Here is a 115343-nt window from a genome sequence, read left to right as displayed (position 1 = left end):
TAGGTAAAGAATGTACGATTTAGCCGGTTTTGAAAATAAGAGGTATTAAATCCATCACCATAAAATGTATGATGAAATTTATTTAAATAGTAAGCGGGAGCGATTGAATCAATACTAAGAATAACTGCACCTAGTTTTACCAATGAATCTTTTGATTTGGTCTGTACCAAATACAAAGAATCATTTTGCCAAAAGGTCGTCAATTGACTCAATGGTCCAGATGAATCTTTGATGCGTTTTAATTCATGTTTAGGATACCTCGGAAACAAAGGCATCACATCCGTATGACCATGTCGAATTTCACTCACTACGGGTTGTAATTTCAAGAAAAATTCGTTGGGTTTCAATGTTTGTTTAATCGTAGCTTTTAAACTATCAAAACGAAAATCAATCATTTCTTGCGAAACATACCAATCCAATTTGGGATGATTCTTTTTTAATTTCCGGTGAACAAATTCAATATCTTTTAGTTGTTGTTCAACCGTGAGATCACGTTCCAAATGCGCATTATATCGCTCAACTGATAAACAACCAGTTGAAATCAGAATTAAAAATCCCAATACGATATAATGCTTTATTTTCATTGTTTTTTCTTCTTTATATCTTCTAAAATCCAATCCAATTGAGGATCATGTTCTTGCATAAAATCTGAGAAATGATAGGGTATTTCCTGATGAGGGAACACGCCTCTCCCTTTCAATTCTCGTGTTTGATTCGGTTGAAAGACCATTTGAGGAATTAGAATTTTTATTTTCGAATGGGGAAGTTTATAATCTTCTGAATAACCTGCCACTGTTCCATTATAATCTCCTCCAGTTTCTTCACCTACAAAAATAGCTTTACCTTCAGCATATAATGCAGACGAAATTAAACTGGCTGCAGAATAACTTTTCCCACTCGTTAGTACATACAAATTCCCTTCATAACGGTTCTTATCTTTGAAAAGAAAATTTTTCTTGCGACCGTCGTTATAATAATATGCGCCATCCATTTTCGTTGTACGAAAAAATGACTCCGTTGATTTATAAACAATTAAAGGTAAGAATATTGTATGTGAAAATGGATTTGGTTTACGATAAAATCGAGAAAATAAAGTCCATTTCGATTTCACTTTCAACAAGGGATCAATCACCATTTGAGGCTCGCTCTTCGTTGTCAAATAAGCAAACAGATGATTGATATCTTCAGGATATCCTCCACTATTCTCTCTTAAATCTAAGATTAAATTTTTTGTACCTAGTCTTTGTATAGAATCAAAAATATGATCATACGCTTTCTTATGAATTCCTAAAGTAAATGAATTGATGTCGAGTACCACAGTTGTTGAATCTTGTGGATTAGGAAAATACAAGGCACGATTGTATCTCTTTTTCACTCGATCAAAAGCATAGTATTTATTGATTTTACGTTCTAATTGTAGACTATCTTTTACTTTTAATCGTTCCGCTTTCGTTAATTTTCTTTTTTCAATTTTCAGATGATCTTTAACAGACTGAATCGAATCTTTTTTGGAAGTGAGTGTATCTTTTTTCTGTTTATCTTTTTTCTGTTTATCTTTTTTTAATTCACGATATAAAACATGTTGAAAAACTGAATCATTCTTCTTCAAGGTTAATACAACAGAATCTCTCACTTTCAACTTACGATCGACGTAATTGATATAATATGGCGCATTATAATTTTGATTCAACACTTTTGTATACCCATCACTCGCACGAATATTTGGATTCTTTTGAATAAAATCTTGATAAGAATACCCATCAATAGCTAAGAGTTCTGAATGAACCAATAAAGTGGAATCTTTCGTATAATTCTTATCCAAAAAAATACGATTTTCAGCATTTTTAAAGGCCAATAATTTCAATGGATTCTTCGATCCTTTATACTTTTTTTTGGCTTCTTTTGTTAACTTGTAATCAAGTGGCGAAACATACGTATGCCCATGCCCAAAACTAGAAACAACTTGCATCAAATGCATGGCAAAATCATTGGGAACCATCGGCTGAGTAATGGTCGATTTAAAACTATCCAAACGGAATTTTATCACCTCTTCGGGATAGTACCAATCCAAATTCACATGTTTTTTCAGCAATTTATTCGTAGTAAAATCCACATCTTTTCTCAACGCTTCTACACTTAAAGGTTGATCCAAATGTTGATTGAATTTTTCTTTCGATACACATGAAAATGTACCCCATACAAGCAATAAAAGTCCAAAATATTTATTCATGGAAGTGATTTATCAGTAGAGACGCTAATAATTAAAAAAGGTTACTTTTTTGTTGAATTTAATATGTACTTATAGGTATAATCCATTTTTATCGTTAAACCATCTTTTTCCATGGTCATTTTCATTGGTCCTTCGAATGATGAATCATAGATGTTATTATCTTTTACAGAAACCTGCATCTGCCCCATCACCTTATAGTTATCTATGCTTATCATTAATCCGTCTAAATTTTGCTTTTTTTGATCCGAAAACAATAACACATCAAAATAAGCCCAATCGTTTTCTAGATTTTTTAAAGTATATTTTACGACGAAATCCATCACATAATTTTTCCCATTTTCTAATGGAATATCCGTACTAAATGGTAAGGAATGACTTTGACCAATAGTAAAAGTTTCTGTAGGATATTTCGTTAAACTTTCAAAACTTTTTAATATTCCTGAAAATACATCTTTGTATTGTGCTGGACCAACATACTCAAATTTTTCACGTCCTTTATCATTTGAAATTCCTTTTAATTTTACTTCATACAGCCCTTTAAGTTCGTCTGAATTATAAGGAATGGGCTGATTGTTCATTTTAAGCTTCATATCAATATTCGTATAAGTCACTTCAAATGGAACGTCTTTATTCGGTAATTGATGGAAGGATTGAGTCTGAATATCAAAAGTAGAAAGGGTATGTGAAGTTGTTTCTTTTTCTATCCCTTCGATTTCAATAGGAGCATCAATTTGCATTTTTAATTCCAAATCAGAATTCATCTTCATCATATAAATGCTATTGGGCGCTAATGTCCCTTTGAATTGAAATGTATCTTGCGCAAATGATGAGATGGATAATAAACTAAATAATAGGGTTGTTTTTAAACTTTTCATAGCCTTATGGTTTTACTTCTGAATAAAATTGTTGGATAAAATTTTCCATGTAGACATGTCTTTCTTGGGCGATGGCTTTTCCTGTTGCCGTATTCATCAAATCCTTTAATTTGAATAATTTGTCATAAAAATGTTGAACGCTGGAAGCATTTTTACTTTGATCGAAGGGATGATATAATATATTTCCTGTACTTCCTCCATAGGCAAAGCATCGCGCTATCCCTACAGCTCCAATTGCATCTAAACGATCCGCATCTTGTACGATCATCGCCTCGATGGAAGTTGGTTGATTGCCTTTGCTAAACGATACTTGAGAAACAATCTCATTTACGCGTGCTATAATTGCTGCATCCAAATTCAAGGATTGTAAATACGATGTGATCATTTCTTCTGATTGGTCTACACCGCCATGCAATTTATAATCTCCAATATCATGCACCCATGCGGCTAATTCGACTAAAAAAGCATCTGCATTTTCGTGAGCTAAAATCTTTTTGGCATTGATTACCACACGTTCGATATGGAAATAATCATGACCTGTACCTTCATCCAAAAATGTCTTTTTGATGTAGCGTTGTACCTTATTTAATATCTCTTCTTCTTTTTTCATTTTTTAAATTTTAGATTATCGAACTGCTTTTTCCAAAAAAAAACTTCAATAGCTAAGCTATTGAAGTTTTTAATAAAATTAAAACTTAATAAAAATTATTGTTTAATGAACTTTTTAGAAGTTACACCTTCATTTGTTGTTATGTTAATAATATAAATTCCACTTGATAAAGATGAAACATTTACAACATCTTTCTTAGAAGTTGAAATTACACGTCCTGTTAAATCCACAATCTCAATTTTGTCAATTTTAGATGTTGATTTCACATTTACTACATCTTTTGTAACTGTCGGGTAAATAGATACTGAATTTTTAGAAACTAAATCGTTAGTAGATAAATAAGATCCTGCTCCGGTTGCAATCATCACATAATTTTGTTTGATTTCTATTCCATCATAATCTACAAGTTGCCCTTTATTAGAAACAACAATTTTATATTTTCTACCAGCAATAGGATTTTTAACTAAAACTTGCTCCACATTATCCACATTATTATCTCCTTTTACTGCAGCTCCACTTACATTTGCTAAGTCTAATTTCCAAGGCATATGTACTGTGCCATCTTCCAAATCTATGATTCTTAAATCTAAATCGTTTACTAATTTTGAAGTTGTATCTTGTGTAGGATTTGATGTAGGTCTTGCTGCCGTATCAATCCAAGTGATTGTAACTTTTAAATCTTCTCCTTCTTTAGCAGTAACAATTTTTTCGTAATCTGTACCTGAAACTTTTTCGTTTCTTTCATAAATATTTTCGCCATTATTTGTAGATAAAACTAATTCTGCGGCGGCTTTTGCATCTACCATTCCCCATCCAAACCAGTTGTCAGGTCCATCATAGTCTCCTGCTTCCATTGCAGAGTGAATAACATAAGCTTTAGATTCATCAGCAAATAAGTCATACGATGCATCATTTATTAAAACTCTTTTTAATTGATTTAGAGCACCAATTATTCCTGTTACTTTCGGTGCTGAGTAAGATGTTCCACTACCTGCTGAATAAGAATTTACAGCAGTAGAACCAGCAGATATTACAGATGTTCCTACAGCTACCACGTCAGGTTTTATAGCTCCATCTTTACGAGGTCCAACACTACTATAACTAGATCGGATAATATCGGATGTTTTTGTAACTCTAAAATCGTTTGTTTGGCTAGGTAAGTTTACTGCACCTACAACAATAATATTTTTAGCTAAAGATCCTGTCCCAATACAATATGCATCTGTAGAACAGTTATCAGCAGGAATAATTTCTCCTTCATTAAAAGGTACATATCCTGCTGCGGCACTTTGATATCTGTATATTGGTAGGTTAGGATTGTTGCTTGGTCCTGTACCAAAATAATTCCCTGAAGATTTAACAATCGTTAAATTAGGATCTGTACTTACAATCAAATCATAATTCGTATCATTTCCTAAATACGCACTAAAATACGTTTGTAATGGATCTGTAAATGAAGAACTATTTACTGGATAGTAAAATCCTGCTCCACGAGTTCCAGTTTGAGCTGATTCTTGAGACCATCCATAATTGACACCATAAGAATGATTAGAGATTGGATCTGCAAATTCTAATATTTTATTATAAACACTTCCATTTACAGTAGTTGCAAAACCTGCATGATTTATAAATGCTTTTGGTAAAATACCTTTCGCCGCGTTAGCAATAAGACCACCACCATAGTTAACATTAGCTACTCCTTGAGCTGCAATTAACGATGAAACAGATGTAGCATGAGAACTTAATGCTTGGGCTCCATTTTCTAAATCATTAATTCGGTAGCTTCCTTCGTTTTCTAAATCCTTAAATTCATTATGGGTATTAAACACCTTACCTCCATCAAAAATTGAGATAACCATATTTTCACCATTTAAACTTATATCTCCTACTTCTCCATTTTGAAGCATATCGGCATTAGATGCTTTATTTGCTCTTATATCATCTTGAGTATAAAAAATAATATAATCATCAGTAATTCCGGCTAAGGTAGAGGCATTATATTTTGTATTTTCTATACCTTTTAGTTGCGGATTATTACTATTATATAAGGCTTGATTTGCGGCTGTTTCTTGCGTAAATTTTTGCTTAACAGATTCTTTTGTTTGAGCATTTACTGTAGTAAAATTAATTAAGGTAATTAATAGTAGAGGTAGTAATTTTTTATTCATACTTTTTAGTGTTAAATTTTTTAATTTAATTTATTTTATTTCGTTTCAGTTTGGTTAAATATAGGAGCTTCATCAACAAAGCCACTTAAGGTTGATTTATTTTTTAATGAATCTTCAATAAGTTGTAGACTATCAAATTTTCTTTCATTTTCTTTTTGTTGTTGAGTGAACTTCTGTTTCAATTCTTCTCGTTTTTTTTCAATAGAATCTATTTCTTTATTATCAGACTCTAACTTCTTATTTGTATTACAACTCATCATTACAGTAACAATAAAGAACAGTATATTGGTTATTCTAAAATATTTCCCCATATATATTTATGATTCTATTTAACTAAGTTATAAAAAATATTATAAAAAATCATATCTTTGCATCTCAATTTTATAAACGGGACGAGTTCCCATATTAATTAGTTATACAATGGCTACAAAAATTAGATTACAAAGACATGGTCGTAAAGGAAAACCATTCTTTCACATCGTAGTTGCTGATTCAAGAGCAAAACGTGATGGTCGTTTCATCGAGAAATTAGGTACTTACAACCCAATTACTAACCCTGCAACAGTTGAATTAAACGTTGAAGCTGCAGTAAAATGGTTAATGACTGGTGCTGAGCCTACAGAAACAGCTAAAGCTTTATTATCTTACAAAGGTGCTTTCATGAAGAAACACTTATTAGGTGGTGTTGCTAAAGGTGCATTTACTCAAGAAGAAGCTGAAACTCGTTTCGCTGCATGGTTAGAAGCTAAAGAAACTAAAGTACAAGCTAAAAAAGACGGTTTATCTTCAGAAGCTACTGCTGCTAAATTAGCTGCATTAGAGGCTGAGAAAGCTGTTAATGCTGCTCGTGTTAAAGCTGCTGAAGCTGCTGCTGCACCAGCTGAAGAAGCTACTGCTGAGGAAGCAGAAGGTACAACTGAAGAAGTTGCTACAGAAGAATAATTTTAAAGTTCAAGAAAAGATCCAATGACAAAGAATGAATGCTACTATTTAGGTAAAGTTACTAAAAAACATGGTTTTAAAGGTAATTTAATCATTCACTTGGATACAGACGAACCGGAATTATACGATACTTTGGAAGCAGTGTTCATCGAGCAAGATGGAACACTGGTTCCTTTTTTCTTTGAAACTTCACAACCTTATCAAGGAACTAAATTATTAGTGAAGTTTGAAGATATTACTCCTGAAGAAGCTGAGCGATTAGTTAATCGTGAAATCTATCTTCCTCTAAAAACATTACCTAAACTTACAGGTACTGCTTTTTATTACCACGAAATTATTGGTTTTACAATTTATGACGAGTCTAACACTGAAGTTGGAACAATTAAATCTGTAAATGATTCTGCTGCACAAGCTTATTTTGAAGTCGATGCAAACGGAAAAGAAATCTTAATTCCAATGATTGATGAATGGATTTTAGAATTAAATCGCGACGAAAAAGCGATGTTAATGCAAATTCCAGACGGTTTATTAGACATCTATTTAGGTTAATATCCTTTTAAATTTTATTGTAAAATAATTCTTCTTCTTACAAATTGATAAGTAGAACGATTTGACGCATATAAAAACTATACCTTGGTCTTTATATTAATTGTCAATTTCGTAACTTTGCAGACTCAATCGTAAAAAACAATGGAAGAAGAAAAAAAATCTTTGAACTTTATCGAGCAAATCATTGAAGATGATTTAGCCAACGGGATGCCAAAAGAAAACTTACGTTTTCGTTTCCCACCAGAGCCAAATGGTTATTTACATATCGGTCATGCAAAAGCAATTTGCTTAAACTTCGGTTTAGGTGAAAAATATGGTGCACCGGTAAACTTACGTTTTGATGACACAAACCCAGCTAAAGAAGAGCAAGAATTCGTTGATTCTATCCGCGAAGATGTAAAATGGATGGGATTTGAGTGGGCAGAAGAACGCTATGCTTCTGATTATTTCCAGCAGCTTTACGATTGGGCTGTACAGATGATTAAGGACGGGAAAGCATACGTAGACGATCAATCCTCAGAAGTAATTAATGAACAACGTAAAACACCTTTCGAACCAGGAGTAGATTCTCCATACCGCAATCGTTCGGTAGAAGAAAATTTAGAATTATTCGAAAAAATGAAAGCGGGTGAATTTGAAGAAGGTTCTCATGTTTTACGTGCTAAAATTGATATGACTTCACCTAACATGAATATGCGTGACCCTGTTATGTATCGTGTTTTAAAACGTCCTCACCACCGCACAGGTGATACTTGGAAAATGTATCCAATGTACGACTGGACACACGGTGAGTCCGATTATATTGAAGGTATTTCTCACTCTTTATGTTCATTAGAATTTAAAAATCACCGTGATTTATATGAATGGTACGCAAATAATGTAGATTTACCAAATCAACCACAGAAGCCAAAACAACGCGAGTTTGCTCGTGGAAATGTTTCTTACATGATCACAAGTAAACGTAAGTTGATGAAATTGGTGGAAGAAGGTGTTGTTACAGGTTGGGATGATCCTCGCATGCCTACAATTTCTGGTTTACGTCGTCGCGGATATACCGCAGAAGCTATCCGTAATTTCTGGGAAAAAGCAGGTATCGCAAAACGTGATAATGTTTTAGATATTTCTCTATTAGAATTCTCTATTCGTGAGATTTTAAATAAAATTGCGCCTCGTGTATTTGCAGTAGTGGATCCAGTAAAAGTAGTCATAGAAAACTATCCAGAAGGTCAAGTTGAAGAATTAGAAATCGAGAACAATCCTGAAGATGAAAATGCAGGTACACGCATCGTTCCTTTCACTCGTGAAATTTACATCGAACGTGAAGACTTTATGGAAGAAGCACCGAAAAAATTCTTCCGTTTATCTCTTGGAAACGAAGTTCGTTTAAAAGGAGCTTACTTTATCAAAGCAGAACGTGTAGAAAAAGATGCGGAAGGAAATATAACTACAATTTATGCAACTTATGATCCTGAAACGAAATCTGGAAGCGGAACTGAAGCGTCTAAACGTAAAGTAAAAGGAACATTACACTGGGTTTCTGCAACAGAAAATATTCCAGTAGAAGTTCGTGAATATGATCGTTTATTTACTGTCGAAGCTCCAGATGCAGAGAAAGATGTAGATTTCTTACAATATGTAAATCCTAACTCTTTGACTGTAAAACAAGGTTTTGCTGAACCAGCTTTAAAAGATGCGAAAGTGGAAGATAAATTCCAATTTCAACGTATTGGATACTTTGCTTTAGATAAAGATTCTACAGAAGAAAAATTAGTATTTAATCGTACCGTTACATTAAAAGATACTTGGGCAAAAATTAATAAATAATTATTTTCCCAAACAATTATAGCAAAAGCTCGAACAATAAATGTTCGAGCTTTTTTATTTTAAGTAATTATATACCAGTTAATTGAGAAATATTTTATAGCTTAAATAATGGAAAATTATAATCAAGAAAAACAATCTATAAAAAATTGGAATGAAGATGATCGTCCACGCGAAAAATTAAGTTTAAAAGGTCGATCTTCCTTATCTGATGCCGAATTATTAGCAATTATTATGGGAAGTGGTAATCGTGAAGAATCTGCGGTTGAATTGGCTAAGCGAATTTTGAATTCTGCACATAATAATTGGAATGAACTGGCAAGATATAGCATTCTAGATTTATGTAAATTTAAAGGTGTGGGAGAAGCTAAGGCTATTTCAATCATTACTGCTTTAGAAATTGGGAGAAGAAGAACTTCTCAGGAAGTATTAGATCGTGTAAAAATAAATTCGAGTAACGATGCAGCACAGATTTTACAACAACAGATTGGCGATTTACCTATTGAAGAATTTTGGGTAATGTTCTTAAATCAAGGAAATAAAATTATCAGAACGGAACAGATTTCTCGTGGGGGAATTACACAAACATCGGTAGATATACGAGTAATATTTAAAAGAAGTATAGAGTTAATGGCAACTGCATTGATACTCTCTCACAATCATCCTTCCGGAAATATAATTGCGAGCGAAGCTGATAAATCTTTAACTAAAAAAATTATTGAAGGCGCTAAATACTTAGATATTCAAATATTGGATCATATAATTGTTTCTCAAAAGGATTATTTCTCATTTGCAGATGAAGGATTGATATAGAAAATGCTTACTTTTAATCATCCTTGGAAAAAGTAAAATTTTGACGTCTGATCTTATTATATATACAGAGAAAATAACTCCTCGAATTAAATATATTTTCGATTTTATTTTTAGAGAATTTAGTGGAATTAAATTTACTTTAATTTCAAACCAAGAAGAATTTATCCAAAAAAATTCTGCTAAAATTAATTTCTCAAATCATTTTTTTGATCAAGAAATAAACTTTCTTGTAGATGATATTTTATTGGAAAATGATATCCGAACTTCCATAAATTATCATACACTCTCTCCTATTGGACGATGCTTTTATTGGCTTTCTCGCTATGAAGAATATATAGCAAAACCTGATCAATTTGATCAACATAACCGCTTTTTAGGTTCTGATTTAGATTATTCTCAACCTATAGTTGACTTTATTTGTATAGAAATCCAGCATCAAATTAAGGAGAAATTTCCTGATATTAAGTTTAAAGAAAGATCCTTTAAGCAAATTAATACACATGATGTGGATTTTGCTTGGAAGTATTTACATCATTCTGTAAAAATAAAATACGGTTCTCTATTTAAAAAACTCTTAAAAGGAGATTTAAAAAATTTTAAAACTCAAATCTCAGTTTTAAATAGAAAACAAGATGATCCTTATGATATGTATAATTACATCGAAAACTTAGCTAAAAATAAAAATATAGAAACCATTTTTTTTTGGTTATTAGGTGATTATTCTGAATTTGATAAAAACCATTCGTGGAAAAATAAAAATCAAGTAAGCCTAATTCAAAAACTAGCTAAATGGGCAAATATTGGAATTCATCCCTCTTACCTTTCTAATTTTGATGCTCAATTACAAGAATTAGAAATCAATCGATTAGAGAAAATACTTCAAAAACCAATAACAAAATCAAGACAACATTTCATTAAATTGAACTTTCCATCCACTTATCAACAATTGTTGAAAAACAAAATAACAGAAGATTACACAATGGGATTTGCGCATCAAATAGGCTTCCGAGCAGGTACATCTACCCCATTCAAATGGTTTGATTTATCCACCAATCAACAAACGTTATTAACAATCTATCCTTTTGTAGCGATGGATGTTACATTACGAAACTATTTAAACCTTTCACCCGAAAAAGCGGTCGTAGAATTAAAAAGATTGAAACAAACAATTAAAAAAGTAAACGGAACGTTTATAACATTGTTCCACCCATCGAATTTAAACGACTATTGGAACGACTGGAAAAAAGTGTACGAAAGCATTTTCAATGATTAAGAAAATTAAAAGATCAGCTTTAGATCTCGATAAATATTCGGCTTGTTTGCAACGCGCGATCAACTATCGTGTGTATGCAGAATATTGGTATTTAGATACCTTAACGGATTCGCAATGGGATTGCTTAGTCTTAAATGATTATGAAGCGATTATGCCTTTGCCTTATCAAAAAAAATTAGGGATTAAATTCATTAGTCAACCTACTTATTGCCAACAATTAGGGGTTTTTTATGCGAATTCATTTCCTCAAGAAATTGTTCAATTATTTTATAAAGAAATAAACCATCAACTGGTTCGCTATTATACATTTAATGAAGAAAACACCCAATATTTAGCTCCTAATCTACCACAGAAAGTCAACCAGATTTTAAATTTAAATGTGGAATATAATCAGTATAAAAAAAGTCTGCGCAAAAATCGAAAACAAGAATTAAACAAAGGTTTACAAGGGGCTCAGATAATATATTCTGAGACTGCACAAGATTTTATTGCTTTATTGAAAACAGAATATCCTGCAATTCAAAAACAACTGGCTTTAGATAAATTACACCCGTTAGTCCAAATTATCCAACAAAAAAAGTTGGGAATAACAATCAACATTATAGAGAATCAACAAGTCGTTGCAAGCTCTTTCTACATCAAATCGGGGAACCGATTGATCCAATTGTGTAATGCCAAAAAAAACAATTCAATCTTCAATTACAACACCTTTATCGTAGATCATATGATTCAAAAATTTAATCAACAAGGATTTATATTGGATTTCGAAGGTTCAAGCATAAAAGGAATTCAAGATTTCAATGCAAGTTTTAGAGCTGAGAAAAAAACTTTTGTACACTGTAAAAGTCCTCTTTTCTAACAGATATATTTTTTGTAAATTACATAAGACCAATCCAATACCTATGAATAAATTTTTAATACTTTGTATGGTTTTTATGTGCAGTGCTTGTACGACACAAACCATCGGAATTGTTCAACCGCAGGCAGCTGCTACTCCAACAAAAAATACATCTCCTCTTGATAGTAAGTTATCTTCCACCGCTACGATAGATAACTTTACGATTACAAATCATTTAACGCCAATCACTTTAAATGTGAATGTGATTATTTTGACAAATGATCAAAAAAAACATTCGAATTTTGATTGGAACAATGCAGAAGAAAAGTCACTTGTCCAAGATTATTTCGAAAAAATAAATGAGGTATGGAGCCACTTTTATCAACCGGATAATTTAACAGGTTGTTATACAGGTACCGATTTCTACAACGACTCTAAAATTAGGTTTAAATTCAATTACATCACCTATGAAGATGCAACAGCATGGAATTATAAAAATAGTGGGGCCAATATTGAGAAAAAAAATTACAGCGGTATTTCTCCATATGAAGGGTGGTACTTAAAAAATCTAGATCAAAAATTCTCAAATGACCCATCTATCCCGAAAGGCATATTGGTCTATCTCACAATGGATGGAGAAAATTTTGATCGTTTCGCTTCCAACAACGCTAAAGGATATAATATTGCAGGAGTTGAAGCTTCTCAATTTCCCACGACAACCAATCTTACGCGAACTTCAAGTATTCATATCCCTAATCGATACCTTAAATACCTTTATCATCGCTATCAATTAACCACAGAATATAAAACCAATTGGCAAGAGACACGTAAATGGCACGTGAACGATGCCGTAGGTTCTGCACACGAATTTGGGCATACCATGGGCTTAGAGCATAGCAACCAATACCACAAAGCCAATCAATGCAAATATGCATTAATGTCGCAAACAGGATCTGATCCAAGAAATTATTTACAACCCACGGAAATTTTAAAAGCCCATAAAAACTTGCGTGAAAGTAATTTAATCCAATTTGTTACTGAAAATTCATTCTTAGGAAATACATTCCTAATTCCTCAACATACCACTTGGACGAAAACTCAACGTTTCTATTCTAATCTAAAGGTTGCTGATAATGTTACTTTAACAATTAAAGAACCTATTATTATGGCTCCACAAGCTAAAATTACTTTTGGAAAAAATGCGAAAATTATTTTTGAAAAGAATGGGAAGATAACGTATCCAAATGGTAAAGAGTTTACAGGTTATGTAAATAAATCCACTGATACAATCATCAAAAATTGATTAGACGGGTAAATCTAAAGCTTGAAATTTTTTTCTGAATAATATTCCTAATGTCAATAAAAAAATTGTTCCTTCTATGATTGCAATCCAAATATTGAAATCAATAATTTTTCTTAATAATTGATCAATTATAAAAAAAATTAGTAAAACAATTAACTGATTAGCTATAGATTTTAGGGCTAATTTATCTTTTAAAAAATTTAGAGAATCTGCTTTAAAAAATAAAATAAGCATGATTATATAACTTATAAATGTTGTAATCGCTGCTCCTAAATATCCAAAACTTGGAATAAATAAGAAATTTAGTATTAAGTTTATAAAAAAGCAAAAGGATAAAATCTGAACTATGATTTTTAATTTATTTTTAAATTTTAACTTATTTTGATTAAAGTTTATTATTCCAAAAATAAAAGCACTAAAAAATACATATGGCATAATAATATGCCCATTTCTAAATTCTTCACCTAAGAGTAAATAGGAAATCTCTTTTGAAAATATTGAGAAAAGTATCGTAAAAGGTAATAACGTAAATATATAAGCAAACAAATATTTACGAAGCAGAATATCAGCATTTTCTAAATTATGTGTTAATTCTCTATTCATATTAGGGTTAATCACATTAAAGAAAACGAACACTAAAGCAGAGATTGACAGCTGAGCGATATCATAAACTTTAGTATATATACCAACATTTTCTATACTATCATACATCGCTAAAATATATCTATCACTAGAAACTATTAATAAAGTTGCTAAACTTGACAGTAGTATAAATGATCCAAAGTGAGTAAATATTTTTAAATATTTTTTATGAACGAGCTTAAAACTTAATAATTTTATTCTTTTTGTTTTAATTAAATACACTGCGATAGAAAGCACGAATAAAAGGTCAATAATTATTGAACTACTTATTAAGGCAGTAATATCAAAATTATATACAAAAGCAAGTAAAAGTAATACTGTAAAACTTAAACCAACTTGTGCTATCAGCAAAATATTGTTCAATTTTGCATATCCTTTTACACGAATTATAAAATAGAATAACCCTAATAATTCCTTGATTATAAAATGTGAAAAACATAATATAATCAGATTAAAAACTAATAAAGGTTCGTGATAAAATGTAATAAATATTAGTGTAAAAAAAAGAATAACCAGTGAAGATATACAGTATAAAAATAAAATATTAGAATAAAATTTATTTAATATTTTATTTTTTTCAAAAGAATTGTAAAATCTCCAAATACAACCTGCTATCCAAGAATAAGAAACCGTTGACATGTAAAGAAAAAATGTCATTACTAACCCTAAATATCCATATTCTTCTGGAGAGTAATGTCTCGTAAAAATTGGCGTTTTTATTACATTAATTCCCATAGGAATCATCGTTCCTAATGCATACCAAATTAAATCTTTATAAAAAACGTTTTTAATTTTTGACATTTTGCCTAATTATATGAGATTGAAAAAAATATTAATTATTTTCTCTTATTCTAATTTTTAATCTGGAAGTTTAAACTATTTTTCAGTTAATAATTTATTATAAACTTCTAGCATTTTATTTTCCATTAAATCCCAATTGAATTTTTCATCAACTGATTTGATACCATTTTGCGCAAACTCATCAAACTTTTTTCGATTATCCAAAAGCTCTACTATTGTATTCGCAAGCAATTTCTCATCATTAGGCTCAATAGCAATCCCAACATTATTATCAAGTACATATTGTTGCATGTAGCCAAAATTGCTCGTAATAATTGGAATTCCAAAATTCATATATTCAAATAATTTTATCTGGATAATTTCTTCATGAGATTTAGCATAAAGTAAAGGATTCAACCCCATTTTTATTCGATTAAAATAATCTGAAACTTCTTGGTGCGGAACAAAATCCTTTAGCACAACATTGCCTTTTAAATTATGTTCATCTATAAATTTTGTTATCTTATTCTGTAGCGTAACATCGAATATTTGACCTAAAAATAATAATTTATAATTAGGAATTTTTCCTACAATATATTTTGTTGCTTTCAAAGCAACCATAGCTCCTCTAATTTCAGATAATCCGCCTATATATGCGGCATCGTATATTTTTTCTTCGTAGGTTAAATTTTTTCTTTGACTTTTTAGATTTGTAAAATTATATAAGTTTTGAATAGGAACATTTTTTACATGGGTCTTAAAACGATTGTATAAACCATCGTCCACAGTAAATATATAATCAAATTCTTTTACCTTTTTATACTCCCAATTTTGGATATAATCTGCATATCGATGAGTGATAAATTTTGGAATTTTGGAATCTTTAAAACGATAATCTTTCATGTTTTTATCCAAAGGTTCGCGTCCATCATATATAAATTTAGGATTTTTACCAATGCATTTCAAATCCTTTAAAATTCTATTGATCCTCGAATCATGAATATGAAATAAATCAGGTTTAATTTTCTTACAATAATCTAAAGCTTCATCATACTCAGTAGTTACAAAAGGTATTTTTTTGAATAAATAATTTAAAGCTACTGTTGGCAAATATTTTTTTCGTTTTAACTGTAAAAAGTGAATACCCTCCTTGGTAGTTCCTTTACCTTCAACATTTCCTATCGTTACATAATGTACTTCGTAACCATTATTTACTAATGAGAGCGCTTGTTTCCAATAAATTCTATCATCATATAAAGTATGTAAATCAGCTAAAAAGCAAATAATAAATTTCTTTTCCATTATTTTAAGAGTAAACTTGTTGAAATTAACAGCCATTTTTTTGTAGAATTATTTAACCAATCCATAGAAATATCATCAAAAAAATATTCTATTTCTGGGAATTCTTGTATTACATCTACAGAGTTCAACCACGATTTAGTAGGCATAGAAAAACCTTTTTTAGGCATATTCATCACATCATTGGGTAAAATATTTTTTACACATTTTCTTAAATATGGTTTATTATTTTTCATTGATAAACCATTATCAAGGCGAGAACAATTGAAATATTTTTGAATAAATAAATGATCTAAATACGGAAAACGCATTTCTATATTATTTACCATACTCGGCGAATCAGATCTTAAGGAATGATGAGAACTTATGTAATAATATATATCTAAATATGATATTTTTTTAAGCAATGGATAGGTATCAAAATTAGGATTATTTTTCCTCACTTGATTTAGTAAAGTAGCTACAGGATGTTCCCAATTTTCGCTTCCATATTTTTTAAATAAAGTTTTTATTTCTTGCCAACTCGCAATACTTCTTAAAATAAACGGAATGCCTTCTAATCCAAAAATGGTAAGATCTTCATATTTAAATTTTTTATTACCTGACAAAAACATTTTTAAACTTGGATGTAAGAATAATTTTACATTCTCAAGTTGCTTAGCTTTATAATAATAAGAATATCCATAAAATAATTCATCTAATCCTAAAGCATTGTGCAACACCACATAATTATTTTCTTTTGCTTTCTTAGATAAAAAATAAGCTGGTTCTGGCGAATAATTGGGTTCTTCTTCCGCTAAAATATATTCTTTTAGCTCTTGTATAGAAACATCATTAGGAATTTCAATTTCTAGTAATTCTAACTCCGAATTAATTGCGTTACTTCGAGCGAAAGTTAATTCATTCTGTTCATCCGCTTCCTCGTTGTAAATTGTAATTGCATCCACATCTACCGAATTTTGATGAAGTTGATAAGCTAATAATCCAGAATCTAGACCACCACTTAGCATTACTGCTTGTTGAACATCTGAAATAGATGCTAATTTTACCACCGATTTAATATCATCTAAAAACTCTTCTTTCGAGATTTCCTGATTATTTGGAATATAATCTAATGTCCAATAAATTTCTTTCTTAAATTTAAATGACAAAAAATCTACGGTAAGTTTATTAGCCGCTTCTAAGGTGTAAATATTTTCATAAATTGTATGAGGTGCAAAACTAGAATTAAGATAAAAACTATAGGCTAAATGTTTATAATTAATTTCTTTTTTTACTAAACCAGTTTCAAAAATTCCTTTTATTTCTGAGGAAAAAATAAACTGATGTTCATCCAAGTAATAATAAAAAGGTTTAATACCAAATCGGTCTCTCCAAATCTTAATTTTATTGTCATAATAATCTATTACAACAATTACGAACATTCCTTGTAGTAAATCAATAAATTGATCCCCAAACTTTAAGTATAATTGAAAAACAACTTCGGTATCCGAGCCAGATTTTAGATCAATTCCTATAAGATATTTATCTTTTAAAGTTTTAAAATTATAGACTTCCCCATTTAATAAAAAAGCAATTTTAGATTTTGTATCATAAAATGGTTGCATTCCATTATTTGATAAATCTAAAATTGAAAGTCTATTAAATCCAATCCAATTTGAAGATAATTTATGAAAAAAGTTTGGATATTTTAATTGAGTTTCTTCATCTGATAAATCGCTAGAAAATAATTTCAAATCATCTTCAAAACATGCATGTAACGTATTATTCGGGCCACGATGTTTTATAGATTTTAATGAATTTACAATTACATCTTCATTTAATTCTTCTTTAGAAAAAACACCAGAAAATCCACACATTTACGCTTTATTTTTTAAGTAATTTAGATGTCTCATCACAAAATATAATTGGATTAAATATCCTATACCCGCCATGATTGAATAGATATATAACGTAGCAAACATGTCTTTTCTTGCACCACCTATTAAAACTGAAACAATAGTAATGAGAACTAAGTAAATATTAAAATATAAGGCATAATGATTTTTCCGAATAACTACCACAATTTGCGAAATAGGATTCATTGCCGAACGACATAAAATCCAGAACGAAAGTATAAATACATAAGTTTGCAATCCCACCCAATCGTTACCTAAAATCCATTCCAAAATATAAACTCCTATCACATTCATAGCCAACAGAAAAGCACCAATAGCTCCTACATTGTATAATACTACTTTTAGCGATAAGTCGTATAGTTTCTCAGGATGATGATTCATCATACTTGCAGATTTCTGAAAGAAAACCTTAGACATCGCATTAGATAGAATAATTAAAGGTGTTACTAACATTTTGGCTGACATTGCAAAAAAAGCTACCTCGATCTTAGTAAAATAGAATGCTATTAAGATGGTCATCAAATTATTTGCAACAGCGTTTAATGAATCTGATGGTAATGTATATTTTACAATCTCTTTATTCTTTTCCAACGTTTGTTTAAAAAGTTGGAAACGTGGATTCTTGAATCTTCCTTTTGTAATTGTAAAAAAATATAAACATGATATGATGGTTCCGATAATAGTTCCATAAATTAATCCATTAGACTCAAAGCCTAAAAAGAAAAACACAAATTGTAATGCGACAGAAACAAATGCATTGATTACAAATCCTGTAGAGATGACATTGAATAATTGATACTTTGTAAATAAAGATGTTTGTACATTATTCCATGCGGTAAATAATCCTGCTATCGAACTTAGTAAAACGACCCAGATAGAAGTTTTAAAATCAAAAATTTCATGCAGAACGGTATATCCTAAAAAGAAAATAAACGTAGCAAGTGTAGTGATCATCAAAAGCATTGAAAATAAATTTCGGATTGCTTTTGAAGATTTAGAGATTACAAAAATATTTTCTAATCGAAATGTTGTTAAAATAGATAAGATTGCTACAAAGCTTAAGAAAACATTATATGTACCATTATTTTCTGGTCCATACCATCTTCCCAAAACAAATCCACCTAAAATCATGATGATTTGTGCAACGGTATTTCCTGCCATTAATGAAAGGACACCTTTGGCATTTTTGGTTTTAAATTTTTCTAATCGCTTCTTCAATCTTACAATTTCTTAATCACAAATCTACATCATATTGCTTAACTTTGCGTCCATGAACACAATAAAACATGTCTTTTTTGACCTAGACAACACGCTTTGGGATTTTCGTAAAAATGCTCGTTTTGCATTAGCAGAATTATATATAAAACATGATGTGGAGAACCGTTATGGTTTTACATTCGACGAATTCCACCCACATTATCATGAAAGCAATGAAAGCCTATGGGCACTAATTCGTGATAAAAAAATTACGAAAGAAGAATTACGTGATCGACGTTTCAAAGAAGCTTTTAATAATTTAGGGATCGATAATGATGCTTTAGCTAAAATCTTTGAAGATGAATATATGGAAACCATCACAAATTTTAATGAAGTTGTAGATGGTGCAATGGAATTATTAGATTATCTAAAACCTAAATACCAATTACATATCATTACGAATGGTTTTATTGAAGTATCAAAACGTAAAATTGAAACTTCAGAATTAAATGGTTACTTTAAAACGGTGACCTATGCGGATGAGATTAAAATCTTAAAACCAGATCCACGTATTTTTGATTTGGCCATAGAAAAATCAGGTGCAAATAAAGAGGAATCTATTTATATTGGTGACGATTGGATTGCAGATGCTGTTGGTGCAAAAGCATATGGAATGGCTGCGATTTTCTTTGATAGACTGGATGAAAATTTACAAATGGATGGCGTTCCAACCATTACACATTTAGATGAAGTACGAAATTATTTATAATAAAAAAAAGCTGAAGTGTTTGCTTCAGCTTTTTTTTATTATTTTTTTCTTCCTTTAAAATCTTCCATCGAATCATAAATTCCAAAAACATCTCCCATTACAAAATCATAAAGCTTATTAGGTAATAAAGCTTGAGCTGTACGGATAAACCAATACGGCATGGGTAATGGTGTTCTGAATTTACCTTTTTCAATATTTGAAATAATTTTCGTCGATACTTTTTCTGGATCCAGAATTGGTACAACTCTCGATTTTACCCCATCAAACATTCCTGTATTGATATAGAAAGGCATTACACAATTGATTATTACATCTTTTTTTAATTGTTTCATTTCTAACCATAATGTTTCTGAAAATCCCACAACTGCCCATTTACTTGCTACATAAGCAGCCATCTTTGGTGTAGACGTTAATCCTGCCATCGAAGCAATATTACAAATCACCCCTTCATTACGATTAACCATTTCCGTCATAAATGCATTTGTTAATAACATTACTGCCATTGTATTAATATTCATTGTATAATTTATATCATTTACGGAATGATCTGTATAGTATTTTCCCACAATAACACCTGCATTATTGATTAATACATCTACTTTTGAAATATCATTTTTTACATTTTCAATAACTGCTAACACTTGATCTTGTTGTGATAAATCTACTTGATAGGTATGAATTGTTTTTCCAAAGTATGCAAATTCTTCTTTTACTTGGTTTACACCTTCCAAATTATAATCTAACATGATAACTTTCTTTGCACCTTTTTCAAGTACTTTTCGAGTCAATATCTTTCCAATTCCTGATGCAGAACCAGTTATTAAAACAACTTTATCTTTAAAATTGTATTTCATTTTAGTGTGAGTTTTTCTGTTTAAAATTAATTTACTGAAAAATTTAATTTATTCGTTTATTTTTGAAAGATATAACAATAGAATTATGTCAATCAACCAACTACAATTCCCTTTAGATTTTAAATTTCATATCGGAACGTTATCCAACGATTTTTCAGTAACCGATGCTTCCGGACAATCTATATTTTATGTCAGAGAAAAAATGTTTTCATGGAGAGATCGCATTAAAGTATATAGTAATTCAAATAAAACAGAATTATTGTATGAATTAACATCTAATAAATTAATTGATTTTCAACAAACCTTTACAATTACTGATGCATCTGGGAAAATTGTTGGAAAAGCACGAAGAAAAACTTTAAAATCATTTTGGACTGCTACTTTCCATATTTATGACGCGAACGATAACCATATTTTTACGATTAAAGAACGAAGCGGAGTAGTTCGTATGTTGGACGGAATGGTAGGAGAAATTCCGGTAATCGGATTCTTTACAGGGTATATTTTTAATCCAAAATATGCTTTAACTGATTTGAACAGGAAAGAATTGATGGAAATTTCAAAAGAACCTTCTTTTTTTGGTAGAAAATTTAAATTAGATAAATTAGCTGATACTGAACAAAATGACGAATTATTTATATTAAGTTATATGATGCTTTTAATTGCTGATAGAAATAGAGGATAAAATATTTTTGAAAATTATTTGGTGAATTAAAAATTCGCCTTATATTTGCAGTCCAAAATAAGAACAACAGTTCTGAAATTGGAAACGGCCGAGTGGCGCAACTGAATAGCGCACTTGATTACGGCTCAAGAGGTTACAGGTTTGAATCCTGTCTCGGTCACAAAAAAATCCTATCGAAATTCGATAGGATTTTTTTTTATTCTTGCGATTCATGTTTATATAACGTGTCAAAATCATGCATCTCTATTTCTTTTTTCGTTAATATTAAATAATAAATACACGAAATAAACCATCCTATCCAAAATAAATAAAACCCCATATGAAAACTAGTTTTCATTAATCGATGCGAAGTTTCGGTAAAATCATAATAAGTATAATACACGCCTATTACACCTATAATGATAAATATAATCGGTACTATTTTTTGTTTAAACACAGAATTGTTTTCAAAATGAAAGAAGGATAATAACCCAAAAATAATCATTTGTATTACGAAAAATAATAGCCCTGTTTTCCACCAAGATTTAAAAATGGTGTATTCGTCATAAAAAAAAGTAATGCCTACTTTTCCTATAAATGACATCTTAGAAATTAAAATACCGGATAATAAAGACAAAAATGCCAAAATTAAAACAAGGATAATTCTATTTTTCATAACAAAGATTTTGATAGTTTTAATTTACTAAAAATCAAGCCAATAAAAAAGTCCTTTCTAAAAAAGAAAGGACTAATATATTTCAAGTAATTTCTTACTAGAATTCAATTTGTTCGAAACGCATTAACTCGCGGAACTCGTTCAAACGAGCATTTAACGCGTCAACATCTAAATTTTGTAAAGATTCAGTACCGAATTTTTCACATGTAACAGATGCTAATGCAGATCCGAAGATAATAGCACGTTTCATGTTCTCGAAAGAGAAATCATTTGTTTTTGCTAAGTATCCAGAGAATCCACCTGCGAAAGTATCTCCTGCTCCTGTTGGATCAAAAACTTCTTCCATTGGTAAAGCTGGTGCGTAGAACACTTGCTCTCCTTGGAATAATAAAGCTCCATGTTCACCTTTCTTGATGATTACCGTTTTAGGTCCCATTGCAGCAATTTTACGAGCTGCTTTACGTAAGCTATACTCACCAGACATTTGACGAGCTTCTTCATCGTTAATAGAAATTACATCAACATTTTTGATCACTGCCATTAACTCTTCCCAAGCACAATCCATCCAGAAATTCATTGTATCTAAAACAACTAATTTTGGACGATTTTCCATTTGCTCTAAAACTCCTGCTTGTACTAATGGGTGTAAATTCCCTAACATTAACACATCAGCATTTTTCCAGTTTTGAGGAACAACTGGGTTGAAAGTCTCTAATACATTTAACTCAGTTGTTAACGTATCACGAGTATTTAAATCATTGTGGTATTTCCCTTCCCAAAAGAAAGTTTTACCATCAGCTACAATTTCTAAACCTGCTAAATCAACATTTTTTGATTTTAATAAATCAATGTATTCCTCAGGGAAATCTCCACCTACAACAGAAACTAATCCAGTTTCAACACCTAATAATGAAGATGCCATACTGATATAAGTTGCTGCTCCACCTAAAATTTTATCTGTTTTCCCGAAAGGAGATTCTAATTTATCGAAGGCAACTGTGCCTACTGTTAATAAACTCATTTTTATCTTGTAAATTAAATAGTTTGCAAATATATAGACTAATTTTCAGATTATAAAGCATTTACCAAATCAACAAAAGCAACTTCTGTTTGCTCTCCCGTAACCATATCTTTTACGGTTGCTTTTTGTTCTTGGATTTCTTTATCACCTAATAAAATTACTTTCTTAATTCCTTTTTTGTCAGCATATCCCATTTGCTTTTTCATCTTCGCATCATCTGGATATACTTCTGTATTAATTCCTTGTTGACGCAATTGTTTTACCAACTTCATCGCTTCAGCTGCTTCTTTCTGTCCAAAATTGATGAATAATGCTTGGATATTCGTAGAATCCTCTAACGCTGGAAATAAATTATTTTCTTCTAACACAAGGTATGTACGGTCTAATCCAAAAGAGATTCCAACTCCTGAAATATCTTTTAAACCAAAAATTCCAGTTAAATCGTCGTAACGACCACCACCACCAATTGATGAAGAGAATTCACCAATCTTCGCTTTTACTTCAAAAATTGCACCTGTATAATAATCAAGACCACGTGCTAACGTTAAGTTTAACACTAAATCTGCTGATTGTAAACCGATATTTTCTGTATTTTCAAAAACAAATTCTAACTCTTCAATTCCTTTTAATCCAGTTGCTGAAGTTGCTAAAATTTCTTTTAATTGAGCAAATTGAGATTTGTAATCACCATTCATTGAAAATAAAGGTGATAAGATTTCGATTGCAGTTTCAGAAATTCCTTTCCCACGCATTTCTTCCTTTACAGCTTCTTCACCAATTTTATCTAACTTATCTAAAGCAACAGTAAAATCAATTAATTGAGCTGAAATATCTGCTACTTCTGCTAAACCTGATAAAATTTTACGGTTGTTGATATGGATTTCTACTGGAGTTTTTAATTCTGTAAAAACTGAATCGTATAATTGTACAAAATCAACTTCTTGCAATAAAGAATCTGAACCTACAACATCCGCATCACATTGAAAAAACTCGCGGAAACGACCTTTTTGAGGACGATCTGCACGCCAAACCGGTTGAATTTGGTAACGTTTAAATGGGAATGTAATTTCGTTTTGGTGTTGTACTACGTAACGTGCAAAAGGCACAGTTAAATCATAACGCAACGCTTTTTCTGAAATATGTGGAATAACCTTTTGACTATTTCTATCCGCTAATAATTGCTCATCTACTTTCCCTAAGTAATCTCCAGAATTTAAAATCTTGAAAATTAAACGATCTCCTTCTTCACCATATTTACCAGTTAACGTTGATAAATTTTCGAATGAAGGTGTTTCGATTGGTGAGAAACCAAATAAAACAAATTGCTTCTTGATGGTATTGATAATATATTGACGGCGATTCACTTCTAAAGGAGAAAAATCTCTAGTTCCTTTTGGAATCGATGGTTTTTGAACTGCCATTTTTTTTTAAATCTTACTATTAAAGATGCAAAAATACATCATTTTGAAATTTTAGTAGGTTATAATGTGATAAATCATTGAGAGAAAAAGCTAAAAATAAATTTATAGGGAAAGATTTAGAAATTTCATCGTAAAACAAGAAAAGTATAAATGCGTAAAATAGTGTAAATTTGTAGCATGTATTTAAAAGAACTTAAAGCAAGGCAATTCAAAAATTTTGGAGAAAAAGATTTACAATTTTCATCCAAATTAAATGCATTTGTAGGTCAGAATGGTAAAGGAAAAACTAACATTTTAGACGCCATTCATTATTTAGCTTTAAGTAAATCATATCTGAATCATTCGGATGCAATGAACATTCAATTTGATTGTGATTTTTTTACCTTAGAAGGTACTTTTGATAAAAATGATAAAGAAGATATCATCTTTTGTTTAGTTAGAGCTGGACAACCTAAACAGTTAAAAAGAAATTCTAAGTCCTACGATCGTATTTCGGAACATATTGGACAATATCCATTAGTTATGATTTCTCCTTATGACAGCGACTTGATTAAAGAAGGAAGCGATGTAAGACGTAAGTTTTTGGATAATATTATTTCGCAATCTAATAAACAATATTTAGCAGATTTAATTCGATACAATAAAGTTTTATTACAACGAAATACTTTATTAAAATACTTTGCAGCAAATCAAACATTTGATGCATCTACGTTAGAGATTTATGATATAGAATTAGTTCATTTAGGAAATCGAATTCATGAAATTAGAAAAGATTTTGTGAAAAATTTCTTGAATGCATTCCTAAAATATTATGAAGCGATTTCTGAAGGATCTGAAAAAGTAAATATTGAATATGTTTCCCAATTGAATGAAACTGATTTTGAGACATTGCTTAAAGATTCAATATACAAAGATCGTTCTGCACAATATTCTACGGCAGGAATACATAAAGATGATTTATTGTTTACAATTACGAATTATCCCATTAAAAAATTTGGTTCACAAGGTCAACAAAAATCTTATTTAATCGCTTTAAAATTAGCACAATTAGAGGTTATTAAATCCGCATTAAACGTGACTCCTATTTTACTTTTAGATGATATTTTTGATAAATTAGATGAGCATCGGGTAACACAATTGGTGAAATTAGTAAACGAGGAACATTTTGGTCAAATATTTATTACAGACACACACTCTGACCGTACAGAAGATATTATTAAGCAAATAAACTCTGAAAGTAAAGTTTTCCGATTATGAAAAAATTAGAAAGAAGACAAAATAGCCAAACAGTTGGTGAAGCTTTTAGCTTTTTCATGAAGCAAAATGGAAAAGAAGAGTTGATGTGGGAAGTAAAAGCTGAAGAAGCATGGCGTACTGTTATGGGGAAATTTTTTGAGAAATACACTGATAAAGTCGAAGTAAGACAACGCATATTATATGTGAAAATAAATTCACCTGCTATGCGCCAGGAATTAACCTACGGAAAGTCAAAAATCATTACAAATATCAACGAGGAAATAAAAGCTAATTTCTTAATTGATGTAAAAATTTATTAGATTTTATTTATGCCACTTATTGAAAAATCGACTTATAAAGCTGAAGGTTTTTGGCGAAAGAATTCTCATTTATCTACCATATTTGGTACACGTTATAAAAAATATCCTGTTCCCAATTATACCCGTGAAAAAATATCAACAGATGATGGTGACTTCCTAAATTTAGATTGGCGCTATCAAACTGATAAAAAAAAGTTAGTGATACTTTTTCATGGTCTAGAAGGAGATTCTAAACGTACATATTTAAATTCTTGTTCAGATTATTTTTATGATAAAGGCTACAATGTTTTAGCATGGAATCATCGTGGTTGTGGAGGTGAAATTAATCAGACTTTACGTTTATATCATCATGGTGTTATTGATGATGTAGACCGTATCGTTTCAAAAGCTATTCAAGAAAAGTTCGAAGCAATTTATCTTATTGGCTACTCTATGGGAGGCGCTTTAATTGTCAATTATTTAGGAGCTTATAAAGTTCCAGAACCAGTAAAAGCTGCAAGTGTTTTTTCCATTCCTATTTCATTAAAATCATGTTCAGATACCTTAAAAGTATTTCCAAATACAATTTATTTAAATAATTTTAGAAAAACTTTAGTTCCTAAATTTCAAAAAAAAGCGATACAATTTCCTGGAAAATTAAACGAAGAAATGATTCCTAAAATTAAGTCATTTGATGAAATTGATGAATATTTTACGGCACCATTGCATGGATATACTTCTAAGGAAGAATATTATCATAAAGCTAGTCCTGCTACAGTTTTAGATCAAGTTACGATTCCTACATTAATCGTCAATGCAGCGAACGATCCATTTTTAGGGGAAGAATGTTATCCGAAAGATCGATTCAAAGCATACAATCACATTTATTTTGAAGTTCCGAAACATGGAGGACATTGCGCTTTTCCTTTAAAAAATAATCTAAACTCTTGGGCTGAAATTAGAGCATTTGAGTTTTTGAAGGATTACTAATATATTAGAATAGTAAATATTGTTTTTATATTTATCGATTTATAAATTTTGTTAATTTTATAAGGTCTACTTCAGAAATCATTGAAATCTTTTCTTTTTTTATAAAATCTTTTATTGATTGATCTTCTATCAATTTTATTAAATCCTCTTTACTTTTAGATAATGGAATAAATTTATTTTTAATATTTATATAATATTGAGGTTTTTTAGGAGTGTATTCGTTTATTGTAATACCAGTATCCATAATATCCTCTTTCATCAACTTTTTTTCTACCATTACAGAAGTTTTTTTATACAAGGTTGCATTTTCACCTTCCTCCACAATTTGTAAATAACCTGATTGTTGCCCTTCTAAAGTTGGATAATTAATAAAAAAGATAAATTTTCGGTGATCATTATTGAACGATATTAGAACATTTTCAGCCCTATCTAAATCGTAAACCACGTTACCTACTAAGTACTCCATTTGATCTGTAAAATAATTATATCTTAACAACGATACATTCTTAACTGTAGCTCCTTTTAAAGTAAATGGGGATAAATTTTTTCCTAAATATGGATCTCCTTTAATTTCATAATCAATTTTATAAGATTGCGCTCTATTTGTTCCAATATTTAATTCAACAACCGAAGGACTTAATGCTACTTGTGCAAAAAGATTATTAATTGAAATAAAAAGAAAGATTATTGAGATTTTTATTTTCATTAGATTTTATTTAGTTCTTGAAGTTAACTATAATAAACAAAAAAATCCCCTCATCAGAGGGGATTTCTTATTGTATTTATTAATAATCAGCTGTTTGCGTCATATTAGGATTACGATTAATTGTTCCTTGATCAATTGGTAATTGCCATTTATAGCTTGACGGTGATAAAACTTGTCCAGCTGGAACTGAACCTGATCCGTCTGCATAAAATCCATTCCCTGAACGAACTACACCTTGTTTGTAAGCAGCTGGTACATTAACGTTTTGTAAACGTTTTAATGTAAACCATCTATCCCCAGTTTCAAATGCTAATTCTTTTCTTCGCTCTAAAAGAATCGCTTCTATAAGAGCTGTTCCTGTTTCACCTCCCGTAAATGTAGAATATCTGTTAGATCTTAATATATCTAAAGTAGCTAAGGCTCCTGCTTGGTTACCAGACAAATATTGTGCTTCAGCTAAATCTAAGATTGTTTCTTCAACTCTTAAGTATCGTCCATTATTTACACCTGGGATATTAGTTGCAGGATTACCTTGTATATATTTATTCACTGCAATAGTTGCTTTACCTGAGGCATTTGCAGGATTAAATATTTTAAAGTTTGCTGCAATTCTTTCAGGTTCTGTTGATTGATTAAATAATTCATAAAATCTTTTATCAACTGAATACTCCATATTAATAGTAGCATCTGTAACCCCTTGGCTATAACTTACTCCAATAGCTGGATCATTTGTTAATACAAATGGTATTTCAAATAAAACCCCTGTGCTATTTTTACCTAACCATAAGTTCTGTAATTCAGCCTTTGCAACTGGTTTCACTTGGTCCACAACAGGTGAAGCGAACTCAATTACTTTAGCATAATCACCTAAGTATAAATATGTTCTAGCTAATAATGCTTGTACAGTTGATTTACTAATTCTACCTGGAGTGCTTGAAGTATTTAAATTAGCTAAAGCATCATTAAAGTCTTTAATTATTTTAGTATAAACTACTTGAATATTTTCTTCTCTTGCAGGTAAAGCAAATGGATCATAATAATCTACATATGGAATACCTTGAGATGTTAATGCATTTGCACTCTGAGTTGGAATTTTAGCATATGTTCTAGCTACTTCTAAATGAACTAATGCTCTTACAGCTAATGCTTCTCCTTTAATTTGGTTTTTAAAAGTACCTTCAGGTAAATTATCAATTTTTGATAACAATAAGTTCGCACGCATAATAATATTATACGACGAATTATATTTAGAAGTTGGAGTCATATTACCATCATACTCCCATGTAGTAGAAGCTAAACGATTTGCTTGACGACCATTCGTGTTAAAAATAACGTCATCGGCTAAAATATCACCCAAAACGTTAATATCTGATGAACCATTAGAGGCAGCATAATATCCAGCTTGTTTGAAACCTTGATATACCCCTAATATTGCTCTTGAAAAATCTTCTTGTGTTTGATAAAAATTTTCAACTGCTGTTCCTGTTGGAGAATCTTGCATAATATCATCATCACTACAACTATTAAATGATAATAATAGAGATAAAGCTATAAATGTTATTTTAAATTTTTTCATCTTTTTTTTTTAGAAATTAACATTTAATCCTAACGTATAAGTTCTCGTATTAGGATATGAGAATAAAGAATATGAGTTAGCGATGAATCCTGAATCACCTGCTACTGCATAACCACTACTAGCGGTACCAACGATTGGATTACCATGGAATTTAGTCCATAATGCTAAATTTTGTACTTGAGTAAATACTCTCACACCTTTAACACCAGTACCTTTCAATAAATTATCGAAAGAATATCCTAACGATAAACTTCTAAAGTTGATATAATCTGATTTTTCTAAAAACTGATCCGAGTATCTGAACCCTGCAGACGTTAGTTTTTGGAACTCTGTTACATCACCTGGATTTCTCCAATAATCATCCGCTTGTACAGCTTTATTATTTGTTGTAGTTGGAGTTGTTAAAATTTGGTAAGTATTATTGTAAGTATAACCTCCAGCACTAAATACAAAATCTGCATTTAAATCAAAACCATAGAATTTAGCATTTAACCCAAATCCTCCTGTTAATGTTGGCATAGGCGATTTATCTAAAGCTACCGCGTCATTAGCATCATAAACTTCGGTAATATTACCATCAATATCATAATATTGTGCATTACCATTATCTCTGTTAATTCCAGCAAATCTTACCATATAAAATTGATATGGAGCTCCACCGTTAATATGCTTCATATCTTCTACAGATCCTGATACAATTAACTCGTCTAAACCATTAAGATCATTAATTTTATATTTCATCTTTGTTAAAGTTCCATATAAACTTAAGCTATAATCTTTTTTACTAATTACATCAAAATTCAATTCAACTTCTACACCGCTAGAAACTAATTCTCCTGCGTTTATAGTAGTAGTAAAAGATCCAGTTTCTCTAGGTAATTCTTTATTAAATAAGAAATCTGTACGAGTATCTTTGAAATAAGATACATTACCTGATAATCTTCTTTGTAATAATACAAAATCTAAACCTACATTTAATTTCTTGTTGATTTCCCAAGTTGTTTGAGGGTTTGCAACATTTAATGAAGGTGCTCCAATACCTTGATTGTTATAAGTTCCTGTTAAAGACATTAATGTTAAATTAGAGTATCTAGCTAAACCAGAATCATCCCCAACTTCACCATAAGAAGCTTTTAACATTAAACTATTAAAAAATGAACTTGATTTTAAGAAGTCTTCTTTCGCAATATCCCATCCAACAGATGCTCCCCAGAAAGTTCCGTATTTATTATCAAGACCTGCTAAAGATGTTCCATCTCTTCTAATATAACCATCAATGAAATATTTCTTTGCATAATCATAGTTTATCGACCCTAAGTATCCAAATCTAGTAACTGCCCATCTTGCAGTGTTTGATGATTGTAATTTAGTAGTAGCTAAACTTTGTACATCTTGTTTATCATTTGGAAAACCTTGAGAACTTAATGTCATAGAATAATTTGACTGATCAATGTATTCAGATGCAACAGTAGCTCTAAAATTATGATCTCCAAATGATTTAATATAACTCAACTCATTTCTCCAGTTATAGTCTAAACGATCAATACTTTGATCACTTTTAGAACCTCCAGAACCTAAAATTGACATTAAATTTGCTGAAGGAGCTGTAAAGCTCTCATATTGTGTTCTTCTATAAGTAGCACCAAATGTAGTTCTTGCAAATAAATTTTTAGCTAATTCATATTCAAAAAATGCTGATCCATATACCCTGAATGTTCTTGTTTGGTTTTTTGTATAATACATTTCATCTAATGCATTATAACCCATCGCATTTACAGATTGGTTAAAAGTTGGATCACCATTAGGTTTATAGATTATTTCTCCATTACCATCTAATTTATATACATCTGCAAATGGTCTATTTTGTAATGCACTATAAAAAGCATTCTGCCCATTATTAATATCTCTAGGTTCATCTAATGTTTGGTAAGATCCATTTACATTAATTCCATATCTGGCTTTATCAGATAATCTAGATGACATATTTAATGTTCCTGTAATTCTGTCTAAACCTTTATAATAGTTAACAGCTCCTGAATTCTTATCATACCCTAAAGAGAACGATTGTGAATCTCCATCTGTATTACTCGACATACTGAAGTAATGAGATGTCATTAAACCATTCTTAAAGAAGGCATCATCCCAATCAGTATTAATTTTAGATAAATTCGCTATTTGTTCAGGTGTTCTTGCAACCCCTCCTGCAATTCCAGGAATTTGAGCTAAATCATTTTGATAGTTTAGCAATTGATTAGAACCCATTACATCCATATCATTTTGTTTCATCATTTCTGTGAAACCAATACGAGATGAATATGAAAAGTTTTTAGAATTTCTTTTAGCGCTTTTGGTTTTAATAATAATAACACCATTCGCACCTCTAGCACCATAAATAGCTAATTGTGAAGCATCCTTAAGCACAGTAACATCCTGAATATCTTGTGGATTGATAGTATTCATGTCTGTAACAGTCATATAAGTACCATCCACTACAAATAAAGGTGATTTGTTACCTCCACCTAATCCCATAGCACCACGAATTGTAATGTTCGAAGTAGCACCAGGCGCTCCATTTTGAGCTTGAGATGTAAGACCTGAAACCTTACCTCCTAACATTTGATCCACTGATAATGTTGGATTAAATTGTTGTAAGCTCTCACCTGTAACAACTGTTTGTCCCGATTTAGAGGGAGCATCGAAGATACTCGTAATTACCACCTCATCTAAATCAACATTTTCAGAGACCGATTTTAATATTCCTAAATTATTAGATGTAACTACAAATTCTTTTCCATTAATAATTAAGACATCTCCAATTTTAGCATCAATATCAAATTTTCCATTTTCATCAGTGTAAGCAACTTTATCAGTTCCTTTAACTACAACTTCAGCATCCATCTCAGGAAAATTGTTACCGTCGTTAACTACACCCGTTACTTGAGCAAAGGCTAGAGTTCCTAATCCTAGGAAAGCCAGTAAGCTCAAAGATGTTAATTTTCTCCTCATAGTCTAATTTTTATAACATTTGGATACAAATCTGTAACATTTTTTTAAGATTTCCAAAATAATTAACACATTGATTGTATTTGTAAACATTTGTAAATAGAACTATAATTACATATAATTATATATATAATAACATTTATATTTATCAAACACAGCCTTTATAGACTATATAATTAATAAATTACTAATTGAATATTTTGCTCATATGAAATGTTACACGTGAATATTATGTTAAATAAATGGGATTTTACTGGAAAAAATTAAGTTAATAGAATTACATGATGAATTATATGAAGCATGAAACTCGTTTTATATATGCATAAAAAAACCCTCGAGTAATCTCGAGGGTTTATATAAAGTTATGTTATTAAATTGTATTAATAACCAGGATTTTGCTGAATTGTTGAATTAGCAGAAATTTCTTTTAAAGGAATTGGTAAAGTATATTTATAACTTCCATTCTCTAAATTCTGTGTTTCTACAATATCATCAGTTGCATTACGATCCATCGTTACACCTGCTTCTATAGCTAAACGTTTTAAATCGATAAAACGGTGCCCTTCTAAGGCTAACTCTACACGTCTTTCTTTCAAGATGTCTTTTAAAGCATCTGCTACTGATGTATAAGTTGGTGTGGCAGCTAATCCTAAATAATTACGCGCCTCACGAATAGCTTGTACAGCCGCATTTGCTTGTGCTAAGTTTCCTGATTTAGCTTCTGCTTCAGCAACGATTAAATACATTTCTGCTAATCTAAAAACTTTTAAATCGTTCTTTGTAGAGAAATTAGTTTTACCAGGATATTTATCTATTACTAATACATCTGAATTAAATGGTGAAGAAGCCGTTGCATAATCTTCATCAATTAAAGCTGTAGGATCCACATATGATAAACGACGAACATCTCCTGCAGTTTGATCAAAAATATTGAACAAGTTACGTCCCCAAACCCACATTGGCGAACCATCATAGTTTGAATTATTTGTATTGAAGTATGAACCTATATTTCCTGTAGGTCCTGACCCCATACGTTCAAAAGACGTAATGATTTCTCCACGAGCGGTATCATTCCATATATTTCTATATGCACTAAATGAACCTTCGGTCTTATAAAAACCTTCATTCCATTCTGGTGATCCAACCTCTCCTAAATCTTCGTTAATTACAGAACTTGCATCAGTTAATACTAAACCTGAACCACTGATTACTTCGTTTGCATATTGTTTTGCTAACTCATAGTTTCCTTTATATAAGTTGAAACGAGCTTGTAAAGCATTCACGAAATTTAAGTCTACTCTATAATGATCAGCACCTGTTGATAGTACAGAATTAGCGAAAGCTAAATCTTCTTCAATCAAAGCATATACTTCCGCATTAGTTACACGAGGTAATTTTTGCTCAGCATTTGGTACATCTTTTAATAAAATTACACCTAATGCATTTTGATCTTTCATATCTGTTGAGAAGTAAGCTGATAACTGAACGTATGCCCAAGCTCTTAATGCTTTTGCTTCTCCGATAATTTTATTGTACTTCGCTGTTTCAGCTGCTGTTGGAGTAATTTTTTCTGCTCCAGCTAATAAACGATTTACTCTATTGATTAATTTGTAATGTTGAGCCCAAATATTAGATGTGTACTCTTCGTTACTAGATAAGAAATGTCTGTGTAAACTATACTCTTGCCCACCACTTCGGTAACCTGGCTTTACCTCATCAGAAATTACTGCTGAAAGATAGATTTCATTACTAGGGTCTGCTGCACTATAAACATCACCTTCTAAATATTTCTCTAAATTAGAAACACTTGTAAAAATCGCTGCTTCGTTTAACTCTCCTTCTTGAATAATATCAACTGCATCGTTACAACTAGTCATTACACCTGCTGAACCTAATAATGCACTTAATACTAATGATTTTATGATATTTTTTTTCATTACATTAAATTTTATAAACCAATATTAACCCCTAAAGAGAAAGTTTGTGGATTAGGATAAACACCTAAAGAATATGTTGTCACCGGTTCTGGATCGAAACCTTTCCAATCTGTCCAAGTCGCGATATTTTCACCTGAAACGAAAATTCTAAAACTCTTAATTGGTAAACGTTCTAAATCTTTTTTAGATAATCCGTACCCTAACGTCACATTCTTTAATCTAATGAAATCTGTTTTATATAAGAAACGGTCAGACATACCTTCCGTACCTAAATTGTACGCATTAACACTTGCAATATCTGTATTTGTATTTTCAGGAGTCCAAGCATTTAATAAGTTTGCAGAAACATTGTAACTGTTTGCTGATGTTGGATCCATTAACCAAGAATAAATGTTGTCGTAAGACCATCCACCTGCTTGGAATGAGAATAATACATCTAAATAGAATCCTTTGTAATCTGCATTAAATCCGAAACCTCCTGTAAATGGCGCATATGGCGTTTTACCAGTTAATCTACGGTCATCTGCTGTTGGTTCTTCTGTAATGTTTCCATTTTTGTCGATGTATTGTTGCTCACCAGTTTCTTTATTCACCCCAACATAGTGGTATAAATTCCATTGGCTCATAACTCCTCCAACTGCATTAACATTATCATCTGTTAAATTTTCTACATCCATAGAAACAATTTTGTTTCTGTTGTATGCTCCGTTAACAAATGCTGATAAATTAAATGGCTTGTCCTTTAACAATTTAAAACGTAATAAAGCTTCAATACCTTTATTCTCCATCTTACCGTTGTTCCCATCTACAGACCATTGTCCTGTTGTAGCAGAAACATTGATTTGATTGAACATGTTTTTAGTAGTCTTGTAATAAGCATCTACCGAACCTGATAAAAACCCGTTGAATAAATCAAAGTCTACCCCAACGTTAGATTGAGTCACTGTTTCCCATTTGATGTTTTCATTTGATAAATTACCTAATAAGAAAGCTTGCGCTCCTTGGTAACCCGCAACATCTGTTCTATATAATTGTCTAGTTAACTGAACACCTGTAAATAATGGGTTAGCATTATTTGTAGAAGTAACTAAATTTTGATTCCCTGTAATCCCGTGAGAAGCTCTTAATTTTAACATACGAACGCTTGTTCCTTGTAAAAATTCTTCTTTATCTAAGTTCCAACGTCCAGAAACCGACCAGAAAGTTTCCCATCTGTTTTCTTTACTGAAACGGAAAGATCCATCACGACGTACAGTAGCTCCAAATCCAAATCGGCTATCGTAATCATAATTTGCTGTTGCAAAAAATGCTAATGTTCCTGCATTTATTTTTTGTGCAGATACATTTGGTACATATTGGTTTGGATTATTTGAACTATACTGTGCCCAACCAGTTCCTGATCCTAATGACCAGTTTAATGGATTTAGACCATTTTGTTGTTGATAATCATAGATGTAGTGTGCTTTTGTATATTCTATATAACCAGCTACACTAAATTCGTGGTCATCAATTTTCTTATCGAAAGTAATATCTGCAACATTGTTAATTGTTACATCTTTTGTATTTTCAATACGATCAAATCCTCCGAATTCAATTCCGTTGTTTGCAGCAACGTTCACAGATAAATATCCATTTGGCGTACGTGCAAAGTTGCGAGCAGATTCTTTGTAATCAACCCCTAAACGGTTACCCACAGACACTTCATCCGTAATTTTGTAACGCGCATTAATTGTAGAAAAAATAGTCGTTTCTGCAAATTGGTTAACTACACCACCATTCAATAGATCTTGTAAAACGTGTGTATGCTTGTAGTTACCTCCAATCTCATTGTACATTTCACGACCATTGTTCCATTTGTAAGGTTGTAAATTAGGCATTGCTAATAAATAACCAAATAATGGATTCTGAATAACGTTGTTAGAAACTCCGTCATTTGTTTCTTGATCTAATTGATTTCTCTTAGAATAAGATAATGCAACTTGAGCATTGTATGTAAAACGTCCATCTTTTGATTTACCATTAATAGTATTTCTAAAAGTTAAACGTTTAAAATTAGTTGTTTTAATGTTACCTTCTTGCTCCATGTAACCAAGAGAAGAATATACGTTAACATTTTCACCTCCAAATCTTAATCCTAATGTATGTTGTTGACTAAAACCTACACTGTTAAAGAATTGCTTCTTCCAGTTTGTATTCGTTGTTTGAGCTGCAATTTGCGCATCTGACATTGATGTTAAACCTACTGCTTTTTGGATATTTAAGTTTTGCCAAGTATTGGCTACGTTATAGTGATCCGCAGGAAATTGAGATAATGAAGTTAATCCACTGTAGTCAATTTGTAAACCAGAGTTAAATTTACCTCCTTTCGTTGTAATAACGATTACACCATTGGCCCCTCTATTACCGTAGATAGATGTAGCTTGCGCATCTTTTAATACCGAAATATTATCGATATCTTCTGTATTTAAACTTCTGAACTGTGTTGCTGAAGTTGCAATACCGTCGATCACATATAATGGATCCGAAGATGCATTAATCGAGTTAATCCCACGGATTTTTACATTAATTTTTCCAGATCCTGGTGAACCAGATGCCGAGTTAATCGATAAACCTGGTGCTGTCCCTTGTAAAGAGTTTAATACACTTGAGTTTGGTCTATTTGCTAAAGTTTCAGCAGAAACTGTAACAACAGCTTCGTTAGATTTTGGCTTAGATTGCGTTTTTCCGTATCCTAATACTACAACTTCACCTAAGTTTTGTACTTCTTCTTGACTTATATATTTTAATACACCTAAATCGTTTTTTGAAACTGCGAATTCTTTTCCATTAATTACAATTACATCACCAATTTTAGCATCAATATCAAATTTTCCGTCGATATCTGTGTAGGTAACTTTATCAGTTCCCTTAACCGTAACCTCTACGTCAGATTCTGGAAAATTATCTGCATCATTAACTACACCTGTGATTTGAGCAAATGCGATACTTCCTAATCCAAGGAAAGCAAGTAAGCTCAAAGATGTTAATTTTCTCCTCATAGTCTAATTTTTTAACACTAATTGGGACAAAACTCTATCAAATTTTTTAGACAAAAAAAGATTTAATAAATAAATATTAATTTTATTAAATAAAGACATTTTTTCTTTTTTATATCATATATTTTTAAAAAATGAGTTATTGTATATATATTAATACTGATTTTAACATTAATTAATAAAAGAAATAAAATATTTATAATTATTTTTTAAACATTTATAAATATCAATATAGCTATACAATAAATTATTAATTATGATTTTTATAACTTTTACGTTGTTAAGGAATTAAGAAAATGTGAAATTTATTTAAAATTTCAAAAAAAAGGGAGACAATTGTCTCCCTTTTTTTAGGTAAAATACTAATTATTCGATGGTAATATTATCAATCAATAAATCATATTGTTCATTATTCCCCGTCCTAAAAGCTAAAAAATTTCCTGAAGAATTTGAAATATTTATATTTGATAAGTCATCAAGATCCAATTCAACAAATTTCCATTCTCCATTTGTATTGATTTGTCCTATGTAACTATTATTAGATCCATTATTCTCAGTTACAAGTTTATTATCTGTTAAAGCACCAACATTAAACGCATAATAAGAGCCATCTTGCTTATACAAATAGATATTTAACGATTTACTCGCATTACCTTTTATCCAAAAATGAAGTTTAGATGGATTTTCTGGCAAATTACTACCAGTTGGTCTTACAGTAAATGCAAAACCATTCTGTGCACGTGTACCTTTTATTTGTAATGCACCTGTCCCATCTATACCTTGCCCCGGAGCTTCTTTTACAGTAGGATCGTATGCGAAATTATTTCCACTAGCGATAAAATCAGACCAATTGTTAAAATCTGCTCCTTTAAATGCTGTTACTGCAGAGGCAGATGGTAAAGTAGCTTGACCGGCAACAAATCTTGGATTGTTAAATTTTACATCTTCAGTATCACGAATATATAACTGATAGCTGCTGTTATAGATTGAAACAACAACTGTAATTTCTCCAGAACCTTTTGGCAGTTCATCACTTGCAAATTTAGCGTAACCACTATTGCGTAAGTCTACACTTTTCCCTTTGATATCAACAAGTTTTCTATTCACAGTAGTTAATCCAATTGCATCACCATATGTTAGATCTGTTTCTGGAGATTCAAACTGAATATTTTTTATTGTAACCAATGTATTAATGTTTTCGGGTTTTAAAGCCTCACTAATACTATTGTAAATACGAGGAGTAATGATTGCATTACCATCACACGTTTTCTTAACATTAGATTCTCCTAATGCTTGCGTCATGCGCCCCACTCTAGTTTCTCCATTTTGAATGTAAGTTGAACCTAATTTTATTAATCCTCTATCATCTCCTGCAACTAAACCTTTTAATTTAATTTGTACCTTGGATCCTATTGGATATTGCGTATAAAGTGAATTTGCATCTATCTCTACTTGAATCCCTTTAGAAGTAGGATCTTGAGGATTATTCTGTATAGAAATAGTTTTAAAGAAATTTCCCGTTTCATCACTAGATATTACATACCCTTCTAAAATAGCATCTTCTGTATAATATACTAGTTTATTGGTAGCTGTGGAAGCATTCACATCTGCAAGTATATCTGCTATATATTTATTGGTTACCATTCCGGTACAATCTATTGGTGGGATGGAATAATCATCATCTTGTACACACGAATTAAAGAAGAAAAATCCAAACGAAATTGTTAGTATAGTCGATATTTTATTGAATTTATTCATTTTTATTATTTTTTAGAATCTTGAATAGATTAGTTATTGAATTAAAATCTTACAAACACATTAAAGAAAAATGTTCTTCCAGCACCATAAAACATTCTTGGTCCAAATAGTGTTTGTTGATTTTCATTAATTGCATTATCATAATTACCTAATCGTAATTGTTCAAAACCTCCTGTTATATAATTTTTATTATCTAAAATATTATTAACAGTTAAACTTGTTCCTAAGTAATAACTTCCAAATCGGAATGTTTTTCCTACATTAAGATTTAACATAAATTCATCGGAAACACGACTTTGTTTTAAAACCTCTTTTAGCTTTTCTTCGTTTATTTCATTTTCTATGTCTCTTATAAAATTGACTGTTCTACGGTAAGGTGCTACGTCTAAATAATTATTTGTTAAATAATTCCCCGAAACACCTAACCACCAAAATTTAGGATCTCTATATTCTATACCTAATGAATATCCAGTCTGAGGACCGGTTTGTAACCTGTAATCTTTTAAATAAGAAATATCATAATCACGAAAAGCTCTCCCGTCAGACTTTATAAAATCATCAGAAAACAAATAATAATCTGGGTTATTTGTATAAGTATATTGCCCTAATGCGGCAACACCTGATACCTTTATAGTTGGAGTAATTTGAGCTTCAATAGCCAATTCTGCACCCAGATGTTGCTTATCCACACCCGTCATTAACTCCGCCACAAAATAACTTCCTTCTCCACCATCAATGTATCCAAATCCCTTTTCTATTTCATCTTCTATTTTAGTATAAAAAGCCGTAGCTCTAGCTTTTACCTTAGGCCCTCTAAAAATATATGATACATCGCCAGAATAGATTTTTGCATTTACAATACTTTCCTCTACCGTAATATCATGCAGTCTTGCGTTTGGAAATACTTCATCCGCAGTAGGAGCTTCGGTAGAATATTGTCCATTAACAGCTATAAAATTTCGTCCATTTAATTTAAACAAGAAATTAGATTTTATACCATAATTAAAGAAGTCATATGTTTTTGATTTTCCATACGAATTATCCAAATACAACCCATGTTTAAATTTTCCTTCTCTGTAAAAATCGGTATAGGATCCATGCATACCAATTGTTACATCCAAAAGGTTACCTTTTATCTTGGATTGAATATATAAGTCTGCATGATTTCGATTTATCTCATAATCATACTCATGTCTGTCTCCTACTTTAGCCACATAATCAGGATTATTTACATCCTGTAATACATTACTAAAATCATCATGATTCTTTGCATATTGTCCCCCTAATAAATCTTCCACTTCACGAAACAATTCTGATTTTACATTCTGATATGTACCTGCAATAATTAACTCAATATTATTCGTTAAATCTGTTTTAAAGTTAGTATAAAATGAAGCCGTTTTATCTTCATTTACATCATTTGTTAAATAATAAACTGAATGCTTACCTACGTTTAAATTAGCTTGATACAACTTATTCCAATTTAACTGAGATGCCGAACCATTTAACCAATCCTCTTTTTTAAGATTATATTGTTCCTCATTTCCTAAAAATAATTGCCAGCTAGGCATATTTCTATAATAATTTGGTGTTGGATTTGGAGCGTTATACCAATTTAAACGTGAGCCAGCCTCACGACCTGTTTGATAAGATAGTGTTGTAAATAATTTGGACTTTGAGTTAAAATTCCAATGATGTGATAATTGAAAAACCGGTTCAAAAGTTTCCTTTACTCTCTCATTTCGTTTTTCTCCATCTTGCCACCCCCAGAAAGAGTTGTAATAAATTCCTTTCATATCTACCATTTCTTGTGTATTCACAGATCCAGTAGACCGGCGATTTGGAGCACCAAAGGCCGTAAAATTTAAGGTATGATTTGAGTTTAATCTTTTTTCTATTCCAATAAAATACCCCCAAGAATCATGAAAAGTACCTTCAGTTAATCCTTCTTCAGCCCAACGGCGAGAACCAGAAACCATAAAAGCCCATCCATTATCCATTAATCCTGTATTATAAGTGGCCATTATTCTGTTACGGTAAGAACGATTTGTTGCAGAATACGCTAAACTAATACCTTTTCGTAAGGTAGATGGTCGAGTATCAAAATTGGTTACTCCTCCAATATCTCCGAATGAATAAACTGAAGGCTCTAATCCATATGTTAATTCATCGGGTCTACGCGTTACATCGTTTAAACCTCCCCAATTATTAAATGTAGCCCGGCCATTATCAATTTTATTCATTCGAATACCGTTGAAATGAATATCATTATACTTATTGTCATATCCTCTTGGCTTAAACCAATAAGACCCCAATTCAAAAGCAGCTACACGTGCAAACACATCACGTGAAGACTGTAACAATCCTGCATTAGAAGCGGTAGAAGATTCGTCAGCAGACAACTCATCCTCATTTAAAGTAATTAAACCGACATCAATATTATTAGGATTAAATGTTAATAATATTTCTCCAAGTTCAATTTCTTTTTCTCCTGCAACGTTTATTGATTGTTCATACGGATCAAATCCGACACCCAATATTTGCAATTTATAATGTCCATCAGGAACATCTATAAATTGGAAATACCCGATACGATCTGTCATTACAGCTTCATTAGACATACCGTCTAACCTAACTGTAAGATTGTAAACCTCTTCACCTGTTACTGAATTTTTTGCAATACCTGTTATTTTTGATTGAGCTTGCATAGTTCCAACAACTAAAGTGATGAGTGAGATACTTAACAATAATTTATTCATTCAAAAGAATTTTTATTTATAAATTAGCTATATTTAAGAAGTTTTAACAAAGTTAATGAATTCATAATTAATAACATATGGTTAAATTTAAGAAATGTTTAAGTCTTTTCATACCTGCTCTTGTATTTTTCACAACAGATATTTTTGCGCAAAATAAATACAAGAGTGCAACGGTTGGATTTTACAATGTTGAAAACATATTTGACACGATAGAATCCGCTGGACTCATCGATGGAAATTTAAAATTTAATGATCCCAATTATCATATATCAATTCCGGTATCTGAGATTTCAAAATATGATACCGTTACCTTTAGACAGCAATACACGTATGAAAATATATCAGGTAAAAAAATCATAAGACCCGTTATTTTACAAAATGAATTTCTCCCAAAAGGAAAAAAATATTGGAATAGCGAACGTTATTTTCAAAAAATAAACAACGTAGCGAAAGTAATTGCAGATTTAGGAAAAGATGTGACTGGCACATCTCCTGTTATTGTAGGATTATCTGAAATAGAAACACGGAAAGTAGTGGAAGATATTGCCAACTCTATACATTTAAAAAACTCAAATTATGGTGTTGTACATTTTAATTCTTTTGATGCACGTGGTGTAGATGTCGCATTAATGTATCAGAAAAATAGATTTGTAGTAACTGAAGCTCTACCTCATCCTGTTTTCATCTTTGAAGCAGATGGAAAAAGAAAATACACGCGAGACATTTTACAAGTCACAGGATTACTTGATGGTGAAGAAATTTCTTTTTTAGTCAATCACTGGCCTTCTCGTAGTGGCGGAGAAAAAGTATCTATGCCTGGACGTATAGAAGCTGCTAAAGTTGCTAAAGTTATTATTGAAGATTTAAAGGCTAAAAATAAAAATGCAAAAGTAATTTTAATGGGAGATTTAAATGATGATCCTACTTCTCCTAGTATAAAACTTACATTTGATCCTGCTGCACATCCAGAACATGTAAAAGAGAATGGATTTTATAACCCAATGATTAACCTTTTCAAAAAAGGTTTTGGTACCTTAGCATATCGTGACTCGTGGAATTTATTTGACCAAATCATTGCTACAGCTTCCTTAGTTACATCTACTAAAGATTTTTCTACTTATAAAATACATAAGACTGAAATTTATAAAAAAGATTTTTTAGTATCTAAGGAAGGACAATATAAAGGATATCCACATCGTATGTGGAGTGGTGATACTTATAGAGCAGATGGTTATTCAGATCATTTCCCAGTATATACAATTTTATTAAAAGCAATTAAGTAACATGAAAACACTGGATTTATTATTTCAGGAGAAAAAAGAGAATTTAATTACGATATATACAACTGCGGGGTATCCAAATTTAATGGATACCCCAACTGTTTTAAAGCAATTGCAAAATAACAATGTTGACATTATCGAGGTTGGAATTCCATATTCGGATCCATTGGCAGATGGCCCTACTATCCAAGCTACAAGTGAGAAAGCATTAGCTAATGGAATGAATTTAAAAACACTTTTTGATCAATTAAAAAGCATCAAAGAAGAAATGCATACGCCTATTGTATTGATGGGATATTATAACCAAATGATGAAATTTGGAATAGAGAAGTTTTTAGGAGAATGTAAAGAGTCAGGAGTCTCTGGATTAATTTTACCTGATATGCCATTTGAAATTTATTTAAAAGAGCATCAATCTTTATTTGAAAAATACAATCAAAAAGTTGTTTTCTTAATTACTCCACAAACACCAAAAGACCGTATCAAAGCAATTAACGACGCAACTTCCGGATTTGTTTATGTTGTATCAAATTCTGCAACGACAGGTGCTACAGAAGCTAATTATAATGAAGATTTTTTAGCTGGTTTAAAAAATTTAGGTTTAACTAAACCTTACCAAATTGGATTTGGAATTTCTACGAAAACTGATGTAGAAAAAGCATGGGGGTTTGCGGACGGAGCAATTATAGGAAGTGCTTTTTTAAGAGCCATTGAAAATTCGAACGATTTAGAAAAATCTGTAGACGATTTTATTGCTACTATCAAATAATAAAAAAGGAGCTCAAATCGAGCTCCTTTTTTATTCTATTATTATTAAAATTATTCAACAATTAAGATGAAATAATTCTTTTTACCTTTTTGTAATAAAACATATTTATCAGCAATTAAGTTTTCGTTTGTTAACACAAAATCTTCACCAATTTTTTCTTTATTTACAGAAATTGAATTCGCTTTTAATTCGCGACGCGCTTCTGAATTTGATTTTAAGAAACTTGTTTTATCCGCTAATGCTGCAACAATATCTAATCCAGCTTCGATATCTGCTTTTGCAATAGTTGCTTGTGGAACACCTTCAAAAACTGATAAAAAAGTATCACCGTCTAGTTCTTTTAAATCTTCAGAAGTTGATTTTCCAAATAAAACTTGAGATGCTTTCTCAGCTTTGCGTAATTCGTCTACACCGTGTACTAAAATTGTAATTTCAGTCGCTAATTTACGTTGTAATTCACGTAAATGAGGTTCTTGGTTGTGACGTGCGATTAAATCATCTATTGTTTCTTTATCTAAGAACGTGTAAATTTTGATGTATTTTTCGGCATCAGCATCAGCTTGGTTCAACCAGAATTGGTAGAATTTATAAGGAGAAGTACGATTTTTATCTAACCAAATATTTTCTCCACCTTCAGACTTACCAAATTTAGTTCCATCTGCTTTTGTTGTTAATGGACAAGTAAAAGCAAAACCTTCACCACCATCAATACGACGAATTAATTCTGTTCCTGTTGTAATATTTCCCCATTGATCAGAACCACCCATTTGCAATTTCGCTCCGTATTCACGGTTTAAATGTACAAAATCATATCCTTGAATTAACTGGTATGTAAACTCTGTAAAAGACATTCCTACGTTAGATTCTGATGATAAACGAGATTTTACAGAATCTTTAGACATCATGTAATTTACTGTAATATGCTTACCAACTGTACGAGCAAAATCAATGAAAGAAAATTCTTTCATCCAATCATAGTTATTAACTAAAATTGCAGAGTTTCCGTTGTTTGAATCAAAATCTAAAAAGCGTGCTAATTGCCCTTTGATTCCTGCCACATATTTATTTAAAGTCTCTTCATCTAATAAACTTCTTTCCGCAGCCTTACCTGTTGGATCACCAATAAATCCTGTAGCTCCACCAACTAATGCGATAGGACGATGTCCATGACGCTGTAAATGAACTAATAAAAAAATCGGCACTAAACTACCTACATGAAGAGAATCTGCTGTTGGATCAAATCCTACATATCCAGAAGTCATTTCTTTAGAAAGTTGTTCTTCTGTTCCTGGCATAATATTATGTACAAGCCCTCTCCAAGTAAGCTCTTCAATTAATGGATTCATAGTATTTATATGTATTATTTTCTAAAATTTACGAGCGGTAAAGTTATAACTTTCTGTTCTATTATTTAAATTGAAAATAGTTATATCACTAAATTCTATATCTTTAATATTGATCACCATAAACCTCAATAAAAACCATGGAAGTTATCTTTCAAAATAATCAGATTAAATGGATTAGTTTAAATAATCCTTCTCACGAAGAACTCATCAATATATCTGAAGAATATAATTTTTCGAATTTAATGTTGGAGGATAGTTTAGAACCTGGCCATCTTCCTAAGTTTGAAGTAAATGAAGAAATTTCTTTTTTATTAATCCGATATTTTGAAAATGAAAATAGACCTTTAAAAAATATTGTAAGGGAATTTAGTCATAAAACCAGTATTTTCTTTGGGAAAAATTTTATCCTAACAGTACACAACAATGCGCCTTATATTATCAATCAAACCATGAAAAATTATATTCAGCTTTCCGATTCCTCTAAGATTACAAAAAAAGGAATTATATACCATTTGATTTCGGAAACACTTAAAACTTATGAAAAACCCGCAATAAGAATGGATGAAGAGATTGATAATTTAGAAGAATTAATTTTTACAAATGATATTGATAAATTAAAACTCCACACTTTATATCATCTAAAAAGGGAAGCTTCTGCGTGTAAAAAAATATTAGATTATACATTGGATGCTTTAAAAGATTATGGTTTAATCTATTCTAAAACGAGTTCTTTACAAGATTTGAAAGAAGATAATATTAAAATGCTTCATTTTCATACCCAAATTGTAGAAGATGTTCAAAATTTATTATCGATTTATCTTTCAATAAATAGTCAGAAATCTAATGAAATCATGAAAACGCTAACTATTTTTTCTGCATTCTTTTTACCTCTTACTTTTATCGTTGGAGTATATGGAATGAACTTCGATTACATGCCTGAATTGCATTATAAATTAGCATATCCTATTTCATTAATCGTAATGGTTACAATTGTTGTAGTAATATTTTTATGGTTTAAGAGAAAGAAATTTTTGTAAACAAATAAAAAAAAGGTCAGCTTTAGCTGACCTTTTTTTTTATTTAAAAATGTTATCAAAATTAATCTTCTATTATGAAGGATTTTGCACAGCTAATGGATTAGCATTTAATTCTGAACGAGGAATTACATATGTCCATCTTTTGTCACCCACAGGAATTTCCCATGTGTTGTTGATTACAGCTGCACTTGCTCCTGTATCACGACGGTTTAATGGTGAATTTGTACGTTTTAAATCAAAGAATCTAAAACCTTCTCCCCATAACTCTAAACGTCTGTTCAGCATGATTTGCTCTAAATATTCTGAACCTGAAGCTGTAAAGCTAGTGAATTCAGAATCACGAGAAGACACTAATTCTGCTAATACAGCTTTAGAACCTGCTTCGTTACCTAAATGGAATTTTGCCTCAGCTTCAATCAAATACATTTCAGCTACACGCATAAAAGGAACATCTCCTAATGCTGTATTATTATCTCTGTTACTTGTAATAAATTTCTCAGATGTATATGGGAATTTACTATAACTAGATGCTAAATTCAATTCTGGATGTTCTCCCGTTGGACTAATTAATTGTGTACGTACATCCGAAGAAGGGAACGCATTGTATAATTTAATATTCGCAACTTTTGGAGCTTGACGAATTTGAGTTGAATTATAATTACGAGACATGTAAGCATGGAAATTTCCGAAATAATCAGATTGATCTCCTACAATTTTAATACCCCACATCCATTCTGGATTAGTATAATCATTGAATCCTTCTTTGTACTGAGCTTGAGACATTAAAGATTTACCTTTACGTGCCAATTCAGCATACTGAGCTGCCATCTGATAATTTTGTTGAACTAAAGCTACACGCGCTTTAATCCCTAAAACATTATCTAATGCAAAGTGAGAAGCGTTAGTTTTAGTCTTACCTGTTAATAATTCTTCTGCTTTATCTAAGTCCGTCCATATTTGTGCATAAACTTCTTCTACAGTAGCTCTTGCTTTTGGAACTTCAATTAAATCAGTTGAAGGATCTAAATGAATAATAACACCCATTTGATCATTATTAACTCCTGCTTGGTAGCGGTTTGCATACCACTGCACTAATTGAAAATATGAGAACGCACGGTAAGCATAAGCCTCTCCGATTGCTTTTTCTTTTGTTGTCGTACTTCCTGTAGCTTCTGTTCCGTAAGTAATTATATTATTTGCATTACGAATCATACCGTACCAAAAGTTCCAAGGATAAGACACTCCAGCTGCAGCCTCGTTATTATTATCTAACCATCTAAGTGTAGATACAAACCATCCATTTCCTTGAGAAGGAAAGATAACATCATCACCTAATACATCGTTGTATATCATTTGACTTGTATATCCATTATTCCCTTGAGAATCATTTTGACGAACGTACATATTTCTATGCATCCCGTTGATAATAACCATTAAGTTATCTGCTGTAGAATAAGCAACTACATCAGGAACATCAGAAGTTGGAGTTGTATCTAAATAATCATCAGAACAAGAAGTTAAAGTCAACGAACTTCCTAAAACTAATGCAGCTAATATATATTTTATCTTTTTCATTTTATAAATTATTAAAATTGAACATTTAATCCTACACTCACGATTCTTGATGGAGTGTAACGGTAAGATGTTGTACCATTAAAAGATTGTACTGGTTCTAATCCTTTTTTAGCTGTCCAGCTATATAAGTTTTCACCTGATACAAATAACTTCATTGAGCTTACACCTAACTTTTCAATTTGGTCTTTTTTGAAATTATATCCAAATGTTGCACTTCTTAATGATAAATAATCTGAATCTACTAACCAGCGAGACGATGCCGCTAAATTTTGAGTAGTATTATTTGTCGATAACTTAGGTAAATTTGAAATATCTCCTGGGTTTTGCCAAGCTGTTAACATATCTGTATGTAAAGCTCCTCCAGTTGGTGAGATATTAATAAAGTTCGAATAATTTGAATCGTATGTCTTTCCTCCTAATTGGTAAGTAAATAATGTATTTAAGAAGAATCCTTTGTATGAGAAATTATTCGAAATACTACCATATAAATCAGGAAGTGCACTTCCTACGTATGAAAACTGAGCATTATTATGATTTACCGTATATTTCTTACCATCGATTGTACGTGTATCACTTGTATCCTCTTTCGTTGTATCTTGAACATATAACGTTCTACCATCATTTGGATCGATACCTGCATATTCACGTAACCAATAATCATAAATTGATTGACCTTGAGCTATACGTTTAGTTCCATTAATAATTGCATCTTGTCCGTCAGGCATTTTAATCATTTCATTTTTCACTGTAGATGCATCAACATTTAAATCCCATCTAAAGTTTTCATTTCTAATGATTCCTAATGATAACTGAACTTCTATACCTCTATTTTCTAATGTACCAATGTTTTTATTAATACTTCTACCTGGTACACCTACAGAACCAGCAGTAGGTACAGCGAAAATTAAATCTTCAGTTCTTCTTTGGTAATATTCAACCGATCCAGAAATTCTATTATTTAAGAATCCAAACTCAAGAGCAACATCAAATTGCTGATTCGCTTCCCATGTTAAATTTGGACTACCTATTTGAGAAAGTAAAATACCTGATTCCCCTGCATTGTTATATCCTAATTCATATAAATTTAAATCAGTTTGGTAACCAGGATTTGTACCAATACCTCCATCATTTCCTACTTCACCGTAAGAACCACGTAATTTTAATAAATTAACCGCTGATGAATTTGCTAAGAAATCTTCTCTATGTAAATTCCAAGCAGCACCTGTTGACCAGAATGTTCCTTTATCAAAACCTGGTGCAAAACGAGATGACTGATCTTGTCTAACAGAAGCTGAAACAGAATATTTGTTATTGTAATCGTAATTAATACGCCCAAAGTAAGACTCTTTTCTTAAGTCGTATACATACCCATTGGCATCAGTAATTGTTAAGAAATTAGCTAATTCTTTAATTCCTGAAACTACCTCATTAGTTTTTCTTGTATAAGAATATTGAGTACTTCTCTCAAAACTTTCGTGACCTAAATCAACTTGGAAATTATTCTTTCCGAATGATTTTTGGTAAGTCAAGATTTGATTCAATGTCATTGCAGAAGTTTTGTAATCTGTAAATGATAAAGATGCTGTACCAATTGCATCACCTACTTCTTTGTTTCCATAAGCTTTAGTTGAACGGTTTTGTAAATCATAAGAAACATTTGTTCTTAAAGTTAACCCTTTCGCTAATTTTAATTCAGCAAATGCTCTTGTAGTGATATTATCCGTTGTTCTAATATTATCATTTAATAATGTTTCTTGTAAAACATTACGTCCAGCTCCAGCTCCAGCTCCACGACCTCTTGTTACTGTACCGTCGTATAATACATTTCCATTATCATCATACATTCTATTCCCAAAACCATCATATAAAAATGGTGAATAGATTGGTCCCATGTAACGAGCTGTATAGAATGGATTTATGTAAGAAGTTCCCTCACTATCATTAGCTTGCTTTGATTTTGTTAATGTACCTGCTACATCCACTCCTAATTTTAACCAATTAGTTACTTGGCTGTCCGCTTTAACACGAGCATTATAACGCTCAAAATCAGATTTAATAATATAACCTTCTTCGTTGTTATAACCTAACGATGCAAAATAAGTTGAGTTATCATTCGCTCCACTATAATTCAGATTGTATTGTTGAATTGTACCAACTCTTGAAGTATAATCTTGCCAATCAAAATCATCATATAATTTTTTAGCATTTGGATTTAATTGTCCATTGATAATTATTTGATTATCTGGTACGTTATAAATATTATTTTTTAAATTACCAGAAATTAAATTTTCTGAAGCCCATGTATTTGCTTGCTCTAAAGTTTTACCAGGATTAGATTCTTGGTAACCATTACGCATTGCAGTCCATGTAAGTCTGTAATAATCATCAGCACTAATACGATCGTACTCAGGAGTTCCACGAGTAACTACACCCGTATTCATACTGAATGTTAAATTACCTTTTTTACCTTTCTTCCCGTTTTTAGTGGTAATCATAATTACCCCATTAGCAGCAGAAGAACCATATAAAGATGTAGACGCTGCATCTTTTAAAATACTGAAAGACTCAACATCATTAGGATTAATATCAGATAATGTCCCCGTAAAAATAGCTCCATCAACTACATATAAAGGCGCATTAGATAAGTTATACGAAGATACCCCTCTAATTTGAATATCAGTAGAAGAACCTGGTTGACCTGTAGTTGTAGAGAATTGTACACCTGGCGCAGCACCTTCAAGAGCTTTAGCCACATTTGTTAATGCTCTATCTTCAAATTTTTCAGATTTAATCTGTACGTTAGAACCAACAACAGTCTCCTTTTTCTGAACACCATATGCTGTAATTACAGTTTCTTCTAAATCAATATTATCAGTAGTTGATTTAGTTTCAATATTTCCTAAACTAGTCGATGTTACTAAAACCTCTTTTCCGTTAATAAGTAATACATCACCTACCTTAGCGTCTATAGAGAATTCTCCATTCTCATCTGTATACACTACTGTATTAGAACCTTTTATTTGTACAGGCACATCCATTTCTGGAAATCCATTCTTATCATTAACAGTTCCAGATGTTTGAGCATAAGCAATTGCTCCAAATCCTAAAAATGCTAATAAACTTAATGATGTTAATTTTCTCCTCATGATTTTAACAAGTAATTAATTTATTGGCAATATTAACTTAATTTTAAGAAATAGTTCACATTTATAAAATAATTCAATACTTTATATATTAACTTACTAGCAATTGGTTCGTAATTATAAATAACTTTATTACGTTTTTATCATATTAAGCTTTGATTTTCTACACTTTGATTTACAGATAATTACACGTTTTTACACACAATATAGTTTTAAAGAATGTATATTTATACGAAAATTTAACATAATAAATTATGCTATTTAGGATAAATCTAAATTAATCAACATACACAATAACCTATTTATTACTATTCATTTTTCCTTGATCTGCAGAGCTATATTATTTTTCTTATTTTTGAATATGTTTTCAAAAGAAAAATAAAAAATGATATTTGTAACTGGTGGAACTGGCTTAGTAGGAAGCAATTTATTACTGCAATTAATTGAGAGAGGAGAAAAAGTTCGTGCTTTAAAGCGTTCTACATCAAATATCCGAGAAGTTGAATACTTTTTTAAAAGGAATAAATCGCAAGAAATTTTTCATAAAATTGAATGGATTGAAGGCGATTTATTAGATATTACATTTTTACCCGTTGCACTAAAAGATGTTACAACCATATTTCATACTGCTGCATTTGTAAGTTTTGATCGTAAAGATGAAAACAAAATTATCCAGACTAATGTGGATGGAACAGAGGCTTTAATAAATGAAGCAATAGCTTCAGGTGTAAAGAATTTTATATACCTAAGTTCTATTGCTGCAATGGATGATTTAAATCCGGTTACGAAATTAATAGATGAACAATCAACTTGGAATAGTAACGCAAGACATTCAATGTACGCCATCTCTAAATATAGATCTGAAATGGAAGTATGGAGAGGATCTCAAGAAGGATTAAATGTACTGGTTGTAAATCCTTCAGTAATTATCGGATCTTTTGATGGGAAACGAGAAAGTGAAAAATTATTTCAAGATAATTTTATGAATAAATATGCACCTTCTGGCGGAACAGGATTTATTGATGTAAGAGATGTTGTAAATATTATTCTAGAATTATATTCAAAGAAAATTTACAATCAAAAATTCATTTTAAATGCGGAAAACTTATCCTACACTACAGTACTAAAAAATATTGCAGATAAGAAGCAAAAACCTCTAAAGTCTATTACAAATAATTCTTTAAAAGCTATACAAATTGCTACCAATTTCACTAAGTTTTTAGGAACGCCTTCGCTAGACAAAGGAACTTTTCAGGCGTTAACAACATTTACCAAGTACGATAATTCAAAAATAATTAAGACCTTAAATTATAATTTTATTCCTATAAATGAGGCGCTAGATTTTCATTTTAAAAACTATCAAAACCTTATTTCTTCTAAATAATATATTTTCACCTTTATGGAAAAGCAATTTCACACAACTTTACAATCTAATTACACACTATTTACAGGGGAAGTTTCTGCACATAGTCCATCTAATATTGCATTGATAAAATATTGGGGAAAAAAGGAAAATCAAATTCCGACGAACAGTTCTATTAGTTATACTCTAACAAATTCATATACAGACACTATTTTAAAATTTACACCAAAAACTGAAAAAGGTTATGATGTAAAAGTATATCTAGAAGGTGAATACAAAGAAAGTTTTGCGCCAAAAATTATTACATTTTTTGAAAGAATCACAGCGTATATTCCTTTTTTAGAACAATTTAGTTTTGAGGTATTCACTTCAAATTCATTCCCTCATAGTTCCGGAATAGCATCTTCTGCTTCTGGAATGAGTGCAATGGCTATATGTTTAGTACAAATTGAGCAACAATTGGGAGCAATTTTATCAGAAGAAGAAGCATTAAAAAAAGCTTCTTTTTTAGCTCGACTAGGTTCAGGAAGTGCATGTCGATCGGTATATAAAGGATTGGTTGAATGGGGAGAAAATGATTTTATAGAAGGTAGCTCTGATCTTTACGGAACTAAATATCCAGATCATGAAATACATGATGTTTTTAAAACTTTCCATGATACAATTTTATTGATTCATGAAGGACAAAAGACTGTATCCTCTACTGTAGGACATAATTTAATGAACGGTCATCCTTATGCTGAACGTCGATTTATAGAAGCAAATGAGAATTTACAAAAGCTTCTTCCTATTTTAAAACAAGGTGATGTAAAAGCATTTGGAGAATTAGTAGAACATGAAGCATTAACATTACATGCGATGATGATGATGTCTAATCCTGCATTTATTTTAATGAAACCTAATACCGTTGCTGCTCTTGACAAATTATGGGAGTTTCGTCGTGAAACAGGAAATCAACTCTACTTTACATTAGATGCTGGTGCAAATGTACACTTACTATATCCGGCACAAGATGCTGAAGCGATTGAAATTTTCATTGAAAATGAATTAAAACAATTTTGCCAGAACGGAAATTATATACAAGATAAAGTAAGTTTCTAAATAAATTTACAGCAACAAAAAACGTCTTTATTTGAAATAAAGACGTTTTTTTTTATTGAATTAAAAGAATTAATAATCCCCTTTAACTTGTTCACCATTTACTATAGCTAAAGCAGAAGAAGTACCAATTCTTTTGACACCTAAATCAATCATTTTTTGAGCTTCCTCAATATTACGAACTCCTCCAGAAGCTTTAACTGGTAAAGATCCTGCATTATCCAACATTAGTTTAATAACATGCTCATTTGCTCCATTTGGTTCACCATTTGGAGTTTGATAAAAACCAGTCGAAGATTTCACAAAAACTTTATCAGCATATTCTTGTCCAATTTTATTATTAACAGTATTTCGAACCAATTTAGTAATCGCAACAATTTCGTCATCCGTTAAAGCAGCAGTTTCAATAATCCATTTTACTACTTTACCTTCTCTTAAGGCTACAGTAGTACAAGATTCTACTTCTTCTTCAACCTTACCTATTTCACCTTTTTTAAAAGCTCCATAGTTTATTACAAAATCCAACTCATCCGCTCCATCCGCAATCGCCTTCTGAGCTTCTCTTAATTTTTCGTTGATATCATTCTTTCCTTCCGGAAAATCAATTACTGTTCCTAGTGTAACGTCTGATTTATTTTCGTCTAACAATTCACGAATCGAACGTACATAATCTGGGCGAATCATTACAGCAAAGATTTTATTCTCCATTGCTTCATGTGCCAAAGCTCTTACTTTATCTAAAGTTTCAGAATTAGAAATTCCGGCTTGCTCTGGTGTTTTAAGATACGTCGAGTCTAAATATGTTTTAATACTCATCTTTATTTATTAAAGTTTGATTTGTCTATTAATTGTTTGTTCTAAAGAAATAATTGTTTCGGTTCTAGTAACTCCATCAATTTGTTGAATTTTTTTGTTCAAGACATTCATTAAATGCATGTTGTCTTTACAAAGAATTTTCAAAAATATGCCATAATTTCCAGTTGTAAAATGAGCTTCAACAACTTCTGGAATATCTTCTAATGATCGTATAACAGTTTTATAAGCGGATGGTTTATCCATAAAAACTCCTACAAAAGACATCGTAGTAAATCCTAAAATACTAGGATTTATAATAGTTTTGGTTGAATGAATTAAACCTGAAGTTTCTAATTTTTTGATGCGCTGATGCACCGCTGTATTAGAAATTAATAATTCTTTGGCAAGCTGTGAAACTGGAATATTTGCATTTTCCATAAATGCATTCAGAATTGACTTATCAATTCCATCTAATTCAACTTGGCCATTGTCTTGAATTCTCACTTCAAAATTAATTTAATCCTTGCAAATTTAATATTTTATTATTGTATAAATCGGAAAATGATCACTATATCCTCCTAAATATTTTGAACCAATAAAACTACGATGCGGAAAAGCACCATATTTAGCAACATTTGTCGTTAAAAAAGATGCATCAAAAATATCAGTTTTTAGATGTTCTATAGCATTTTTGCTTGTTAAAAATTCTTTAGAAAATAACATTTGATCAAAAAGCATCCATTGTTTTTGATGTACTAAAGAACCACGTTTATAGTTCATTAATTCGACCATTGGATTAAATAATTCATGATGAATTATTTCGTGTTTTTTTGATCTTGTATCTAAAATCTCTCTTAAATCGTCATTGGAAGGCGTATCGTTAAAATCTCCCATCACCATAATTTTTGCTTTTGGATTTTCAGATAATAGTTCATCCACACGAGATTTTATCTTAGTTAATAAGATTTTTCGCTTCATTTGATTTAATTCCTTATCAATTTTAGAAGGTAGATGAACTATAAAAAAATATATGGTTTCCCCTGATAAATCTGCCTCTAGATATAAAATATCTCGTGTATAAGATTTTTCTCCTAACTGATTTTTAAAAACGATTCTGATAGGTTCGGATTTATTTATTGTGATTAAATCTTTGCGATAAATACACCCTACATTAATATTTCTTTCATCTAAAGATTCATGGAGTATATAATCATAATTTCCTTCTTTTAGGTTAGTATGATTAATTAAATCTTCCAAGACAAAATTATTCTCAACCTCAGCAAGACCTACCAATAAAGGTAATTGATCTGTATCTCTCTTTCCTATCTTTGCTATAGCAAACGAAATTTTATCTACTTTTAGATGATAACGCTTCTCTTTCCATTTAGAAAAGTTACTTGGAAGAAAGGTTTCTTCTTTTAAAGTACGATCTGCATAAAAATTTTCTACGTTATAAAATGCAATTGTTCCTAGGTTAGTATTCAAATTTGATAAGATTTTTGCTAAAATATAAATTCAAAATTAGAAAAAATTGTTTTTTAGTTTCATTACCTCAATGCACATCCAAATTAATTCCCTCTAAAATGTCTTAAATTAATAATTTTAAGATTAATTATTATGCAAATTCACTTTTTTAAGGCCATAAAATTATCAACTTGAATAGTTCAAAATCAACTGTGAAAATTATGCTAAAAATCAAGGAAAACAAGTTGTTACGCGCTGCTAAAAAACATTAAAAATTGTATATTTGCTGTGCTTATTCATTAAGCACAATTTAAAATTGAAAAGTAATATTTTAATTGACTTCACCTGAAGTCTCAAAAATTAAAAATAATGTCAAAGTCAAAAATTATTTACACTCTTACAGATGAGGCGCCAATGTTGGCAACTTATTCTTTATTACCAATTGTTAAAGCTTTTACAGCTACAGCAGATATCGAGATGGAAACTCGTGATATCTCTTTAGCAGGAAGAATTTTAGCAAACTTTCCAGAGTTTTTAAAAGACGACCAAAAAATTGGTGATGCTTTAGCTGAATTAGGAGATTTAGCAAAAACTCCAGAAGCAAACATCATTAAATTACCAAATATTTCTGCTTCTATTCCTCAATTAGCTGCTGCTATTGCTGAATTACAAGCACATGGATTTGCTGTTCCTAACTACCCAGCTGATGCTGCAACAGAAGAGGATAAAGCAATCAAAGCTAAATATGCTAAAATTTTAGGTTCTGCGGTTAACCCAGTTTTACGTGAAGGTAACTCTGACCGTCGTGCACCTAAAGCCGTTAAGAATTATGCTAAAAAACACCCACACTCAATGGGAGCATGGTCAGCAGATTCTAAAACGAAAGTTGCTCATATGGAAGCTGGAGATTTCTACGGAACTGAACAATCAGTTACTGTTGAAAATGATTCTCAATTCAAAATCGAATTCGTTGGTAAAGACGGATCTGTGAAAGAATTAAAAGGATTATCTCCTTTAAAAGCAGGTGAAGTTATTGATACATCAGTAATGAACTTAGCTGCTTTAAAAGCTTTCGTTAAACAAACAAAAGAAGAAGCTAAAGAAGCTGGAGTATTATTATCTGCTCACTTAAAAGCAACAATGATGAAAGTTTCAGATCCAATTATTTTTGGAGCTGTCGTTTCAGTATACTTCGAAGACGTATTTAGTCAATTCGCTGATTTATTTGCTGAATTAGGTGTTAATCCTAACAATGGTTTAGGTGAATTATACAACAAAATTGCTGGTCACGCTCAAGAAGCTGAAGTAAAAGCTGCTATCGATGCTGCTATTGCTAACGGACCTGCAATTGCAATGGTTAATTCTGACAAAGGAATTACTAACTTACACGTTCCATCTGACGTAATCGTTGATGCTTCTATGCCAGCAATGATTCGTACTTCAGGACAAATGTGGAATGCTGAAGGTAACCAACAAGATACTTTCGCTATTATCCCAGACCGTAACTACGCTGGTGTTTACCAAGCTACAATCGAAGATTGTAAAGCAAACGGTGCATTAGACCCAACAACTATGGGATCTGTTCCTAACGTTGGTTTAATGGCTCAAAAAGCTGAAGAATACGGTTCTCACGATAAAACTTTCCAAGCTGAAACTGAAGGAGCAATCCGCGTGGTAGATGCTGAAGGAAATGTAATCATGGAACAAGCTGTTGAGACTGGAGATATCTTCCGTATGTGTCAAGCAAAAGACGCTCCAATCAAAGACTGGGTTAAATTAGCTGTTACTCGCGCTCGTTTATCTTCTACTCCAGCTATTTTCTGGTTAGATGAAAATCGTGCTCACGATAGAGAAATGATTGCTAAAGTAAACAAATACTTACCAGAATTTGATACAACAGGTTTAGATATCCGTATCATGAACCCAGTTGATGCAACTAAATTCTCATTAGAAAGAATCCGTCAAGGTTTAGATACTATTTCTGTTACAGGTAACGTATTACGTGACTACTTAACAGATTTATTCCCAATCTTAGAAGTTGGTACTTCTGCGAAAATGTTATCTATCGTTCCATTAATGAACGGAGGTGGTTTATTCGAAACTGGTGCGGGAGGATCTGCTCCAAAACACATCGAGCAATTCAAAGAAGAAGGTTACTTACGTTGGGATTCATTAGGTGAATTCTTAGCATTACAAGCTTCTTTAGAGCATGTATCTCAAACACAAGGAAACGCAAAAGCTCAAGTTTTAGCGGATGCTTTAGATGAAGCTAACGATAAATTCTTAGATACTGACAAATCACCAGGACGTAAATTAGGAACTATCGATAACCGTGGATCTCACTTCTATTTAGCAATGTACTGGGCTCAAGCGTTAGCTGCTCAAACTAAAGATGCTGAAATCGCTGCTAAATTTGCTCCAGTTGCTGAAGCAATGACTGCTCAAGAAGAAGCAATCGTAGCTGAATTAATCGGTGCTCAAGGAACTGCACAAGAAATCAAAGGTTACTACCAACCAGATTATACTGCAACTTCTGCTGCAATGCGTCCTTCTGCAACTTTAAATGCAATCGTAGATGCAATCTAATTTTTAAATTAGATTCTAAATATAAAACCTCGCTCAATGAGCGAGGTTTTTTTATGTTTTATAATTATTACTTTATTAATATTAGTATGACACTTTATAAATATACTGAACTCATCATCAGAATCACATTTAATGATATAAGAAATGAGATGTTGAAACAGGTTCAACATGACTTTGGAATTGAATAAATATTAGATTCCTCGACAAGCTCGGAATAACAGCTCTATTTCTTCATCCTGAATTCATTTCAGGATCTTATCAAATGAGAAGCTGAAATGAATTCAGCTTGGACTAAAATTCATCATTCGATTAAAACCTTGCTTGTAATTGCACACTTCCCGTATGAATCGCTTTATTCTCTTCAGTTTTACGACCGTCGTACGAAATATTCAGTTGTAAGAAGGAGTTGATTTGTCGCTGCACTTGTAATTGCCAAACCATATTATTTCCGGCACGTAAACCATCCATCATTTGGTTTCCTACAACAGATTCTCCATTTCCTATAAAAGCATTTTTTACAAAAGAATAACTTCCTAATAAACTCATTTTAGAAACCTCAGTCCATTGAATTTCAGCACCTAATTCTGATTGATTTAATTCTTCAATTCCTATTTTATTTCGTTTATGTTGATAAGCATAAAACAAAGATGTATGTAGACTTTTTCCGTATTGGTAAGTAACTTTAGGATATAATTTATAGTTTTCTAGTTGATAACGACGAGATGCAAATAAATCTGAATTTGTCTTAATTTTTGATACTTCTGTTTCGTTTTGTACATAAAGACTTTCATTCAAATTATAGCGAACTAATAATGTATTAGTTTGCATATCTCTGGCTTCAGCTCCTGTATATACATAGGTCTGATTCGCTTGTTGATTAAAAGTATAAGTTGCTAACCATTTATAATTCGCTCCTTGATTAAAATATACAATCGATCTGATATTTCTAGTTTTACCTAAAATTGACGCTGAATTTGTGAATGGATTCCACTCTAATGCATCATTTTCTTTACGCAATGAATTTGTAGCAGCAATTACTTGTTGAAATGACCAACGTCCTAAAAACTTATTCTTCGATTGAAAAATCTGTTGAGGACGAATGCGCATCGAGAAATTAAATTCGTTTTTATTTGTTTTTAAATACTCAATTGTATTTGTATAGACACGAATATAATTTGCTTGATCTACAAATTCAGCAATTTCAAATTCATCCAATTGTTCAATTCCATCACCATTATAATCGGTCCATTTATAGATCCCCATTCCATCGGCTACTTTCACATACTGAAATTCTCGTTGAGGTTCTACTCCACTTCCTAAACCATAATCCATATTAACGGTTAAACCTTGATGGAAAAAAGCTTTATACCATTTTACATTTCCAACCATAAAAGACTCATTGGGTGAATTTTCATATTCGTAATTTACTTTACGATAATGAAAATTGAATGTTAATTGATGATCAGCTTTTTGTATTAATTGCGAATTAAAAATAATTCCTTTGCTATTTTGCATATGAACCCAATTATTCAATCGAATAGAATCGTCTTTTCTCGTATATAAAGTAACATCTATCTTTCTTCCAATAGAATCTGCCCATCCACCCTTTATTTGGAACTCATTAAATTTAAAACTTAAGGGAGATTTAAGTTGATTTTCGTGAATATTTAATTCATTATTTTCTCCATAAAAGCGTGTCCCGATATAAATTTCTTTAGCTATTTTTCTCTTTCCTTCTGTATTAAATCGAAGATATTTTGAATCTTGGTCTGTAGCTTGAGTATTTAGGTGATTAACTTGGGCAGACCATTCGTCTTTATCAGTTATAAAGTTAGAGGTAATTTCATTTTTAAAACCTTTATAATAATCTTTAAAATCTAAGTAAGAAAAACGGTAAGTTGTTTTTAATTTATTATTCCAATCAGTCTCTAGACCAGCTTTTGCAAAGAGTTGTCGAAGACCTAAAAATTCTTGACTAATATTAAAATCACGTGCAAACTCAACATTTCTGATACCTTCAACTGTATAATAATTTTGATTTAAAAATTCTAATTCTGCTGTGGGAGTTAAACGCCATTTTTTATATTTAAAATCTTTTTGAGCCATCACTCTACCAGCCAACCCTATATTTTCTTCATCATCGAGAGGAGAAAACAAATTGGTATCGTGATTACTAATTCCTCCATCAAATTGAATAAATCCACCAGATTTAAAATCATATTTCCCATTCAAAGTATAAACTTGTATCTTTTTAGGCGCAACTAATTGCTTTATTGGTTCATAATCTCCTTGCGGAATCCCAGCAATTGGTTCTATAAATTCATATACTTTACCATTTTGCGTAACGTTTATCGAACGATAATTTCCTTTGTTTGCACCCATGTAAGTAAAAGTAACTTGATACAATTCATCATCAGGATTAGCTGAATATTCAAACAATTGATAATCTCCTAGAAAAGATTTTTTATATAAAATTTTATTAGAATCAAATTCCGATAAGATGGCAGAAACACCATACATTTTAGATTTATCATTTCCAGCATCAGCTAAGATTTGTTTTTCTTCATTTGATAACTCAGATCCTAATGCGTTATTTTTGGAATCAGTTTGGGAATAAAAATGTCCTGCAATTTTAAAACGATCTCGTTGATGTTGAATTCCACCGTATATAAATAATTGAGAATAATTACGACTATTGTACAGATATTCTACATGAATACGCGTATTGGAAGTAATTAAACGATTGGTTGTAAATGTAATTTCACCAGTATTGTAATTAATTACATAATCATTAGTTTCACCACGAGTCAGTTGTACCCCATCAATAAAAACTTTTTCTGAACCTGAAAGTACAATAACATATAACTCATTATTTTGTCCAGTAAGACGGTAAGGTCCTTGATTTCCATCTTTACCAATAAAATCAATTTCTTTAAACTCTCCTCGTGTTACACTTCCTGTTGCAAATATATCAGTTGTTGAATTTTCATTTTCTAATCGAGTAGACAATTGTAAACCAGTAACTTTTTGTGAAAACCGATTATAAAAATCTTCTGTTTGATTAATATCTATATGTCCGGCTCTTACTTTAGAATTCTTATTTGCAATCTCCACATATACTTTATCAAAATCTTGCAATTTTTGCGTATATCCATCAGTCTCGATAGGTACATTATTATCTGAAATAGCAGCTTTAATCGTAAGATCATCCGATAAATTTCCACTTAATTCTAAATCTAGTGAAGATTGAACAGATCCACTTTGATTGTTCCCAAAACGTATTCCACGTATTAATGAACCTTTACTTTCTAACCCTTTAAAAACATCAAATCGTTGTGTTTTATTCAATGGATCAATGCGGTGAAATTCATCAATTTCTTTATCATTTGTAACAATTAATGAAGAATCTCTTTTATAAATAATTGATTTTGTAAGTTGTGGATTTACGAAATAAGTAATTTTAATAGGTTTTCCATTGTAAATAGAATCAAGATATATTTCGTTTCTATAATAATTGATTGTATAGTTAGAAGGAGAAATCAGTTGATTATTTTGATCAAATATTTGAATTTTTTCACCTAAAACTCCTGAATTCTTAAGGCGAATAGTGTCATTTGCTTCAATATTTTCTACTCTGTGATTTGGATTTTGCCAACTATGTTCTTGTGCTTGCAAAATTGCAAACATAAATAGGCATAAAATAAAAAAGTAATATTGTCTGAACAAACGTAATTTTTACTACAAATTAAGTAAAATTCTCTTCTATAAGTTTAGTTTTAATGTAATTAGATTATTTCAATATTTTGTCTAATGCCTCGATAACTGGCAAATGGTTATTATCTTCAACTAGCACCATTGTATTTCCTTTGCCATATGGTTTATACTTGTTAAAGTGCCCTGACTTAAATAATCCTATTGTTTTTGTAGGAGCTGCAACACCTAAATGCATCATGCCTGAGTCTGCTGCTACTAATAACTCACAATTGTTCATAAAAGCAGCAATTTCTCGTACATCTTTACTGTAAAATGTTGGTAACTTTCGATCTAACATTGAGATATCTTCAACCGGTAAAATTTCTACTAAATTATATTCAGTCGCATATTTTGAATAAAAATCGTTGTAAAAATTTGTCCACCAATTTGCTACATAACATTTATCACCTGTCGCGTACGTAAAAAATGCTAAAGTCTTTTTAGTAGGATTTTCAATGATGGCATTAAGCTTATTTTTACCATCTTCAATTTCTTTTTGAGACAAGTTTAGATTCATAATCGGATAATCAGAATCATCTTTTTTTCCTTTTACAGTTTCTAAAAATTGACGAAATTGATAAACTGGTATTTTAGCCAAATGTATTTGTTCAGATGAAGAATCATCTTGTAAAAACTCATCTCCAAAAAGCTTATATTTTGATTTTGATACAATTGTAGATATACGACCCGAAGAAGATTCTTGATGGACATTAATAGCTAAATCGTATTTATTATTTCGAATTTTAAACCAAACATTTATGTAGTTAATTAATTCTTTAAATGGTTTTTTCGGCAATTCAATGATTTGATCTACCTGTGGATAATTCTGAAATATAATAGGTGCAACGCGTCCTTTTACAAAAATATCAATCACCACATTTGGGTTTTCTTTAATAATTTCTTGTACCAATGGAGTAATTAGTAAAGTATTTCCCAAACGCTGATTAGGTCGACAAATTAATACTCGATTAATATTTAAATTAGAATCTATTTTCCCTTTTTTAATTAAAACACCTTTTCCGATGTTTCCTGTAAGGGCTTTCATTATCGTACGACGGTAATGATTAATAATACTTTTAAAGCTCATTGGTATTCTATAGATCTAATTTATTTTTTTATTGAAATATCTTGCAAGTGTAACGGAATTTAATCAGAAATCTTATATACTGTCCCTAAAAAAAATAAGCTCAAAATGAGCTTATTTAAAATTATTTCGTTTTCGTTGGTCGAACTTCAATTTTACTTGGTAAAACATTTGGATTCATTTTCAATAAATCCACCACCATTTGTCCTAAATCTTCTGGTTGAATTTTCCATCCATCATTTTCATTTGGCTGATGATCATTGAAATGAGAAGTTACAGATCCAGGCATAATCGTTGTACACTTAATGTCATAATTTCTTAAATCTAACATCGCTGCTTGTGTAAATCCAACTACTCCAAACTTAGAAGCATTGTATCCAGATCCTTGAGGGAAGAAGTTAGTACCTGCTAATGAAGCAATAGAAATATAATAACCTTTATTTGCTTTTAATTGCTCAACAGTCGCTTTCATGGTATGAAAAACACCCGTTAAATTGGTATCAATCATCGCATTCCAATCTTCTAATGATAATTGATCTATTGGTGCAAATTTTCCTAAACCTGCATTTGCAATTACAATATCCAATTGACCGAATTCAGCTACAATGGCTTCCATAGCTTTCACCTCATCCTCGTAATTACGAACGTCGGATTGTAAAGCCAAAACATTTTGATTTCCTAAAGCTTGCTTTGCCTTCTCAGCATCTGTGATATTTCGTCCTGAAATAGCCACCTTAACTCCATTTTCTACTAAAGCTTTCGCAATACCCAAACCAATTCCTTTTGTTCCTCCTGTAATGTATGCTACTTTATTTTCTAATGTTTGCATTATTTTTTATTTTAAAATATTCCACTTTTTCCCATAACGATAAATGTATCCTCCATTATTTTTTAAATCATTTAAGTACAAAGCATCATACGTAAATGTTTTAATATCATTTTTAGAGACTTGGTTCATTAATTTCGTTCCATTTCCATCTGCCCAAAATGGTGTATTTTTTGGCACTTTATAAAAATAATCGAAATGATAATCTGCAATTCCAAATGGATCTTTCGGTCCACCTAAACCATAAATATCACTTCCTACTTTTTTATTATTAATCGCCATAATGCGCACATTACCATCCGGCGAAATTAATCGGAAGACATCATCTTCTATACCATCAGCAAAGAAATCTCCTTTGATTGCGAATACTTTATATGATGTCGCTAAATAATAATCTTTTAATGCTGGATGTTTGGCAATTTTATTTTCAGCTTGTTTAATAAAATCTTTTTGATTCGTTAAATATCCATCAAAAACATACACACCTTGTGGGTCATAACTTTCATCAAAGCTTGGATCTATGATAATTTGCGTCGATTTGCCATCAATTTTCACCCAATTCCCACTAATCGATTTGCCATCGTCTTTAATGACTAAGGGATCTGATTTTTCTAAAACTTTTACTTGATAACCATACGGAATTTTACCAATTTTTTTCCCACTAATACTAGTTCTTACTGTTAAACCATCTACTGAATTTACATGATAAATTCCTTGTGCCGATGCTAATGATCCAATCGACAATAATAACATTAAAAGTTTATTCTTCATTTTTGTTTTAAAAATAAAAAGCTCCCATAAAGGAGCCTTTTAAAACTAATTTTATTTAAAATTTGGTTTTCGTTTTTCGACAAAGGCTGTCGTTCCTTCCTTGAAGTCTTCTTCTTCAAAAAGGTTACCAAAACTCTCTATTTCGATTGCAAATCCATTTTCTTTATCCGATGCATTGATGGCATTGATGGCCTGAGCAATTGCAATCGAAGAATTTCTCGTGATTTTACCAGCTATTTCTTTTGCACGATTCAATAAATCAACTTGTTCCACCACTTCATTCACTAAGCCAATTTGTTCTGCCTTTTCAGCTGTAAACATATCCGCTGTCATAATGGCTTGCATCGCTCTACCTTTTCCGATTAATTTTGGCAAACGTTGTGTTCCTCCATATCCAGGGATTAATCCTAACGTCACTTCTGGTAACCCTAATTTTGCATTTGTTGAAGCAATACGGAAATGCGCTGCCATGGCTAATTCTAATCCACCTCCTAAAGCAAATCCATTGACTGCAGCAATAACTGGCTTCGAAAAATTCTCTACTTTATTGAAAACTCGCTCTTGCCCTTTTCCTGCCAATTGTTGCCCTTCTTCTGCATTAAAGCTTGCAAATTCTTTGATATCAGCTCCAGCAACAAATGATTTTTCTCCAGCTCCAGTTAAGATCACTACACGGATATCATCGTTTGTTTTGGCTTCATCAAAAAATGCAGATAAATCATCTAATAATCCTTTGTTTAACGCATTTAAAGCTTGTGGACGATTTAAAGTAACTACTGCAATTCTATTTTCTATTTCTACTATTAAATTCTCGTAAGACATGGTATATTTTTTTGTGATTAGAATCAATTCAATTTCGATTCTAAAAATAATAGATTTTTATGAATTATTTACTTTTATGAATTTTCTATTTAAAACTAAATCTAAATTCATTTTTAAAAATTTAACCCAAAAATATTTGCAGAAAATAAAATCCTTTATACATTTGTCCCAATGAAAACATTATTTACAAATAACTGGTGGTGGAAATTCGAACAGCAAAACGTTGGTTCGTAATAGCGCTATGTAGTTATATGTAGAAAAGGCTTGTCGGAACCGACAAGCCTTTTTTTGTACCCAAAATTTAAAAAATATCCCTATTTAAAATATCAAAAATCAATGAATCTAACTTTCAAAACACAATCTGAAAAACGCTTAGGAGATCTAACTACTCCGGTACAGATGTACTTAAAATTGCGTGATATATTTCCAAATGCATTGCTTTTAGAAAGTTCGGATTACCATTCGAAATCAGATGCCAACTCTTTTATTTGTCTGAATCCCATTGCGACAATTGAGATAAATAAAGGAATTGTAACTGAATCTTATGCGAATGGTGAAACAAAAAATTATCCGTTACAAGGGCAAGAATTAGCAGAAGTCATCAAGAATTTTGCTACTCAATTTAAAATTGAAACGGAAGAAGATTTAATCGTTAATGGTTTATTTGGATACATTGGTTGGGATGCCATTCCGTATTTCGAAACGGTAAAATTTAAGAATGAAGGAAATGAAGCGACGATTCCAGAAGTTCGTTATTCATTCTATCAAAACATTATTGTTTTCAATCATTTCCATAATGAAATTCAGTATTTGGAATTCCAAAATAATCAAACTGAATCTCGTTTTGAGGAAATTAAAGATATCATTCGAAACAAAACTTTTGTGGAATATCCATTCCAAATCGAAAGTGAAATCGAATCCAACTTGACGGACGAAGAATTTAAAAACATCGTGAGCCAATGTAAGCAATCGTGTTTCAGAGGTGATGTTTTCCAGATTGTACCATCAAGACAATTCAAGCAAAAGTTCTCCGGTGACGAGTTCAATGTTTATCGCGTTTTACGTTCCATCAATCCCTCTCCCTACCTATTTTATTTCGATTATGGAAATTATAAAATCTTAGGATCTTCGCCTGAAGCCCAATTGATTGTTCGCGATAATCAAGCACAAATTCACCCGATTGCTGGAACGGTTCGTCGTACCGGTTCACCAGATTTGGATAAACAATTAACCGATCAGTTAATCAAAGATCCAAAAGAAAACGAAGAACACGTGATGTTAGTTGATTTGGCTCGAAATGATTTAAGTCGAAATTCGAAAGCGGTTACCGTAGAATCTTACAAAGAAATCCAAGTGTTTTCTCACGTGATTCATATGGTTTCGAAAGTGATTGCCGACATCGAACCTTCTATCAATACAATGAAAGTTTTCGCCGATTCTTTTCCGGCTGGAACGTTATCAGGCGCTCCAAAATTTAAGGCAATGGAATTATTGGATCAATACGAAAATCAAAACCGTGGAATTTACGGTGGAGCGATTGGGTATTTAGGATTTAATGGAGATATTAATATGGCTATTGCGATTCGAACATTCGTCAGTAAACAAAATACATTGTATTTCCAAGCGGGTGCTGGAGTCGTTTCCAAATCTATTGAAGAAAACGAGTTACAAGAAGTTAATCACAAATTAGGCGCTTTACGCAAAGCCATTCAATTAGCAGAAAACATTTAATCTATGAAAATTTTAGTTTTAGATAATTACGATTCGTTTACTTATAATATCGTTCACGCACTACGCAAATTCACGGATAATATTGATGTTTTTCGCAACGATGAAATTGCATTGGAAGACGTCGAACAATATGATAAAATCTTACTTTCTCCAGGCCCTGGAATTCCGGACGAGGCGAATTTATTAAAACCAATTATTGAGAAATATGCGCCGACCAAATCCATTTTCGGAATTTGTTTAGGGCAACAAGCAATTGGTGAAGTTTTTGGAGGAACATTATTGAATACGCAAGAAGTTTTTCACGGCGTACAATCGGAAATTAAAGTGGTTCATTCGGACGAAATTTTATTCCAAAATATGCCGTCTCACTTACAAGTTGGTCGTTACCATTCTTGGGTCGTTTCAAATGAAAACTTTCCTGATACTTTAGAAATTACAGCGAAAGGACCTAAAGGTGAAGTCATGGCATTAAGACATAAAACATATGATGTGCGTGGAGTTCAGTTTCATCCGGAATCAATATTAACGCCAGAAGGTGAACAAATGATTGAAAACTGGTTAAAAGCTTAAGCGATGAAAAAGTTATTGAATCAATTGTTTGAAAACTATACGTTAAACGAAGATGAAGCCTACCAAATTATGGTGGATATCTCTGAATCCAAGTATTCGGATATCGAGTTGGCTTCGTTTTTAACGGTTTTCAATATGCGTAATATTACGTTGGACGAATTAAAAGGTTATCGTAGAGCTTTATTGGATTTATGTTTAAAAGTAAATTTACCAAAACAAGCATTAGATATTGTTGGAACCGGTGGAGATGGAAAAGATACATTCAATATTTCGACATTAAGTGCTTTTGTGATTGCCGGAACAGGCGAAAAAGTGATTAAACAAGGAAATTATGGTGCTTCATCGGTGAGTGGTTCTTCGAATATGTTGGAGCAATTTGGGTATCAATTTTCTTCGGAGGAAGCGAAATTAAACCAAGAATATGAGGAAGTTGGATTAACCTTTTTACACGCACCTTTATTTCATCCCGCATTGAAAAAAGTCGCGAATTTAAGACGTGAATTAGGGGTAAAAACGTTCTTTAATTTAATGGGACCTTTAGTGAATCCGGTACAACCCGATTTTCAAAACTTAGGAACATTTGATGTGAAAACCGCTCGTTTGTACCATTATGTGATGCAAAATTCGGGTAATAACTATGCGATTTCAACAGCCTTAGCTGGATACGATGAAATCTCATTAACGTCACCAACAAAAGTGTATACGAATCAAGGTGAATTTTTGTACCAAAGTGAGGATTTTGGATTAGAAACGATTCAAGCCGATCAAATCGCAGGAGGAAAAACGGTAGACGAAAACGCAAAAATTTTCTTGTCCGTATTACAGAATGAAAGCACCAAAGCACAGAAGGAAGTGGTGTTAGCCAATTCGGCTTTAGGATTAAAAACGATTCATCCAACCAAAGATTTGAAAGAATGTGTTGCGATTGCAAACGAAAGTTTAGCATCAAAAAAAGCATTCGAAATCTTTCAAAAACTAACCAACCGATGAAAAATATATTAAACCAAATCGTTGAACAAAAACGAATCGAAGTTCAACAAAAAAAACAAGTTCAATCCATTGAGTATTTAAAACAAAGTATTCACTTTTTAAATCCGGTTCGTTCGGCGAAAGCTTCAGTTTTAGATGAATCCAAAACGGGAATTATTGCGGAATTTAAACGTAAATCGCCATCGAAAGGTTTTATTAACGAAAATGCTAAAGTGGAAGATGTTGTTTTAGGTTATGAACAATTTGGTGCTTCTGTCGTTTCGGTTTTAACGGATGAAAATTTCTTTGGCGGAAGCATTAAAGATTTACAACAAGCGAATGAAGTTTTATCGATTCCTGTGCTTCGTAAAGATTTTATTGTGGATGCCTACCAAGTATACGAAACGAAAGCAATTGGAGCCGATTTGATGTTATTGATTGCCGAATGTTTAACGAAAGATGAAGTGCACGATTTAGCCAAATTGGCGAAAGAAATCGGATTAGAAGTTTTGTTGGAAATTCATTCGGAAGATCAATTGGAAAAAGTCAATGAATACATCGATTTAATCGGAATCAACAACAGAAATTTAAAAACTTTTGAAGTGGATACGGAGAAATCGAAACAGATATTAAAGCAATTACCCGAGGATTTGATTAAAGTCGCGGAAAGTGGAATTTCTGATCCAGAAGTGGTCAAAGATTTAAAAGCTGCAGGATTTCAATCGTTTTTAATTGGTGAAAACTTTATGAAAAACGAAAATCCAGGGAAAGCCTTTCAAGAATTTGTGAATCAATTGTAATGAAAAGATTTCAAGTAAAAGTATGTGGCAATAATTCGGTTGAAAACTTTAAAGCCTTAACCGAAATCGAACCCGATTATGTGGGATTTATCTTTTATCCAAAATCTCCACGATTTGTAAAAGATGAAACCATTTTCGACATTTTTCCAAATGCTGAACGTGTAGGTGTTTTTGTGAATGAATCCATTGAAACTATTATTCAAAAAGCACAAAAATTCGAATTAGATGTGGTGCAATTACACGGAGACGAAACGCCAGCATATTGTCAAGAATTAATCGAAGCCAAACATCAACAATTATTAACTTCTGAACAGTTTTTGGATTTTAAAATTTGGAAAGCTGTCGGTATCCATGAAGATACAGATTTTGAAGAATTAAGAGGTTATCAACAAGTTGTTGATAGTTTTGTATTTGACACCAAATCAAATCAATACGGCGGAACTGGTCAGAAGTTTGATTGGCAACTTTTGAAAACCTATCAGTTATCAACACCCTTTTTATTAAGTGGTGGAATTCAATTAGAAGACGCGTTGGTCTTGAAAAATTTCCAACATTCCCAATGCATCGGTTTTGATATCAACAGTGGTTTTGAAATTGAACCCGGAATCAAAAACATTGAAAAAGTAAAACAATTTATCGACACGATTGATGGTCGAATTGAACAAAATTAAGAGAACAAACAAAATGAAATATTCAGTAGACGAAAACGGATTTTATGGTGATTTTGGAGGAGCATTTATCCCTGAATTATTACATCATAACTGTCAAGAATTAAAAGAAGCTTTTGACCAATACTTTTACACGGAAGAATTCCAAAGTGAATTTCGTGGTTTATTAAAAGATTATGTGGGTCGACCAAGTCCATTATATTATGCACCAAAATTATCGGAACGATATGGGGCAAACATTTTATTAAAACGTGAAGACTTAAACCATACAGGTGCACACAAAGTTAACAATACCATTGGACAAGCTTTGTTGGCAAAACGAATGGGAAAAACAAAAATTTTAGCGGAAACTGGAGCCGGTCAACACGGTGTTGCAACGGCAACCATCTGTGCCTTATTAGGTTTAGAATGTACTGTTTTTATGGGCGAAATTGATATTGCACGTCAAGCACCAAATGTAGCGCGTATGCAAATGTTAGGGGCAACTGTTGTAGCAGCCACTTCAGGAAGTAAAACTTTAAAAGATGCCACAAACGAGGCGATTCGTTACTGGATCAATAACCCTGAGACGTATTACTTAATTGGTTCTGTGGTTGGACCTCATCCTTATCCTGCGATTGTTGCTGAATTTCAAGCGATTATTTCGGAAGAGATTCGTAAACAATTATTAGAAAAATACGGAAAAGAAACACCGGATTATGTGATTGCTTGTGTGGGTGGAGGAAGTAATGCAGCTGGCGCATTTTATCATTTCTTAAACGATGAAGAAGTAAAATTAATTGCCGTTGAAGCGGCTGGATTAGGGGTTGATTCTGGAGAAACGGCTGCGACTATGCAAAAAGGAACAGAAGGTATTATCCACGGAAGTAAAACGATGTTGATGCAAGATGAAGACGGACAAATTGTAGAACCGTATTCGATTTCTGCGGGATTAGATTATCCTGGTGTTGGACCATTACACGCTCATTTATTCAAAACAGGACGTGGAACGTTTTTAAATGCAACGGATGATGAAGCATTACGCGCCGCATTTTTACTGACAAGAGAAGAAGGAATCATTCCAGCCTTAGAATCTTCACACGCTTTAGCGGCTTTAGAAAAAATCGATTTTAAATCGCAAGACATTGTGGTTCTGAATCTTTCGGGTCGTGGAGATAAAGATTTAGAAACATATATGAAATTTTCTGAAAAATATTAATTAAAATATTTGGTGATAATTAAAAAATAATCCTACATTTGCACCTCGATAATCAGATATATCGGGGTGTAGCGTAGCCCGGTCATCGCGCCTGCTTTGGGAGCAGGAGGTCGCAGGTTCGAATCCTGCCACCCCGACAATTTTTTACCTGAAATTTGATTATCGAAAAAATTACACCTTAATCGGGGTGTAGCGTAGCCCGGTCATCGCGCCTGCTTTGGGAGCAGGAGGTCGCAGGTTCGAATCCTGCCACCCCGACGAAAACAAAAAAGCCTCTTCAATTTGAAGAGGCTTTTTCTTTATATTCTATTTTGACTAATAGGTTTTCTCAATCGCTTTCACCATATTATAAATCAATTCATTATAAGGAGTTTCAATTTCATATTGTTTACCTAAACGAATGATTTCTCCTGAAAATTCATCTACTTCCGAATAACGTTTTGCTTCACGATCTTGTAACATCGATGTTTTTCCATTCTCATCTACAATTTTCATCGTCTTTTTTAATTTGTCTATTTCAGGTTGACCAATCGACACACCGTAGGCATTTGCTACAGTTATCACTTCCTTTCCGATTAAATCCACCAGATGATTTAAATATTCATTCGTACGGAATTGTCCGTAGGGAAATTCCAACAAATAAGTTAACTGATTTCCCACAACATTTACAATATACTTCGCCCATTGTGCTCTTTCAATTTCAAGTGTTAATTCATTTGGAATCTCGGCATCATTCAATAATTGATGCAATTCATTTAAAATATCTTGGCTTTTATTCTCAACATGACCAAAAATAATTCGACCTATACTTCCATACGTCACATGATTCCCTTGCTTTACCGCATCCATATAAGCAACTGCATTCACCACACGATTCCAGCCAAATGTTTCAGCCAATATACGTTCTGATGTAATGCCATTCATTAAACTTACAATCATCGTGTTTTCTCCAACAAAAGGTTTTAAATCATTAATAGCATCATTTAATTGATTACTTTTTACAACTAAAAAAATTAAATCTGGAAACTGATTATTTTGGATTGAAGTAACATATTCAAAATCGTATTTTTTCCCATTAACACATATCGCTTCAGTTTCATAACGTATTTTACGTTCTTCATTAACGATGACTTTAACTAAATTTTCATTATAGTCAACTAAACTGGCAGCATACTTTGCTCCTAAAGCACCAAGCCCAAGGAAGTAGATCGAATTAATTTTCATTTATATTGTGAATTTGGTAATAAATATAAATGAAAATTTAGATATGATTAATTATTATCAGTCAATCTCTTCCTCAACCTTTTCTAAAATATTTTTTTACATATCTTTAACAAATAAATAAACAAAAGTGAGTCAGAAAGAAAAAACTGAAAACAAGGAACTTCAGCGCGGTTTGACGAATAGACACATCCAATTAATTGCTTTGGGTGGAGCTATCGGAACAGGGCTATTTCTTGGGATTGGACCTGCAGCAGTTTTAGCAGGACCATCTGTAATCTTAGGATATGCAATTGCCGGAATCATCGCATTTTTTATTATGCGTCAATTAGGAGAAATGGTTGTAAACGAACCCGTATCGGGAAGTTTTAGTCACTTTGCCTATAAATATTGGGGTTCATTTGCTGGTTTTGCTTCTGGTTGGAACTATTGGATTTTATATGTTTTAGTAAGTATGTCCGAACTAACTGCAATCGGTATATACGTGCAGTTTTGGTGGCCTGAAATTCCATTGTGGGCATCCAGCCTCTTCTTTTTTGTGATTATTAATGCCTTAAACTTAGGATCTGTTAAATTATTTGGTGAAGCCGAATTTTGGTTCTCTATTATTAAAGTGGTAGCGATTATAGCTATGATTTTATTTGGAGGTTATTTATTAATAAGTGGAACAGGAGGTGAACAAGCAACCGTGGAAAATTTATGGAATAATGGTGGATTTTTCCCGAAAGGATGGTTGAGCGGAACCGCAGAAAATGGATTTTCTGGATTATTTGCTGCAATGGCCTTAATCATGTTTTCTTTTGGAGGATTAGAATTAATTGGGATAACAGCAGCTGAAGCCAAAAACCCAGAGAAAACTATTCCGCAGGCTACAAATCAAGTAATTTATAGAATTTTAATTTTCTATGTTGGAGCTTTAGTTATTCTGTTTTCATTATCACCTTGGGAGACGATCACAGTGGAAAGTAGTCCATTTGTTACCGTATTTGATAATTTAAAAAGTTTAAATATTAACTTATTCGGACAAGATATTGCGTTTTCAAGAATAATTGCAAATGCATTAAATATTATTGTATTAACTGCAGCATTATCTGTTTATAATAGTTCGGTATACAGTAATTCAAGAATGTTATTTGGACTAGCTGATCAGGGAAATGCGCCAAAATTCTTAAAGAAATTAAATAAAAATAGTGTTCCAGTAATGGCTATTTTAGTTTCATCTGTATTTGCTGCTATTTGTATTTTAATCAACAAAATCATTCCAGAAGATGCATTTCATGTGCTAATGTCATTAGTTGTTTCTAGTTTAGTTATTAACTGGATTATGATCTCATACACTCATATAAAATATAGAAAACAAAAAAGTATAGAAGGAATCTCTACTTTATTTCCTTCATTTATGTATCCAATAAGTAATTATATTTGTTTAATATTCTTATTAGGAATATTAGTAATTATGTGGTTTACTGGTCTAAAAATTTCTGTGGAATTAATACCTGCTTGGCTACTATTTTTATTTATTGCCTACCAATTAGTAAAAAGAAATAAAGCAAATCAATAAATTAAATATTAAAAAAAGCCATCTTAAGGGAGATGGCTTTTTTAATAATATTAATCAATATATTGTGAAATAATTTTTACTAATTCTTCTTTTGGACGAGCACCACTTTGCTTCCAAAGCAATTCTCCTTTTTTAAATATAGCAAATGTAGGCACACCTTGTACTTGATATCGCTGTGCCAATGATTGGTATTTATCTACATCTACTTTTAGAATTTTAACTTCCTCTCCTAGTTCTTGCTTTACTTGTTGTAAAATAGGCGCCATCATTTGGCAAGGCCCGCACCAAGTAGCAAAAAAATCAATTAAAACAGGTTTTTCTGATGCTATAATCTCTTCAAATGTCATTGTTTCGTGTTTTTGTATGTTAGGATTATCTTTTTTAATAAACAGATTTTTAAAAAAATTCATGGATTCTATTTCATACTAATATAATACAAAAAAGCACTCATAATGAGTGCTTCAATTAAGTTTCCACTTAATTACCAACCTAAACCTATGAAAAAATTATTAACTCATTGCTGAGCTATAACATTTTTAATACATCAAATTAAAGACCAAAACCAGGAATCTAACACTTGTAGATTAATAATTATAAATATATTAACTATTTGTTTTATAAATATTTACATATCTATAATTCACAAACAAATTTAGGATTATCTACTCTAATTTCATCTAACACTGCCATAACTTCTTCTTGTGAAGAGTTATTTTCTAACCTTTTTAATTGAGCTGAATTTAAACCAACCATTTGTAAAAAAATAACTTTTCCGTGTGGAGTTTCAATTTCATCTAAATCTGCATCTTTTACAAAAGCCAATCCTACAATATCTGTTTCACTATCAGTTCGGATTGCACCACCTAATGGTAAAAATTGATATTCATTAAACCAAACTTTTGTATCGTTAACGAATCTTCCTAAGTTATTCATTAATTGAATTACCCAAAAAGGATCCTCACCATTATCTTCTGCCACTGGCTTGACTCTAAATGTGAATTCAAAACCCCATTTACTATATTCTTCACCGACTGCACTTTCATTATAATATAAATGAGACATTCCATAAGAAATTAGATGCTTATAACCATCATTATCATAGACTGCTACTCCATCTATAGGGTCGTCTCCTCCTTGAAAAGACATTACTTGAGGTGAATAAAAACGAGCCTCTAAATTAGAATAAACCTCTTTTAAACGATTTTCTATAGATAAAGCACCAACTGCTTGATCTTTTTTATATTGACTTTTGTACTCTTCTAAATTCATACTACAAAAGTACTTCTATTGAATTTATTTTCAGAATATATCGCAAAAAAAAAGAGTTTCTTTAATTAAAAAGAAACTCTTTTGCCTATGTAGCGAGGACCGGACTCGAACCGATGACCTTCGGGTTATGAGCCCGACGAGCTACCTACTGCTCCACCTCGCGATATTTAGTAGCGAGAACAGGACTCGAACCTGTGACCTTCGGGTTATGAGCCCGACGAGCTACCTACTGCTCCATCTCGCGATATTGTACGACAAAGTTAAGGTAGATATATCAAATAAACACTACTTTTTACTAAATATATTTAAATAAGCCAAAAATATTTCTTTAATATATTGATCTAGTGGAAAGTATATCGCAAAAAAAAAAGAGCTTCTTTAATTAAAAAGAAACTCTTTTGCCTATGTAGCGAGGACCGGACTCGAACCGATGACCTTCGGGTTATGAGCCCGACGAGCTACCTACTGCTCCACCTCGCGATATTTAGTAGCGAGAACAGGACTCGAACCTGTGACCTTCGGGTTATGAGCCCGACGAGCTACCTACTGCTCCATCTCGCGATATTGGATTGCAAATATAAGGACTATTTTTAATTTACAAAATTTATTTTCTTTTATTTTAATAATAACTGTAAAATACCCTTATTTAGGTATTTGATACACTATCATATTTAAATACTTTTACATTCCTAACTTAACAAACTTAAACTTTTATGAATACACATTTCCTATTGTGTAATCTGAGTAATATGATATATATTTCTCAGGCTATGAGATTTGAATGGCTTAGTATATTTAATACTATATTAATCATTTGTATTGCTATAATACTATGTATATTTTACTTAAATAGCAAAAAAAATCAATCTAAAACATCTGAGCCATATCCTTTAAAAGATGAAACACTTTCTCCTACGCCTTCAATTGGAATTTCTGAAACAACTAAACAAGAATTAATTAAGAAACTTATTAAATTTGAAAGTTCTGAGCTGTATCGTGAAAAGGATTTAACGCTTACAAAATTAGCTACTGTTTTAAATACAAATACAAAATATTTATCCTATGTAATTAAATTACATAGTAATAGAGATTTTAATAACTACATCAATTTATTAAGAGTACAATATATTGTAAATAAAATACAATATGATCCTAAATATATTAATTATAAAATAAGTGTAATGGCAGATGAAGCAGGTTTTTCTTCGCATAGTAAGTTTACACATTTTTTTAAATTAATAATTGGGGAATCACCTTCTGCATATATTTCTAGTTTAAAAGAAAATAATCCTATTCATTATAATGAAATAAACCTTTAAAATTTCGGTAAAAATACCCTAACCGTTATATAGAATTAAATTATATTATATTAACAAGGAATAATAGTTAATATGCTATTTTACATGCTATTAAACGATTATTCCAGAATACATAACATACTCATTTTCATGAAAATGAGTATGTAAATAAATTGTATCAGATACTAATTTATATAAATTAGCATACACATTAGGACACAAAAAAAACTAACTAAACTAAACTATAAAATTTATGATTAACTTTTGTCAAAAAGCATTAGCTATATCTGCTATTTTCTTATTTCATACAGTTTCTTCTCAAGTAGGAATTTCAGCAAATCCGAATTTTAGACCAGATCCTGGATATACACTTCACGTTGATGGTGAATTAAACGTAAGAGGAAAATTCAAAACCACCTCTGACCCAGATTATGGAATGGAAAATGGTGCTAATGGCCAAGTCTTACAAATGAAAAATGTTGACAATCAATTAAAACCTCAATGGGTAAATACTCCTGTATCCTTGCTAGAAGAAGGAATGTATTATATAGAAAATACATTCACTACTACCAATACTACAGGTGCAATTTTTACATCAAGTGATACAAACTCTTATGTAAATGCTGATATTACAGCTGAATCATTTAGTAATGGGTGGAAAAAAATTGCTGACTTTAAAGAAAATGGAAATGTTAAAAACTTCAATATTTTAAAAAGCAGCAATAATATCAATATTCATATTGAAACTGGTGTACAGCTTCGAAATACAACTTCATCTTCGATTGCAAATTTAAGTAATGCACAATATGCTTGCGGATTATTTTCTAAAGCAAATGGGGCAAATGATAACACAGCTAAATTAAGAGCTTATCGTGTTGGCCAAATCAATTGGCTTACAAATCAAACTATGCAGCATACGAATTTCAATCTTTTATATACCATTAAAAATTTTCCGATTGGAGAATATAACTTTTTTGCAGCATGCAAGAAAATGAAACAATCAGTAACTAATCTTGAATTACGCATTGGCCAACCTAATCATAATAATCTATCTCAATTTACAGATCGTCCTTTAGTAAAATTAGATATCTTATATCAATTATAAACCTATTCCATGAAAAAATTTATCTATATACTTATCAGTTTATTGACTGCAAATACATATGCCCAAGTTGGATTTGGAACAAATGATCCCGATCCAGCCTATTCACTTACTGTACAAGGAAAAGTGAAAGCAGAAGAAATTAATTTAGAGAGTGCTTTACCTGGAATGATATACAGTTCTAATGGCCCTTCAGCTGATCCTTCTTGGAAAGTGATTCCAATCGATAATACATCCATTCCTAATTTAAACTTTCTTTTATTTTCAAAATCATTAAACAATTTTAGTTCATTAACTATAAATAATAATCAATCAAATGGTGATGAAGTTTATACTTATAATGAGTCAATAAGTGGATGGAAAATCATTTTGGATAATTCTCAAGATTTAACTTTTAATGTATCTAATCCAACATCAAAAGTTTTTGTCACTTTTGAAAGTTTAGCACAAATAAGTGGTACAGGGAATGGAACAGGGACCAATTTTGCTTGTGGAATTTTTATGGCTGAATCAACAAGTCCTACATCATATAGTACTTATCAACTCAAAGGAGTAAGGGTATTTACTGCAGAAAGAGGCCATGCCGAAAATGCCTTCTTTAATTTTTCAGTTTCTACTGAAATTAAGTCCGAAGGGAATTTCAATTTTGACCCTATGAAAACTTATAAAATACAAGTTGCATGTAAACGTAGAAGTAATTTTGGATCATATTCAGGAACATTAGTTATTGGTGGGGGTGTTGATACATCAAATGCTTGGACATTTAATTCTCGTTCCTTTTTAAAAATTAATGTATTTGAACCTCTAAATTAAACACTATGAAATATCTATATATATTATCACTTTTAATCCTTCCTAAATTGTATGGACAAGTTGGTATTGGAGTAGAAGAACCTCAAGCAATGCTAGATGTTGAAAGCATGCTAATTAAAGGTGAATTAATATCACCAAATCCTGCTGGGACTGAGAATACATATTATAAAATTTTAAGCAACGGATATCCTGGATGGGATCACTTACCTCAACCTGTTGATTTTAGTGGGTCTGTTATGATTAAAGATAAAATGATTATGGAATCAACTTCTGGATTACTTATATCAAATATTTCTGTAACGACAAATGACTCTGAAAATTCAGATTTTAATTCGAATTGGAAAATTATTGAAGGTTTAAAAACTTCATTTGTATTTGATATGCCTAATAATAGTATTAGTGCACAATTTCAAACATTAGCTTCTAAATATTCTAGCCCAAGTAGTGGTGTTAGTTTTGCCTGTGGATTTTTCGTAAGAAAAACGCCTACTCAAAACCCAAATAGTACTACAGGGTACAAATTAAAGGTTATTAGACCTGAAGTTTTAATAGGACCTAATAACGCTTTTAAAACTTTAACTGTATCAGGATTGATAAATAAAGATAGTAATAATCAACCTTTTGAAGTTGGACAGTCATATGACATTGCTGTTGCGTGTAGAGGTAGAAATGTTAATGGACCAGTATTAAGAATTGGTAGGTCTGTAACGTCCACAAATGAATCTAATTCAGATGCAGAAACTAGAAATTTATTAACTCCCGCTAATATTAAATCTACATTTATTGTAGAACAATATCAGACACCTTAAAAAGAGATAATAAAAAAGCGAACTAAATTGTTCGCTTTTTTTATTATACACGTATCGGTGGATTATTTTCAATAAAATCAATTGATGATTCTGCGCTATCTGTTAAGAATAACAAATCTTTATACACTCTTCCTTGTGCTAATTGATGTACAACAGAATAGATAGAAGTATCTTCGACATATCTCTTTTTACCTAAAAAAACCATCGGACTATAATATCCGGAAGTTCCATAATGATTTTGAGCTGCTTCCTGAAAAATTTCTTGTGTTGTTCCTGCACTTCCTGGAGCGAAAACTAAGCCATATAAACTAATCGTTAGTAATATATCTTCCCGAATACTATTTGAAAAGTATTTCGCTATATGTTTTGCAAATAAGTTTGAAGGTTCATGACCATAGAACCATGTAGGAATAGCTAAACTCTCCGATCCATTAGGATATTTATCTAAAACTTCTAAGGAACGTTGCATAAAATTTTCAGCCAAATAATCAGGCTCTTCTATATTATGAAAATGAAGACTCTTTAAAATATCTATTGCTTTTAGCAAATCATCTTTCGTATAATGCGCCATATACGCTCCAAGATTCGCTGCTTCCATAATTCCAGGTCCACCCCCAGTTACTACATAATACCCTTTTTGAGTAGCTAACTGAGCAGCAATTGCAGTTTCTACGTAAAATTGGGAACCACGTCTAGTGGAGTGACCTCCCATAAAACCAACAACTTTCTTTTTAGTCATTCCATCTTTATCATATTCTAGTATACGACGTAGCCCATCGTCTATAGAATGATCGTGTAAACGTTGTGCCAATGCTTCAGAAACAGACGGGTTATATTTATTTTTTATAAAGTGCTTATAGATATTAATATCAATACTATTATCCTCTGCTGCATCATAACCTTCCATCAATTCTTGCCAAGTATATAAACTTCCTCGATATGGATTATATGGTAAATTTTTAAATTTTGGATAAACAAATGCTCCCCTTTCAATAAGCTTTATCGCCTCATCTTGTTTAAAAGTACAACCTAAAAAAGAAGTATTGTTTATTGTAAATTTTTCCCATTCAACATTCTTATTGCAAAAGTTAACATCTTGTATCACTTTGTTTTTTAAATCAGTAGAATTATTCACTAAATCATTCCACTCTTTATCATTATGAATAAGATTCTTTATTAATTTTATTTTCATTCCTGTGCTGGTTATAGGCTCTAATTTACTAGATATATTTTAAAATATTGAATTAGAAATATTTTCAAGTAAAAATTCAGTATTCTGCTTTATCTTTGCAAAATGCTCGAACTTAATGCTTGGGGAATCGTGTGCAATTCACGAACTGTCGCGCAACTGTAATTCATTTTCATGATAAGTCAGGTTACCACATTTAAGTTTTATTGATAATGCTTTCGCGGAATGAAGCCAATTCAAAAAAATTAGAAATGATATTTATTTCTAAAACCACCACAAAAACATTATCACATTATATAATAGCTAAAGTATAACGTGTATATATGATCAAAGAAATGGAAATTAAAACAAGAGAGGAACTGATTGAACAACGCATCATTGAATCTGAAACTCGCGTTTTTAAAGCAGTTTTTCCTGGAGATACTAATCACCATAAAACTATGTTTGGAGGTGCAGTAATGTATCTGATGGATGAAATTGCATTTATGACCGCTACTCGTTTTTGTCGCAAACCAATTGTAACAGTTAGTAGTGATAAAATCGATTTTAAACATTCTATTCCTGCAGGAACATTAGTAGAATTCGTAGGGAAAGTTACTCGTGTAGGAAATTCAAGTTTAGATGTACAAATTGATGTTTTTATTGAAAGCATGTACAGAGATGGACGTGAGAAAGCGATTTCAGGAACTTTTACGTTAGTTGCTATCAACGAAAATAAAAGACCTGTTCCGGTAATTGACTAAATTCAATTTTTTTATAAAGAGAACCTTTACGCTAGTAGAGGTTTTTTTTATGCATATTATTAATTGAATATTTACTAAAGGTTTAATACATTTACAGTTAAACGCAAACTACAAAAAAAATGGAATTACCTTTCGCTGAATCTTTTCGCATAAAAATGGTCGAAGAGATTTATCGCTCAACACGTGAAGAACGTGAAAAATGGATTGAAGAAAAAAACTACAATTTATTCAATCTTGAAAGTCAAAAAGTTTTTATAGACTTACTAACTGATTCAGGAACCGGAGCAATGTCAGATAAGCAATGGGCTGAAATAATGACCGGAGATGAAAGTTATGCAGGCTCTCAATCTTTTCAAAAACTAAAAGCTACAATTAATAAAATAACAGGTTACGAATATGTTTTGCCTACCCACCAAGGACGTGCGGCCGAAAACGTATTATTTTCTGCATTAGTTAAAGAAGGAAATGTAATTCCCGGAAATTCACATTTTGATACGACAAAAGGTCATATAGAAATGAGAAAAGCGCATGCTATAGATTGTACAATTGATGAAGCTTTTGATAGTGAACTAATTCATCCTTTTAAAGGAAATATAGATTTACAAAAATTAGAAGAACAGTATAAAAAACATGGAAAAGAAAATATTCCATTCACATTAATCACTATAACATGTAATTCTTCTGGAGGACAACCTGTTTCCGTAGATAATATTAGAAAAGTAAAGGCTTTGTCTGATCAATATGGCATTCCTATCTTTTTTGATTCAGCACGATTTGCAGAGAACGCCTATTTTATTAAGGAACGAGAAGAAGAATTTAAAAATCATTCGATCAAAGAAATTGCAAAAATTGTATTTGATTTAGGTGATGGAATGACAATGTCATCTAAAAAAGATGGATTAGTAAATATTGGAGGATTTATAGCACTTAATAATGAAGAGCTATATAAAATATGCGGTAATTTTGGAATCATATATGAAGGGTATTTAAGTTATGGAGGATTAGCAGGACGCGACTTAGCAGCTTTGTCACAAGGACTACATGAAGCTACGGAATATGATTATCTAAAATCCCGAATTTCGCAAATTGAATACCTTGGAAATAAACTAATTGAGTATGGAATTCCAATTCAGAAACCAATCGGAGGTCATGCTATTTTTATCGATGCGACTAAGTTTTTGCCTCATGTAAAACGAGAAGAATTTCCTGCTCAAACTTTAGGAATTGAGCTGTATAAAGAAGCTGGAGTTCGTGGTGTAGAAATCGGAACAATTTTAGCCGATCGTGATCCTGAAACACGTGAAAATAGGTATCCAAAATTAGAACTTTTGCGCTTAGCGATTCCTAGACGAACTTATATGCAAAGTCATATGGATTATATTGCTGTCGCACTGAAGAATATTTTTGATCGCCGAGAAGAAATCAAAACAGGTTACGAAATTACATGGGAAGCCGATATTTTAAGACATTTTACAGTAGAACTAAAAAAGAAATAAATATTCGTATCAAATAAACCTCAACTAGAAATAGTTGAGGTTTATTATTTTAATAAATTACAACTTTAACCGTTGAAGTTAGTGTTTTCAAAACATATACTCCATTTCGTAAATAAGTTTTAAGCGTATTTTTTCCTTTATTTAATTCTCCAGACATCAATAATTTACCTGTTAAATCATAAATTTGGTATTGATCTTTTGTTTCTGTATCAATAAAAAATTCTCCTTTATTGGGATTGGGATATAATGTTATTTTTTTATTTTCTACATCATTTACACCCAAATTACATTGTGCATTTGAGTAATCCACTAAACCTAGATTTGGATTATCAATTTGATGGACAATCACATTTTCTGGGGATAAAATCGGATCCCAACAATTTCCTTGTGCAGATATGTTAATCGCAGAATTATTATAAAATGCATAGTTTATTCCGCCGTTTATATTATTTTCAAATACATTATTTCCTAAGCGATCAGCTGTCCCAAGATTTATAAAAGCTCCATTCCCGATATTTGTAATTCCCCATAAATTTCCATCAATAATATTGTCGAAAATATTAATTACATAATCTGCTGGATTAGACGCAAGGTAAATATTTATTCCACTTCCCCCATTATCTGGTATAGTTTCCGTATTATTATTTCTAATTGTATTACCTATTATATTTCCATAAGAATTTCCTCCGGAAATTGTTATTCCATATCGATTATCTATAATTGTATTATTCTCTATTAATACGTGATTGGATACGCCTAATAAACTTGAAACAGAAATTCCTCCAACCCTAGTCTTGGTACGATCTCCCTTAATCAGATTATTCTTTATTACGGTAGGATTAGCTGACCCACTCGGTCCCATATTAATTTGTGGGCGATTAGAATCATCTTGATTGTTGGCTTCTAAATAATTATTTAAATAATTTAGCGCAACTGATTGATTGGCTCCAGATGCCACCGCTGGAGTAGCATTAAATCTAAAAACTGAATTTTGTATTGTTGGATTTCCTTCAGAAAAATTGATTGCTCCACCTGTAGATGTTCCTGAATTTTGATAGGATACTTCAGAATCATTCATAAAAAAATCTCCTGATAAAGCACGAATTCCACCGCCATATGTCATTTTAAAATTATTAAAATAAGCTGATGAACCATCGTTTAATCTTAATCCTTGAAAATATACATTCCCGGGATTTACTGAAGTAAAGTGTACCGTTTCTGGAGAATCAATACGTATATTACCTTCAATAGTAATTAACACATTATCTGCAATTGCTAAAGTATATCCCGTTGAAGATATAAATGTGTCTGTAGCACTAATTTTTAAATCCTGAGAAAGTAGATATTGATTTGACGAAGCATCAAATGAAATAGCATCGGTTAAATCATCTAATTGAGCAATTGTATAGGTTTGCCCTGTACCCGATGTAGAAAATTGTCCAAACAATAATACGCCTACAAAAGAGAGAGAAAGTGTAAAAAGTTTCTTCATAATAATATTAATTAATTATCTAAAGATAAGTTTTTTACGTAAAAAAGCCATCCTAATAGGATGGCTTTAATATATTTTTAGAATCTACTTATTAGTGAGAACCTTCTGCAGCAAAACGCTCGATAGATTCTTGTAATAATTGTTCAGCTTGTGCTTTATCACCGTAACCTTCAACGATACATGTTTTGTTTTCTAAATCTTTATACACTTTAAAGAAATGCTCAACAGCTTTTAATGTATGCTCGTTCATATCTTTTAAGTCATTTAATTTATTCCATGTTGGATCTGCAACTGGTACACAAATTAATTTTTCATCACGACCTTTATCATCAGACATATTTAAAACTCCAATAGTTTTAACTTCGATAACACATCCAGGTACAGTTGGTTCAGTTAAGAAAACTAAAACATCAATTGGATCACCATCTAACGCTAATGTATTTTCTACAAATCCGTAATCTGCAGGATATTGCATTGGAGAATATAATACACGGTCGAAACGGATTCTTCCTGTTTCATGATCCATTTCGTATTTGTTACGAGATCCTCTTGGGATTTCTATAATTGCGTCAAAAGTCATTTTTAACTATTTTAAAATTATTATTAATCAATTCAATACTTTAGAAGTCCCACTGTAATCCTAAAGTGACCCCAAATTTACGAACATCTGGCAAATTATTATAATTTCCTCTCCAATTAAAATCAATTCGGATTGGACGAATGTTTCCCCAACCAATATTTTCTATACCAAAACCATATTCGTAATAGATTTGCTGGTTAGGTGCAAAATATTCTATTGAGGATCTATTTATATTTTTAGTCTTCTCAGAAATATCACCGTAAGCTGCTCTTAAGAATCCTACTTCTCTTAGTTTTAATTTTTTAATTAACGGTATTTTATTTAAAATCCATCCATTAAAATGATGTTCGTAATTTAATGTTACATATTCATCTGTTACAAATTCGTAGTAATCTAATTGTGAAAATGTACCATAAACCTGACCATAACTTTCGTTTCCTGGAATAGCACTTAATAAAGATAATGGCACACCCTGGAAAGTTTTACCAGCTTCTACTGTAACCAATGATTTACCAAATGATCCCACTAAAATGGGTTGTGTATATAAAAATTGGATTTTATCATATTCAAAATCAGAATCAATTACACCTTTTAATCCTTTTGTATAACGCAACATTAATGTTGGAGCTAAGGAAGACATTTCGATACGATCAATTCCATATTGAGAGTATTTAGCTCCTGGTCTAGCTATCACAGAAACACTTAATGATGAATTGGTTAAATTTTGTTGAATTACACCATCTTTTTCATAAGCTATTGAAAAATATTCGCTTGATGCAGGTTTTACACGTTGGTAATTTCCATCTAAGCGAAATGTTACATTTTTCCAAGGTTCAACTGAAGTGTAAATATTCGTTAAATTATTAGAACTTAAAAAATAGTTATCTCCTTGGTTAATTATCGATGAAGATGCAAAACTACGCGTCATAATCCCATCTGATGCTGTTAACTGTGCTGCTAATTGCTCTACATCTCGTTTAGTTCCTATCCCCACTTGGAATCGATTATATTTACTAAACATATAACGGAAGTCAGCTCCATATTTAAATTTATCGTCTCTAAAACCATATGCCATAAACCCTTGTGCTCTCCACATATCATTCTGAGAAAAATATGTTCTTGCACCAGCTCTTAGACGTAATCCTTCGATATTATTAAAACCAAATGACGAATATAAGTTACCAATATCTATAACTCCCACATTCCAATATCCTGAACCTAAAACTTCAATTCCCTTTACTATTCTATTAAATTTTGGAACTTGGTTTAATTGATCCAATGTTTCATAAATTCCTTCTTGATCTTTGGTTAAAACCTCCGGACGATTTTCTGCCCAATATTCACTTGTCTTCTCATTCAAAGCAGTTTTAGCAGGATCTATTCTTCTGGAATAATAAGTATCTGGTTGGCGAGTTTCAAAATCATAATTGTAATAATTAACCGTTTTATGCGCAAATAAACCTTTAGAACCTTCTTTTTTAGATAAGATGGACATATCCAACATTGCATATTCCTTCTTTGGATAAAACACTGAATCGTTTGCCACGTCAAAATCTAAAGCCATATAAATATTACGGATAAAATTAACGTTCATCGCTTTTGTCGTCTCTAAATCTATAGATTTTACTGCATAGGAGTTTTTAGAGATATACATATCACCTTTAAAGGTTAATTCTCCTTCTCTACGTGGAAAATATTTGATTCGGTATGTTTCAATCCCATCAATATCAACAGTATCTTTTAACTCATAATCATAGACTGAAAAGCCATCGGTTGCAATAGGAGAGACAAATTTTATATCTAGAAAATTTAGTCTATTATCATAAATATTAATATCCTTAAAAAGATTTTTTACAGTAGATGCCACTACTTCATTATTCTCGAATCCAGAAGTTTTGTTGGCTTCTAAAACCTTTCTTTCTTGTGTTTGAGGAGTATTGATCCCTTCTACCTTATATATTGATTCATTAAGAAAAGCGGGTAAATATGTTTTTCCATTAATAGATGAAGTATCTACTTTATCAAAAACAAATTCAAATCCACGGAAGATTTTTTTCTTCATGAATGCCGAATCAATATTGCTCAAATCAAATTGTAGTTTCTCGTATTCATTATAAGAATATTGAGGTACCATTTTTAAACCATTTGATTTCTTACGCGCCCATACTTCTCTTAAGATAGCATAAGCAGGATTTTCTTTCTTTTTAAGCCGTGGCTTTTTCTTCCCACTAATTGTGGCAACTTGTAAAGCAATACCTTCGCCAGAATCGTCTAAAATATCGGAATCATCTTCTTTCTTAACTTCTAATTCAGCTAAAAAATTAAAATCAATTCTTTCAATAATTTCATAATCATATACTTGATATCCCGACTTAGAAATAGAAAGTTTATTGGTATTATTGGATGATTCTATATAAAAACTACCATCGGAATTTGTAGTAGCTACAATTTTTAATTCAGGTAGACGCACATCAGCATAAGAAATCGGTTTTCCGGTTTCTGCATCCAATACTTTTCCCTGAATTTTTACTTGTGCATAAATAATGACTGAAAAAAATACAAAGAGTAATGATAAATTCCTTTTAAATGACATTTAGATTTAGTTAAAAAAAGAAAGCCTAGCAAAATATATGCTAGACTTAAATATAAGGTTTATTTTTTTATTATTTTAAGACTTGTACATCACCGCTTTAACAGCTGCAACTACTTCTTTAGCTTGTGGAAACCATTCTTTAAATAAGTTTGGTGCATATGGAGCTGAAGTGTCTTTTGTAGTAATACGTTTTACTGGAGCATCTAAATAGTCGAATGCTTTTTGTTGAACCATATAAGCAATTTCAGTAGAAATTGATGCTAATGGCCATGCTTCTTCTAAGATTACTAAACGATTTGTTTTCTTAACAGAAGTAATAATTGTATCATAATCTAAAGGACGAACTGTACGTAAGTCAATGATTTCTGCTTCAATACCATCTTTTGCTAATTCTTCCGCAGCAATGTATGCTTGTTTAATAATTTTACCAAAAGAAACGATTGTTACATCAGTACCTTCACGTTTGATTTCAGCTTTTCCGATCGGAATTAAATATTCTTCTTCAGGTATCTCCATTTTATCTCCATACATCTGTTCAGACTCCATAAAGATTACAGGATCATTATCGCGAATTGCAGATTTTAATAATCCTTTTGCATCATAAGGATTAGATGGAATTACAACTTTTAAACCTGGTACATTTGCAAACCAGTTTTCGAAAGCTTGTGAGTGTGTTGCCCCTAATTGTCCTGCTGACGCAGTAGGTCCACGAAACACAATTGGACAATTCCATTGTCCTCCTGACATTTGTAATATTTTAGCTGCATTATTAACAATTTGGTCAATTGCAACTAATGAGAAATTGAACGTCATATATTCTACGATTGGACGACATCCTGTTAATGTTGACCCTACTGCAATACCTGTAAAACCAGACTCTGCGATAGGCGTATCAATAACACGTTTTGGTCCGAATTCTTCTAACATTCCTTTAGAAGCTTTGTAAGCACCATTATATTCGGCAACCTCTTCCCCCATTAAGTATACAGATTCATCGCGACGCATTTCTTCGCTCATTGCTTCTGCAATTACTTCTCTAAAAGTTTTTATAGCCATTGTGATTTGATTTCGTTACTTTATTTTTTCCTAAAGCAAATGTAATAAAAAAGTTAGAAATTAATCCCTATCACATTCAATCCTCAATAAATAATAAAAGTATAAAGCTGAGACGAACTTTCTTAGAGGTTATTTTCCTATTCTTAAAACCAACCTTTCTTTCCTTGTATATAGGTTTTATCAAATTCTTCATCCGATTTCATTAAATACATAATTCCTTCTACAAATGGAATAATACCAGCAAAACCAAATGTTACGAATGTTAAAACAATTTGTATAATACCTTCTTTTTTATATCCTAAATAAAATTTATGAATCCCTAAATAGCCCACTAAAATCCCTAAGATTCCTGCTGCTAATTTTTTTTCTGATTTGTAAGATTGATTATTTTCCATGTTTTTAAATATTATGAATACAAACCTACTTAGATGAATTGACGTATAACATCCCTGAAAATATGGATATTGTAAGGATTGAAGTTGTTTAAGCTTTAAATATTTATATATTTGTGATCTATGGTGCTCAAAAAGAGTTAAAAGGGAATCTGGTTAAAATCCAGAACTGTCCCCGCAACTGTATGTTTTAGTAAAATTCTTTTACAACTTCTGCCACTGTTTTCAAAACGAAGATGGGAAGGCTTTAAAAGGATAAAACAAGTCAGGAAACCTGCCATAGTATAATCTAAAAATAAGATCACTTTCGGGGCGAAGAGTGAATATTAAGTATGAAAAATAAAATCATTTTTTTAGCTTTTATTTCAAGCTACACATTTGGCCAACAAGATTCTATCTTATTACAAGAAGTTGTCGTAAATGATCCATTCTTAAAAAATCATTATAATAGTCAATCTCAAATTCAGCTAACAGACAGTATTATAGCAAAAAATAATGCTACTCTAAGTAATTTGTTACAATTTGAAACTCCCGTATATTTTAAAGAAAATGGACTAGGAATGGTTTCTTCACCTTCTTTTCGTGGCACAACTGCTTCTCAAACCGCAGTGATGTGGAATGGATTAAATATCAATTCATCCATTAATGGCCAAACGGACTTTAGCACCATTAATGCTAAATCTTATGATGGGATTTTGATAAAGCCTGGAGGGGGAAGTATTGCTTACGGAACGGGAGCAATTGGAGGATCTATTCATCTACTAGACCAATTAAACTATGATAATATCTCCCAACATAACATTGATATTGGGTACGGTAGTTTCTCTTCCTACCAAACAAATTATCGCTTTCATTATGCAAAAGATAACTTAGTTACTAATATTGGCTACGCGAGATTCCAATCTGATAATGATTATAAAATTGATAATTATCTCCATAAAAATCGTAATGGAAAGTATTATTTTAATACAATTGATGCTAATGTTGGATTCAAGATAAAAGCACACGAATTAAGATTTTTATCACAATTTAATTTTGGAAAAAGAGAATTCAGTTTAACTGATATTTACGAGTCACCTACGATGTATGAAAACAAGGATTATCGTATAATGGGACAATGGATATATAATAAATCTCGATGGAATTCTGACTTTAAGTTAGCTTACTTACATGAATCAAATTTATATTTTCCTAATCGATACGTAAATAACACACAAGATTTAGAAGTAAATAATTGGATTGCAAAGTATTATTTAAAATATAAGATTTCAGATAATCAATCAATTAGTGGATTTTCAGAAAACATTTATAGTAAAGGAAACGGGACGAATATATCTACTTCGGATCGAAATACATTTGGATTTGGTGTAATTTATAATCATAAAATTTCAAATCAGTTAAGATACGAAGCTAGCTTACGCCAAGATTTATCATCTGTTTATAATGTTCCTTTAATATATGCTGTTGGTGCTACTTATCTACCACTTGATTTTTATACAATCCGTTTCAATTTTTCTAAGAATTATCGTGTCCCAACTTTCAATGATCTGTTTTGGGAAACTGGTGGAAATCCAGATTTAAAAGCAGAAAATGCGTTACAATTTGAACTTGGAAATGATTTTAAATTTGGTGAATTTCATCTACAAACAAATGTATTCTATAACGATATAAAAGATATGATACAGTGGATTCCTTCATCAGAGAGTTCATTTTGGAAACCAATTAATCAAAATCATGTCAAAACGTATGGCGCTGAAGTTATTGGTAAATACACATGGAATCAATTAAATTTTAGAGGAGTATATTCTTATACAGAATCAATTAATCAGATCACTAAAAACACTTTGATATATATACCTAGACATCAATTTCATATAAACGCTAATTACAATTTGAAAAAATGGAATATTTATTCACAAAATCGTTGGGTAGATAAGGTCTATACACAAACAGATAACAATAAATCTATCCCAAGTTATTGGACATCGAATATAGGCTTAGGATATAAATTTAATTCAATATTACGCACTCAACTTACTGTAAATAACATTTTCAATCATGCCTATCAAAGCGTTGAAAATCGATATATGCCTGGAATAAACTATCAACTATCAATAAATATCAAACTATAATTAAATGAGAAATTTTAAGACTTTATTTTACGCCTTATCTGTATCTATCGTTACGCTACAAGCTTGTTCATCAGATGATGATACACCTACAACTGAACAAAACACCGAGTATAAAGAAGGAATTTTTGTATTAAATGAGGGTAGTATGGGAAGTAGTAATGCTGAGGTAACATTTTATAAAAATGGAACAGCTTCTCAAAATATATTTAAAACTGTTAATCCAAAACTAACCTTAGGAAATGTAGCTACGAGTATGCATTTTGATGATAAAAAAGGTTTTATAGTTGTAAATCTTTCAAATAAAATTGAAGTTGTAGAAGAAAATACATTTCGTTCTATAGGAACGATTTCTTCAAATTTAAATAATCCAAGATATATTACATCTGATAATCAAAACATTTATATTACAAATTGGGGAGATGCTTCTAATCCTAATGATGACTTTGTTGCTGTATTCAGAAAAGCTGATTTAAGTTTTGTAAAGAAAATTAACGTCGTAGAAGGACCTGATAAAATATTGGTAGAAAATAGTAAATTAGTAATTGCCCATTCGGGTGGCTGGAGCAATGGTAATTCAGTATCAATCTATAATCTAACTTCTAATGTTTTGGAAAATATTGAAGTTGGCGATGTACCTAATGGTATGGTTGAAGAAGATGGGTTTGTATATATATTATGTTCTGGTGTAACATGGGGAGGGACACCTTCTTCTGGTAAATTAGTTAAATTAAATTTAGCCACAAACTCTATTACACAAACAATCGACTTTCCCGATGGACAAAATCCGCAATTTTTAGTTGAAGAAAATAATCAATTGTATTACACCTTAAACAACAGTATTTATAGTCTAAGTACACAAGCTACAAATCTACCTACGTCTGCTCTATTTACATCGAATGCAACTTACATTTATTCATTTGATATTATTAATAATACAATTTATATCGGAGATGCGAAAGACTTTTCATCTTATGGAGAAGTTCAATATTATAGCTTATCAGGTAATATTTTAGGAAAATTCGGAACCGGAATTGGACCTAATTTTATTACAAAAAATTAATATATAAAATTTACTATTTATAAAAAATCCGAAGCTTTAAACTTCGGATTTTTTTAAGTATTTATTTTTAAGAATAATTTGAGAATTAAAAACCAATATTGCTATTAAGACTAATCCGTAACCAATAATTTGTATCGTAGTGATAGGCTCTTTATAATAAGTAATAGCTAAGAAAAAATTCATCATTGGATTTAGATAAATCAAAATTCCTACTGTGGATGAATTTATTCCTTTTAGAGCAAAATTATTTAAGAACATTGGTATAATTGTAAAGAGTACTACAATTGCCATAATACATTGATAAAATAATGTTTCTGTTGGTAATGGTCCTGCGTACATTACGACTAAAGGTGTCATTAATATAGCCACAATAAGAAGCTGAGTCATCAATAAATTGAAACTATCAAAACGATTTAAACTTCTTTGAATTAAAATATATAAGGCAAAGGCAACTGCTACAAATAAACTATAAAGTAAATCTGTAAAATGACCTACCGATAATATTCCACATGCCATAATACTAATTGCAACTGCAAACCATTTAGTTTTTGACAATTTTTCTTTTAATATAAGAAATGCTAACACAGTCGTTATAATGGGACAAACCAAATATGACAAGGAAGCTGCTTGTACACTGACGTGATTCATAACCACGATAAAAACGAGCCAGTTTGCCATCAAAATGATAGAACCTCCACTAATTAATACTGATAATTTATTTCTTTCCTTTTTTTCTAATGATTTAAATAAATTCCAATCCGATTTTATTTTATCTCGTCTAAATCCAATATTAATAATTAATAAAAAAAATACGCTGATGAATAAGCGATAAAATAAAATATCTAAGGATGGATAATGAGCAATAGGTTTTAATCCGAAACTAAAAAAGCCCCATATAAAGTAAGCTATAACTGCAGAAAATATGTATTTAGATTGATTCATTTAGATTTTAATATATTGTATTGTAGGAATTATAAAACAAAAATAAGTGTTTCTGGGTTCTCAGCTTAGGATGCATCTAATTTCTTTACCTTTGCTGATAATTACAATAAAAAAATGGCCGAATTATTTTCAGATGAATACTATATGCAACTTGCATTAAACGAAGCTGTAAATGCATATGAACGAGACGAAATTCCGGTAGGTGCAATTATAGTATGTAATAATAAAATCATTGCAAAAGCGCATAATTTAACAGAAACTTTAATTGACGTAACTGCACATGCAGAGATGCAGGCCATTACTTCTGCTGCAAATTATTTAGGTGGAAAATACCTTCAAAATTGTACACTTTATGTGACTTTAGAGCCATGTGTGATGTGTGGAGGTGCATTATACTGGAGCCAAATCTCTAAAGTAGTTTACGGAGCTTCTGATCCGAAACGTGGTTTTAAGGCAAAAATTGGAGAATTGCATCCCAAAACTGAAGTTATATCTGGTGTATTGGAAAATGAATGTGGTGAAATTATGAAAGCTTTTTTTCAGCGAAAAAGATAATTGGCAGGAATTTGGTATGTTTAACTAAAAACTAAAATGATGAAAATTTTATCTTTCTTATGTATACTTTTTCTATTTTGGAATTGTAAGCCCAATACAAAAACTAATGATGCTTTTATCAATGAAACTTCACCGTCATTAATGGACTCTGTAAAGCCTACAGTTAATTACGATAGTTTTGTTGTGAAAAATAAAGATATTTTACCTTTTGATTCTAAAGTCAATAAAATTACTGCTTTCGCGGAAAAAAAAGATGGTGAAAAATTTTCATTATTTTTTGATGTTACGACACAAACCAAAGCTTTTGTAAAGATTATAACTGATGATGAATTGGCTAATATTCGAATCAATCAAGTCATAACTCCAGATCAACAATCTGATGGTCCATTTGGAAAAGAAATTGAATTTCCTCTTTATCAAGGTGGAACTTACCAAATTGTTATTGCAGAAAGTTTAATGCAAGGAAATCCATTTCACGGAAAATTTAAGGTTGAAATCGAGTTAAAATAATTACTTTTACGCATCAATCATATGCAATGAAGGTTATTCAGTTTTTCTTTTTAGTTGTTTCAATAAGTCTTTCACTTTACAGTTGTGAGCAAAATGCAACGCCTACAATTTATCCTTCAAAAAAAGGAGTAGATTCTGCTTATGCAGATTTATTAAAAATCAAAAAAGTAGAAGAAAAAGTAAGAGATGATAAATCGGAAGCCAACCCAAAAATGGCTAAAGTAAAAACTCAACCTAAAAAAGTTATTGCTCCAATCTCAACAGTAGATAAGATTATTCCTTTTAGTAAAGATAATACGCGTGATACTTTAAAAATAACTTATGCTAAGGCTAAACAAACTGTTACTAAGAAGCCAGGGCAAACCAATACATTTGTATTCAATTCCGATACCGCGAAAAAGGTAGCGATTAAACTTTCTGCTGCTGATACACTGGCAAATATCCGAATTAATCATATTAAAGGACCCGTAGATTCTATCAAAGGCGGACCATTTGGTAAAACTTTAATTTTTGATTTACCTGCTAAAGGAAATTATAATTTTTCAATTTCAGAAAAACCGACGGTTAAAAAACCATATCAAGGGGAATATCATGTCGAATTACAATTACTTTGGAAGTAAAGTAAATTTGCTAATGGGTTAATTTGTTGATGATTTAATTTGATCACAGCATTCATTTTAAGAAGTGAAAAATTAAACTAAATCTTAATGCGATCCTGAAACGAGTTCAGGAGGACAAATCGTACTTCAGAACCACAATCGTCAAGCTGAATTTAGTTCAGACTTCTCATCCTATAAGTCAAAATCTACTTGTAATACAATCGATAATTAATGGCGTGATTTTTTAATGAATTTTGTTCCAATAACTGATTATTAATTTCATAAAACAAATTCGAAGCTGATTTAGTTTCAATTAAATCGAAATACCCATTTCCTTCTGGACAAAATGGATTTTCGTAATGCGTTTCATAACCAATCAAGAAATTTTTAGCATCACTTGATTTTATTTTTAAATGAACTGGAAAGATGTATTTCCCCGCATAATCTTTATCCACTTGAAACCATTTTTCACCAATTAAGCTTTGCATAGAATCTTTATCTGAAAGAATTATTGGTTTAAAATGATAGTATTCGTTGCAATAATTTTTCTTCTTAATCTTAGATTCGAATAGAATTTCAATCGCGACAATTTCGATTTCTCGTTCATGAGGTAATTGCAACGTTGAGAACACTTTGATGCCATACGTCGTATGATCTGTTAAGCGCGTAACCTTCTTGTATTTTGGACGAAATTGCTTGTATTTGGAATAATCCATTAATTGAAATTCATTCAGATTTATGGTGTCATTGGTTTGAGCAAAGCTGAAAATTGAAAGTAAAAAGAGGAATAAGAATTTCATTGTACGAATATATAATTTTTCGTCAGTTTGAGTGAAAATATTTGATTTTTGTAGCGAGAACTTAGACAAAAACCGTCTTATTTCTCGATACAATTTTCTTTTTCTTCGAAACGAAAACCACTCAAAATAAAGGAGTTTATCTTTTAAACTTGTCGAAGAGTAATCAATAAAAAAATCCCGAATCAAATGATTCGGGATTTAAGAAATATTATAATTAATCGATTAGATTAAATCTAAAACTTGTTCTAAATCTGCTAATAAATCGTCGATGTCTTCGATACCAACAGATAAACGAATTAAATCGTCTGTAATACCGATTTCAGCACGTTTTTCAGCAGGAATAGATGCGTGAGTCATTGTAGCTGGGTGATTCGCTAACGATTCTACTCCTCCTAAAGATTCTGCTAACGTGAAAACTTTTAAGTTTTCTAATAATTTGAACGCATCTTCTTTTTTACCAGAAGTTAATGTGAAAGTTACCATTCCACCGAAATCTTTCATTTGCTTTTTCGCGATTTCGTGTTGTGGGTGATTCTCTAAACCTGGGTAGTACGTGTGCGCTACTTTTGGGTGAGCCTCTAAAAAACGAGCCACTTTCATACCGTTTGAACAGTGACGATCCATACGAACCGCTAATGTTTTGATTCCACGTAAAACTAAGTAAGAATCTTGTGGTCCTAAAATTCCACCAGTAGCAAATAAATTGAAGTGAACATCAGTTGCTAATTGCTCTGAATTCACAATAATTGCTCCAGCAACTAAATCCGAGTGACCTCCTAAATATTTTGTAGCAGAGTGCATCACGATATCTACACCTAACTCGATTGGACGTTGTAAATATGGAGAAGCAAATGTGTTATCAACAGCAACTAGAACATCCGCTTTTTTTGCTTTTGCAGCATCGTTGATAGCTTTGATATCAACTACTTTCATTAATGGATTAGTTGGTGTTTCAATCCAAACCATTTTAGTGTTGTCGTTGATTAAAGCTACAGTAGCCTCAGCATCTGTCATATCTACGAAATGGAATTTTAATCCGAATTTTTCGTAAACACGTGTGAATAAACGGTAAGAACCTCCGTATAAATCATCCATTGCGATGATTTCATCACCAGGTTTAAATAATTTTAAAACACCGTCAATTGCTGCTAAACCAGAACCAAATGCAAAACCTGCTACACCACCTTCGATAGACGCTAAAGCATTTTCTAAAGCTGAACGTGTAGGGTTTGCTCCACGAGAGTATTCATATCCTTTATAATCTCCAGGAGAACGTTGTGCAAATGTTGATGTTTGGTAAATTGGAGTCATTACAGCTCCAGTTGATGGGTCATGATGTTGACCACCGTGTATAGCTTTTGTATTGAATTTCATTTTGATTGCATTTAAACTATAGCAAATATATGGAGTTTTATTTATTCTAAGTTTTAAAGTATTGTTAGAAATATATTCCTAGCTAAACAATTCGTGTAAGACTTGTAATGAATTCGGCTTCTTAAAATTGTTGGTATGGATTTGATAATACTTCACCAAGATTTCCAATAGCAAACCACGTTGCTGTTGATTGAAATGATTTTTCGTCGTTAAATCGAAATGTGTATTCAATAATTTTTTGAATAATTGTGTTTCAATTGGATTTAACATATTAATCGATGAATTGATTTCAGAAAAGAATCCATTTTCTAAATCAAATAACAGGGCTTTTTCATTTTCATTATTTGGATAGAATCCTAAGAAGTGTGTTAGATTCATCAAGAAAACTAAATGAAAATCTGCAAAATCGTCTTTCTTATCATCAAACAAAATCAAACTTTGTTTAATGAACTGGTATAAATCCGAGTTATGTTCTTCCGCTTTAAGAATTAAGTTTAATAATTCCGCCAAAAAGAAAACAATGGCTGATTTTACTGGATGAAAATGCAAGGATTCGTAATAATAAGCTGTTTGTGCTGACTTTAAAAAGACTAATTGTTGATCGTTATTTTTAGGTGTATACGCAATATCAATTTCGTTTAATGGAAAATAAATCGATGTACTTCTTTTCTTTTTAGAGAATACACCTTTTGCTATAAAAGACTTCAAGCCTAATTGTTCGGTATAACAACGAACAATTAAGCTTGTATCTCCATATTTTAAAGTTGATAAAACAATTGCTTTAGTTTCTATCATTTTCATTATCTCACAACTGCTATTTTTAGGGTTTTAGTTTCTGTTCCATCATCATTAGACATTAAAACTAAATATACACCTGATGCTACTTCTTTACCCTTACTATTTCTTGTATTCCATTCTACAATACCTCCATTAGCTTTCGTTTCATAAATCAAATTACCTACGACATCTGTAATTTTTACTGAAGCACGATTGGGAAGGTTTTTGATGATTACATTACCTTTAAAACTTGGTCGAACTGGATTTGGATAAGCTAAAGCTTGATTAAAATTAGTACCAACATCTTGTACGTCTCCATTAAATACAACTACTCCTTTATCTGTAGCAAAATATACTTTACCATTACTATCATCGATTTCAATATCATATACAATATCTGATGGAAGTGGTGAATTTTTAGATGTAAAATGATGAATTGTTTGCTCGCCATTATCTGAAACATAATATACTCCCGATGAATTAGTAGCAATCCATTTACGATTAGCTTTATCTACTTTTATATCATTAATACGAATAGAAGTTAACAAAGCTTCTGGAATCCCATCTTGAATAATAACTATTGGTTCTGTCTTATAATTTCCAGAAGCTATGGATGCATCTGCATTATTCAAAACTGTAATCCCTAATAATGTTCCAATCCAAACAGAATTATTTTGATCAACTGCTAATGAGATAACGTTATCTTCGTATAGATTTGCATTTGATTGTGTTAAGGTTATAATCTCATTCATTTCTTTATCTAAGACTGTAACCCCTCCATTACGCGCATTAGGAAACCAAATATAATCATTACTAAAATCTGGTGATAGCGTCGTTGATAGATTTCCTTTCTGAGATAAAATATTTTTCCATGTATTCCCTTTTCGCTGATAATAATAATTTGAGTTATAAACTGTTGTTCCATTTATTTCAGGAAATGAACTACCTAAATATAAATTCCCCGATTCATCAAACGCTGCACTTGCTATCCTATATCTCCATTTTAGAGGCGAAATAATATGATTATAATTATATGAATTATCTTTCAAATTAACTTCCATTACACCGATTTTTTGTGTGTAATTCCAATTTGTAGCTTCAAAATATGGTACAGCTACAAAATGATTGTCATCATTGGGATCAACCGCGATTTTTACAAAATCTTTAGCATTTTCAAATTGATTACTTTTAAAATGTTTCCATATATATTTATCAAAATAATAAAACCCATCACTATTTTCTAATGGTTGATTAAAATCACCTATTCCTCCTGGCGCAATCCAAACTTTATTATTTTTAACAGCCAATGAGTACGATAAATTATTATAAGGTCCATCCGGTAAATATCCTTTAGGCTCAGTATAATAAGTAGTTACTAAATCAAAATCTACTAACCCAAATTTCATTGACCCACCATAATATTTATTATTAAAATAAATACCTGTGTTCATTTCCATTATATATTCTTGAATATTACCCTGACTATTAGAATCTTGATATTTTATAATTTTTTTTGAAGTTGATTGATTCGTGTCGATAAAAGTAATTCCAGATTTATCAGTAATAGCTAATTTATCTTTATTCGATTTTAAATCAATTATCTCTTCTAAATTTAAAATTGAAGTAGTTTGATTTGTTGCATTTATTTTATACAACTGATTTTTTGTTGAATAATATAACTCGTTATTGAATAATTCTAAATTTAATACATTTTGACCTTGAGTAGAAGGTTGAATTTTCCATTCATAGAAATTCGGATAATTTACATTATTAACTAAAGGATACGTATAGACTCCATCGGATGTTGCTGCATAAATATTTCCATTAAAAATAGCAGCCTCGTTAACTGATAAATAATTAGAGTTTTTATAAAAAAAAGTTGTCTCCTTAAATTCCTTTTCTGAAATACTAAATGATGCAATTCCAAAGTTGCCAGAAATAATTGCAATATCTCCTGAAATAGAAATATGATTAACTCTTTTTGAGCCAGAAAAATTATTCCAAGGAATATCTAGCACTATTGATGATTTACCTGCTTCTAATAAATCGATTGCGCCACTTTCATATCCTACAACAAGTGTATTTGTAGAAGGTTCATAATCCATAGCTGATATTCCAACATTACTTAGAATATTTGTCTTATTATATTTAACCCATTCGTTATCAGTAGATGAATTATCATAAATAAAAATACCATTTTCTGTGGCGCAATAAAGTACATCTTGAACTTCTTCGATAAACTTTACATTGGCATAAGAAAACATATCCGTCCATCTTCCTTTATTTTGCTGAGCAAATAAGGATAAAAATGGGAAACAAATAATAAGTAATAAGTACTGCTTCATAATCAACAAAAATACTGTTATTTATAACACAGATTTATCTTAAAAATTGTAATGTTAGCTATAAAGATCAAAATATTTTCCTGGTAAAGGTTTGATCACTTGTTTTAGTTCTAAGTTTAATAAAATAGGCATTAGCTCATAAGTGAGGAGTTGTAAACTAATGGCTAAAGCATCTATATGTGTTTTTCCATTTTGTTGTAAATAATCAAAAACTTTTTGTTCCTCAACATCTAAATCGATGAACATTGCAAATTGATTCGTCCTTTTTGGATTATTCATAAAATCCAAATGATAAATCAAGTCTTTTGAAGATTCTATCAAATACGCCTGATGTGTTTTTATGAGATAATTACATCCAATACTAAACTGATCAGTCATTTTTCCTGGCAATGCAAATACATCTCTATTATAATCATTAGCGAACTTTGCAGTTACTAAACTTCCTCCATGCGCAGCTGATTCAACTAAAATGGTTACGTCAGATAATCCTGCAATTATCCTATTACGTTGAATAAAATATTTTGGCTGAATACTTTTAAAAGAGGGTTGCTCAGAAATCCACCCACCATTTTCTAACATATCCTCCGCTAAGTAACGATGCTGGGTAGGATAGATATGATTAAGATGATGTGCTAATACAGCCCATGTAGGCACGTTATACTTTATGGCTAATGCGTGAGAATAAATGTCACATCCATATGCTAAGCCACTTACAATAGTAATATCAAAATCTTGTAAACTCTCTATTAATTCATTAATAAAAAGTTTACCATAATTTGTCATTTTTCTGGTTCCTACGACAGCTATTTTCTTAGATTTCTCAAAATTAATATTTCCTTTTTTATACAAAACTAAAGGAGCGTCTGGACATTGTTTTAATAATGATGGATAATCTTCATCAAAAATTGTTAAGATATCAATATTGTATTTTTTACAGAATTCAATTTCTTGATCTGCAAGATCTAAAAATTTTGTTTTACCAATATCTTGGATAGACTTAGGTCCAATTCCTTTAATGACTTGTAAATCTTGTTTAGATTTTTCCCAAACACATTGCGCACTTCCAAAAAAATTAATTAGAAAAAATATACGACTATCGCCAATTCCTTTGATAAATGACAAAGCTAAAATGTATCTTTGCTCTGAAATCATTTTTAAAACTAAGTATTTAATCATAAAGTACACATTTTTAATTGATTATCTTTATTAATCAAAAAAAAATGTTAAATTCGTTGTTATGAGGTTAGAAAAATATATCGATCAACTATTATTTCAGCACGATTGTGTAATCGTACCGAAATTTGGAGCCTTTATTTCGCATCCAACGAGTGCTACTATTAATGCTGAAGATGCTTCAATCACTCCTCCACATCATGCCATTTCATTTAATTCTGCATTAACAACAAATGATGGTATTATTGAACAAGCCTATGAAATTGGAGAAGCAATAGATAGAGAAGAAGCTTCTCTCCTTCTTGAAGATGATGTAAACAATTGGAAAACTCGTATAGAGAATGGTGAAAATATCCATTTAAAAAAAGTTGGATTCTTAAAAAAGGATCAAGATGGAAATTTAAAATTTGAACCTCATACTACTTTAAACTTACTTCCTGATGCATTTGGTTTAACTACTATTCATCCTAATTTAATCTTACCTATCGAACCTGAAGAAAAAAATATTACTGAAGCTAAGAAAAATTGGTCATCTATCTTGGCTGTAGCTTCCGTTATTCCTATTATAGTAGGTGGTTACTTTTATTTTAACACACCTCAACCTGTACAAAAATTTGTAGATCATCAATGGAGTGGCATAGTTATTCCTGCAATTAAAGAAGCTGCACCTAATCTTTTAAACTCTAATCAGATAAATAAAGCTGATACATTAAAAGATGTTATTCATAATTTACCCACAACAATTGTAGATCCTTTAGAATATGTACAAACAGGAACATCGATTTCCTTGCCCGCACAAGAACATATAGACTCTGCTGGAAATAGTATAGTATCTAAATATGAAATTACAGTAGTTGAGGAAAAGCAATTAAATGATACAGAAAAAGAGGTAAAAGCAATTATTCGTAATTCTACAAATGATACAAAAGAAGTTGCAGCAAACTCTCCAAAAAAAGAGGATAAAAATAGTATTAATAATAGCGATAAAAAAGTAGATGAAGTTGTAAAAACGGATACAAATCCTAAGAAATTTCAGGTTATTGCTGCTTCGTTAAGGAGAGCGGATGATGCTGCAAGAATGCTTCGTTCATTAGAAAACGAAGGGCATAAAAATGCTAGTGTTGTATATGTAAAAGGACGTTTTTATTATGTAAATTTTGATAGTTTTGATACAATGGATAAAGCTTCGACATTTTTAAATCAATTACATTCTAAGCATCCTGACGCTTGGATTAGAGAGCATAAATAAGCATATTATATTTAATCAATAATTTTCAAGACCTTTGTATCTAATTAGAATACAAAGGTTTTTTTATGGCTAAATCAAAAACAGCAAAAGAATCATTAGCAGTAATGACTAATTTAGTTTTACCTAATGAGAGCAATCAGTTGAATAATATGTTTGGAGGCGAGCTTTTAGCTCGTATGGATAGAATATCTGCTATCTCTGCAAAAATGCATTCTGGGAGCTTACAAGTAGTAACAGCAAGTGTAAATCATGTTTCTTTTAATCAACCAATTCCATTGGGAAGCACTGTTAAATTAGAATCTAAAGTTTCTCGTGCATTCAAAACTTCAATGGAGGTATATGTAGATGTATACATCTATGATTATGATGCAGAAAATTTTATTAAAACTAATGATGCAATATATACTTTTGTTGCTTTAGATGAAAATAATAAACCTGTACAAGTTCCGGAATTAGTTGCAGAAACAGAGGTTGAAATTGAGCGTTATAATGCAGCATTACGTAGAAAACAACTAAGTTTAGTCTTAGCTAATAGAATGAATCCGAGCGAAGCCCATGAGTTAAAAGCTCTTTTTATGGATTAAATAAAAAAAGCCACTTACTAGTAAGTGGCTTTTATTTTATTTATTTAGAATTGCTAAACGATCTTTCACAAATTCTATTTTCTTTTTACCATGAGGTTTGGGCTTACCTTCCTCATCTAAATTTACCATTGTAATATTATCTACAGTGATAATTTTTTCATGAGTCATCATATTACGTACCTCACATCGAAGGATTAAGGATGTGTTACCAAACTTTACGACATCTATACCAATCTCTACAATATCGCCTTGTTTTGCAGAAGCCATAAAATTTATTTCAGACATAAATTTTGTTACAACATGCGGATTTTCAAGTTGTACTACACTGTAAAGAGCAGCTTCTTCATCAATCCAAGCTAATAACTTGCCTCCAAAAAGTGAACGATTTGGATTTAAATCTTCTGGTTTTACCCATTTACGCGTGTGAAACCTCATATTCTTTATTGGTTATAATTTTATTACTTTTTGAAAAATTGTTCGCATCATCTATAAATTTAACTAAATTAATAGCATGTATACCATCTAAAATACTCTCATTATTTCGCATTAAAGCATCTGCAACTTCGTAAATTGCATTAGGGTGAAAGTTTTTTTGATCAGTAGAAACATTCTTTGAACAACAAACATTTTTAAGATCACTATAAATCATCTGGTTAAGATATTGATCTCCAACTTTAATCGTTCCTTTTTCTGCAATGATAACAATATCAGATTCAAAATTTTTATTAAAAACTGAAGTTGTATATGTCATATGACCTACAGCTTCGTTTGCAGTAAAATCTACATATCCACTATCATCAAACTCAGTCACATTAGTATGAGAAAAATTATAACTTTTTGCTCCAATACAATCAACTTTTTCAAACCAAAAATTAAGAATATCAACGAAATGAGAAAATTGAGTAAATAAAACTCCTCCGTCCATATCTTCTGAGCCATGCCATTCTCTTAGTTTGTAATAGTTTTTATTACGGTTCCAATAGCATTGCACGTTAATCATATGTATTTTACCTAAGGCGTTATTTTCCAAAAGTTTTTTTACATATTGTATTACTGGCGAAAAACGCAATTGCATAGAAGAGAAAACACGCAATTTTTTCTCCGCTGCAACAGCAAGGATTTCCTTTGCATCTTCAATATTTAATGCAAGCGGTTTTTCTATAAAAACATTTTTCCCTCCTTTTAGACATCTAATTGCATGTTCTCGGTGCAATCCATTTGGTGTAGCAATAACCACTACATCAGTCTCTTTATCTTCTTGTAAGAAAATTTCTAAAGTAGAATAAGTTTTTACACCTAATCCAGAAGGTAATTCAAAATCAATAATTGAAATTAAATTGGCATTATCTGATGCTAATATTGCTTGTTCATGAACTTTACCTATATGCCCATATCCAAGGATGGAAAAATTTTTCATATTTTATTGAATGATTTTTTCTAAAATCTTTTGCGTAATTAAATAAGTTGGTTTAACTCCTGTAAGTCCTAAACCTCCTGATGCTAATGTACTTCCTGTTTCTAAAGGATTATCTGATGCATAGTACGCATACATTACTTTTACATCTTTATCGATATGGTGACGAATCTTAGAGGCTACTTGTATCGCTTTATGATAATGCGCACCTTCCATTTCTAAACCGATTGCTTGGAAAGATGAGTTTTTAAAGTATTCTAAAATATCTTTATTTTGTAAAGAAGTTCCTAAAACTGAAATCATTGGACCTTCGTAAACTCCTAATCCACAATCTTTGAAATCTTCAGAAGATAATTCATTATCAAAGAAATAATTATCCGTAGTTCCTTCAAAAACATGCGATGTAGCAATCATAATATCTCCTTTTACTCCTTCTAAAATTCCTGCTTTCCCCATGATTGACACAGATTTTACATTCATTTTAAAAGTAGCTTCTGGTGATTTATATGGTTTTAATAACTCATCCATCGCTTCAAAAGCTTGTTCTCCAAATGCGTAATCCATTACGATAATAACTTCATTATCTTTTGCTTTTGCATGAGAAAAAGCGGTGTTTTTAAGATCTATTTTTGATAAATCAATGATCTGAATATCAATGTTAGTTCCTGATTTATCTTTGATATAAATTAATCCTTTCTGTTGTACATATTCATGTAACTGATCGCGCATTAATTTATTGTTAGCAGCACTTAGATCTTCATATATTTCTACAGATTCTTCCTTGTATTTACGTTTTAATGCATCGTGTGCATACAACATATTAGAAACTGAGTGCATATTAGCACTAACGATATGAATATTTTTTTCTTGTAAATTATTAGCTAATAAATTACGTTTAATCTCATTGGCCCATTTTTCTCCAATTACATGGTGACCAATAGATTCTCTTAAAGTTGATGTAAATGTAACTTCACGTTTCTTAATCCCAATTCTATCTGCCTGGCTTGTTGTTCCCATCCAATAGATCGTTGAGAAAAACTTATCTGGATTATCCGTAGTACTAAAGTAAGCGTGCATTGCTTGCGTTTCTTCGAATGTTCTTCCTAAGATTGTTGATAAATGCATGATTGCAACTTCACGATCTTTGCGAGATAATTCTTTTTTAGATAAAACAATATCCTCAATAATTTCCCAAACTCTATTTTTTGCTAAAGTTTGATTATCAAATGCACGGTTTCTGATTTTATCTGCTTCGTTGAATAAGAACGTTAAGTGTGTTAAAATATCATAGATTTCTGAACGACCTCTAGAAATTTCAATGTTCATTTGGTCATCATCAATTCTGTAACAAAAACGACGTCTTTTCGCAGGAATAATTGGCGTGAATATAGAACGATCATACCCTTCATCTGCTGTAAAAGAAATGAATGGTGTTTCAACGATTCCTTCTGGTAATCGGTCTAACACGTACATTAAACCACTTAATTCAACCTTATTTGGATCTGTCATAGAACCATAAATCTCTGGTTCTAATTCAAATAATAGATTTCTTAATATTTTGCCAGGACCCCCTGAAATACGATAAACGCCTCTATGAAACAAGTGGCGCATTGAAATATATAATCTTTCGATCGCATCTGTGGATCTTCTAGCTCTTGTTATTGACATAAATTTACTTTTTTTGGTTGTTTACTTCTTTTTGAACTTCCATAAGTTCTTCGTACCATTCTTCTCCAAACTTTCTTACTAAAGAATCTTTAGCAAATGTGGCAACATTCACCTTTAATTCTTTTCCTAATGTACAAGCATCTGAGCAAATATCCCAAACATCATAATTAACAGCAGTAAAATTTGAATATTCCTTAATACGAACTGGGTATAAATGGCAAGAAATTGGTTTCTTATAATCAATTTTACCATCTTCATATGCTTTTTCAATTCCACATTTCGAGAAACCATTCTCTTCGAAAACTAAATATGCACATTCTTTATTGTTTACTAACGGTGTTACCCAATCTCCATCAGTATCCATTGTATATTTTCCTTCATTTTCGATTACTTGAATTCCTTCAGCTCTTAAATAAGGTTTTACATCCTCATAAATATCATCTAAGATAGATAATTCATCTTCATTTAAGGGTGCTCCCGCATCTCCCTCAACACAACAAATTCCTTTACACTTATTTAGGTTACATACAAAGTCTTCATTTAATAAATCAGCTGAGACCAACGTTTTTCCTATTTGGAACATATTCTATCTGGTTTTTGTAACCGACAAAGATACGGTCTTTTACTTAAATTAATGTAATTTTGTAAAGTAATAATGAATACAGTTATCCATAAAATTAATCAACCTAAGGAACTTAGGGAATTAAATCAAGCAGAATTACCTGATTTAGCAAAAGAATTACGCGAATTTATTTTAGATACTTTAAGTGTAAAACCTGGTCATTTGGGTGCAAGTTTAGGGGTTATTGAACTTACTATTGCTCTGCATTACTATTTTGATACACCTAATGATTTATTGATTTGGGATGTGGGGCACCAATGCTATCCACATAAAATTTTAACTGGTCGTCGTCAAGAATTTGATACACTTCGTCAAGAAAACGGGATTTCAGGTTTTCCTACACGAGAAGAAAGCGAATTTGATACTTTTGGCACAGGTCATTCTTCTACATCTATTTCTGCGATTGTAGGTATGGCCACTGCTGATAAAATTAATAATATTAATCGTCATCATATTGCAATCATCGGAGATGCATCAATCACCTCTGGCATGAGCCTGGAAGCGCTCAATCATCTTGGTTCTACAGATTTAAATGTACTTGTTATTCTTAATGACAATTCTATCGGGATTGATCCTTCTGTAGGCGGACTAAAAAAACATTTTAATAATTTAGAAAATGACAGTTCTATTTTTAATGATTTTGGATTGAATTTTTTAGGAACAATCGATGGTCATAACTTTGATGAATTAGCACATGCTTTAACAAAATCTAAAGCAATTAAAGGACCTAAATTTTTGCATGTAAAAACAGTAAAAGGAAAAGGCTATCAAAAAGCAGAACTAGACCAAGTAAAATGGCATGCTCCTGGCTTATTTAATAAAGCTACTGGAGAGATTACAACTTTTGAAAAGCCCAAATCTTACCAAGATGTGTTTGGCGAAACAATGATGGATTTATTATCAAATAATTCCCAAATTATTGCCATTACACCTGCTATGGTTACGGGAAGCAATTTAGTCAAATGTCAACATAATTTTCCTGATCGTGTTATCGATGTTGGGATTGCAGAACAACATGCTGTTACTTTTGCTGCAGGTTTAGCAACTCAAAATACTATTCCATATTGTACCATATATTCTACATTTTTACAACGTGCTTATGATCAAATTATACATGATGTAGCTTTACAAAATTTACCAGTTATTTTTTGTATTGATCGTGCAGGTATTGTTGGTACAGATGGTGCAACCCACCATGGTTATTTTGACATCAGCTATTTAAATTCAATTCCGAATATGGTAATTGCTTCACCAAGTAACGAAAAGGATTTTAAAAACCTTCTATATACTGCTCAGTTCACTAAAAAACCTTTTGCTATTCGTTTTCCTAAAGAAACTATCGAAATATGTAAAGAAGACTATAGTTATGAAAAAATAGAAATTGGTAAATCTAAACGTATTACGGATGGAAATAAAGTAGCAATTTTTAGTACAGGAAATTTTACTCCTAGAATACAGCAAATTCTTAAGGCCAATGAATTAGAGGAAAAAGTCTGCTTAATTGATTTTCTATTTATCAAGCCTTTGGACGAGCAGATGATTAAAATTGTAGCTTTAAAATTTGATACTATCATTTCTTATGAAGATGGCATTATTAATGGGGGATTCGGTGATGCTGTATTAAAAATTTTGAATCAAATTCATTATAAAGGAAATTTTAAAATGAATGGATATCCGGATCAATTCATTACTCATGCTACTATCAACCAGTTATACAAACAATTAGAATTAGATGATGAGTCTATTTTAAAATTTATTTATTCATACCTATAAATTGGAATAACAATTGTTTTAATTCATTTATTAAAAATAAAACATGAAAAAAATAATACCAATTCTAGGTTTAGCTTTATTTACATTGGCTTCTTGTGCATCTGTAAATAGCATGAATGAATTTTACGATAAATATGATAAACAAGCTACAGTTATTCCGTTACCAAAATTTGCTGTGAATTTGGCTAAACGTACTACCGATGCTAAAATTTTTGAATACATTAAATCTGCAAAAGTATTTGTAATTACAGATGCCGGAAAAGGGAAACAGAATAGTGTAATGAAAAATTTAGCTTCTGCTACAAAAGGTGATAAATACGAACAAGCTGTAAAAGTGAAAATTAAAAACAGTAATGTAAATGCTTCATTTTTAGAATCGAATGGTAAAGTAAATAATTTAATTCTAGGTGTAAATGGATTAAAAAATGTCCTAGTAATTGATTCTAAAGTTGATTTAACACGTGCTCAGCTGGATGAAGCATTAGAAAATATTGATCTATCAGATCTAGAAGGAATTACAGATATCCTAAAATAGTTACTTTTTTGTTGCATAAACTCAACGTATATTTGGACCATGAGTGGAAAATTGTATTTAGTTCCTACGCCAATTGGAAATTTAAAGGACATGACTTTTAGAGCGGTTGAAATTCTAAAAGAATCGGATGTAATCTTAGCTGAAGACACAAGAAATAGTGGAATTCTTTTAAAACATTACGAAATCGAAACTCCGATGCGTAGTTATCATATGCATAATGAACACCAGGCAACCGAGGATATTATTCGTCAATTAAAAGATGGACAAATCATCTCCATTATTACAGATGCTGGTACTCCTGGCATTTCTGACCCTGGATATTTACTTGCAAAAGAATGTGTCGCCAACAATATAATTATTGAATGCCTGCCAGGCGCAACGGCTTTTGTTCCGGCATTAGTAGTTTCTGGGTTACCAAACAATGAGTTTACATTTATCGGATTTATTCCTGTAAAAAAAGGTAGAAAAACAAAGTTAGATAGCTTAATTGAAGAGAAAAAAACGATGGTTTTCTATGAATCTCCTCATAAAATTGGTAAAACTTTGAGAGATTTTGCTGAAACTTTTGGGAATGAAAGAAGAGCAAGTTTATCAAGAGAAATTTCTAAGAAATTTGAAGAAACATTACGTGGAACTTTGGAAGAATTAGCAATAATTGCTGAAACAAGAAACTTAAAAGGTGAAATGGTTGTAGTGGTCGAAGGAAGCAACAACTAATCTATAATTATAAAATATATTGAAAAACGACTTTATTAATAGAGTCGTTTTTTTTATTCTCTAAAACGTATATCTTTTATATTAAATTGCCAAGTTCCTTTCCCTTGCCAATAATTCATACCTATGGTATAAACCATATCAAAGGAACACCCTTTCTGCAATTTGTCTCCGAATTTACCTAACTTAAATCCAATTGCTGCATAGGTAGATCGTGTATTTTTTTGATGCACAAAAAGTCGCGCATGTTCTTTTCCTACTAATCTAAAGTCTGTTGCTACCAAGTTTTTAGACAAAAATACTGGTGTCATATTTTCAGGACCAAAAGGTGCCATTCGCATTATCACCTCTAAAAATGATTTATTAATATCGTTAAATGATATTTCTTTATCAATTTCTATAGAAGGTTTAAAATGAGCTGACTTACTTTCTTGCTTTACAGTTTCTTCAAAAGCTAGTCTAAAGGCTTCAAAGTTTTCTTCTTTTAAAGCTAATCCCGCGGCTGCCATATGTCCACCAAACTGAGTCAAAAGATGAGAGTTTTGTTCAATCGCTTGATAAATATTGTACTCTTTAATAGATCTAGCAGAAGCTACTAATTCTCCTTCATTATTTTTTGTAAATACAATAGTCGGTTTGTAATACATATCCACTAATCGTGAAGCAACAATTCCTATAACGCCTTTATTCCACTCCGGATTGTAGACAATTGTAGAATATGTATTTAATTGATTAATATCTTTCAGTTGATCTAAGGCTTGTTCTGTAATAGTAAGATCTAACTTTTTACGCTCATTATTTAATGAATTAATATCTGCTAAATATTTTTTACAGTCTTCTTCATTTTTACTCAACATAAAACGAACAGCTTCCGAACCATGTTTTATTCTTCCGGCTGCATTAATTTTAGGAGCTATTGAAAAAACAACATTAGATATGTTTACGTTTCCCTTAATATTGGTAGGAATCATCTGCTGAAATCCCATACGAGGTTGATCATTCAATCTTTTTAATCCCTCATAAGCCAATATTCTATTTTCTCCCGTAATAGGAACTATATCTGCTGCAATACTTACTGCAACCAAATCTAATAACGGATGAAGAATATCTTCGGATAAGTTAAACTGTTGAATATAACCTTGGACTAATTTAAAACCTACACCGCAACCACTTAAATCTTTATAAGGGTATAAGCAACCTTTACGTTTAGGATCTAAAACTGCGTAAGCATTAGGAATAGATTTATCAGGTAAGTGATGGTCACAAATAATAAAATCTATATTTTTAGAATTTGCATATTCAATTTGATTATGAGCTTTTATTCCACAATCTAATGCAATAACTAAAGAAATATTATTTTTAACTGCGTGATCTATGCTTTGGTAAGAGATACCATAACCTTCATTATTACGGTCTGGTATATAATAAGAAACTTGCGAGTAGATAGAAGACAGAAATTCGTAAACTAATGTTACCGCTGTCGTTCCATCTACATCGTAGTCTCCAAAAATTAAAATATTTTCTTCATTATCTATAGCCCATTTTATACGAGATACGGCAACATCCATATCCTTCATCTTAAAAGGGTTATGTAACTTATCTAAAGACGGATTGAAAAATGATTTCGCTTTATCAAAATCAGTAATTCCACGCTGAGCTAATAAAATAGCGGTAGTTTCAGAAACGTTTAGTACATTTCTTAAATCTTCTACAACTTGCGCAGTAGGAAGCTCTTTTATTTGCCATATCTTGTCCATCTGTAAATAGGTTATCTGCTATAAATTTATACTATTTAAAGATAAGATTAAAGAGAAAAATAACTATTTCGACTTATTTGCTTCTTTAACGTATTTATCTAAGGCCATTGTCATAGAAGGTATCTCTTTTGTTGGAACCTCTATATCAATTCGTAAGCCCATCCTTAATGATTCTTCAACAGTTGCTTTTCCAAATACCGCAATTCTAGTTTCTCCTTGTACAAAATCTGGAAAATTTTCAAACAACGATTTAATTCCTGATGGTGTAAAGAAAACTAAAATATCATATTTAACATCTTCTAAGTCTGATAAATCGCTAGATACGGTTCTAAATAAAGTAGCTAATTGCCAATCTAAATTTAAACTATCCAATAATTTAGGAACATCAGGCTTAATAACGTCGGCTGCCGGTAGTAAGAATTTTTCGTCCTTATGTTTTTTAAACAAAGGAACCATGTCTGCAAACATTTTTTCTCCAATATATACTTTTCGTTTTCTGTAAACGATATATTTCTGAAGATAAAAAGCAATTGCTTCAGACTCACAAAAATATTTCATAGCGTCTGGAATCTGAATTCTTAATTCCTCTGCTACGCGGAAAAAATGATCAATTGCATTACGACTTGTAAATATAACTGCGGTAACTTTACTAAAATCAAGCTTTTGTTGTCTTACTTCTTTTCCATCTACACCAACTACTTGGATAAATGGTCGGAAATCAATTTTAATTTTGTGTCTTTTCTCCATTTCAAAATACGGAGAATTCTCGACTAGTGGCGTAGGTTGTGATACTAATATCGATTTAACTTTCATAGTAATTATTAGATTACTTTACCTAATATTAATAGTTTCGATAAAACCATTATTGGTAAAATTTCTAGGGTGCAAAGGTACAAAATATTGTAATACCAAATTGATTTATTGGCTGATATTTGATTGGCATATCTAAAGTATATTTCCCATACCCTATTAATACATAAGAGTATAAACCAAAAAAACATTATAATATTGGCATCTATTTCTGAATAAAAATATAAAAATGAACAAAAAATTAAAATAAGCACATTACGAGCATTTACATAACTCGAACTTTTCATAAAAAATGACCAAGAACTGTCATGATAAAACACTCTAAAATACGCCATTTCAATGATTAACTTTATGATCATTATTCCAGATATTAATCCAAAACATGCTGCTATTTGAAGGGGCAAACTTAAAGGTAGATTAATGATTTTTACGTCAAAGTGAGAAACTATAAGTACACTCACTAATACAACCATAATTATATTAATGATTAAACTAAACAATGTAGTATTATCATCCGTAAAACTTAAATACTCTGTTTTATTCTTTAGCGTTTTAAAATTTTTAGCAAATAAATATTTTGAGGCGCAAACAATTAATAAACAAACTACAAGTATGATAAATACATAATCGTTGTTTTCTGTGTTTCTTGCAATACTAATTAAATCCGTAGCTTTCATAATCTTTTCCAAAAATACAAAACCCTATTAATCTAATAACTATCTTTATGCCCACAAAATGATATTTATGTCAGACAGACTTGTAATCATCCCTACATATAATGAAAAGGAAAATATTGAAGCCATTATTAGAGCAGTATTGGCCGTGGATGATTCATTTGATATTTTAATTGTAGATGATAGTTCTCCTGATGGAACAGGCGATATTATTCGTCGATTAATCCCGGAAAGCAACAATCGTTTAAATCTAGAAGTTCGCACTACAAAAGATGGACTTGGGAAAGCATATGTACATGGTTTTAAATGGGCTTTAGCAAAGAAATATAAATTTATCTTTGAGATGGATGCAGATTTCTCTCATAATCCGAATGATTTACCTCGCTTATACAAAGCATTAGTAGAAGGTGCAGACTTAGCAGTTGGCTCTAGATATAGTAATGGTGTAAATGTGGTCAACTGGCCTATGGAACGTGTGTTACTTTCTTATTTTGCATCTAAATATGTGCGTATTATCACTTCTTTACCTGTACACGATGCAACAGCAGGATTTGTGGGATACAAGGCTGAAGTATTACAAGCATTAAATCTTGATGATATAAAATTTAAAGGGTATGGATTTCAAATTGAGATGAAATATAAATCTTGGATTAATAAATTTAAGATTCAAGAAGTTCCTATTATTTTTACTGATCGTACTTTAGGTGAATCCAAAATTAGTTCGGATATAATTGGTGAAGCTGTATTTGGAGTAATCTTGTTGAGATTACGTAATATATTTGGAAAATTATGAGAAAAATATTTTATATTTTTATAGTGTCAATAAGTCTATCTTCTTGTTCAAGACCATATATTGATACACCAGACAATCTAATCAGTAAGTCTGATATGGTTGATATTTTAGTTGATATTTATAAATCACAACAGATGATTAATAACACTCAATCATCTAATCAAATATTAAGTATTGCTGAGGGAACTTTATATATTTTTGAAAATCATGATGTAACTCGCCAAGAATTTGAAGAGAGTTATAAATACTACTTCACACAACCTCGTGTATATCAGAAAATATTAGACCAAGTAAGAGACGATTTATACGATCAATTATCAGATGACGAAAAAGCACGTATTTCAGAATTACAAGTAGAATAATCTTTTAAAGAAATACAAAGTATATAATACAATAATGCCTTCTAAAAGTTTAGAAGGCATTGCTGTTATATTTATGATTTATTATTAATTAAAATCAATATTTCCTACTATTTCTTTTAACTGAATTTCTGAAAGTTTAGTTTGCAATTTAGCTGAATTTAATCTTGCTGATGCGTTGATAAAATTTTCTTGTGCATCTCTAAATTCAATCGCACTAATTGTTCCTATTTTAAACTTATCTAAAGTAATTTCTAAATTTCTTTTTGCAATTTGCTCATTACTTTCCTCAATCTTCGCTAATGCTAGATTTGTTTCATAAGTTTGGAATGCTGTTGCCATTGCAGTTGTAATAACGAGATCTTGCTGATTAATCTGCAAGTCTGCATTCTGAATTTGAATTTTAGCAATTTGCTCGTTTCTTCGTTGATTAAAACCATCAAAAATATTTAATGCAACTGTAACACCATAATTTAAACCTCTTGCATTGGAATTGGTTGTAAATCCTAAACTAGACTCTGATTCAGAAAAATTGTATCCTGCATTTAGTCGTACAGTAGGATAGCGATCCGCTTTAATTCTTTTTAATTCTAATTCTGCTAATGTGCGGTTAATAGCGATAAGCTGCAAATCAGGATTTTGATTTTTAGCTTTATTTACTAAGTCTTCATAAATTAAATCTGAATCAAATATTACCTCATCTTCCACATCAAATTCTGTCATTAAGTCTCTTACCAAAAGACTATTTAGTGCTATTTTTAAGTTTTTAATGGAATTAATTTGACGCAGTCTATTAGATTCATCTTCATTTAAATTTACTTGGGCATTTAGCACTTCTAATCGCGAAGCTTTTCCGATTGTAAATCTATTTTCTGCAGTTCTTACACGTTCTTTAGTGATTAAGATATTTTCATCAATAG

98 protein-coding genes, 7 tRNA genes and 2 riboswitches (2 of these 107 cut by a window edge) are annotated in these 115343 nt (G+C 31.2%); of the genes, 46 read left to right on the top strand and 59 right to left on the bottom strand.

The genetic code is table 11. The features are described 5' to 3' along the window. From IM532_RS06070 to IM532_RS06045, 6 genes are all read right to left on the bottom strand, one after another. Positions 1-584 carry the 5' end (the start) of a S41 family peptidase gene (locus tag IM532_RS06070; RefSeq protein WP_194182558.1) on the bottom strand. It extends 1018 nt beyond the left edge of the window, so only the first 584 of its 1602 coding nucleotides appear in the window; the start codon lies at positions 582-584; its stop codon lies beyond the left edge, outside the window. Beyond that, a complete protein-coding gene (locus IM532_RS06065) occupies positions 581-2230 on the bottom strand; it encodes a S41 family peptidase (protein ID WP_194182557.1) in 1650 nt (549 codons plus the stop codon). The genes IM532_RS06070 and IM532_RS06065 overlap by 4 nt, the downstream gene beginning before the upstream one ends. A gap of 41 nt (positions 2231-2271) precedes the next feature. After that, positions 2272-3105 carry a hypothetical protein gene (locus IM532_RS06060; RefSeq protein WP_194182556.1) on the bottom strand — a complete coding sequence of 278 codons (834 nt, stop codon included), beginning with the start codon at positions 3103-3105 and terminating at the stop codon, positions 2272-2274. 4 nt (positions 3106-3109) lie between these two features. Beyond that, positions 3110-3715, bottom strand: coding sequence for an HD domain-containing protein (locus IM532_RS06055; protein WP_194182555.1), 606 nt, complete (start codon positions 3713-3715; stop codon positions 3110-3112). 95 nt (positions 3716-3810) lie between these two features. Next, a complete protein-coding gene (locus IM532_RS06050; RefSeq protein WP_194182554.1) occupies positions 3811-5883 on the bottom strand; it encodes a S8 family peptidase in 2073 nt (690 codons plus the stop codon). Between the two features lie 35 nt (positions 5884-5918). Continuing rightward, positions 5919-6194 carry a hypothetical protein gene (locus IM532_RS06045; protein ID WP_194182553.1) on the bottom strand — a complete coding sequence of 92 codons (276 nt, stop codon included), beginning with the start codon at positions 6192-6194 and terminating at the stop codon, positions 5919-5921. Between the two features lie 109 nt (positions 6195-6303). On the opposite strand from IM532_RS06045, the gene IM532_RS06040 reads away from it, so the two are divergent. The 7 genes from IM532_RS06040 (at position 6304) to IM532_RS06010 (ending at position 13422) form a co-directional block, all read left to right on the top strand. Then, positions 6304-6825, top strand: a complete 522-nt coding sequence (locus IM532_RS06040; RefSeq protein WP_194182552.1) for a 30S ribosomal protein S16 — start codon at positions 6304-6306, stop codon at positions 6823-6825. 24 nt (positions 6826-6849) lie between these two features. Next, the gene (rimM, locus tag IM532_RS06035) at positions 6850-7374 is read left to right on the top strand and encodes a ribosome maturation factor RimM (RefSeq protein ID WP_194182551.1); all 525 of its coding nucleotides are present in this window, start codon (positions 6850-6852) and stop codon (positions 7372-7374) included. A 141-nt stretch (positions 7375-7515) separates the two neighbouring features. Continuing rightward, the gene (locus tag IM532_RS06030; protein WP_194182550.1) at positions 7516-9198 is read left to right on the top strand and encodes a glutamine--tRNA ligase/YqeY domain fusion protein; all 1683 of its coding nucleotides are present in this window, start codon (positions 7516-7518) and stop codon (positions 9196-9198) included. A 108-nt stretch (positions 9199-9306) separates the two neighbouring features. Next, on the top strand, positions 9307-10008 hold the full coding sequence (radC, locus tag IM532_RS06025; protein WP_194182549.1) for a RadC family protein: 702 nt from the start codon (positions 9307-9309) through the stop codon (positions 10006-10008). 40 nt (positions 10009-10048) lie between these two features. Further along, the gene (locus tag IM532_RS06020; protein WP_194182548.1) at positions 10049-11281 is read left to right on the top strand and encodes a polysaccharide deacetylase family protein; all 1233 of its coding nucleotides are present in this window, start codon (positions 10049-10051) and stop codon (positions 11279-11281) included. Continuing rightward, the gene (locus tag IM532_RS06015; protein ID WP_194182547.1) at positions 11274-12140 is read left to right on the top strand and encodes a hypothetical protein; all 867 of its coding nucleotides are present in this window, start codon (positions 11274-11276) and stop codon (positions 12138-12140) included. The genes IM532_RS06020 and IM532_RS06015 overlap by 8 nt, the downstream gene beginning before the upstream one ends. Positions 12141-12183: 43 nt before the next feature. Next, the gene (locus tag IM532_RS06010) at positions 12184-13422 is read left to right on the top strand and encodes a hypothetical protein (protein WP_194182546.1); all 1239 of its coding nucleotides are present in this window, start codon (positions 12184-12186) and stop codon (positions 13420-13422) included. On the opposite strand, the gene IM532_RS06005 is transcribed toward IM532_RS06010, so the two are convergent. From IM532_RS06005 to IM532_RS05990, 4 genes are all read right to left on the bottom strand, one after another. Continuing rightward, positions 13423-14865 (bottom strand): oligosaccharide flippase family protein, encoded by a 1443-nt coding sequence (locus IM532_RS06005; protein ID WP_194182545.1) that lies wholly within the window; start codon positions 14863-14865, stop codon positions 13423-13425. It abuts the gene before it with no gap. A gap of 75 nt (positions 14866-14940) precedes the next feature. Next, a complete protein-coding gene (locus IM532_RS06000) occupies positions 14941-16146 on the bottom strand; it encodes a glycosyltransferase (protein ID WP_194182544.1) in 1206 nt (401 codons plus the stop codon). Further along, positions 16146-18002: an asparagine synthase (glutamine-hydrolyzing) gene (gene asnB, locus IM532_RS05995; protein WP_194182543.1), complete on the bottom strand. Its 1857-nt coding sequence runs from the start codon at positions 18000-18002 to the stop codon at positions 16146-16148. The genes IM532_RS06000 and asnB overlap by 1 nt, the downstream gene beginning before the upstream one ends. Next, on the bottom strand, positions 18003-19259 hold the full coding sequence (locus tag IM532_RS05990; RefSeq protein ID WP_194182542.1) for a lipopolysaccharide biosynthesis protein: 1257 nt from the start codon (positions 19257-19259) through the stop codon (positions 18003-18005). A 52-nt stretch (positions 19260-19311) separates the two neighbouring features. Here IM532_RS05990 and IM532_RS05985 point away from each other — a divergent pair, with 52 nt between their 5' ends. Then, a complete protein-coding gene (locus tag IM532_RS05985) occupies positions 19312-20007 on the top strand; it encodes a YjjG family noncanonical pyrimidine nucleotidase (RefSeq protein WP_194182541.1) in 696 nt (231 codons plus the stop codon). Positions 20008-20045: 38 nt separating this feature from the next. Here the strand turns inward: IM532_RS05985 and IM532_RS05980 are convergent, their stop codons facing one another. Next, positions 20046-20861 carry an SDR family NAD(P)-dependent oxidoreductase gene (locus IM532_RS05980; protein WP_194182540.1) on the bottom strand — a complete coding sequence of 272 codons (816 nt, stop codon included), beginning with the start codon at positions 20859-20861 and terminating at the stop codon, positions 20046-20048. Positions 20862-20946: 85 nt separating this feature from the next. Here IM532_RS05980 and IM532_RS05975 point away from each other — a divergent pair, with 85 nt between their 5' ends. Beyond that, a complete protein-coding gene (locus IM532_RS05975; protein WP_194182539.1) occupies positions 20947-21546 on the top strand; it encodes an LURP-one-related/scramblase family protein in 600 nt (199 codons plus the stop codon). 86 nt (positions 21547-21632) lie between these two features. Beyond that, a tRNA-Arg gene (locus IM532_RS05970) sits at positions 21633-21706 on the top strand. Positions 21707-21742: 36 nt separating this feature from the next. Here the strand turns inward: IM532_RS05970 and IM532_RS05965 are convergent. The 3 genes from IM532_RS05965 to hisS all read right to left on the bottom strand — a co-directional run bounded on the left by IM532_RS05965 (position 21743) and on the right by hisS (position 24643). Continuing rightward, positions 21743-22201, bottom strand: coding sequence for a hypothetical protein (locus IM532_RS05965; protein ID WP_194182538.1), 459 nt, complete (start codon positions 22199-22201; stop codon positions 21743-21745). Between the two features lie 97 nt (positions 22202-22298). After that, positions 22299-23222 carry a PfkB family carbohydrate kinase gene (locus IM532_RS05960; protein WP_194182537.1) on the bottom strand — a complete coding sequence of 308 codons (924 nt, stop codon included), beginning with the start codon at positions 23220-23222 and terminating at the stop codon, positions 22299-22301. A gap of 50 nt (positions 23223-23272) precedes the next feature. Further along, complete coding sequence (hisS, locus tag IM532_RS05955) at positions 23273-24643, bottom strand: histidine--tRNA ligase (protein WP_194182536.1); 1371 nt, start codon at positions 24641-24643, stop codon at positions 23273-23275. Between the two features lie 177 nt (positions 24644-24820). Here hisS and recF point away from each other — a divergent pair, with 177 nt between their 5' ends. From recF to IM532_RS05940, 3 genes are read left to right on the top strand one after another with little or no spacing between them, the layout of a single operon-like run. Further along, entirely contained in the window at positions 24821-25900 is a 1080-nt protein-coding gene (gene recF / locus IM532_RS05950; protein WP_194182535.1) for a DNA replication/repair protein RecF, read from the top strand. Further along, positions 25897-26199 (top strand): DUF721 domain-containing protein, encoded by a 303-nt coding sequence (locus IM532_RS05945; RefSeq protein WP_194182534.1) that lies wholly within the window; start codon positions 25897-25899, stop codon positions 26197-26199. Before recF ends, IM532_RS05945 begins: the two co-directional genes overlap by 4 nt. Positions 26200-26208: 9 nt before the next feature. Then, positions 26209-27168 carry a YheT family hydrolase gene (locus IM532_RS05940; RefSeq protein WP_194182533.1) on the top strand — a complete coding sequence of 320 codons (960 nt, stop codon included), beginning with the start codon at positions 26209-26211 and terminating at the stop codon, positions 27166-27168. Positions 27169-27199: 31 nt separating this feature from the next. On the opposite strand, the gene IM532_RS05935 is transcribed toward IM532_RS05940, so the two are convergent. From IM532_RS05935 to IM532_RS05905, 7 genes are all read right to left on the bottom strand, one after another. Continuing rightward, positions 27200-27874, bottom strand: coding sequence for a hypothetical protein (locus tag IM532_RS05935; protein WP_194182532.1), 675 nt, complete (start codon positions 27872-27874; stop codon positions 27200-27202). Positions 27875-27953: 79 nt separating this feature from the next. Beyond that, the gene (locus IM532_RS05930; protein WP_194182531.1) at positions 27954-29450 is read right to left on the bottom strand and encodes a RagB/SusD family nutrient uptake outer membrane protein; all 1497 of its coding nucleotides are present in this window, start codon (positions 29448-29450) and stop codon (positions 27954-27956) included. Positions 29451-29459: 9 nt separating this feature from the next. Further along, positions 29460-32456: a SusC/RagA family TonB-linked outer membrane protein gene (locus IM532_RS05925; protein ID WP_194182530.1), complete on the bottom strand. Its 2997-nt coding sequence runs from the start codon at positions 32454-32456 to the stop codon at positions 29460-29462. Between the two features lie 377 nt (positions 32457-32833). Next, a complete protein-coding gene (locus IM532_RS05920) occupies positions 32834-34390 on the bottom strand; it encodes a RagB/SusD family nutrient uptake outer membrane protein (RefSeq protein WP_194182529.1) in 1557 nt (518 codons plus the stop codon). Positions 34391-34401: 11 nt separating this feature from the next. Next, positions 34402-37428, bottom strand: coding sequence for a SusC/RagA family TonB-linked outer membrane protein (locus IM532_RS05915; protein ID WP_194182528.1), 3027 nt, complete (start codon positions 37426-37428; stop codon positions 34402-34404). A 363-nt stretch (positions 37429-37791) separates the two neighbouring features. Next, positions 37792-39183, bottom strand: coding sequence for a DUF5689 domain-containing protein (locus IM532_RS05910; protein WP_194182527.1), 1392 nt, complete (start codon positions 39181-39183; stop codon positions 37792-37794). Between the two features lie 41 nt (positions 39184-39224). Continuing rightward, positions 39225-41942: a carboxypeptidase-like regulatory domain-containing protein gene (locus IM532_RS05905; protein ID WP_194182526.1), complete on the bottom strand. Its 2718-nt coding sequence runs from the start codon at positions 41940-41942 to the stop codon at positions 39225-39227. 77 nt (positions 41943-42019) lie between these two features. Here IM532_RS05905 and IM532_RS05900 point away from each other — a divergent pair, with 77 nt between their 5' ends. Together IM532_RS05900 and trpA are read left to right on the top strand one after the other, a co-directional pair. Continuing rightward, positions 42020-43225, top strand: coding sequence for an endonuclease/exonuclease/phosphatase family protein (locus IM532_RS05900; protein ID WP_194182525.1), 1206 nt, complete (start codon positions 42020-42022; stop codon positions 43223-43225). Position 43226: 1 nt separating this feature from the next. Continuing rightward, a complete protein-coding gene (trpA, locus tag IM532_RS05895; RefSeq protein WP_194182524.1) occupies positions 43227-43991 on the top strand; it encodes a tryptophan synthase subunit alpha in 765 nt (254 codons plus the stop codon). Positions 43992-44041: 50 nt separating this feature from the next. Here trpA and tyrS read toward each other — a convergent pair whose 3' ends face one another. Continuing rightward, positions 44042-45337: a tyrosine--tRNA ligase gene (tyrS, locus tag IM532_RS05890; RefSeq protein ID WP_194182523.1), complete on the bottom strand. Its 1296-nt coding sequence runs from the start codon at positions 45335-45337 to the stop codon at positions 44042-44044. A gap of 137 nt (positions 45338-45474) precedes the next feature. Between tyrS and IM532_RS05885 the strand changes: the two genes are divergently transcribed. Next, positions 45475-46374, top strand: a complete 900-nt coding sequence (locus IM532_RS05885; RefSeq protein ID WP_194182522.1) for a CorA family divalent cation transporter — start codon at positions 45475-45477, stop codon at positions 46372-46374. 72 nt (positions 46375-46446) lie between these two features. Here the strand turns inward: IM532_RS05885 and IM532_RS05880 are convergent, their stop codons facing one another. Together IM532_RS05880 and IM532_RS05875 are read right to left on the bottom strand one after the other, a co-directional pair. Further along, positions 46447-47949, bottom strand: a complete 1503-nt coding sequence (locus IM532_RS05880) for a RagB/SusD family nutrient uptake outer membrane protein (RefSeq protein WP_194182521.1) — start codon at positions 47947-47949, stop codon at positions 46447-46449. Positions 47950-47960: 11 nt separating this feature from the next. Next, a complete protein-coding gene (locus tag IM532_RS05875; protein ID WP_194182520.1) occupies positions 47961-51095 on the bottom strand; it encodes a SusC/RagA family TonB-linked outer membrane protein in 3135 nt (1044 codons plus the stop codon). A 382-nt stretch (positions 51096-51477) separates the two neighbouring features. Between IM532_RS05875 and IM532_RS05870 the strand changes: the two genes are divergently transcribed. Both IM532_RS05870 and IM532_RS05865 read left to right on the top strand, forming a co-directional pair. Next, positions 51478-52476 (top strand): NAD-dependent epimerase/dehydratase family protein, encoded by a 999-nt coding sequence (locus IM532_RS05870; RefSeq protein ID WP_194182519.1) that lies wholly within the window; start codon positions 51478-51480, stop codon positions 52474-52476. 15 nt (positions 52477-52491) lie between these two features. Then, positions 52492-53556 (top strand): diphosphomevalonate/mevalonate 3,5-bisphosphate decarboxylase family protein, encoded by a 1065-nt coding sequence (locus tag IM532_RS05865; RefSeq protein ID WP_194182518.1) that lies wholly within the window; start codon positions 52492-52494, stop codon positions 53554-53556. 69 nt (positions 53557-53625) lie between these two features. Here the strand turns inward: IM532_RS05865 and deoC are convergent, their stop codons facing one another. Genes deoC through IM532_RS05850 form a run of 3 tightly spaced genes read right to left on the bottom strand, consistent with a single transcriptional unit; the run spans position 53626 to position 55833 of the window. Further along, a complete protein-coding gene (gene deoC, locus IM532_RS05860) occupies positions 53626-54369 on the bottom strand; it encodes a deoxyribose-phosphate aldolase (RefSeq protein ID WP_194182517.1) in 744 nt (247 codons plus the stop codon). A 9-nt stretch (positions 54370-54378) separates the two neighbouring features. Continuing rightward, complete coding sequence (locus IM532_RS05855) at positions 54379-54852, bottom strand: Lrp/AsnC ligand binding domain-containing protein (protein WP_194182516.1); 474 nt, start codon at positions 54850-54852, stop codon at positions 54379-54381. A 27-nt stretch (positions 54853-54879) separates the two neighbouring features. Then, a complete protein-coding gene (locus IM532_RS05850; protein ID WP_194182515.1) occupies positions 54880-55833 on the bottom strand; it encodes an endonuclease/exonuclease/phosphatase family protein in 954 nt (317 codons plus the stop codon). Positions 55834-56178: 345 nt separating this feature from the next. Here IM532_RS05850 and IM532_RS05845 point away from each other — a divergent pair, with 345 nt between their 5' ends. Further along, a complete protein-coding gene (locus tag IM532_RS05845) occupies positions 56179-58398 on the top strand; it encodes an NADP-dependent isocitrate dehydrogenase (protein WP_194182651.1) in 2220 nt (739 codons plus the stop codon). A gap of 309 nt (positions 58399-58707) precedes the next feature. Here the strand turns inward: IM532_RS05845 and IM532_RS05840 are convergent, their stop codons facing one another. The 5 genes from IM532_RS05840 to IM532_RS05820 form a co-directional block, all read right to left on the bottom strand. Next, positions 58708-62085: a hypothetical protein gene (locus tag IM532_RS05840; protein WP_194182514.1), complete on the bottom strand. Its 3378-nt coding sequence runs from the start codon at positions 62083-62085 to the stop codon at positions 58708-58710. 103 nt (positions 62086-62188) lie between these two features. Then, the gene (locus IM532_RS05835; RefSeq protein ID WP_194182513.1) at positions 62189-63238 is read right to left on the bottom strand and encodes a glycosyltransferase family 9 protein; all 1050 of its coding nucleotides are present in this window, start codon (positions 63236-63238) and stop codon (positions 62189-62191) included. Positions 63239-63359: 121 nt separating this feature from the next. Continuing rightward, positions 63360-64064 (bottom strand): SDR family oxidoreductase, encoded by a 705-nt coding sequence (locus tag IM532_RS05830; RefSeq protein ID WP_194182512.1) that lies wholly within the window; start codon positions 64062-64064, stop codon positions 63360-63362. A gap of 6 nt (positions 64065-64070) precedes the next feature. Then, on the bottom strand, positions 64071-64832 hold the full coding sequence (locus tag IM532_RS05825) for an SH3 domain-containing protein (protein WP_228063672.1): 762 nt from the start codon (positions 64830-64832) through the stop codon (positions 64071-64073). A 51-nt stretch (positions 64833-64883) separates the two neighbouring features. Continuing rightward, entirely contained in the window at positions 64884-65654 is a 771-nt protein-coding gene (locus tag IM532_RS05820) for an enoyl-CoA hydratase/isomerase family protein (RefSeq protein ID WP_194182511.1), read from the bottom strand. Between the two features lie 336 nt (positions 65655-65990). On the opposite strand from IM532_RS05820, the gene IM532_RS05815 reads away from it, so the two are divergent. The 8 genes from IM532_RS05815 (at position 65991) to IM532_RS05780 (ending at position 71848) form a co-directional block, all read left to right on the top strand. Next, positions 65991-67385, top strand: a complete 1395-nt coding sequence (locus IM532_RS05815) for an anthranilate synthase component I family protein (protein WP_194182510.1) — start codon at positions 65991-65993, stop codon at positions 67383-67385. A gap of 3 nt (positions 67386-67388) precedes the next feature. Further along, positions 67389-67955 (top strand): anthranilate synthase component II, encoded by a 567-nt coding sequence (locus IM532_RS05810; RefSeq protein ID WP_194182509.1) that lies wholly within the window; start codon positions 67389-67391, stop codon positions 67953-67955. Positions 67956-67958: 3 nt separating this feature from the next. Then, positions 67959-68945, top strand: coding sequence for an anthranilate phosphoribosyltransferase (gene trpD, locus IM532_RS05805; RefSeq protein WP_194182508.1), 987 nt, complete (start codon positions 67959-67961; stop codon positions 68943-68945). Beyond that, the gene (gene trpC, locus IM532_RS05800; protein ID WP_194182507.1) at positions 68942-69724 is read left to right on the top strand and encodes an indole-3-glycerol phosphate synthase TrpC; all 783 of its coding nucleotides are present in this window, start codon (positions 68942-68944) and stop codon (positions 69722-69724) included. The genes trpD and trpC overlap by 4 nt, the downstream gene beginning before the upstream one ends. Continuing rightward, positions 69724-70395: a phosphoribosylanthranilate isomerase gene (locus IM532_RS05795; protein ID WP_194182506.1), complete on the top strand. Its 672-nt coding sequence runs from the start codon at positions 69724-69726 to the stop codon at positions 70393-70395. The genes trpC and IM532_RS05795 overlap by 1 nt, the downstream gene beginning before the upstream one ends. A 13-nt stretch (positions 70396-70408) precedes the next feature. After that, a complete protein-coding gene (trpB, locus tag IM532_RS05790) occupies positions 70409-71590 on the top strand; it encodes a tryptophan synthase subunit beta (protein ID WP_194182505.1) in 1182 nt (393 codons plus the stop codon). Between the two features lie 62 nt (positions 71591-71652). Then, positions 71653-71727 (top strand) — tRNA-Pro (locus IM532_RS05785). 46 nt (positions 71728-71773) lie between these two features. Next, positions 71774-71848, top strand: a tRNA-Pro gene (locus IM532_RS05780). 57 nt (positions 71849-71905) lie between these two features. On the opposite strand, the gene IM532_RS05775 is transcribed toward IM532_RS05780, so the two are convergent. Then, on the bottom strand, positions 71906-72814 hold the full coding sequence (locus IM532_RS05775) for a ketopantoate reductase family protein (RefSeq protein ID WP_194182504.1): 909 nt from the start codon (positions 72812-72814) through the stop codon (positions 71906-71908). Between the two features lie 127 nt (positions 72815-72941). Here IM532_RS05775 and IM532_RS05770 point away from each other — a divergent pair, with 127 nt between their 5' ends. Then, the gene (locus IM532_RS05770) at positions 72942-74372 is read left to right on the top strand and encodes an amino acid permease (RefSeq protein WP_194182503.1); all 1431 of its coding nucleotides are present in this window, start codon (positions 72942-72944) and stop codon (positions 74370-74372) included. A gap of 50 nt (positions 74373-74422) precedes the next feature. Here the strand turns inward: IM532_RS05770 and trxA are convergent, their stop codons facing one another. From trxA to IM532_RS05740, 6 genes are all read right to left on the bottom strand, one after another. Further along, on the bottom strand, positions 74423-74782 hold the full coding sequence (gene trxA / locus IM532_RS05765; RefSeq protein WP_262892206.1) for a thioredoxin: 360 nt from the start codon (positions 74780-74782) through the stop codon (positions 74423-74425). 223 nt (positions 74783-75005) lie between these two features. Next, the gene (locus IM532_RS05760) at positions 75006-75641 is read right to left on the bottom strand and encodes a suppressor of fused domain protein (protein ID WP_194182502.1); all 636 of its coding nucleotides are present in this window, start codon (positions 75639-75641) and stop codon (positions 75006-75008) included. A gap of 90 nt (positions 75642-75731) precedes the next feature. Next, positions 75732-75804, bottom strand: a tRNA-Met gene (locus tag IM532_RS05755). A gap of 8 nt (positions 75805-75812) precedes the next feature. Next, a tRNA-Met gene (locus IM532_RS05750) sits at positions 75813-75885 on the bottom strand. Positions 75886-76048: 163 nt separating this feature from the next. Next, a tRNA-Met gene (locus IM532_RS05745) sits at positions 76049-76121 on the bottom strand. A gap of 8 nt (positions 76122-76129) precedes the next feature. After that, positions 76130-76202, bottom strand: a tRNA-Met gene (locus IM532_RS05740). A gap of 152 nt (positions 76203-76354) precedes the next feature. On the opposite strand from IM532_RS05740, the gene IM532_RS05735 reads away from it, so the two are divergent. From IM532_RS05735 to IM532_RS05720, 4 genes are all read left to right on the top strand, one after another. Continuing rightward, on the top strand, positions 76355-76960 hold the full coding sequence (locus tag IM532_RS05735) for a helix-turn-helix domain-containing protein (RefSeq protein ID WP_194182501.1): 606 nt from the start codon (positions 76355-76357) through the stop codon (positions 76958-76960). 232 nt (positions 76961-77192) lie between these two features. Next, positions 77193-78044 carry a hypothetical protein gene (locus IM532_RS05730; RefSeq protein ID WP_194182500.1) on the top strand — a complete coding sequence of 284 codons (852 nt, stop codon included), beginning with the start codon at positions 77193-77195 and terminating at the stop codon, positions 78042-78044. 9 nt (positions 78045-78053) lie between these two features. Further along, the gene (locus IM532_RS05725; RefSeq protein WP_194182499.1) at positions 78054-78854 is read left to right on the top strand and encodes a hypothetical protein; all 801 of its coding nucleotides are present in this window, start codon (positions 78054-78056) and stop codon (positions 78852-78854) included. Positions 78855-78859: 5 nt separating this feature from the next. Further along, complete coding sequence (locus IM532_RS05720) at positions 78860-79663, top strand: hypothetical protein (RefSeq protein WP_194182498.1); 804 nt, start codon at positions 78860-78862, stop codon at positions 79661-79663. Between the two features lie 43 nt (positions 79664-79706). Here the strand turns inward: IM532_RS05720 and IM532_RS05715 are convergent, their stop codons facing one another. Then, positions 79707-80855: an LOG family protein gene (locus tag IM532_RS05715; RefSeq protein ID WP_194182497.1), complete on the bottom strand. Its 1149-nt coding sequence runs from the start codon at positions 80853-80855 to the stop codon at positions 79707-79709. A 61-nt stretch (positions 80856-80916) separates the two neighbouring features. After that, positions 80917-81065: riboswitch (cobalamin riboswitch) on the top strand. Positions 81066-81175: 110 nt separating this feature from the next. On the opposite strand from IM532_RS05715, the gene IM532_RS05710 reads away from it, so the two are divergent. Next, complete coding sequence (locus IM532_RS05710; RefSeq protein WP_228063671.1) at positions 81176-81595, top strand: acyl-CoA thioesterase; 420 nt, start codon at positions 81176-81178, stop codon at positions 81593-81595. A 119-nt stretch (positions 81596-81714) separates the two neighbouring features. After that, complete coding sequence (locus IM532_RS05705) at positions 81715-83091, top strand: tryptophanase (protein WP_194182496.1); 1377 nt, start codon at positions 81715-81717, stop codon at positions 83089-83091. A 49-nt stretch (positions 83092-83140) separates the two neighbouring features. On the opposite strand, the gene IM532_RS05700 is transcribed toward IM532_RS05705, so the two are convergent. The 5 genes from IM532_RS05700 to IM532_RS05680 form a co-directional block, all read right to left on the bottom strand. Next, positions 83141-84583 (bottom strand): T9SS type A sorting domain-containing protein, encoded by a 1443-nt coding sequence (locus tag IM532_RS05700; protein WP_194182495.1) that lies wholly within the window; start codon positions 84581-84583, stop codon positions 83141-83143. A 91-nt stretch (positions 84584-84674) separates the two neighbouring features. Beyond that, positions 84675-85163 (bottom strand): inorganic diphosphatase, encoded by a 489-nt coding sequence (locus IM532_RS05695; protein ID WP_194182494.1) that lies wholly within the window; start codon positions 85161-85163, stop codon positions 84675-84677. Positions 85164-85203: 40 nt separating this feature from the next. After that, entirely contained in the window at positions 85204-87756 is a 2553-nt protein-coding gene (locus IM532_RS05690) for a DUF5686 family protein (protein ID WP_194182493.1), read from the bottom strand. Positions 87757-87831: 75 nt separating this feature from the next. Beyond that, positions 87832-88812 carry a pyruvate dehydrogenase complex E1 component subunit beta gene (locus tag IM532_RS05685; RefSeq protein WP_194182492.1) on the bottom strand — a complete coding sequence of 327 codons (981 nt, stop codon included), beginning with the start codon at positions 88810-88812 and terminating at the stop codon, positions 87832-87834. A 143-nt stretch (positions 88813-88955) separates the two neighbouring features. Further along, entirely contained in the window at positions 88956-89207 is a 252-nt protein-coding gene (locus IM532_RS05680; protein WP_194182491.1) for a TM2 domain-containing protein, read from the bottom strand. Between the two features lie 104 nt (positions 89208-89311). Next, positions 89312-89500, top strand: a riboswitch (cobalamin riboswitch). 36 nt (positions 89501-89536) lie between these two features. Between IM532_RS05680 and IM532_RS05675 the strand changes: the two genes are divergently transcribed. Both IM532_RS05675 and IM532_RS05670 read left to right on the top strand, forming a co-directional pair. Beyond that, complete coding sequence (locus IM532_RS05675; protein WP_194182490.1) at positions 89537-91336, top strand: TonB-dependent receptor plug domain-containing protein; 1800 nt, start codon at positions 89537-89539, stop codon at positions 91334-91336. Between the two features lie 4 nt (positions 91337-91340). Further along, a complete protein-coding gene (locus tag IM532_RS05670; RefSeq protein ID WP_194182489.1) occupies positions 91341-92396 on the top strand; it encodes a YncE family protein in 1056 nt (351 codons plus the stop codon). Between the two features lie 36 nt (positions 92397-92432). Here the strand turns inward: IM532_RS05670 and IM532_RS05665 are convergent, their stop codons facing one another. Continuing rightward, the gene (locus IM532_RS05665; protein ID WP_194182488.1) at positions 92433-93338 is read right to left on the bottom strand and encodes an EamA family transporter; all 906 of its coding nucleotides are present in this window, start codon (positions 93336-93338) and stop codon (positions 92433-92435) included. A 114-nt stretch (positions 93339-93452) separates the two neighbouring features. On the opposite strand from IM532_RS05665, the gene IM532_RS05660 reads away from it, so the two are divergent. The 3 genes from IM532_RS05660 to IM532_RS05650 are packed head-to-tail and all read left to right on the top strand — an operon-like array spanning position 93453 to position 95023. Further along, positions 93453-93893, top strand: coding sequence for a nucleoside deaminase (locus tag IM532_RS05660; protein WP_194182487.1), 441 nt, complete (start codon positions 93453-93455; stop codon positions 93891-93893). A gap of 39 nt (positions 93894-93932) precedes the next feature. Next, on the top strand, positions 93933-94403 hold the full coding sequence (locus tag IM532_RS05655; RefSeq protein ID WP_194182486.1) for a hypothetical protein: 471 nt from the start codon (positions 93933-93935) through the stop codon (positions 94401-94403). Positions 94404-94429: 26 nt separating this feature from the next. Continuing rightward, entirely contained in the window at positions 94430-95023 is a 594-nt protein-coding gene (locus IM532_RS05650) for a hypothetical protein (protein ID WP_194182485.1), read from the top strand. Between the two features lie 185 nt (positions 95024-95208). Here the strand turns inward: IM532_RS05650 and IM532_RS05645 are convergent, their stop codons facing one another. The 5 genes from IM532_RS05645 to dprA all read right to left on the bottom strand — a co-directional run bounded on the left by IM532_RS05645 (position 95209) and on the right by dprA (position 101474). Further along, the gene (locus IM532_RS05645) at positions 95209-95802 is read right to left on the bottom strand and encodes a hypothetical protein (RefSeq protein WP_194182484.1); all 594 of its coding nucleotides are present in this window, start codon (positions 95800-95802) and stop codon (positions 95209-95211) included. Positions 95803-96024: 222 nt separating this feature from the next. Next, positions 96025-97176 carry a cystathionine gamma-synthase gene (locus tag IM532_RS05640; protein ID WP_194182483.1) on the bottom strand — a complete coding sequence of 384 codons (1152 nt, stop codon included), beginning with the start codon at positions 97174-97176 and terminating at the stop codon, positions 96025-96027. 78 nt (positions 97177-97254) lie between these two features. Further along, positions 97255-97977: a DNA repair protein RecO gene (gene recO / locus IM532_RS05635; protein WP_194182482.1), complete on the bottom strand. Its 723-nt coding sequence runs from the start codon at positions 97975-97977 to the stop codon at positions 97255-97257. Continuing rightward, positions 97977-100298, bottom strand: coding sequence for a type IX secretion system anionic LPS delivery protein PorZ (gene porZ, locus IM532_RS05630; protein WP_194182481.1), 2322 nt, complete (start codon positions 100296-100298; stop codon positions 97977-97979). Before porZ ends, recO begins: the two co-directional genes overlap by 1 nt. Positions 100299-100352: 54 nt before the next feature. After that, positions 100353-101474, bottom strand: coding sequence for a DNA-processing protein DprA (gene dprA / locus IM532_RS05625; protein ID WP_194182480.1), 1122 nt, complete (start codon positions 101472-101474; stop codon positions 100353-100355). Between the two features lie 61 nt (positions 101475-101535). On the opposite strand from dprA, the gene IM532_RS05620 reads away from it, so the two are divergent. Then, complete coding sequence (locus IM532_RS05620) at positions 101536-102720, top strand: HU domain-containing protein (protein ID WP_194182479.1); 1185 nt, start codon at positions 101536-101538, stop codon at positions 102718-102720. 65 nt (positions 102721-102785) lie between these two features. Beyond that, positions 102786-103304, top strand: a complete 519-nt coding sequence (locus tag IM532_RS05615) for an acyl-CoA thioesterase (RefSeq protein ID WP_194182478.1) — start codon at positions 102786-102788, stop codon at positions 103302-103304. Positions 103305-103340: 36 nt separating this feature from the next. On the opposite strand, the gene IM532_RS05610 is transcribed toward IM532_RS05615, so the two are convergent. From IM532_RS05610 to IM532_RS05595, 4 genes are read right to left on the bottom strand one after another with little or no spacing between them, the layout of a single operon-like run. After that, positions 103341-103739: an acyl-CoA thioesterase gene (locus IM532_RS05610; RefSeq protein ID WP_194182477.1), complete on the bottom strand. Its 399-nt coding sequence runs from the start codon at positions 103737-103739 to the stop codon at positions 103341-103343. Beyond that, a complete protein-coding gene (locus IM532_RS05605; RefSeq protein WP_194182476.1) occupies positions 103720-104721 on the bottom strand; it encodes a Gfo/Idh/MocA family protein in 1002 nt (333 codons plus the stop codon). The genes IM532_RS05610 and IM532_RS05605 overlap by 20 nt, the downstream gene beginning before the upstream one ends. Positions 104722-104724: 3 nt before the next feature. Continuing rightward, the gene (locus IM532_RS05600; RefSeq protein WP_194182475.1) at positions 104725-106386 is read right to left on the bottom strand and encodes a DUF6909 family protein; all 1662 of its coding nucleotides are present in this window, start codon (positions 106384-106386) and stop codon (positions 104725-104727) included. A 4-nt stretch (positions 106387-106390) separates the two neighbouring features. Beyond that, positions 106391-106969: a DUF3109 family protein gene (locus tag IM532_RS05595; RefSeq protein ID WP_194182474.1), complete on the bottom strand. Its 579-nt coding sequence runs from the start codon at positions 106967-106969 to the stop codon at positions 106391-106393. A 72-nt stretch (positions 106970-107041) separates the two neighbouring features. Here IM532_RS05595 and IM532_RS05590 point away from each other — a divergent pair, with 72 nt between their 5' ends. From IM532_RS05590 to rsmI, 3 genes are read left to right on the top strand one after another with little or no spacing between them, the layout of a single operon-like run. Beyond that, entirely contained in the window at positions 107042-108781 is a 1740-nt protein-coding gene (locus IM532_RS05590; RefSeq protein ID WP_194182473.1) for a 1-deoxy-D-xylulose-5-phosphate synthase, read from the top strand. Positions 108782-108824: 43 nt separating this feature from the next. Further along, positions 108825-109316, top strand: coding sequence for a DUF4252 domain-containing protein (locus IM532_RS05585; RefSeq protein ID WP_194182472.1), 492 nt, complete (start codon positions 108825-108827; stop codon positions 109314-109316). A 39-nt stretch (positions 109317-109355) separates the two neighbouring features. Beyond that, positions 109356-110033: a 16S rRNA (cytidine(1402)-2'-O)-methyltransferase gene (gene rsmI, locus IM532_RS05580; RefSeq protein ID WP_194182471.1), complete on the top strand. Its 678-nt coding sequence runs from the start codon at positions 109356-109358 to the stop codon at positions 110031-110033. A gap of 53 nt (positions 110034-110086) precedes the next feature. On the opposite strand, the gene recJ is transcribed toward rsmI, so the two are convergent. The 3 genes from recJ to IM532_RS13845 all read right to left on the bottom strand — a co-directional run bounded on the left by recJ (position 110087) and on the right by IM532_RS13845 (position 113274). Then, positions 110087-111787 (bottom strand): single-stranded-DNA-specific exonuclease RecJ, encoded by a 1701-nt coding sequence (gene recJ / locus IM532_RS05575; RefSeq protein ID WP_194182470.1) that lies wholly within the window; start codon positions 111785-111787, stop codon positions 110087-110089. Positions 111788-111850: 63 nt separating this feature from the next. Continuing rightward, complete coding sequence (locus tag IM532_RS05570; protein WP_194182469.1) at positions 111851-112600, bottom strand: uroporphyrinogen-III synthase; 750 nt, start codon at positions 112598-112600, stop codon at positions 111851-111853. Positions 112601-112608: 8 nt separating this feature from the next. Continuing rightward, the gene (locus IM532_RS13845; protein ID WP_194182468.1) at positions 112609-113274 is read right to left on the bottom strand and encodes a DUF4271 domain-containing protein; all 666 of its coding nucleotides are present in this window, start codon (positions 113272-113274) and stop codon (positions 112609-112611) included. 67 nt (positions 113275-113341) lie between these two features. Between IM532_RS13845 and IM532_RS05560 the strand changes: the two genes are divergently transcribed. Then, positions 113342-114064, top strand: coding sequence for a polyprenol monophosphomannose synthase (locus IM532_RS05560; protein WP_194182467.1), 723 nt, complete (start codon positions 113342-113344; stop codon positions 114062-114064). Further along, positions 114061-114426, top strand: a complete 366-nt coding sequence (locus tag IM532_RS05555) for a DUF4296 domain-containing protein (RefSeq protein ID WP_194182466.1) — start codon at positions 114061-114063, stop codon at positions 114424-114426. Before IM532_RS05560 ends, IM532_RS05555 begins: the two co-directional genes overlap by 4 nt. An 84-nt stretch (positions 114427-114510) precedes the next feature. Here the strand turns inward: IM532_RS05555 and IM532_RS05550 are convergent, their stop codons facing one another. Beyond that, positions 114511-115343, bottom strand: the 3' portion of a protein-coding gene (locus tag IM532_RS05550) for a TolC family protein (RefSeq protein ID WP_194182465.1). Its footprint extends 472 nt past the window's final position; only the last 833 of its 1305 coding nucleotides appear in the window; its start codon lies off the right edge, out of view; it ends in the stop codon at positions 114511-114513.

It is taken from the genome of Faecalibacter rhinopitheci (assembly GCF_015234135.1).
GTDB classification, from domain to species: domain Bacteria; phylum Bacteroidota; class Bacteroidia; order Flavobacteriales; family Weeksellaceae; genus Empedobacter; species Empedobacter rhinopitheci.
This window is presented reverse-complemented; position numbering and strand designations above follow the sequence as displayed.

Coding starts and splice junctions, on each gene's coding strand:
- IM532_RS06065 (WP_194182557.1), bottom strand. CDS start 2,230: ATGAATAAATATTTTGGACTTTTATTGCTTGTATGGGGTACATTTTCA.
- IM532_RS06060 (WP_194182556.1), bottom strand. CDS start 3,105: ATGAAAAGTTTAAAAACAACCCTATTATTTAGTTTATTATCCATCTCA.
- IM532_RS06055 (WP_194182555.1), bottom strand. CDS start 3,715: ATGAAAAAAGAAGAAGAGATATTAAATAAGGTACAACGCTACATCAAA.
- IM532_RS06050 (WP_194182554.1), bottom strand. CDS start 5,883: ATGAATAAAAAATTACTACCTCTACTATTAATTACCTTAATTAATTTT.
- IM532_RS06045 (WP_194182553.1), bottom strand. CDS start 6,194: ATGGGGAAATATTTTAGAATAACCAATATACTGTTCTTTATTGTTACT.
- IM532_RS06040 (WP_194182552.1), top strand. CDS start 6,304: ATGGCTACAAAAATTAGATTACAAAGACATGGTCGTAAAGGAAAACCA.
- rimM (WP_194182551.1), top strand. CDS start 6,850: ATGACAAAGAATGAATGCTACTATTTAGGTAAAGTTACTAAAAAACAT.
- IM532_RS06030 (WP_194182550.1), top strand. CDS start 7,516: ATGGAAGAAGAAAAAAAATCTTTGAACTTTATCGAGCAAATCATTGAA.
- radC (WP_194182549.1), top strand. CDS start 9,307: ATGGAAAATTATAATCAAGAAAAACAATCTATAAAAAATTGGAATGAA.
- IM532_RS06015 (WP_194182547.1), top strand. CDS start 11,274: ATGATTAAGAAAATTAAAAGATCAGCTTTAGATCTCGATAAATATTCG.
- IM532_RS06010 (WP_194182546.1), top strand. CDS start 12,184: ATGAATAAATTTTTAATACTTTGTATGGTTTTTATGTGCAGTGCTTGT.
- IM532_RS06005 (WP_194182545.1), bottom strand. CDS start 14,865: ATGTCAAAAATTAAAAACGTTTTTTATAAAGATTTAATTTGGTATGCA.
- IM532_RS06000 (WP_194182544.1), bottom strand. CDS start 16,146: ATGGAAAAGAAATTTATTATTTGCTTTTTAGCTGATTTACATACTTTA.
- asnB (WP_194182543.1), bottom strand. CDS start 18,002: ATGTGTGGATTTTCTGGTGTTTTTTCTAAAGAAGAATTAAATGAAGAT.
- IM532_RS05985 (WP_194182541.1), top strand. CDS start 19,312: ATGAACACAATAAAACATGTCTTTTTTGACCTAGACAACACGCTTTGG.
- IM532_RS05980 (WP_194182540.1), bottom strand. CDS start 20,861: ATGAAATACAATTTTAAAGATAAAGTTGTTTTAATAACTGGTTCTGCA.
- IM532_RS05975 (WP_194182539.1), top strand. CDS start 20,947: ATGTCAATCAACCAACTACAATTCCCTTTAGATTTTAAATTTCATATC.
- IM532_RS05965 (WP_194182538.1), bottom strand. CDS start 22,201: ATGAAAAATAGAATTATCCTTGTTTTAATTTTGGCATTTTTGTCTTTA.
- IM532_RS05960 (WP_194182537.1), bottom strand. CDS start 23,222: ATGAGTTTATTAACAGTAGGCACAGTTGCCTTCGATAAATTAGAATCT.
- hisS (WP_194182536.1), bottom strand. CDS start 24,643: ATGGCAGTTCAAAAACCATCGATTCCAAAAGGAACTAGAGATTTTTCT.
- recF (WP_194182535.1), top strand. CDS start 24,821: ATGTATTTAAAAGAACTTAAAGCAAGGCAATTCAAAAATTTTGGAGAA.
- IM532_RS05945 (WP_194182534.1), top strand. CDS start 25,897: ATGAAAAAATTAGAAAGAAGACAAAATAGCCAAACAGTTGGTGAAGCT.
- IM532_RS05940 (WP_194182533.1), top strand. CDS start 26,209: ATGCCACTTATTGAAAAATCGACTTATAAAGCTGAAGGTTTTTGGCGA.
- IM532_RS05935 (WP_194182532.1), bottom strand. CDS start 27,874: ATGAAAATAAAAATCTCAATAATCTTTCTTTTTATTTCAATTAATAAT.
- IM532_RS05930 (WP_194182531.1), bottom strand. CDS start 29,450: ATGAAAAAATTTAAAATAACATTTATAGCTTTATCTCTATTATTATCA.
- IM532_RS05925 (WP_194182530.1), bottom strand. CDS start 32,456: ATGAGGAGAAAATTAACATCTTTGAGCTTACTGGCTTTCCTAGGATTA.
- IM532_RS05920 (WP_194182529.1), bottom strand. CDS start 34,390: ATGAAAAAAAATATCATAAAATCATTAGTATTAAGTGCATTATTAGGT.
- IM532_RS05915 (WP_194182528.1), bottom strand. CDS start 37,428: ATGAGGAGAAAATTAACATCTTTGAGCTTACTTGCTTTCCTTGGATTA.
- IM532_RS05910 (WP_194182527.1), bottom strand. CDS start 39,183: ATGAATAAATTCAATAAAATATCGACTATACTAACAATTTCGTTTGGA.
- IM532_RS05905 (WP_194182526.1), bottom strand. CDS start 41,942: ATGAATAAATTATTGTTAAGTATCTCACTCATCACTTTAGTTGTTGGA.
- IM532_RS05900 (WP_194182525.1), top strand. CDS start 42,020: ATGGTTAAATTTAAGAAATGTTTAAGTCTTTTCATACCTGCTCTTGTA.
- trpA (WP_194182524.1), top strand. CDS start 43,227: ATGAAAACACTGGATTTATTATTTCAGGAGAAAAAAGAGAATTTAATT.
- tyrS (WP_194182523.1), bottom strand. CDS start 45,337: ATGAATCCATTAATTGAAGAGCTTACTTGGAGAGGGCTTGTACATAAT.
- IM532_RS05885 (WP_194182522.1), top strand. CDS start 45,475: ATGGAAGTTATCTTTCAAAATAATCAGATTAAATGGATTAGTTTAAAT.
- IM532_RS05880 (WP_194182521.1), bottom strand. CDS start 47,949: ATGAAAAAGATAAAATATATATTAGCTGCATTAGTTTTAGGAAGTTCG.
- IM532_RS05875 (WP_194182520.1), bottom strand. CDS start 51,095: ATGAGGAGAAAATTAACATCATTAAGTTTATTAGCATTTTTAGGATTT.
- IM532_RS05870 (WP_194182519.1), top strand. CDS start 51,478: ATGATATTTGTAACTGGTGGAACTGGCTTAGTAGGAAGCAATTTATTA.
- IM532_RS05865 (WP_194182518.1), top strand. CDS start 52,492: ATGGAAAAGCAATTTCACACAACTTTACAATCTAATTACACACTATTT.
- deoC (WP_194182517.1), bottom strand. CDS start 54,369: ATGAGTATTAAAACATATTTAGACTCGACGTATCTTAAAACACCAGAG.
- IM532_RS05840 (WP_194182514.1), bottom strand. CDS start 62,085: ATGTTTGCAATTTTGCAAGCACAAGAACATAGTTGGCAAAATCCAAAT.
- IM532_RS05835 (WP_194182513.1), bottom strand. CDS start 63,238: ATGAGCTTTAAAAGTATTATTAATCATTACCGTCGTACGATAATGAAA.
- IM532_RS05830 (WP_194182512.1), bottom strand. CDS start 64,064: ATGCAAACATTAGAAAATAAAGTAGCATACATTACAGGAGGAACAAAA.
- IM532_RS05825 (WP_228063672.1), bottom strand. CDS start 64,832: ATGAAGAATAAACTTTTAATGTTATTATTGTCGATTGGATCATTAGCA.
- IM532_RS05820 (WP_194182511.1), bottom strand. CDS start 65,654: ATGTCTTACGAGAATTTAATAGTAGAAATAGAAAATAGAATTGCAGTA.
- IM532_RS05815 (WP_194182510.1), top strand. CDS start 65,991: ATGAATCTAACTTTCAAAACACAATCTGAAAAACGCTTAGGAGATCTA.
- IM532_RS05810 (WP_194182509.1), top strand. CDS start 67,389: ATGAAAATTTTAGTTTTAGATAATTACGATTCGTTTACTTATAATATC.
- trpD (WP_194182508.1), top strand. CDS start 67,959: ATGAAAAAGTTATTGAATCAATTGTTTGAAAACTATACGTTAAACGAA.
- trpC (WP_194182507.1), top strand. CDS start 68,942: ATGAAAAATATATTAAACCAAATCGTTGAACAAAAACGAATCGAAGTT.
- IM532_RS05795 (WP_194182506.1), top strand. CDS start 69,724: ATGAAAAGATTTCAAGTAAAAGTATGTGGCAATAATTCGGTTGAAAAC.
- trpB (WP_194182505.1), top strand. CDS start 70,409: ATGAAATATTCAGTAGACGAAAACGGATTTTATGGTGATTTTGGAGGA.
- IM532_RS05775 (WP_194182504.1), bottom strand. CDS start 72,814: ATGAAAATTAATTCGATCTACTTCCTTGGGCTTGGTGCTTTAGGAGCA.
- trxA (WP_262892206.1), bottom strand. CDS start 74,782: ATGAATTTTTTTAAAAATCTGTTTATTAAAAAAGATAATCCTAACATA.
- IM532_RS05760 (WP_194182502.1), bottom strand. CDS start 75,641: ATGAATTTAGAAGAGTACAAAAGTCAATATAAAAAAGATCAAGCAGTT.
- IM532_RS05735 (WP_194182501.1), top strand. CDS start 76,355: ATGAATACACATTTCCTATTGTGTAATCTGAGTAATATGATATATATT.
- IM532_RS05730 (WP_194182500.1), top strand. CDS start 77,193: ATGATTAACTTTTGTCAAAAAGCATTAGCTATATCTGCTATTTTCTTA.
- IM532_RS05725 (WP_194182499.1), top strand. CDS start 78,054: ATGAAAAAATTTATCTATATACTTATCAGTTTATTGACTGCAAATACA.
- IM532_RS05720 (WP_194182498.1), top strand. CDS start 78,860: ATGAAATATCTATATATATTATCACTTTTAATCCTTCCTAAATTGTAT.
- IM532_RS05715 (WP_194182497.1), bottom strand. CDS start 80,855: ATGAAAATAAAATTAATAAAGAATCTTATTCATAATGATAAAGAGTGG.
- IM532_RS05710 (WP_228063671.1), top strand. CDS start 81,176: ATGATCAAAGAAATGGAAATTAAAACAAGAGAGGAACTGATTGAACAA.
- IM532_RS05705 (WP_194182496.1), top strand. CDS start 81,715: ATGGAATTACCTTTCGCTGAATCTTTTCGCATAAAAATGGTCGAAGAG.
- IM532_RS05700 (WP_194182495.1), bottom strand. CDS start 84,583: ATGAAGAAACTTTTTACACTTTCTCTCTCTTTTGTAGGCGTATTATTG.
- IM532_RS05695 (WP_194182494.1), bottom strand. CDS start 85,163: ATGACTTTTGACGCAATTATAGAAATCCCAAGAGGATCTCGTAACAAA.
- IM532_RS05690 (WP_194182493.1), bottom strand. CDS start 87,756: ATGTCATTTAAAAGGAATTTATCATTACTCTTTGTATTTTTTTCAGTC.
- IM532_RS05685 (WP_194182492.1), bottom strand. CDS start 88,812: ATGGCTATAAAAACTTTTAGAGAAGTAATTGCAGAAGCAATGAGCGAA.
- IM532_RS05680 (WP_194182491.1), bottom strand. CDS start 89,207: ATGGAAAATAATCAATCTTACAAATCAGAAAAAAAATTAGCAGCAGGA.
- IM532_RS05675 (WP_194182490.1), top strand. CDS start 89,537: ATGAAAAATAAAATCATTTTTTTAGCTTTTATTTCAAGCTACACATTT.
- IM532_RS05670 (WP_194182489.1), top strand. CDS start 91,341: ATGAGAAATTTTAAGACTTTATTTTACGCCTTATCTGTATCTATCGTT.
- IM532_RS05665 (WP_194182488.1), bottom strand. CDS start 93,338: ATGAATCAATCTAAATACATATTTTCTGCAGTTATAGCTTACTTTATA.
- IM532_RS05660 (WP_194182487.1), top strand. CDS start 93,453: ATGGCCGAATTATTTTCAGATGAATACTATATGCAACTTGCATTAAAC.
- IM532_RS05655 (WP_194182486.1), top strand. CDS start 93,933: ATGAAAATTTTATCTTTCTTATGTATACTTTTTCTATTTTGGAATTGT.
- IM532_RS05650 (WP_194182485.1), top strand. CDS start 94,430: ATGAAGGTTATTCAGTTTTTCTTTTTAGTTGTTTCAATAAGTCTTTCA.
- IM532_RS05645 (WP_194182484.1), bottom strand. CDS start 95,802: ATGAAATTCTTATTCCTCTTTTTACTTTCAATTTTCAGCTTTGCTCAA.
- IM532_RS05640 (WP_194182483.1), bottom strand. CDS start 97,176: ATGAAATTCAATACAAAAGCTATACACGGTGGTCAACATCATGACCCA.
- recO (WP_194182482.1), bottom strand. CDS start 97,977: ATGAAAATGATAGAAACTAAAGCAATTGTTTTATCAACTTTAAAATAT.
- porZ (WP_194182481.1), bottom strand. CDS start 100,298: ATGAAGCAGTACTTATTACTTATTATTTGTTTCCCATTTTTATCCTTA.
- dprA (WP_194182480.1), bottom strand. CDS start 101,474: ATGATTAAATACTTAGTTTTAAAAATGATTTCAGAGCAAAGATACATT.
- IM532_RS05620 (WP_194182479.1), top strand. CDS start 101,536: ATGAGGTTAGAAAAATATATCGATCAACTATTATTTCAGCACGATTGT.
- IM532_RS05615 (WP_194182478.1), top strand. CDS start 102,786: ATGGCTAAATCAAAAACAGCAAAAGAATCATTAGCAGTAATGACTAAT.
- IM532_RS05610 (WP_194182477.1), bottom strand. CDS start 103,739: ATGAGGTTTCACACGCGTAAATGGGTAAAACCAGAAGATTTAAATCCA.
- IM532_RS05605 (WP_194182476.1), bottom strand. CDS start 104,721: ATGAAAAATTTTTCCATCCTTGGATATGGGCATATAGGTAAAGTTCAT.
- IM532_RS05600 (WP_194182475.1), bottom strand. CDS start 106,386: ATGTCAATAACAAGAGCTAGAAGATCCACAGATGCGATCGAAAGATTA.
- IM532_RS05595 (WP_194182474.1), bottom strand. CDS start 106,969: ATGTTCCAAATAGGAAAAACGTTGGTCTCAGCTGATTTATTAAATGAA.
- IM532_RS05590 (WP_194182473.1), top strand. CDS start 107,042: ATGAATACAGTTATCCATAAAATTAATCAACCTAAGGAACTTAGGGAA.
- IM532_RS05585 (WP_194182472.1), top strand. CDS start 108,825: ATGAAAAAAATAATACCAATTCTAGGTTTAGCTTTATTTACATTGGCT.
- rsmI (WP_194182471.1), top strand. CDS start 109,356: ATGAGTGGAAAATTGTATTTAGTTCCTACGCCAATTGGAAATTTAAAG.
- recJ (WP_194182470.1), bottom strand. CDS start 111,787: ATGGACAAGATATGGCAAATAAAAGAGCTTCCTACTGCGCAAGTTGTA.
- IM532_RS05570 (WP_194182469.1), bottom strand. CDS start 112,600: ATGAAAGTTAAATCGATATTAGTATCACAACCTACGCCACTAGTCGAG.
- IM532_RS13845 (WP_194182468.1), bottom strand. CDS start 113,274: ATGAAAGCTACGGATTTAATTAGTATTGCAAGAAACACAGAAAACAAC.
- IM532_RS05560 (WP_194182467.1), top strand. CDS start 113,342: ATGTCAGACAGACTTGTAATCATCCCTACATATAATGAAAAGGAAAAT.
- IM532_RS05555 (WP_194182466.1), top strand. CDS start 114,061: ATGAGAAAAATATTTTATATTTTTATAGTGTCAATAAGTCTATCTTCT.